Source organism: Nitrosomonas sp. Nm33, assembly GCF_900107265.1.
Classification (GTDB): domain Bacteria; phylum Pseudomonadota; class Gammaproteobacteria; order Burkholderiales; family Nitrosomonadaceae; genus Nitrosomonas.
On record NZ_FNPJ01000004.1, the window covers coordinates 1 to 86,140 of the forward strand.

Here is an 86,140-nt window from a genome sequence, read left to right on the forward strand (position 1 = left end):
TGCGCCCCAGGGAAGCCAGGAAATTTACATTGCTGCCCCGTCGCCGGGTAGTCGAGCGTACCTTCGGCTGGCTTAATCATTCGCGCCGACTTAGCAAAAGCTACGAGTGCCTAACGCGTACAGATGAAACTTGGATTTACATCGCTATGACCCGTATTATGTCGAGGCGATTAACCTAGAGCAGGAGTTTCCAAACAGCTTCTTAGTGGCTGTTATGAAGTATAGATTGATGATTGATTTAAGGATATTAGACGCTAGTTGCAGAGCTTTTCACCTTTAGGAATAAAACGTTCAAGCCCTAATAATAATCTTTTTCAAAAGAAATAAGCACAGGATCTGAATTATACAATTCTTGATGTCAAATTTGACATCAAAAGTGTATTTTCAGTAATTTTGATAAAACTTCTTTGTCCTACTCCGTAAGAGTAATACAAACTGCTTAGTCTGATTACCCGCGTTTAGCAATAATCAGATTAATAACAGTGTTAATCTTTACTTTCATAAATTACAGCTGATTGAGAGTATCAATGCCGCTTAATTAGCAAAGTATTGATTAAGCGCTAAAAGTTTTTGATATTTTATTTTGATGGAATGTCGCTTAAACGAATCAAACAATTTATACAAAGCATGTATTAAATCGATAAGGAGCATTAATTATGAATGATACTTAATCATCTGATTATTTCCAGATCAGATGACTTATAAAAATGAGAGAGCTTGGCGGTGACCTACTTTCACATGTGATAACACACTATCATCGGCGCAACTTCGTTTCACGGTTCTGTTCGGAATGGGAAGAGGTGGTTCCAAAGCGCTATTGCCGCCAAGCATAACCTTTTATGTTTTAAAGTAGATTAAAACAAATAAACTTTTAATTAAATTTTTCTATCAAGAAATAACAATAAGAAACAATAACTTATTCTCAAAATTATAGGATCAAGCCGCACGGCCAATTAGTATCGGTTAGCTTAACATATTACTATGCTTCCACATCCGACCTATCAACGTTGTAGTCTTCAACGAGCCTTTAGGGGGATTTACTCCCCGGGAAATCTAATCTTGTGGCAAGTTTCCCGCTTAGATGCTTTCAGCGGTTATCTCTTCCGTACTTAGCTACCCGGCAATACGACTGGCGTCATAACCGGTACACCAGGGGTACGTCCACTCCGGTCCTCTCGTACTAGGAGCAGCCCCACTCAAATTTCCAACGCCCACGGCAGATAGGGACAAAACTGTCTCACGACGTTTTAAACCCAGCTCACGTACCACTTTAAATGGCGAACAGCCATACCCTTGGGACCGGCTACAGCCCCAGGATGTGATGAGCCGACATCGAGGTGCCAAACTCCCCCGTCGATATGAACTCTTGGGAGGAATCAGCCTGTTATCCCCGGCGTACCTTTTATCCGTTGAGCGATGGCCCTTCCATACAGAACCACCGGATCACTATGACCTGCTTTCGCATCTGCTCGACTTGTCAGTCTCGCAGTTAAGCACGCTTATGCCATTGCACTATCAGCACGATTTCCGACCGTACCTAGCGTACCTTCGTACTCCTCCGTTACCCTTTGGGAGGAGACCGCCCCAGTCAAACTGCCTACCATACACGGTCCCCAATCCAGATCATGGATCTAGGTTAGAACCTCAACAACACCAGGGTGGTATTTCAAGGACGGCTCCATATACTCTGGCGAGCATATCTCATAGCCTCCCACCTATCCTACACAAGCATTGTCAAAATCCAATGTAAAGCTACAGTAAAGGTGCACGGGGTCTTTCCGTCTAGCCGCGGGTAGATTGCATCTTCACAAACATTTCAACTTCGCTGAGTCCCAGGAGGAGACAGTGTGGCCATCGTTACGCCATTCGTGCAGGTCGGAACTTACCCGACAAGGAATTTCGCTACCTTAGGACCGTTATAGTTACGGCCGCCGTTTACCGGGGCTTCAATCAAGAGCTTGCACCCCATCATTTAACCTTCCGGCACCGGGCAGGCGTCACACCCTATACGTCCACTTTCGTGTTTGCAGAGTGCTGTGTTTTTATTAAACAGTCGCAGCCACCATTTCATTGCAACCTCTTTCAGCTCCTCGTGCGAAACGATTCACTTACTTAAGGCACACCTTCTCCCGAAGTTACGGTGTCAATTTGCCGAGTTCCTTCTCCTGGGTTCTCTCAAGCGCCTTAGAATTCTCATCCTTCCCACCTGTGTCGGTTTACGGTACGGTCTTTACATAACTGAAGCTTAGCGGCTTTTCCTGGAAGCATGGTATTACTCACTTGGCACTCCGAAGAGTGTTTCGTTATCACGTCTCAACTTAGCCGCCCGGATTTGCCTAAGCAGCATGTCTACACGCTTCAACCAGGACATCCAACACCCGGCTGAGCTAACCTTCTCCGTCCCCGCATCGCATTATGTAAAGGTACTGGAATATTAACCAGTTTCCCATCGGTTACGCATTTCTGCCTCACCTTAGGGGCCGACTCACCCTGCGTCGATTAACGTTGCACAGGAAACCTTGGGTTTTCGGCGAGGAAGCTTTTCACTTCCTTTATCGCTACTCATGTCAGCATTCGCACTTCCGATACCTCCAGCAATTTTTACAAATCACCTTCACAGGCCTACGGAACGCTCTCCTACCATCCGCACTTACGTGCGAATCCCTAGCTTCGGTGTATAGTTTAGCCCCGTTACATCTTCCGCGCAGGACGACTCGATCAGTGAGCTATTACGCTTTCTTTAAAGGATGGCTGCTTCTAAGCCAACCTCCTGACTGTCTATGCCTTCCCACTTCGTTTACCACTTAACTATATCTTTGGGACCTTAGCTGAGGGTCTGGGTTGTTTCCCTCTCGACACCGAACGTTAGCACCCGATGTCTGTCTCCCATGCTCGAACTCTTTGGTATTCGGAGTTTGCAATGGTTTGGTAAGTCTTAATGACCCCCTAGCCATAACAGTGCTCTACCCCCAAAGGTTATACATGAGGCACTACCTAAATAGTTTTCGGAGAGAACCAGCTATTTCCAGATTTGTTTAGCCTTTCACCCCTACCCACAGCTCATCCCCTAATTTTTCAACATTAGTGGGTTCGGACCTCCACGAAGTGTTACCTTCCTTTCATCCTGGCCATGAGTAGATCATCTGGTTTCGGGTCTACACCCAGCAACTCAATCGCCCTATTAAGACTCGCTTTCGCTACGCCTCCCCTACTCGGTTAAGCTTGCTACTGAATGTAAGTCGCTGACCCATTATACAAAAGGTACGCAGTCACCCCATACAGGGCTCCCACTGTTTGTATGCATGCGGTTTCAGGATCTATTTCACTCCCCTCCCGGGGTTCTTTTCACCTTTCCCTCACGGTACTTGTTCACTATCGGTCGATTACGAGTATTTAGCCTTGGAGGATGGTCCCCCCATCTTCAGACAGAATTTCACGTGTTCCGCCCTACTTTTTTCAACCCTAGTTCCACATTAAAATTTTCGCCTACGAGACTATCACTCTCTACGGTTCAACTTTCCAGAAGATTTGACTAATCCTAATGCTAAAGATTGATGGCTCATCCCATTTCGCTCGCCACTACTTTGGGAATCTCGGTTGATTTCTTTTCCTCTGGCTACTTAGATGTTTCAGTTCGCCAGGTTCGCTTCACTCACCCTATGAATTCAGGTGAGGATGACCCTTGCGGGCCGGGTTTCCCCATTCGGAGATCTCCGGATCAAAGCTTGTTTATCAGCTCCCCGAAGCTTATCGCAGATTTCCACGTCCTTCATCGCCTGTAATCGCCAAGGCATCCACCGCATGCACTTATTTGCTTGACCCTATAATTTTGAGAACTTCTTTTTCTTGATACACAACTCCAGAATTTCAAGTATTATCCAATTCTTCCGATAATATCTTATGCTTAAACAAATATTAATTTTATTAACCTAATTAATATTTAGATTTCAGCTTTTCTTAGTTCTGAATCTGTTTGATATACAATCTACTTTTAATCTACTTCTTCTATTTTTTAAAGAGCATAGTCAAAATAAACAATCAGATACGATACGAGCTTACCTCTAATGATTTTACGAGATTTCTCTCTTTTCATTAAAATTAAAACATAGTATGGTGGAGGTGAACGGGATCGAACCGATGACCCCCTGCTTGCAAAGCAGGTGCTCTCCCAGCTGAGCTACACCCCCTATTTGGTGGGTCTGGGTGGACTTGAACCACCGACCCCACGCTTATCAAGCGTGTGCTCTAACCAACTGAGCTACAGACCCATAAAGGATCCTATATTAGCACAACCTTTCGCATCGTATCTTATTTGTTTTTTTAACTTTTTAAACAACCAATAAATTGTAGGCGCTTAGCAATATTTCATTAGAAAGGAGGTGATCCAGCCGCAGGTTCCCCTACGGCTACCTTGTTACGACTTCACCCCAGTCATAACTCTCACCGTGGCAAACGCCCTCCTTGCGGTTAGACTATCTGCTTCTGGTGAAAATTACTCCCATGGTGTGACGGGCGGTGTGTACAAGACCCGGGAACGTATTCACCGCGACATGCTGATCCGCGATTACTAGCGATTCCGACTTCACGGAGTCGAGTTGCAGACTCCGATCCGGACTACGACGCGCTTTCTGAGATTAGCTCCCCCTCGCGGGTTGGCAACCCTCTGTACGCGCCATTGTATTACGTGTGAAGCCCTACCCATAAGGGCCATGAGGACTTGACGTCATCCCCACCTTCCTCCGGTTTGTCACCGGCAGTCTCACTAAAGTGCCCAACTTAATGATGGCAATTAGTGACAAGGGTTGCGCTCGTTGCGGGACTTAACCCAACATCTCACGACACGAGCTGACGACAGCCATGCAGCACCTGTGCCTCGATTCCCTTTCGGGCACTTTCACATCTCTGCAAAATTTCGAGCATGTCAAGGGTAGGTAAGGTTTTTCGCGTTGCATCGAATTAATCCACATAATCCACCGCTTGTGCGGGTCCCCGTCAATTCCTTTGAGTTTTAATCTTGCGACCGTACTTCCCAGGCGGTCAACTTCACGCGTTAGCTACGTTACCTAATCTTTAAATAGATCCGACAACTAGTTGACATCGTTTAGGGCGTGGACTACCAGGGTATCTAATCCTGTTTGCTCCCCACGCTTTCGTGCATGAGCGTCAGTGTTAACCCAGGGAGCTGCCTTCGCCATCGGTGTTCTTCCACATCTCTACGCATTTCACTGCTACACATGGAATTCCACTCCCCTCTGTCACACTCTAGTCATATAGTTTCAAACGCAATTCCCAGGTTAAGCCCAGGGATTTCACATCTGACTTATACGACCGCCTGCGCACCCTTTACGCCCAATAATTCCGATTAACGCTTGCACCCTACGTATTACCGCGGCTGCTGGCACGTAGTTAGCCGGTGCTTCTTATGTCGGTACCGTCATTCGTTGCGGATATTAGCCACAACTATTTCTTCCCGACCGAAAGAGCTTTACAACCCGAAGGCCTTCTTCACTCACGCGGCATGGCTGGATCAGGCTTTCGCCCATTGTCCAAAATTCCCCACTGCTGCCTCCCGTAGGAGTCTGGGCCGTGTCTCAGTCCCAGTGTGGCTGGTCGTCCTCTCAGACCAGCTACTGATCGTTGCCTTGGTAAGCCTTTACCTTACCAACTAGCTAATCAGGCATCGGCCGCTCTAAAAGCACAAGGTCTTTCGATCCCCTGCTTTCCTCCTCAGAGATTATGCGGTATTAGCACATCTTTCGATGCGTTATCCCCCACTTTAAGATACGTTCCGATGTATTACTCACCCGTTCGCCACTCGCCACCAGGGTTGCCCCCGTGCTGCCGTTCGACTTGCATGTGTAAAGCATGCCGCCAGCGTTCAATCTGAGCCAGGATCAAACTCTTCAGTTAAATTTAATTCTATTTGCTCAGCTTTTAGTATATATTTAGCATTAACATACTAATCACCTTGTATACTCTTAGTTATTAATTTGTTAACCAAATCAATAATATTTACTAAGCGCCTACATTTATTGGCTGTTTATTTTTAAAGAGCTTGTTGCTTTCGTTTTTTATTTCGTCTCAAGCAACAGAGAAACGAATTATACAGACCCTAATTTTTTCGTCAAGCTTTTGAATCATTTTTTTGCAAAAAGATTTTTCAATCAGCGAACATAACAAGCTTAAATTCATTATTTGTTTGCAAATTCAATGAATTATATGCCAATCAAAAAATTTACAGCTTATTGTTTCATCTTTACACCTTGTTACTACTTTGCAAAGATTAATTGAGTTCGCTACCAGATAATGCGATACCCCCTGACACCCTGCATAAAATCAATCTATGTATAGCTTTTTGGTTAGTGCTATAAATTAGATTAGATAGCCGACTTTCTCTCCGAATGCTATTCCCCCTTAACTTCCAGAGTAATAATTAATTCTCGCTCAGTAACTGGCCAGATCAACTTTAATTTGACTGCCTGCATGATCTTTTCATAGCCTCCTTCCGATTGAGATACGGAAAAGTGAGGCTGCGCATATAATCTGATTGGAACAGACGTACTAATCAACAATGCACCTTGTAGAACAACATCTTCCATTGCAATGTTAGTTACATCAGCTAAATCCAGAACTCGTCCAAAACCGCCCAACACCGTCGATTCATCTTTAACATAACATCCACCTGAGCCATCGCAACTGGGCATAGCTAAATTGATCTCGGTTTCCATATGACCCGCCAAATTCCCAGACAAGTCATATGAAACTAAAATACGGTTGCCAGAAAGCTCTAATTCCTTAACTACTTGACATTGATCAGTTTTGGACACGAAACGGATACGACACTCATCATGTGATTCGAGCTGATAAATCAGCGATACCCTGTTTAGGCTGTCATAAAATAAGTTTTGCGCATGGATGTCAATCTCTAAGTCAGAAAGGGTAATTTGATCCTTGAAATTGATCCGATCATGCGCAGACACAATTCCTGCACTGTTATGTTTTGGTATTTCATGCGCATCTGGTTGTATTTTGCAGTAGTAATGCTCTATTTGGCGACGCAGCGTGTCACCAAAATTATGCTTAAGCAGATAGGCATCAAATTCACATATGCTCGCACTTCCATCGAGTTTAGCTACAACCTGGAGCATTCCATTATGCAAATAAGCCTCTTCCACACCGTCCAGATCAGTGTCTTCGATAAAAAAAGCAGGGCGTGGCGCACAGGCATCCAGCAAAGCTTCCAATTCGACAATATTATTGTATATAGCTCGTCGTAGGTGAGGGAGATACAGACCACCAAATAAGCCATGCCAATAAGCATCATTGGCCTGTGCTGCATACAGTTTTTGTCGCATCGCATTAGTAGACTGTGTTACTGGCAGCGCAGCAAAACGGGCAGAAAGGGATAGCATACGCTTGTGCATCCAGTTCGATTCGGGATAGCGAGTAAAAAAGTTTTTCCAGATACCCCCTCGTAGAAACGATTTATTATGTTCATACCAGCCAGCTGCTTTTGCCTGGGATACCAGATCAGTATAAGCATTAGCTGGCCCAGCAGGGAGCGTCCACTCATTCATCTCAATGTAGGAGGTAGTCGGCAGATAAATTATTCCATGAGATTTTTCTAAAGCATGATAATCATGATAATGCCGAGGAAAAATTTTGGGAGAAGCAAGTACGCCCTGAATAAATTGCTCAAGCCAGCCATTCTCATATACCCACTGATAGGTCTCAGGCCAGATGCCAAATTTCTCGATGTCGTCAAAATAAACAGCGGCAATACCTTTGTTTGTCGTTGAGTTTTCAACCAGGGACTCGATATACGCCACCGCTTCATGCACTGGAGAAAAAGGTAGCTTATAGCGAAGTGTTTCAGAAATAGGAAAAAGATCCAGCACGCGACCGTCTTCTTCAGTGGTAAAAAAACCACTGAGCTCCGCTTTGGTTTTACCTGCGCAAATAAAATGATAATCATCTACGATTGCATAGCGAATACCACAGTCTACCAGCGCGGGCACTACTGTTGATTCCCATACTCGCTCGGTCAGCCAAGCACCCTGAGGACGCTGCCCGAATCTGTTCTCTAACTTCCTGGAAAAAGTCTCGATTTGCCCGATACGATCCCGATTGGGAATAACTGCTAATATTGGTTCAGTTTCTCCCGCACCGAAAAGCTCCACTTGTCCCCGCATGACCATATCACGTAACAAAGCCATATCAGCGGGGTAATGCTCAAACAGGAAATCAAGTAACCATCCTGAAAAATGGAGAGCAAACTTAAAATCTGGATAGCGATACAAAACCTGTAAAAAAGGCCTATAGCAACGCACATGTGCATCGACCAAAACTTCAGAAAAATTACCAACCGGCTGATGCGCATGAACACCAAATAGTAAAGATATAGACTGAGACATCACTAAATTTCACTCATTCTGTGCTAGGGATAATTTGAAGCTCCTAAACTATATATTTCTTATTTTTATTAAAATAATTTATATATTTGGAGCCCATTCTTTTCAACTTAACTAGACTTACGATGAACGCCGCATCGTTTCAATCACTCCAGTATATCGTCCACCACGGCTGATAGGCTCAAGCACGATTGCGGGCACAGGCAGTTTCAGCAAACGATAGAGGTTGGCAAGATTTTTGCGAAACAGTTGATCAAAGCTAGCAACTGTCTGTGGAGAGTTATAATCACCAAACCACCAGAACCAGTCCGAACTCTCACATGATGCAAGCTGTTGTTCTGCCAATAATTTCTCTTCATCCGTCAGACGCCCGCTCTTCATTACAAGATCATAACTCTGTTTAGCCGCACACAATAGATCCCAGGCTAAATTTTTATCATGATCACCTATCCAAGTTGAAAAAGTGCCGTAAACCCAGCTTCCTGCTGCTAGCGCAGGTAAAATTTTGGTTTCAGCCTGCGTATAAGTTAAATTCACAATATAGTCACGATAAGTCGTTGTTTGAATGAACGAGTGATTTTCAAGTAAATCGTAAAGATCAGTAAGAAAATAGTAACCATTATAAGGATAAGATTCCCAAGCATTTTCACCATCGAGAATGACACTTACAATTGGATACGTAACCGCTTGCACCTCCTGATGAATTTTTTCAAGCGTATGAACAAAATTCTCTGCTGCATCGCGTCCAAACCATTTTGAGTATTCGAATCCGATCATATCGGATAATTTGTCATCACGAAAAAAACAAAATATCCCTTTTTTTTCATCCGATACCCGGTAGGGACGGTAAAGATAGTTACCCCGATCTGGTAAAGATTGATCCGGATACGATTTATGCAAGCTGTTAACCAATACACCCTCACCACTGGCGCTCCACTGGCAGTCCAATTCCATGAAGATATCCAGCAGAGCTTTTGACATGGCCCCCTCAGCAGGCCAGATACCCGCAGGCTGCATATGGAAGCGCCGCTTGTGACTATTGATGGCTGTTTTTACATGAAACGTAACGCGTTCACGCCCCCCTGGATAGATTGCATTCGAAGGTAAAGTAGCATCAGGAAGACTATCACGAGCTGACGAGAAATCAATCAGTAAGGGGGCCAGCGGATGAAAATGAGGCGTAGTTGATAATTCGATTTGACCCTTGGCAGCAAGTTCACGGTAACGTGGAATCAATTCCTGGATAAGTTTTCCAATAAGATTGAATAATTGCAATCTATCTGCATAGCTGAAATTTTTACCTTGCGTCATGAGCTTTACCACGATCTCATGACTTCGCCGCACACTTTCCCCCATCCATGCAAGGTGGTACCACGTTAACAAATCAGCCAGGTACTGACCGGAAACATAGATTAAATCCTTATCCCCGTGCCCTTTCAACATATCGTACAAATCACGCAAATGTTGATAGGGTGGGTAAGGTTTCAACATGGTGGCATGATTGCTCTGAAAGCAGCTATTCAATATAGCCAAGCGTTCATTTACCGTGATCCTATTCAGATCAGGAATAGCAAGTAAGCGCAATAATGGATCCCGTATTTTTTTCTGTGTAAACTGCTGAGCATAATCTTCAATTTGATCCAGCAATATTGGCACAAAATTGACGATCGCTTTGACACGAGGATGTTGTTCGAGATGATGCGCCATGTCAGTGTAATCTTTGATTGCATGCAGATATACCCACGGCAGCACAAATTCACCTGTTTCATGGTCCCGATAATCGGGTTGGTGCATGTGCCATAGTAAAACGAGATTCAGTGGTTTCATGACCTAAAAGCAGATTGTCTAATTACTTAAAAGAAATCTAAATACATGAGTAAGGGCAATATATTGGCACATTCCATAGTATACAATGCCTATTCTGCTACCATGATAATGAGCTCAGGCTTGCATTACCTTCTACTACCCCCCTCTTTTTAGATTTTCTTTAACGAATATAGTGTATGCTTTGACCTAGCATTTCCGGCGTAATGAGTGTTATCCCCTTTTTTGTTACATAGAATCGCTTACTATCTTCTTCTGGATCGAATCCAACTTTCAATCCTTCGGGTATGACGCAGTTTTTTTCAACGACTACTCGCTTCAAATGTACGTGCCGACCTATGTCTACATTGGGGAGCACGACCGAGTCCTCGACGACCCCATAACTGCGAACTTGAACATTGGAAAATAATAATGAGCGACGAATAGTTGCACCACTAATAATACAACCTCCTGAAACCATAGAGTCAAGTGCATGCCCTCGTCGATCCTCATCATCAAAAACAAATTTAGCAGGCGGCAATTGTTCTTGGTAGGTCCAGATCGGCCAGTCTTCATCATATAGATTCAGATCAGGCGTTACTGTCGTAAGATCAATATTGGCTTCCCAGTATGCATCCACTGTTCCCACGTCGCGCCAGTAAGGAACACCTGCAGCCATATTGACACAACTGCTCTGGAAGCTATGCGCATAAACACGATGATTGCTGACCAGGTATGGAATTAAATTTTTACCAAAATCGTGCGAGGATTGACTATCATCGTGATCGCGAATCAATTGCTCAAACAGAAATGAAGCATTAAAGAGGTAAATACCCATACTAACCAATGCACGATCTGGCTGTCCTGGCATGGGTGCGGGATTGTCTGGTTTCTCAGTAAAATTAGTAACATGCCATTTATCGTTTACAGCCATAACCCCAAAAGCAGAGGCTTCTTCCAGCGGCACTTCCAAGCAAGCAACAGTAATGTCCGCTCCTCTTTCTACATGCTCGGCAAGCATTCTACTGTAATCCATTTTATAAACATGATCGCCACCTAATATCAGAACATAATTAGGATCATGATAACGCAAGATATCAAGATTCTGAAAAACAGCATCTGCGGTACCTTGATACCAGGTTTCTTCAGTTCGCTGCTGCGCTGGAAAAAGCTCAACATATTCTTTGAATCGCCCATCAAGAAAACTCCAGCCGCGCTGGATATGGCGAATCAGACTCTGCGCTTTGTATTGAGTAAGAACTCCAATACGCCGCACACCCGAATTGACACAATTGGACAGTGGGAAATCTATAATGCGGAATTTACCGCCAAACGGAACCGCTGGTTTAGCACGCCAGTCTGTTAGATGATGCAAACGGCTGCCACGTCCGCCTGCCAGTATTAATGCAAGCGCATTATGTGTAAGCATTCAATATCTCCCGATCTGAGAAGATCCATCTACTTGACAAGGGTAACCAATACATCAATCGCAACGCGGGCAACCCACCATAGAAAATAAAATAATCTAGTAAATGTTACATATTTACCACGATCAAGCTTCGCTACTTTAAAATATGAGCTGTAATATGTAATCTATTGTATTTATACGATCTCATCTTACTGGATCTTAATTGTCATTTCCAGACATAACGGCCTCTTGTTCTCTTGTTAGTTACGATTTAAGCCTATGAAATCTGAACTTGTACATATAAATACCGATTCATTGCGAGAAGCATTGCTGGCCGCACGATTACATAATCCATTTGATTATCTGGGCCTGCATAAGGAGCAGGATGATGAGTTGGTAGCAAGAGTATTTCAGCCTTATGCTGCCAATGCATGGATCCAGACAGCCAATGGTTTTGAGTCAATGAGGCGGATACAGGATGACGGTATCTTTGAATGGCGTGGCAAAACACTTCCGGTACGCCCCTATCTCCTGCGGATCGAAGAAAATACTCCAATGGGAGCTGTGCGTGAATTATATGATGCCTATGCTTTTCCTTTGCAAATTTCCGATCATGATTTGTATTTATTCAATGAAGGCAATCTGCACCAGGCTTATCGAACCTTGGGTGCACATCCAGTAGCCATTGATGGAATTGCTGGTATCCGCTTTGCAGTCTGGGCACCCAATGCTGAACGGGTCAGCATAGTGGGTGATTTTAATCGTTGGGATGGGCGAATACATCCGATGGCTGTTCATCCTCATAGTGGCGTATGGGAACTATTTATTCCTGGCTTACCGAGTGGCACCCTTTACAAATATGAGATTCGCAATCGTGATACTGGCGAGATCCTGATTAAGACAGATCCTTACGCAAATTACCATGAGTTGCGCCCCAGCAATGCAGCCCGTACTCCACTGGCAGAAAATTTTGTTTGGCAGGATGCAGACTGGCTGCAAAAACGTGCTAACTGGGACTGGCTACATGCGCCGCTGAATATCTATGAAATCCATGCAGGTTCATGGAAGCGGCATCCAGATGGACGTTTCTATACCTATCGTGAGCTTGCCCAGCACTTGATCCCCTATCTACTCGAAATGGGTTATTCACATGTTGAATTATTGCCGATATCAGAGCACCCACTCGATGAATCCTGGGGCTATCAGACAACAGGTTATTTCGCAGTAACAAGTCGTTATGGTTTACCAGAAGATTTTAAATTTTTTGTCAACGCTTGTCATCAAGCAAACATCGGAATTATCCTGGACTGGGTGCCAGCCCATTTCCCACAGGATACCTTTTCCTTAGCCCGCTTCGACGGCACTGCCCTGTACGAACATGAAGATCCTCGTCTGGGATTTCATCAAGACTGGGGAACATTTATCTTCAATTACGGGCGCAATGAAGTGAAATCATTTTTACTATCGAGCGCACATTATTGGTTAAATGTATTCCATCTCGATGGATTACGCGTTGATGCGGTAGCTTCAATGCTCTACCTCGACTACTCACGCAAAGCAGGAGAATGGTTACCCAATAAATACGGTGGCCGGGAAAATCTCGATGCGATAGATTTCCTGCGCGAGTTAAATATCATGGTACATGAAGAGTTTCCCGGTGCAATCACTTTAGCGGAAGAATCTACCGCCTGGCCAGCAGTATCACGCCCCACTTACGTAGGCGGATTAGGGTTTTCCATGAAATGGAACATGGGCTGGATGAATGACACGCTCACTTATATGAAATTTGATCCTATCCACCGTCGCTATCACCACAATGAGCTGACTTTCAATCAACTATACGCCTACACCGAAAATTTTGTATTGCCATTATCACACGATGAAGTGGTGCATGGCAAAGGCTCCTTGTTAGCCAAAATGCCGGGAGATGCCTGGCAGAAATTTGCCAACTTGCGTTTGTTGTTTACCTACCAACTGACTTGTCCTGGCAAAAAGCTTAATTTCATGGGGAACGAGTTTGCTCATGGATCTGAATGGCAAGTTAGTAAAGGGCTTGACTGGAATTTGCTAGAACATGAGTTTCATCGTGGCGTAAAGATGGCTTTGCATGACCTGAACCATCTTTATATGAATACACCCGCATTGCATCAGCTTGATTTTTTCGCGGAAGGGTTTAGCTGGATTGATTGTCATGATGCAGATCAATCTGTAATTAGCTATCTGCGCCGCGCGCAGGATGGTTCGTTTAGGCTGATCGTATTAAATTTTACGCCAGTGCCGCGCGTGAAATACCGTATTGGTGTTCCTTTTAGCGGCTCCTACCAAGAAATATTTAATAGTGACTCTATTTATTATGGCGGCAGTAATATAGGAAATGCTGGCTGGATTATCACGACTGGAGAATCCTGGTTGGACTTTGCAGATTCCCTCATGATCACTCTGCCACCATTAGCCGGGATTATCTTGGCGCCGAGTAATGCTTAAACAGCCTTGCACCTCCCAATCTGTCGATTTAGAGTAGCAGCGATCTACATCCACAACAGCACCACGAACAAATAGGATTTGTTTAGGGTTAATTTGCATTATCTACAGAAACAAAAATTGCGCTTAGCAGGCTATTGAAAAACGTATTCGAGACAGTCGATGATAGGCAAAAACAGGCAAAAAAAAGCGGAGTTTATACCTGATAAATGAGCATTTTGAACCTGTTTTTAACACCGCAGCGGCAACGTAGATAGTTTTTCAACAACCTGTTAGAACACTTGACTTCAGTTTTTCAATGCATTAATCCATTTGCTATACAATCGATCAGCAATAGTATTCAGTAGCGGCACACGAAACTCCAGATCCATTTGCATTGCCTCAGCTGGTTGCACTGCGGGACTTGCCAGGTTCTGTGCAATTTCTGCCGCATTGACTTTACTCCAGTTACGCACCATTTCTTCAGTCATCTCCACATGGCACTGCATCCCCAGATGAATTCCTAATGCAAATGCCTGATTTTGGCAATAAACGCTGGAAAGCAGCAACGCTGCTCCAGCAGGCAAAGAAAATGTTTCACCATGCCAATGAAATGATTCAAATTCCTTTAAATCTCCTAACCACTCGTGGGCAACTGGATTATCTGCCACGCTGACTTTTCCCCAGCCTAGTTCTTTGATAGGGTTCGCCTCAACGATACCTCCTAACGCTTTGGACATGAGTTGCCCACCTAAACAATGCCCCAATACAGGTACATCATGAATTACCGCTTGCTTGATCAAAGCAAGTAATGGCTCAATCCAGGGCAGGCTATCGTTGACGCTCATGGGGCCTCCCATCAGAACCAACCCACTGAATGGATGAATATTGACAGGAAGATGCTTTCCCTGGTCGATGCTAATTAGCTGCCAGGGAATATGATTGTTATCAAGAAATGTGGCAAAATAACCAGGTCCTTCGATAGGGGAAAATCTAAAGATTGCAACTGATTTCATGGCAATAACCTTTCTGGCGATAACAAATCTTGTACTGCTAATTGTAACTTTTTTCCATTGAGTTCTTTCTTCTGATTGTACTTTTAAATGCTTTTGTGTACTGGAACAGGCATACGCACTTTTTTCAAATTCAAATTAATCGATCGCTATTCACTTTTCAATCAGGTTGACAGACCAAGAGGAATAACACTCTGTTTTTCCATTCTTTTAATCAATAGTTATGACAATAAACAATACCACGTTTTCTGATTTAGTTCGTTTAGAGCAATTGCGCCACATTGAAACGAGCAAAGCAGAAGCACTGTCATACGCAAGCATCGCTGACATGGAAAGCCATGCTGCTTCTAATTTCAATTACACTGTTTTTCTAAAACGGTTAACAAGCCGTGCTCGGCGCTTGATTCAGGACAATGCGCTAGCCATAACATTACAACATCCTCAAAAATTGTTTATTCGTGCCAGCCGAATAAGTTTGATGGTCGCGGCAATTCTGGGAGCATTGGCAGCGGGTAATGCAGTTGGCGAGTCTTCCACGCTGAACATATACTGGTTATTAGCGGTTTTGCTTGGCTTTAATTTGATTTCCATCATGCTGTGGATGGCAGGCATTTCATTTAATTTACAAGGATTGAGCGCAGGGGTTGTCGCTCAGCTGACTTGCTGGTTACCTTATCGACATAAGGAAAAGGAAAGTGATTCGATTGCTTCACTTGCCGCACGCGGCTGGTGGGAAACCAATTTAACTGGTACAGTCGGCAAATGGCGTATCAGTGTCCTCACTCATCAATTTTGGCTGACTTATCTAGCGACTGGCCTAGTCTTACTAGTGCTGCTCATGATGGCGAAGCAATACGACTTTATTTGGGGAACCACATTACTGCCGGAAAGTAGCTTTCCTGAACTGACTCAATGGCTGAGTAAGCCTATGGAATTTTTGGGGTTGATTCCTCCCGACAGCTACCAGATTGCAGCAAGCCGGGTTGGTGCAGTTTTCCAAGATGCAGAGACAAGAGGTGCTTGGGCCAAATTTTTGCTGGGAGCCTTATTGCTCTACGGCATTCTACCTCGCCTCATATTGCTGCTAGTTTCTATGATGATGCAAAAACTGGCTGAACATCGTTTCAAGCTGGATCTTTATTTGCCTTACTATATAACGTTACGACAACGCTTAATGGCGCACGAATTTGAGTCTATCGTCATCGATGCAGACCCTAATATAGTAATAGAAAAAAAGATTACTCCCCGACAAGCTGGCCAGGGAATACCGCAGAATGCACTCGCAATTGGGATTGAGCTTGATGATCATATCGTTTGGCCAAATGGTATGAACTGTAGCAAAAATGTCATTGATCAGACGTCGTTTTCGGAAGCAACTAACATCATCAAAAAATCTGATAGTGCGTTGCTGATTGGTGTGGCCGCTCATCGCCTGCCAGATAGAGGCGTGCAGCGGACCATCAGGGAGTTGATTACCCATACCTCAGGGGGGGTCTGGCTGATTTTATTGCGTAGCCGCGCAGCCATTCCCGTTGCAGACACACGCAAAATCGCATGGTTCCGAACGGCTGAGGCATGCGCTATTTCCGCTGAATGCGTCATCACTCAATAATCATGAAAGCAGCAAACGAGACATCACACCAGGATATTCACTCATTGCTAAATGTTGCAGTTGTAGGTCACACTAATACCGGTAAGACCTCGCTGATTCGCACCATGCTGCGAAGCACTCAATTCGGTGAAATTGAAGATGGTGCAGGAACTACTCGCCATGTAGAACGGGCAACTATTTTTGCTGATAATGAAGCCATATTGAATTTACATGACACCCCGGGCATTGAGGATTCTCATGCGTTGTTAAGGCAACTTAAATCGATCAGCGCGCAGCATAAATCGCTTTCACCAGTTGAAATATTGGAAAAGTTTATTGCAGCTACGACTATCGATGATCCGTTAGAGCAAGAAGCTAAGGTCATCAGGCAAATATTACGCAGTGATGTCTTATTGTACATTATTGATGTGCGCGAGCCTGTATTGGAAAAATATCTGATTGAAATCGAGATACTCACCAAGGCCATGAAACCCATCATCCCGGTTTTCAATTTTATTGCTGACCATACAGCAGAGCTCGCCATCTGGCGAAAAAAACTGGCCGCTTTTAATATTCACGCTTCACTAGAATTCGATACAGTTGCTTTTTCTTTTGAAGCAGAGAAACGGTTGTATCAGAAAATACAAAGCCTGGTGGAATTACACTATGATCGATTGCAGAAACTCATCAATTACCGCGCCAAGGTATGGGATCAACTCTGCCTATCTGCAGCTAAACGCATCGTTGAGCTAATTGTGTCCGTTGCCTGCTATCGGGAAAGTAAACGGAGCCAGAGCGATAGTAGTACAAATTCAATCGCCGTCCAAAAATTAAAGGATTTTGTAAGAAAATCCGAGCAAAGCTGTTTAAGGGATTTGTTAACCATTTTTAATTTCTCAGAAAAAGATATTGCTCTCCAAAAAATTCCTGTAAGCAATGGCCAATGGCAGCTTGATATATTCGCCCCCGGCGTACTCAAAGCTTATGGTCTTGATGTTGGCAGCGCTGCACTCAAAGGTGCAGCAACAGGAGCAGGAATTGATCTGATGGTGGGTGGATTAAGTTTAGGAGCAGCCACTGCCCTGGGCGCGATTGCTGGCACTGGTTGGTCAACATTCAAACGCTACGGCAAGGAAATCAAAGCCAAAATTCAAGGTACACAATGGTTGTGTGTTGATGAAAATACGCTGCAGATACTCTATCTCCGTCAACAGCAATTGTTGTCAAAACTGATGCATCGCGGTCATGCTGCTTACCATGTAGACCAGATCGATACTGCTACTGTATCTACTTCAGAAAAATTACCCAGTAACTGGCTCGACATTATTAGTACCCTGCAACAAAATCCGGCATGGTACAAATCTTCTACCTCTCGAAATCAAGATCCACAATATCAAAATATTGAAGCCAAGCTGATCAATACCTTGCTAGCTAACGGGTAAGCCCACCCTGAACTCGTTAAGAAACATGCAGCGGCAAGCCTTCAAGAGCATGGCACATGGAACGCACTGACACCGCCAAGATAACTCACAGTCATCTTATATTTGAAGAAATCCGGTAGATTCAGCTTTCATTCAGGATCTGCTCGATAAGATGACAATCAGTATCGTGCATAACGAATCCATCTCGATTGCTAGCAATTGAACCCAGCATAATGAGAATCACTAAATAATGTTTAATTTGATCATTAATTTTGTTTAACCCGGATATTTCGCCAGGTCGGCCTGGCGGAATATCCAGGTTAACTCCATTAAACTCAAATAAAGATTGCTATGAAAAGATTCAGACTGATTTGTATGACTATCGCCTTGGTTGGATTGGTATCGGCAGCTCCGGTATGGACCGCTGACAGAGAAAATGCCGACTTTGACGGTGGTGATTTCGGAGGTGATTTTGATGGCGTTGGTGATTCTGGAAGTGACTACGGGGGCAGCGATTTTGATGCCGGTGGTGATTTTTGGAGTGATTTCGGTGGGAATGATTTCAGAGGTGACTTTGACCAGAATGAAGACTTTGCAGATAATTTTGAGCAACCAAACGATTCTGCGGTAGACAATGACGCTCGCTATGATCTTGGGTCTGCTCAAAGCGAAGGGTTCTCCCAGGAAAAAACCTTAATTCAAGACAATCAATCTACCGAGTTCGATCAGCCCCCTAAGGAAGGTGAGCTTGTTCAGGGTGATTTTCAGGATGATTTATATGCTGGAGCGGCTAAGACTGACGAATCTGCCCAGGTTGACCAAGCATCTCAGGATGGTAAATTTACCCAACCAGCTCAATCTCCTCAAAGTGACGAATCAACTCAAACTAGTCAACCTGGTCAGGAAACTGGAGCCACACAGGATGATCAATTAACACAAAATGATGAATCTGCTCCAGTCAATCAAGCTGCTAATGGAGATGGCTCCACCCAGAATGATCAGCCTACACAGAGAGGGGAATCGACTCAGTCAGAGCTATTAACGCAAAAGGGTGACACCACACAAATAGTCCAGCCTACCCAGGAAGGTGAGTCAGTTCAGGTAGATCAATCCATCCAAACCAATGTTGTTGCTACGGGTGATTCCTTGACCCAGAACATTAATATCCAAAACGTTCAATCGGTTCAAAATGATGGATTTAGTCACGGTATTTGGCATGGCCATCATCATGAACATCACCATCATCATGATTTTGATATTGGATTTGGGCTAGGTGTCGGCCTAGGATTGGGACTTGATCCTTTTTATTCTTTTACTCCTTTCAGCGGCTTTGGTTATTATGGATATGATGGCTTCGCGCCTTATAGTGGTTTTGGTTTCTACCGTGGTTTCGATTCTTTTGGAGGAATTGGTTTTTATAGTAGTTATGTTCCTTTTGGTTATGTTGGCTCTGGTCCCTATAGCCATTTTGGCTACTATCCGTTAGGTGGTTTCCCTGCAGTAGTTGCCGCGCCGGTATTGCCAATAACCATGATCAGTGCACTGCCCGGCAAATCGACTTATATGCAGCAACAAAATGTCCCACAATCTGCTCCTGAGCCAAAAACCAATTACTGGCACTATTGTCGAAATCCAGAAGGGTATTACCCTTATGTCAGAAAGTGCCCTGATGGCTGGGTAAAAATTCCTCCAGAGCCTTCTTAATCAAATCATAAAGGAAATCTAGTTATGTCTAGAATTGCCAAATTCTCCATGCTGCTGCTACTTACGCTGCTAGCAGCATGTGTTCACATACCGACGGGACCAAGTGTAATGGTCTTACCCGCTGCAAATAAAACCTTTGATCAATTTAGATCTGATGACTCTTCCTGTAGACAATTTGCCAGCGAACAAGTCAGTGGTCAAACACCACGCCGCGCGTCCATATTGAGTGGCGTAGAAACCGCCGCTGTTACAACTGCATTAGGCGCCATCGCAGGGGCTGCTTTTGGAGGTGGGCGAGGTGCTGCAATTGGTGCAGGGGGTGGCTTATTAGCGGGAGGATTGGCTGGAAGCAGTGCTGCCCAATCTTCAGGAAATATCAATCAACAGCGCTACGATACAGCTTATATGCAGTGCATGTATGCCAATGGTCATCACATTCCCTCCCCAGGACGCTTTGTCAATGAAGGATACCCAAGCAGTAGTGGCAGGCCGACACCTCAGCGCGCTCCTTCGGGCAGCTATCCACCTCCGCCTCCAGGTAGTCCGCCACCGCCCCCTCCTGACTAAATTTAGTTAATGATACTACTTCAAACGTAAATAAGGAGAACCATGAAATAAACTCATAGCGTAAATAGCGTAGTTAGTTGGATTCAGAATCTTTTAACTTTTTAGGAGAAATTAGGAGAAAGTATGAAAAATATGTTTTTATCATCAAGTCTTGTCGTTATAGGTTCAGTTTTATCCATGTCGAGTCACGCTGATCCTATGGCAGTATTTAAAGGACAAGCTATTTTTTTGACAGCTAACAATAGTCTCACTGTTATGCCGGATTCACCCGCTCAGCTATCCTGCCGCTATGACGAAGTTAATAACGTTTTTATTTCAGCTTCTACCACTACTCCCTCTAGCGTACGAATTCCAGGCGCATTTGATGTAAAAGTAGTAGGGAATGATGCCTATGTAGCGACTTCAACTTTAGTAAATGATGTTCCAACTACAAATTATGTTAAATACAATGTAAGTGCCTGCTTACCCGAGGGATCGTTTACTCCTTCCATAGTTCGCGCTGATCTCTCTGCGGGTAAAATGACCATACCTTGCGTTCTAGCTGATGGTCATGAATATAGAGTCGAAATGGATCAACGCGGTAATTCCATGAACTGGGAAGTGACTTTTGCAGAACCAGGCTGTCAATAATCGCATTCACTGTTAGTAACAACCCGCTCGGTGGGCGGGTAGTTTACAACCCCGCCCACCTCCATAAATAGGCACATTAACCATCATTCTTGTGCTCTCTCTTCTTCTGAAAAAGCTATTCTGAAAAGCCAGTCATGCATGAACCATACCCTATATTATCAATCAAATTTTTGCCGAGCTTATTTCAAAAAATGAGGATCTCCCATGAAAAGACGTACTTTACTGGAAAGGTTGGTTGCATTGACAACATTGCCTTTTCTATCATCCTATTCACGAGAGTTAGTTGCTGAACAACACAGGAGCACGAAAATTAAAATCGATCCGATAACCGTTACTCCCCTCAATAAACCGCACGAAGAATGGCGCCCCTTATTGTCACCAGAGACTTACCGAGTATTGTTTGAAGAAGACACGGAGCGCCCTGGAAGCAGTCCTCTTAACAAAGAATACCGTGAGGGTACCTATATTTGTGCCGCCTGCTATTTACCATTATTCGAGAGCAAACATAAATATGATAGTGGTACCGGATGGCCTAGTTTTACCCAGCCCATTTCTGGCCATATGGGTACCAAACGTGATTTCATGCTGATCTGGCCTCGCACTGAGTATCACTGTGCACGCTGCGGAGGACATCAGGGCCATGTTTTCGATGATGGTCCACCGCCACGCGGAGAACGCTGGTGTAATAATGGATTAGCGCTACGGTTCATCCCTAAAGAAGAAGCGCTCCCTGAACTCAGGGAGTAAAACATGAAAGTCATAAAAGAGTTAACGAAATTATATGGAAAGAATTGCCGATGGGCAGGCATGTGGCTATTTTTAATATTGGCTACCCTTGCTGGCTGCCAACAGTCGAATCGTATTGATCTAACCGATACTGACACTCAACTCCCAAACCAAGCTGAAGAAAAGGGGCTAGAGATCGCCATCTTTGCGGGAGGGTGTTTTTGGTGTACAGAAGCAGATTTTGATAAAGTTCCTGGTGTGGTCAAGACCATTTCGGGATATGTCGGTGGCACAGTAACAAACCCTACTTACGAGCAGGTTAGCAAAGGAAAAACCGGCCACGTCGAAGCCGTGCAGATATATTTTGATCCAACCAAAACCAGTTACGCAAAATTGCTTGCTGCTTACTGGCCGACGATTGATCCGCTAACAGCGGGTGGTCAGTTCTGCGATGTCGGCTCACAATATCGCAGTGCAATTTTTTATCGTGACGCTCATCAACACATGCAGGCTGAAGCATCCAAGTCTGCACTCATTGCTTCCGGTCGCTTTGATCAACCTATAGTAACCGAAATATTACCTGCCACAACATTCTATCCTGCGGAGGAATATCATCAAGATTTCTACCTCAAGAATCCTATCCGTTATTCATACTACCGCAGCAAATGTGGTCGCGATGCGCGTCTTGCCCAATTATGGGGAAACCAATGATAAGCCGATAAAATTGGCCATTTAGCAGCAATAACTAGAGAATTCTTGTATAAAACATCACTTCTGGGCGATATATAATTCCTATTTGAATATCTAATGTACCTGATCTCCAGAACTAACCTGTTTATTAAACAGCATTATCCATGTCTTCCTCAAAACACGATCATACAACAGCTGGCTCCCTCAATTCGCTTCTAGAATGGAATCTGGAGCAATGGCAGCAAGCATGTCCTTCCATTCAGGAAATCGAAATTCCTGATAAACATTTCCTCTATCGCCAAGGAGAAAGTTGCGCTGGTTTCTTCTGGATAAAAGCAGGAATCGTTAAGCTTACTTACCTCACGGCCCAGGGCAATGAGCTAACACTTACTTTATTACAGTCAGGGGATGTCATCGGACAACTGCAGCACGGTTGTGCTAATCCAGCCATGGAAGAAAGCGCGCAGGCTCTGGGAAAAGTCTTGTTCTATCGGATCGAATACGAAGATTTCAAAAAATTGATTTATCGCTGGCCTGAGTGGTCATGGTCTGTTTTCAAGGCAATGTCTAACCGTCAGCAACAAATTGAACGAAAACTCCGCACTATTCTTACCCAGCCAGTTGACAAACGTGTTATTGCAACACTCCTGGAACTTGCTCAATTATTTGGAACACGATGTAGCCATGGATATTCACTGGAAATTTTCCTCACTCAGCAGGAGCTGGCAGATTTAGTAGGTGCCAGCCGTTCCGTAGTCAGTACAATCATGAATGAATTCAGAAATCGAGGAATACTGAACTATACCCGCGAACAAATTTGTATTAACGATGCAGCATTGATCAATGCACAATTACTTGATTAAATTCATTTGCTGCGAAACTTACTAAAACGACTGTTATCTAGCTAACAGACATTGACAAGGGCGTTACAGTAAAGTGCTGGCTGTTACCAACCAACAATGAAAGGAACAGCAAAATGAAAATAATTTCACCACGTAACCATGGCTATTTAGATTTCCTGACAGTCGTTATATTTTTACTGGCGCCCACCTTATTAGGTTTAAGCGAAATACCCGCAATGCTTGCATATGGGTTGGCTGCGGTTCATCTTGCTGTTACCTTGGTTTCCGGTTTTCCCTTTAGTGCCATCAAGCTAATTCCCTTTACTCTGCAAGGCTGGATTGAGCGTATAGTCGGACCAGTATTGGTCGCTATTCCCTTCATCCTGGGTTTTTCTGATGAGTCTCTCGCTCGAAATTTTTATATTGCCGTGGGAATTATTATTATTGTGGTAGGATTACTGACAGACTATCGAGGAGAAAATCGCTCATATTTTGCGGGTAAAGAAGAGTAATTTTCTAAAGAAAGCTATTAGCAGGATAAGAAATAAGCATAGGCACCACAGCCAGATAGAAATGCCTACGTAAAACGCAGAGAGCACCAGGATTCAAACCTCGAATGCTTTTTAAGCACATTTCTGGAGAAAGTGTTATGCCTATGCAAGCCGTTACTTTGATACGGTTCTTACTGATTATTTGCGCAATGCTGTTTATTATTCCAATCAAACCAGCTGAAAGCGCCTCGCCATCTCTCTTTTACTCTGTTCTACCCTTGAACCATAGTAAAAAAGACTGCTTGAATCGAGCATACACAGCGGTTGCTGCTGCAGTAACAGGACAAATCCTCGAGCGTGCGGATGATGTTGCGCTTGTTAACAATGACTATAACCTGGTCGTGCATTGCCGGCGAACTGCTGATAAAACGAGTTTTGTTACGATTATTGTTAGCCACCAATCAAGTTTCCAGGAAGCTAAAGAACTGGTCTTGAATATCCAGCATGGAATGGAAACCGGATCAATCAAATGAATCCGCTAACTGGAGAATTCTTACCTAGCAGGCCATAGTGCTACGCCTTGTACAAAATTTACCCTACTATCGCTTTTAGATGAACTATAAAGTCTAAGTGCTTCTTACTCTTTCCAATCCTGTTTCAACTGCCTCTTTGTTATTCCCTAATATCGTCACACGAAAATCAAAAAGACTCATGTGAAATTTGCGGGGAACAATTTTAGTTTTACCTTAACCCTTATCAATTCAAAAAGTTTCCTGCTCTTGTTTTTTTAAGCATTTTCCTGAGATCAAATTAAAGATTTTGCTTATATCAATTTCCTTTAAGGAAAAATAAAGTATGGGCCAGTTAAATGCAGTTTCGCCGGCTCAATAAGTTCAAAAAATACTCTGTTTTTTAACATTCAGATTAATGCTCCGTTAGGTGAGAAACCTCACAGCGATTGATTGCACTTAACACGGAAAATTTTTCCATAGTTGGGGTGCTTTGTGCACACAAAGGGAATATCAATCTTATCTGATTTTAAGAAAGACAGGGATTATGTTAAATAATTTAGAGAAATTAATCTCCATGATGTTGCGGCTGCTGATATTGGTGTTCTTGCTAGGCTTTATGCAAAATGCAATGGCACAAGAAGATGATTCTGATGAAGAATGGCCAGACATCGTTCTCAGAGACGATGGAAAATGCACAAAATGCCATGATGAGAGCAGCGGCAATCCTGTGTTATTTATTGGCAAAACTAAACATGGGACTGTAGCTGATGGTCGTACCCCAACTTGTACTAGTTGTCATGGAGAAAGTGATGAGCATATGGATGGTGATCAAGCAATTCCACCGAAACCATCACGCACCTTCGGGAAGAATCCGAGAACTTCTATTCTGGATAGAAATCAGGTGTGTTTGAACTGCCATCAAGGAGGCAAGCGCATGCATTGGATCGGGAGCGCTCATGCGAATCGGGATACGGTGTGTACTGCTTGTCATGAGATCCATACCGTATTAGATAAAGTCCGCGACAAAAACACTCAATCCAATGTATGTTTTACCTGTCATAAGGAGCAACGGGCCCAGATCAACCGTCCTTCACGCCATCCTATTCGCGAAGGGAAAGTGGTGTGCTCAGATTGTCATAATCCGCACGGCTCAGCTGGTCCAAGCATGACAGTGCGCGACAGTGTCAATGAAACCTGTCTCACCTGCCACATGGAAAAACGCGGGCCATTTATCTATAACCATCCACCCGTCCAGGAAAATTGCGCCATCTGCCATAACCCACACGGCACCACAGCGCCAAACTTGCTCAAAGTGCGTGCTCCTTTCCTTTGCCAGGAATGCCATGAACCCAATGCCCATCAGGGTTCCCTTGGAACTATCACCGGAGCTTACGCTAGAAATACGATAGCGAGAGGTTGCATGAATTGTCATACCAACATTCATGGCAGCAATAACCCAGAGAATGTTCGTAATGACAGACTCTTTCAACGTTAAGCAAACGGAGGGCAAGGCAATGAAAACACACATTTTCTCTCAAGCTAAAATTGGCGCTGTCTTACTGATCATGGCAAACTCAGTTTTGGCAGAGCAAGATCATAGTATCCAACAGTTTACCAAGCCTCAAAGTACGGTTAATTTTGGCGCAGGCTATTTATTCAATGAAAATACCCGCTTTGGTCAATATAGCGGCCTACGTGACCAAGGGGCTTACGGTATTTTCAATGTCGATATATCGAGAAGAAATGACGATACCGGCACCTGGTTTAAGGTAATAGGCCGTAACCTGGACTACCAGAATCGTGATATTCGGCTTGAGCATAGTCGGCAAGGTAATCAGGGTTACTTTTTTGAATTCAACCAGACACCGCAGTATTAAGCCATTCACTGCCATAAGTGCGTTCTCCTTTCCTTTACCAGGAATGCCATGAACCCATGGCCCATCGGGGTTCCCTTGGAACTACCATCGGAGCCTACGCTAGAAATACATTAGCGAGGGGTTGCATGAATTGTCATACCAACATTCATGGCAGCAATAATCCAGAGAATGTTCGTAATGACGGCCTCTTTCAACGTTAATCAAGCGGAGGGCAAGGCAATGAAAACGCATATTCTTTCTCAAGCTAAAATTGGTGCTGTCTTACTGATCATGGCAAACTCAGTTTGGGCAGAGCAAGATTATAGTATCCAGGAGTTAACCAAGCCTCAAAGTACGATTAATTTTGGCGCAGGCTTTTTATTCAATGATAATGCCCGCTTTGGTCAATATAGCGGCCTACGTGACGAAGGTTTTTACGGAATTTTCAATGTCAATGTATTGAGAAGAAATGACGATACCGGCACCTGGCTTAGGATAATGGGCCGTAACCTGGGCTACCAGAATCGTGATATCCGGCTTGAGCATAGTCGGCAAGGTAATTGGGGTTACTTTTTTGAATTCAACCAGACACCGCGATTTGAGCCATTCACTGCCATTACTGCAGTTAAAGGAATCGGTAGTTCTCACCTTCAAGTTCCCACTACTCCTACTACCGGAGACCCCTTGCGGCTCAAAACTGAACGAGAGATTATCAGCTTGGGTGCTCATAAATTTCTTCCGGGTAATTTTGAATTGCAGCTTCATTTCAGGAATGAAGAAAAAGATGGTGCACGCATATTCGGACGGGGCAATCGGCTAGGTCCACCTGGACCTACTGCAGTGGGTGGCTATGAATTCATTCCTGAGCCTATTAATTTCACTACGCGTATATTTGGAGCAACACTCAATTATAACGGTAAAGATCTTCAGCTATCGGGAGGATACTATGGAACACTTTTTGAAAATAAAAACACGGCTTTGACCACTACTGGCGGCAGCAGTGTGGGCGGAATTTTTGCTCCCAGCTTGTTTACTCCTATCGCACTACCACCCGATAATCAAGCACACCAGGCGTTCTTGTCTGGAGGATACAGCTTCAACCCATACACCCGGGGTACATTCAAAGCTGCCTATACTATAGCAAGTCAAACAGATGGTTTCTTTCCGACCCAGCTTACAGCTCCTGGCACTCCCAGTAATCTGCATGGGAAGGTTGACACATCATTAGTGCAAGCAGCCGTCACTTCTCGACCGTTATCCAAGCTTACCTTACTTGCGAATTTCCGCTATGAAGATCGTGATGATAAAACTCCTGTTTTTCTTTACAACCCGAATGCATTTAATGTTGATTTAAATGGAAATCGTTGGAATGGATTTAATACCCCACGTTCTTTCACGACTTTTACCAATAAATTTGAGGCGAGCTACGCATTGCCTATGAATTTGCGCCTGATTGGTGGTATTGATTATGAGCACTGGGATCGGACTGGGACGCCTCAAACAACGAGCCATCGAAATCATACCGACGAATTATCTGGTCGCGTTGAATTGAGACGCTCATTGGCAGAAGCTTTGACAGGAACCATCTCATATATACACAGCGATCGCTCTGGTTCACATTTTTTAACCAATGTCAAAGCAACGGGTGATCCATTCTTTAACCTGATCGCTCCGATTAATCTCGCTGATCGCAATCGGGACAAAGTGCGGTTATTGCTTAATTGGGAACCTCTTGAGCCTCTATCCGTGCAAGTCGCAGTAGACCAGTCATGGGACAACTTTGATGGAGACCGCAACAACTCAGGCTTAGGTATTCATAAAGGTATTGCACGAAACTACTCACTAGATGCTGTTTACACATTTTCTGAAGATTTGCAAGCAAATGCATGGTTCTCAAGAAACGAAACACAAATCGATCAAGCATCCAGAACACCAGAACCGCGCGTGCCCTGGTCTGTTAAGCTGGAAAATTTAGGTACTTCATTTGGCGTTGGAATGAATGGCAGACCTCATGAGAAACTCGAAATAGGCACCAACCTTACTTACTCTGATATTACTGACAAGTTTAAACAATCAATCACTGAGGTTGCTTGCTGCCCTGGTAATACGCCTGTACCCGATATTAATTTCAAACAAGGTAGATGGAATTTATTTGCAAGATATGCATTACAAAAAAATCTTGGCCTTCGTTTGGATTATATTCTTGATTATTTTAAAACCAACGAGTGGACCTGGAACAGATGGACTTATACCGATGGAACACAATTAACACAAGACACAAACCAGTTGGTCAATTTCCTGGGTCTTTCTGCTTATTACAGCTGGCAATAACTGAGTGCAGCAGTGATTTTATTGGAATGGACGCATATGATCTCGAAAGGCATTCAAGTAAAATGCCTTTCCATAATCCCGTATCTTGCTAGCATGCGAAGAAAATCGGTCTAGTTAATGATCTTGCTGATTAAAAAATTCTCAAGATAACGGAGTTAGGGTCCAACACTTTGTTCAGGCTTTACCGTCTTCATCGCTGTTAGATAAGCAATAATTTTTTCTATCACCTTCTCCCGTGCTGGAATCTCAGCTGTCAGCGTCGGCATGGTCGTGTTATAGCGAATACTGGATGGATCATCAATCCAGCGTTTCAGATATTCTGGCTTGATATACTCGGTCACACTAAGCGGATAATTCAATTCTGGCGCCTTGCCGCCACCTTGACCATTAATGGTATGACATGCAATACAGTGCTTGCGAAAATGCAGGAACCCCTGCTGCACTTCCTGAGATGCATTGACCGGTGGAAAAAGAGCCGGGAAACGAGCTGCAAAAGAGGTCAGCTCAATCCCTTTTATCTGGTAAGGCATGTCTGCTGCCCCTTCTTCGAGTAATTCAGATGTATTCAGATTATCCCATACCAGGTAGAGCGGTTCTAATCTGACCATTTCGTTATTCTGCAGGACGTTATTCAACATGAACGGAGTATCGTCTGCACTAGCAAAAGCAAAATAGGCATCGTAAGCAAGGAACTTTGCTACGGGAATGCTTGGCTGGTAACCATCTACGCAGAGAAAAACGATCTCTTCCGCCTCCCTCCAGTTTTTGCCAAAGACCTGATCCAACAGCAATCGTGCAGGGTAAACCTGATAAATGCGCATTTTTTTCTCATGCACCTCAAAAATCTTGAGGAAACTAGCTGATGCAAGCTTATCAAGTTCATGCAGATTCAGCATTCGCACGATCTCGCCCTTGTTTTTAAATTCAATAACCGTATTTACTCCACTGTCTTGAGCAAATACCAGCTTGGTTAAACTGGCAAGCATGCAGAGAGCAGCAATCACGAATCCGCCATACCAAAGATTTTTCATTCTTGTTCAACCCTTATAGCTTCCACTATGCCAATCATCATTTCATTCTTCTTCCAGATGAGACCAAAGTACGGTGTACCTCGGTACGATAGGCATAGAACAAATAATTAGCCACAATGCCTTCCATTGTCATTGTATAACCGCAACAAAGGAGTATTTCACTTATGGCGCCTCTAGAAACCCTGTTTAAATCCTTTCCACTAACCCTGGTTTTAGCATTTGCCAGTGCTAGTACGCAGGCAATTCCGCTCACCCCAAGTGTAACAGTTGGCAACACACTGCAGAGCGATGTCTCTTCAAGAGAAGGTATCGAATTGGATCTTATCACTGGGAATGGTGATATTTTAATCCCAACAGCTAATCCGACTGTATTTGCCAATTTAGAAGCAGGAAATAATAATGATTTGTTTACTTTCCTCAATAATTCCAGCTCGAAGGGATTGAGCGCAATTTATTATCCAAACCTGCCAAGTGCGAATGTTAGCACTTCCTCTCATCACGCCTCCTTTGATGACCACCTCACCCCAAACCCGAGTGACGCAGTAGTCGAGAAGTCGCCCCCAGCAGCGCCTAGTCCTGAGCCTTGCGCGCTCGCTCTTGTTGGTATCGGCTTGCTCGGTTTCCTTGGAATGAGACGACGGCAAGATTATTATTGATCCAGCAAATGAAATCTTTAAGCGCTCAATGCATTGCGAGTCAGTAATTTTTTGTACATGCTCATATGCTCGCCGGCGGTTGCTATTGAAATTATGCTGGCTGAAAAAAACATAAACAATCGCCGCTTTTCCATATTCTCCATGGGATTACAATTTATTTCGACAAACATGTCGAAATAGGTATCTGTAAACGCTTAAAAAAGGTGGTCGGGTGATAAAAACTGCTAGCTGGACAAAATTTGATATAAACCGAACGAGGATGCCGTCGATTGACTTCATTCCAATGAGTCAAGCGCGATGAATGAAAAGGCGCTACCTTCACCTGCTAAAAAGAAAAGCTGTTTCTTCTCTCTTAGCAAATTTTGTTCATCAGCCTACTTAATGCTATAAACTTAAATCAAACTCCTCAATATCCGCTTTTATCTTGCGTGCTAACGCTTCCAGCTGATCAGCCACCTCTTCCCTATCACGCGAAAGCGCATCTTTGATCAGCACGGTAAGTCTGTCGAAATCAGAAGGCGATAAGCTACTCAACGCCTCGGCAGAAAGCCCCTGCTTAAAATGAGCTACCACTTGGTTTGCAGTTCTTTGAATACCATTCATATGCATTCACCTCCAACAAAATATGTATATGTTATGGAGATCTTCCTTTATTCAATTCTACAGCTATCTTACAGAGTGTGAATCGCTACCTGACAATTAACACCAGTGATTTATAAAAACCCTATCCACGCAACAATAACGTTAGTAGCCAGCTGCGGTCGCTTGTTCCATCCAGTCGAATAAGTTACCCAGAGAAATGATCTGGTTATCGGACGCAGGTTCCATAAGCGTTATTTATGCCTATTGTCGTGCCGGACGTGATACTCGCTATCACTTGGTAGTCGCACGGCAAATCTGGTATCTCGATAATCGAAGTCAGCCGATCTAAATGGTCTATGTGATAAAGCCTAGGTTGGGCGATTGCAGGCATATACAGATTTTCCTAATCTAAAGTTTGAACTGAGTTTGCCAAACGTTTTTCTTTTCCAATAGGTGTTGTATAAAAGCGTTGTTCGATACCGTAAAGCAAATACTTCAGTTCTTCGTCAGATGTAATCTCAAATTTTTTATTCTCCGCATCAAACTTCAATTTCTCCTCACAATAGCTGTGGATATAAGACAGCATCTGATCCCGATCTTCAGTTGGCATTGAAGCTAGTGTACTCATGGCTAACGCCACTCGCTTGCGATTCGGCTTGGATACTTTTTCAACACCATAGTCGCCTGATAATTCAATAAATGATTCATCAAGAAACGTCTCCACTTCCTCCTTTGTCGCCTCCTTGTATAGCTCGTCTATTCCTTTAAAAATGCTGGATATGGTCGCCAGATTTCGGAACACTAGCGTATCGGAGTCCTCTTGGTAAATCGCGTCAGGCATTGCATTGACCACTAATCGCCTGCCACTATTTTCCATTTTAGCTACCTCACCAAATACAATCATCTTTCTAGTTACAAACAGCGATGGGGTGATTTTCTGGAAATAGTAGCAATTTCCCTGAATGGCGCACAGATAAGCGATTTGGGAGAATTTATCTTTGGGGAGATCATCATATTCTGAAGATACAAAATCCTTTTTTAGCAGATCCATGCAATATGGCTGCTGGCTGAACTGTTCAATCTTGAACCAGGAATCTTCATCTAGGTTATGGTCTGGATTGTATTCAACAAAATCCAGTCCTTGTAAGGAAACGTCAAAGAGTGTCTGATCTGAGAGTAACTTGAAGAATTTCTTTTTGCCATTTCCTTTAATCTTAGCAAGCACCTGATCCATGCATTAACCTCGTTCGATAAATGTGTAATTGTTGATTCGATACGCTGCCGATATGTCGATATCAGCCGGTGTTTTATAGCATTGGCGACTAATTAAAAAGATTGCAGCGCCGTTCTTAGTGGTGATGTTATAAAACTCAAAGCCGAAAAGCAGAAACAACGGATTGAAATACAGTGCCTGCGATAAGAAAGTAAATACAAAGAGCACACCGTAAACAAAGGCAAGGGTTTCACAGTTACCCACGCTTAACGCTACAAAAAAGTAGCCTAAATAACTGGGTAGGAAACTGTTATTGGCATGTTCAATACTGGCAATCTCGCCCAGTTTAAAGCTATCTCTTCCTAACTTTGAACTCAGCAAAATACTTAAGCCAGTCAGCAAAATAGGTACCAGTAAATAAACGGCGTAAGAAATAACGTTTGGCAGCGCTACTAGATGTTGGCATTCAGGAAAGAATTTCCCCAAAGTCTGCCCCTTTTGAACCAAAAAGATAATGACCAATAACGACGTCGCATTAAAGGTCAGCAGCAGCCGAAACGCGACATTCATTGTTTTACCGTCACTTGGCCATTCATCAACATGGGAAGGAGCCAGTCGCGTAATTTTATGAGTTCATAATTTTGAAAGGCTAAGTTCATTACTTGCTCATAAATGGGGGTTGTAATTTCATAATAGCTTTCAAGAATATCGTCAGGAGGTAGAGCAATAGAACTATCTTCAATTACACCTTTGTTGATATGAGGTTGCTGAGCTCCGGTTCGCAATCCCATAAGCCTTGGAACCTCGCCACAGAAATAGGGATAAATGAATGAACTCTTCAGCCTTGAACATTCTTTGATTCCGACAACAGATTGATTAGTCGCCGCATCAATGCCGAGAATCGAAGAACGAATATAACGAACAATCGAAATTACAACAGTTCCTTTGGGTAAGATGGTTGCCGCAGAATTTTCAATACCTTTTTGAGTTGTTTTTTGTTCTGAAGTTATTACCGGAAAAGAAGCAATTTCCGCTGAGCTTAGCCAAGGAATATCAGCATTTTTCCAGTACTCATCAACGCCTGTATCTGGCGTGCCGCCCAATACGGTCTTAGCAATTTTGCCAATCTTAGTAACCTCCCACCCCTCTGGTATTTTCCGTTTTAGAGCCGGGTTGTAGACCATTTTGCCGCCGGAGGTTTTGTAGGGTTTGCCGTTGGCGTCGGACTTGCCCTGAGCGAAGTCGAAGGGAAAGTCGAATTGCACAAACCAGTAGTCGTACAAGGTCTTCGCCATCGCCTCCAGCTCGGCGTTGATGCGGTTGTTGAGTTCAATTTTGGCGTCTAAAGATTTTAAAACAGACGCAATTTTAGTTTGTTCATCTTTAGTTTTAGGTAAACGTATTGGGTAATTTTTTATGTCATTAGAGTTAAGATTTTTTCTTACTCCTGATGATAAATTACGGAGTTCCTCATATTGAGTTTTAAGGAAATAATAAATATATTCATAGTCAGCCTTATCAGAATCAATTTCCACATTACAGCAGGCTTGGTTCGTAGCCATTGGTTTTTTAATTATGGATAAGTTTCCCCTCGTTTTACCTTCCCCATACATCGCAATTGATAAAGTGTTTCTAGGAAAAACTTTAATACTCGTTTTCTCAACAGCTGCTACAGAAATATATTCGTTTGTATCGTAAATGTATTTCTCACCCAACTGTTCAGTTTTTAACCATGGAATAGTGCCGTTCTTCCAAAATTCAGGATTGCTCCTTAATGGTGTTAACCCACTTGAAATACGAGTTGAAATTTCAGAAAGCCGTTTAGTTGCCATACTTCAACCCCGCCAACTGCTTTTTGATTTCCGCTTCCAACTCGCGCGATTGGCTGAACAAACTTTCCAGATTGTCGCTAAAGCCTTTCATTTTGGCGGCGAATTCCTCGGGCGTGATATTCACGTAGTCGATCTTCACATCGAAATACTGACCTGCGCTGAGCGAATAGTTCTTGGCGGCGATGTCGTCATAGCTGACGGCGACCGAGAAATCCTCTTCTTCCTGCTTGGCGTTGAACACATCGATGATACGTTGCTCTTCTGCCGGCGTCAGCACGGTTTTCTGATTTTTGCCGTCCTTGATTTTTTCGCCCAGATTCGAGGCATCAATCAATACCACGTCGCCTTTGTTGCCAGCGTCGATGAACAGAATCGACACATTGGTGCCAGTGGTCGCGAAGATATTGCTCGGCATAGACACCACGCCGGCCAGCATCTTGTGCTCGACCAGATGCTGGCGAATCGCCTTGTCAATGCCGGCTTGCGCGGTGATGAAACCGGTGGGTACCACCACCGCCGCTTTGCCGCCGGGTTTCAGCGAGGTAATGATGTGCTGCAAGAACAATTGGTAGATTTCCATCTTGTCCGTGGCCTTGGCTTTGACCTTCGGAATGCCGGCAAAGAAGCGCTCCTTGTTGGCTTTGGTGTCCAGCTCGTCGCGATAATCGCTGAAATCCATTTTGAACGGTGGATTCGAGACGATGTAATCGAAACGCTTCAGCTCATTGCCGTCCTTATGGTACGGATGCAGTAGAGTGTTGCCCTGAATGACATTGGGGATGGAATGCACCAGATTATTCAGGATCAGATTCAGGCGCAGCAGGTTGGAGGATTTTTGCGAAATATCCTGGGTGTAAATGCTGCAACGATTTTCGCCTATCGCGTGCGCCACGTTCATCAACAGGGTACCGGAACCGGCGGACGGGTCGTAGCAGCTGACGTTTTTGATTTTGCCTTGCTGCTCCTCGGGCACCAGAATCGCCGCCATGATGCGAGCGACGGCATGGGGCGTGTAGTATTCGGCGTACTTGCCGCCGCTATTGCTGTTGTAGTCCTTGATCAGGTATTCGAAGATGGTGGCGTAGAAATCGAATTTTTGGTTGAAGATGCGCTCGAAGCTGAACTCCACCAGTTTGTTAATGATCGCGCGGCAAAAGTTATCGCGTTTGGATTCGTCGGCAATATAGTTGCTGAGCCGGTCGAACAGCACCACTTTGGCGCCGCCATCCGTTTTGACCGCAAATACGTCGTTATTGCTGATCGCGATGTCCATCAAGGTATCGTCAAACAGCTTGGCGAAATCCGGCGCATTCTGCTGACTGAACAGGTAGTTGATGAAATGGGTGGGGTTCAGACGCGCCGTATCCGCTCCCATTTGCAATTGCAGCATTTCCAGATCGTCTTCGCTCAGCGCTGCCAGGGCTTCTTCCCATTTCTCCGCTTTGGCGATAGATGGGTCGATTTTCTTGGCTTCAAAGGCGAATTTGTCGTTTAAAAACTTGTACAAAAAGGTTTGCGTGATGATTTTGAATTCGTTGCCATCATTGCCCAAGCCATAGTTAGCGCAGATACTTTTCAGGCTGTCGATCAGGATTTTGGTTTTTTGTTGGAACTCCAGTTCTACCACGTACGTGCTCCAGTATTAAATTCTTTCAAATATTCCGCGACGACCAGATGATTGATATAACGCGAGGCGTCGGGATTGAGTTTGATTTGTTGTTGTTTCATAAAGCGGTGGATAACCAGCGGCATCATGACCCGTTCGAAATAACTTTCATTGTCGAGAATCCGGGTGTTTTGCAATACTTGCTCGTCGGCATCCTGCTTGACGCCAATCAGGGCCTCGAAGATTTTACGCTCCGAATCGGAAAGACCGCCGCGCTCGATCAGCCGTTTATGAATGCGGGTGTATTTGGCGTCGCCGTTATATTTCTGGCGCAGCTGGTTGTTCTGGCGATTGAGCTCTTTGATGCGCTCATGGATTTTGTTCAGTGCATCGATGTTGGCATTCATCTCTTCTTGAGTGACTTCGGACAGATTCTTTTTCTTGAACAGCCGTTCCAGTTCTTCCTTCAACGTGACGAACTTGGGATCTTGCTGGTCAAAATTGCTCGCCAGCGCTTCGCGGGTACGGCGCAGGGTATTTTTCAGCTTGTCGGCCAGCACCAGTTCTTCTTCGCCGATTTTGGTGAACTTGAAGATTACCTCTTCCAGCGCCACGTTCAGCAAATTGGCGGTATCGGTGCCTTGCTCAATGGTCTCCTTGAGATTGAGCAAGTCGAGATGGTTGCTGGTTTCCCGATACAGCAGATTGAGTTTTTGGAAGTCCAAATGCTCTAAAAAGGCATATTCGCCCTTCAGGCGGATCAGGTTGTACAGGCTCTTGGCATCGGCCAGCGCCTTTTTCAGCGTCAGTACGGTTTCCCGGTCTTGTATCTCGCTGATCTGCTGAGAAAACACTTCGGCATTTTCGGTATCAAAACGGAACAGCACATCCTTGATGTGCTCAATCTCGGTGGCGATTTCTTCCTGCGATTTGAACAGGTTGGAGTAATGCTCCATCTCATCACCGAGTTCGGCTTGCAGTTCGTCAAAATAAGCCTTGTTGGTCGCATCGAACTCCTGGCGGATGTCGGCAAAATCTACCACATAGCCATAGCGGAAGTCTTTGTAGGTACGGTTTACCCGCGTCAAGGCTTGCAGTAGATTGTGTTTGCGGATCACACGGCCCAGGTAAAGCTTTTTCAAGCGCTTGGCATCAAAGCCGGTAAGCAGCATGTTGTAAACAAACAGGAAGTCGATTTTGCCGGCTTTGAACTCTTCCACCCAGTCTTTGCGCGCCTCCTTGGTGCCGACATCGTGCAAAATCAAAGCGGCGGATGTCACTCGATTGCTCTGTTTGCGCTGGAATCGATAGGTGCCTGGTGTCTCGGCGACCTTCAAATAGGGGAAGTCATCTTCATTAACCTGTTCTACTGCCGGGATGTGGCCTTTTGCATACTTCGCGTTAAATATCTCAAGCATCTGTTTGGCTTGTTCCGAGCTGTCACAGATTACCATGCCGCCGATGCTGGTATCATTGAGCGCGCCGCGGCTTTTTTCAAAATCGGTGACGATGTAATCGAGCATCGGTTTGACAAAGGTGGGATGAGCATAGACCAGCTTTTTGTCGATGTCGCCTTGCTGTACTTCCACTTCTGCCAGTGCCTGCTGCAGAGCAATTTTGTAATTAGTGGCGATTTCTTCCCGGATCAGCCGCAAGGTGTAACCGTCAGCAATAGACGCATTGTAGTAGTACTTGTGGATATAGTCACCGAATAGAATGCGTGAGTTGTAATCATCACCCAAGAGCGGCGTTCCGGTCAGGCCGATTTTGATCGCGTTGCGATCCGACTGATCCAGATTGGCCAAGAAGCTGCCTTTGGGATTGTAGCTACGGTGCACTTCATCCAGAAAATAAACGCGCTGAATAGCAACGTTGTAATCTTTAGTGGATACGACATCCGGGTCGTCTTCGAATTTTTGGATGTTGACAACTGTGATCTCGGGCTTGCCGGAGTGGTTGTGGATGACTTGCGTGGCTTTGATGTCTCGGCTGAATGCCTCGCGCGAGTCAATCATGTGCACGGTCAAGCCGCGGCTGGTGAATTCTCGGTGCGTCTGAATCAGCAAGTCGAGCCGGTCGACGATGAAATAGAATTTGGGGATGATTTGTCGTCGTTGGAAGTAATCGGTTAAAAAGCGCACGTTATAGTAGGCAAGCGCGGTTTTGCCGCTGCCCTGTGTGTGCCAAATGATGCCTTTTCTACCTCCGTCGTTTAGCTTGCGTTCAATGGCTTTGGTGGCGAATAACTGCGGGTAACGCATGACGTGCTTTTGCAAGCCGTCGGTTTCGAACACGTAGGCCAAGGCGTAACGCAAAACGAAAGCAAGCCGCTCGCGATTCAGCAATGAGGTACAAATACGATTGGTCGGACGGTTAGGGTCTTTGTTGGTAATGAACTCGGGATTACTGCGGATGACTTCCAAATTGTTGTCTTTTAGTACCTTGAGTTCTGTCTCATCAGACAACGGCTTGAGCAAAGCCGTCAGATTCAAAACCTCTTCTTCGCGGAAATAGTTGAATACGGGTTGGTGGTAAGAAGGGCTGGCATAAAACGCCCCCTGAATGGGCTGAACTTCACCATCATCGTACTCCATGTTGTTGGAGAAGATCATGAATTGGGTGATATTTACAAAACGCTTGAATTTGGCATTCTGAAAACGTTTATTGATCCGGTCGCGCTCCGCCAGTATACCCTCGCGGTTATTGGGCTTTTTAACCTCGATAAACACCAGCGGCATACCGTTGATGAGCAGAATGATGTCGGGTCTGAACTCTTCATCGCCGTTTTGGTAGGTGAGCTCGGTGACCACATGAAAGCTGTTATTGTCGAAGTTCTCAAAGTCAATCAGCTTGGTACCCGAGCGGCCGGTAAGTTTCTCATGGAAAGCCTTGCCTAGATCCTCGTTATCTAACGTCAGTTTCACATCTTCCAACAGGCGACCGATATCATTCTCTTCTAGGCCAGGGTTGATCTTGCCAATCGCTTTGTGGAATAACTCCGGAAATATATTGGTTTCCAAGTCCCAATGCTGGTCTTTAAGTGAAAGATATTGGTAACCCAGACGAACTAAATGCAAGATGGCAGGTATCTTGACTCGCGTATCTTCTGTGAATTTCATGAAATCCTTTAAAAGAAATTAAATCACCATCAATTTCATTATTTGCCTTATCTGTTATCTCCCGAATTATTAAGCATTAGGCTTAGGGTGGTAATTACTTATATCTATAAAATGTAAACAATAAAAAAACCCAGATAAGGAAACGCTCTCTGGGTTTTTTGGTTACTAAAATAGTTTTAGTATATTCTAAAACGGAATATCGTCTTCCAGATCGTCAAATCCGCTATTGGTTTTGTTATGGTTGGCAGGCTTGTCAGCATAGCTCGCACTGTTGTTGTATTCACCCTCTCTGCCTGAGGATTCGAAGTTAGCTCCAGCCGCGCGACTACCCAACATTTGCATGCGATCGGCGATGATTTCGGTGGTATAGCGCTCAATGTTAGATTTATCCATCCATTTACGCGTCTGTAAACGACCTTCGATATAAACCTGCGAACCCTTTTTGAGGTATTCACCCGCAATCTCAGCCTGCTTGCCAAACATCACCACACGATGCCATTCGGTTCGCTCCTGTTTCTCACCGCCTTTATCTTTCCAGGTATCAGTTGTAGCAATATTCAAATTAGCCATGGCGTCACCGCTTGGCATATAACGTACTTCCGGATCCCGTCCCAGGTTTCCAATCAGGATAACTTTATTAACTGATGCCATTTATGCGTCCCCCCTTAATAATCGGACAACTTTTTCCTCATCAAACCCTTTGAGGTCGACTTTTAGATAAGCCACCTGCTCATTGGCCAATACCAGCGCTTCATAAACGCCGGGCAATGCTGCCAGTTCACGCGACAGTCCACTGGCTTGAGTCGCATCCATCTCTTCAACATGATACATTTTGGAGCGCACTGCTGCAGGTGCTTTCATGGTCGCTGCCAGATACAACCAAATAATCAGCAACAGCGCGCAGAAGGCAGCAATCGCGTACACCCCGTAATGCTGATAAAAATAACCGCCTGCACTTGCGCCAACAAATGCACCCAGAAACTGGGTGCTGCTGTAGACTCCAATGGCAGTCCCTTTGGCGCCAACCGGTGCGATCTTGGAAATGAGCGAAGGCAGACTGGCTTCCAGCAGGTTGAAGGCAGTAAAAAATACCAGTAGCGCCGCCGCGGTTCCCCATAAAGATTGATGCATGAGCGCCAGCAAAATCTGCCCCGCCAATAGCAGGACGACTGCGGCAACGAAGACGGGTTTGAGTTTGGCTTTCTTTTCTCCATAGATGATGGCAGGCACCATCAGCACAACCGATAAAACCAGCACTGGCAGATATATCTGCCAGTGCTGCTCTGCCGCCAGCCCCGCATTACGCAGCGACAGTGGCACGACCAGCCAGAGCGCCATCAACACTGCATGCAACGCGAAAATACCGTAGTTCAGGCGCAGTAATTGCGGATCACTCAGGACGCTGGCAAAGCGTCCGGTGGATACTTCCGTATCGGAATGAAAGCGGCTGATGGCGGGCTCTGGAATCACTTTGTTAACCACAACAATCGCCGCTATCGCCAAGATACCTGTCATGATGAAAATACCCGGTACGCCGATCCATTGGTTCAGTAAAGGCGCAAGCATCAGTGAAATTGCAAAGGTAGCACCGATGGTCATCCCGATCATGGCCATGGCTTTAGTGCGATGCTCTTCGCGAGTCAGATCAGCGGCAAGCGCCATGACTGCCGCGGAAATCGCACCTGCACCCTGAACGATGCGACCGGCGATCACCCAATAAATATCAATGGCAGTAGCTGCCATAAAACTGCCGATGGCAAATAGTACTAACCCCATATAAATGACAGGTTTACGTCCGATGCGATCAGACATCCAGCCAAACGGGATTTGCAGAATCGCCTGAGTCAGTCCGTAAGCACCCAGTGCGATCCCCACCAGCGTGTAATTATCACCACCGGGAAGATGTTCTGCAAATAGAGCAAAAACGGGCAAAATAATGAATAATCCAAACATGCGCAATCCATAAACGCCAGCCAGGCCGATGGAGGAGCGCATTTCTACGGGAGACATTTTTTCGGAAGTTGATAATGCAGACATGAATCAGATTGTGAGAAAACTGGAAAGTTAGGTATATTAGCAGGTTGACCCATACTTAGGTAGCTGATGGAACTGATTAAAATTCGCGGGGCACGCACCCATAATCTCAAAAATATCAACCTCGATATTCCACGCAACAAGTTGGTGGTGATTACCGGCTTATCCGGTTCAGGTAAGTCTTCGCTCGCATTTGACACGCTGTATGCAGAAGGACAGCGCCGCTATGTCGAGTCGCTGTCTGCTTATGCCCGGCAGTTTCTGCAATTGATGGAAAAACCCGATGTCGACCTGATCGAGGGGCTTTCGCCTGCCATCGCCATCGAACAGAAAGCCACTTCGCATAATCCACGCTCAACGGTTGGAACCGTCACCGAGATCCATGATTACTTGCGTTTGCTGTTTGCCCGCGTGGGCGAGCCGCAGTGCCCGGAGCACGGCATTATCCTGTCCGCCCAGAGTGTCTCGCAAATGGTGGACCAGGTACTGCAATTGCCGGAAGACACCAAGCTCATGATACTGGCACCGAGTGTGGTTGGACGCAAAGGTGAGCAACTCGATCTGTTCGACGAGCTGCGTGCACAAGGCTTTGTACGCGTACGGCTCGACGGAGAAACGTATGAAATCGACAATCTGCCAAAACTGGAGAAAAACAAGAAGCATACCATCGAAGTAGTCATCGATCGGCTGAAAATCTCGCCTGACGCCAAGCAACGATTGGCCGAATCGTTTGAAACTGCCTTGTGCCATGCTGATGGCCGCGCCCTGGCGGTAGAAATGGAGAGTGGCAAGGAACATCTGTTTTCTGCCAAATTCAGTTGCCCGGTGTGCAGTTATGCCTTATCGGAGCTGGAACCTCGCTTGTTCTCCTTCAATAACCCGGTCGGTGCCTGCCCCAAATGCGATGGGCTGGGACAGATTACCTTCTTTGATCCTGAGCGGATCGTTGCCTTTCCACATTTATCGCTTGCTTCCGGTGCGATCAAACATTGGGACCGGCGTAATCAGTTTTACTTTCAGATGCTGATGGCTCTGGCCAGACATTATGATTTTGATCTGGAAACTCCCTTCCAGCAATTGGATGAGAAAATCCAGCACATCATTCTGCACGGTTCTGGCAAGGAAAAAATCAAGTTCTCCTACCTGAATGAAAGTGGCCGATCCTCCCAGCAAACGCATGCTTTTGAGGGTGTCATTCCCAATCTGACGCGCCGCTATCATGAAACCGACTCACAAACCGTGCGCGAGGAATTGGCGAAATTCATCAACTCGTGCACGTGCCCCGACTGTGAAGGTACGCGCTTGTGCCGTGAAGCACGACATGTGCACGTCAATGGAAAAGCTATCTATGAAATCAGCGCATGGCCACTCAAGCAGGCCAGGCTGTTTTTCGATCAACTAACACTGGCAGGACACAAACAAGCAATTGCGGAACGAATCATCCGGGAAATCGCCTCCCGTCTGCAATTTCTCAACAATGTTGGACTTGATTATTTGTCGCTCGATCGCTCTGCCGATACCTTATCGGGCGGAGAATCCCAGCGCATCCGCCTGGCAAGCCAAATTGGCTCTGGCCTAACGGGTGTCATGTATGTGCTCGATGAACCTTCGATCGGCTTGCATCAGCGCGACAATAGCCGCTTGCTGGAAACGCTGCAGCACCTTCGCAATCTCGGCAATAGCGTGATCGTGGTGGAACATGATCAGGATGCCATTCAGCTGGCCGATCATGTGGTCGATATGGGACCTGGCGCTGGGGAACATGGTGGCTTCGTCATTGCTGAGGGTACCCCGGCAGACATTCAGCAGAACGCATCCTCGCTGACCGGTCGCTATCTTTCTGGCCAATTAACCATCGAGGTACCGCCAACCCGCACTCTCCCCAATCCTGAACGCATGCTGAAAATTACCGGTGCATCTGGCAACAATCTAAAGAATGCCGATCTCAATCTGCCTGTTGGTTTGCTGGTCTGTATCACCGGGGTGTCGGGTTCAGGCAAATCCACGCTGATCAACGACACGCTGTATTGTGCTGTGGCACGTCATCTCTACGGCAGCAGCACGGAACCCGCACCGTATCAAGAGCTTGATGGCATGGCTTTTTTCGATAAGGTGATCAATATGGATCAAACACCGATCGGCCGCACACCGCGCTCCAATCCAGCCACCTACACTGGCCTGTTTACCCCGATCCGTGAACTGTTTGCTGGTGTTCCGCAAGCGCGGGAGCGTGGCTATAATCCCGGGCGTTTTTCGTTCAACGTCAAAGGCGGACGTTGCGAGGCCTGCCAGGGAGATGGCGTCATCAAGGTAGAAATGCATTTCTTGCCGGATATCTATGTCGCCTGCGATGTGTGCCATGGCAAGCGTTATAACCGTGAAACGCTGGAGATTCAGTACAAAGGCAAAAACATCAACGAGATCCTGAAAATGACTGTGGAAAACGCCTTTGCATTCTTTGATTCTGTGCCGGTGGTCGCGCGCAAACTGCGAACCTTACTCGATGTGGGATTGGGCTATATCACCTTGGGGCAATCGGCTACTACGCTCTCAGGGGGGGAAGCGCAGCGTGTGAAGCTGTCACTGGAGTTGTCCAAGCGTGATACCGGCCGCACGCTTTATATCCTCGATGAGCCCACCACCGGCCTTCATTTCCAGGATATTGATCTCTTGCTAAAGGTGCTGCACCGACTGCGTGACCATGGCAATACCGTTGTCGTTATTGAGCATAACCTCGATGTGATTAAGACAGCCGATTGGATCATCGATCTTGGGCCAGAAGGTGGCGATGGCGGCGGCCAGATCATTGCCGAAGGCACGCCGGAAAGCATCGCGCAAAACCCGATGAGCGTCACCGGTGAATATCTGAAACCCATGCTTGCTGCAGCGAGTAAAAAGGAAAGCACTGAGGTCAGCGCTTGAACCCGCGCGAACTGTTGCTCAACAGTTTCCAGGTGGCGCTAGACGCAGCCGACCCGCTAAAAATCGTCCCAGCTCATTTACCGAGTCCGCCAAAAGGAAAAACCTTGGTGGTGGGCGCAGGCAAGGCTGCCGCAGCCATGGCGCAGGCGGTAGAGGCGCATTGGCCAGCAGAGGCCAATCTGGAGGGCATCGTCATCACGCGTTATGGCCACGGCCTGCCCACCCGAAAAATTGAAGTCATCGAAGCTGGTCATCCGTTACCCGATCAGCACGGCGAACTCGCCACACGAGCGATTCTGGCAAGAGTGCAAGCACTCACCGCCAATGATCTGCTGCTGGGTTTGTTCAGTGGTGGTGGATCGAGCTTGCTGTCGCTGCCGATTGCGGGTATCTCGATGGAGGAACTCAAGGATATCACCCAGCAACTGCTGCTTTGTGGTGCTTCTATTCAGGAAATCAATATGGTGCGCAAGCATCTATCCGCCGTGCTCGGTGGCAGACTGGCGGCCGCCTGCCGCGCGCCGATCCATTGCCTGATCATTTCCGATGTCACCGGAGATGACCCGACCCATATTGCCTCAGGCCCTTGCGCGCCTGATCCGACCACTTATGCCGACGCGCTTGCCGTGATCAAGCAATATGCGATCAATGTTCCCCCCCATGTCATGAATATTCTGCAGGAAAGAAGTCAGCATGCCGGAGATGAAACACCCAAGCTGGGTGATCCCATTTTCAGAAATGTGCAAAATCGCGTCATTGCTACCGCTCACCAATCGCTCAAGGCTGCTGAGCATTTTTTTCGAGCGCATAACATCTCTCCGCTGATACTGGGCGATACCGTCACCGGGGAAGCACAGGAAGTAGCCAAAGTGTATGCGGCCCTGGTAAGAGAAATTCGCCATTACGGCAATCCGTTTAAACCACCTGTGGCGCTGATTTCTGGTGGAGAAACCACCGTGACGGTAAAAGGCCGTGGCCGAGGGGGACGCAATGCCGAATTTTTACTTTCGCTTGCCGTTGTACTGGATGGACAGGAACAAGTCTACGCACTCGCCTGTGATACCGATGGTATCGACGGCACAGAAAATAACGCAGGTGCTATCCTCACCCCCGACTCACTTAGCCGCGCCCGTCAGCTTGGCCTCGATCTTGTCGCTCTGCTGAATGACAATGATGCCTATACTTTCTTTGAACAACTCGATGACCTGATCATCACCGGCCCCACCCGCACTAATGTAAACGATTATCGGGTAATTCTGGTTTTATAGGGATTTTTATATGTTTTGTGCTGTAATTTTTTTAATTCAGTTAAATGAAGCGCTAACTCTGTCCAGATTAATTCTATCGAAAATTTCACACTTCGATAAACGAACTTAAATCCGTTCTGGCTGAAATTATCGAACCAGTTTGTTATAGGGATCACAGTAGTTTTTTCTGCTTAAAAGAAACAACATTTGATCGTGAATGATTAGAGTAGGTGTCCCAGGTAGGAGCGTATTCCTCAGCCTGGTTACCCCATACGAACCACCCCTTTCTAGGTCCTCTTGCAAAAAGCTCGATATACGGTCCAGGACTGCATGATTCTATTACTTGATACTGTTCATCAGGTTTCCGGCTATGCTCCCGTTTCTGAGATGAGATGATATTTTCCTGGCTTCGGCCGGGTTGTAGTGTCCGGGCATTTTTACCTCGCACTCCAAACAAAATCATTTCCGTAACATTTCTGAAGTAAAAGCCAACGCCGCGTCTGTCTGGTCCGCCATCTTTTCTGATCTTGTACCAGATTAAATTTGTCTTGTAGGTAAAACCCCAGTGTTCCATGACTTGTAACCCATCTGCCAGCAGCGCATTCGGTACCCACAAATAGAGATGTGCGGTATCTTTTACGATCGCCTCAACAGGCAAATCCTTGATTTCCTGCAAGGTCATAGTCGGATAGCGGGATAAACGCTTATGTTCGGGCGCCATTTTCCCTGTGCGGTTTTGAAACTGCCAAGGTGGATCTGCAAGCACGGTAGCAAATTTTCTTTTCCCTACTTCTTCAAGAAGATCATCAGATGCACTCATGTTATTCGTCGTCTGCATAGAGTAATTTTGTGATACCAAAAACCAACAAAGGACATCCCCCTCCACCACCGCCCTCAATTCGCGGAAGAAGCTTACTCATGTGGGTTGTCGAAGCTCCATATGATGTCCCTCTACCAAGCTCATTGAAAATATCTTGAAGATCGTCACACCGAGTAATGATTACTCCCACACTAATTACCCTTAGATCAAATAATAACCTGAAGTTGTTAAGATCTCGATCATAGAATGGATCTTTGTTGTTCCATTCTATTTCCAGCGCCACACGGTTCCGAAAGCAATCTACCTTATGCGTCGGCGTATCCATTTTGTTTTGATCAACAACCACCTGCGTTTTAAATTCCTTCTCTGTCCATCCTCGCTCATACAAGTAATTGTCAATGAACTCAGACACCTTGGATTTTCTTCCGCCAGGATTGGTGATCCAGCTTTTATTAAGTTTAAAATCTGTCAAAACGGAAAGAATATCACTCCATTCGTCAGAAAAATCTTCCTTCAAAATTGCACAAGCGTGCTTCCACTCTCGCACTTCATATCTTTCCCGAATAAATTCTGGAAGCAATTCAATACCCATGTATTCCATACTCGTTTCTTTTTTTAACGTTCTAGCCAGCTTGCCGCAAATATCCACTATCCAATGAATCAGAAAATACTTCTTTTGCCAAATCAATGCCTATAATTGTAATCTTTATGTTGGGCACTCCTTCTCTGTTTTAGCAGCATTATCTCGAAAAATCCTGCATGTGCCCGGGTATCTTCTTTCTTGTGATGGAGAACTAAACCTAGATGGTTGAAGGTTGAAGATTGATAACATCATTTTACCCTTCCTTTCTTTAATAAATGTTTATCAAATTGGATGGTTGATGAATAATCCTAAAAAAGCCGCAATAGATTATTAAAATATGCAAATTTAAAAAATACGTACTAATACGTAAAACAAAAACGTTCTTTCGCTGGATGAAATATGTAATTCGATTTGTAAGCGTACTCAGGTTATCCAGTACGACCTGGACCAAATGCTCCAGCCCTTGCGACCGAGTTCATGAGAGGGTTCCCTTGAAGTGTCGATAGCGACGTATCAGATGATTGGTGGAGCTATCATGTCCGAGCGCGGGCTCTGTCTTGCTTTCCAGTTCAGGGATGATGCGTTGAGCCAGCACCTTGCCCAGCTCCACGCCCCACTGGTCGAAGGGATTGATTCCCAAATGGCACCTTCCCAAATCGCACCTTGGGTGAAGACCGAGTTTTTATGCAGTGAAAGACGAACTCAGGCTAAAAGAGGAATTTAGGTTTATTTTTCCTATACGTACACGATGTGACAGCAAGATCACATGACTATTTTGTTCGATGTTTCTGGCACCAAGAAATAAAAATTGTATGCAAATGCATTATTGCCTGCCTATTCGCTATCCCTTAGCATCCACATGCAGCGAAACTAAATTGGTTTAACCCGTTGCTTCTGTTCTGCTTCAGGAATCAATCTTTAGGAGTCGATCAGAAAATTAAGGATTAAATAATATTAAGGATCAAATAATTAAACCACTCTGAGTCCAATTATTTGTATTTTTTCTATATAGGAGACTGCAAAAATGAAATTTTCACTCATATTAGCTGCACTCTTACTAGCATCCTTACTAACTGCCTGCATGGATCCAAAACCCGGTCAGTATCCGCCAAGCGCAATGATGGACCGTGATTCTATGCCCAGCAACAATTTTTTACCCAGCAACGATTCTTCATCCTCGAACGTGACGGGTGTCCGCCAATACTTGACGGGTATTCGCCAATAATGGAACGCGTTCTATGCTGGATAAGCAGGATACAAAAAAACTGTCCTTTTAGGGCAGTTTTTTTATAATCAGGATCACCGAGCAAATTTATTAGTTGGCTTTGGCATTATTCTTCTTTTTACCAAAATTAACCCTGAATTCCTCTTTTAGCCTGAGCTGGAAGTCCAGTGCGCCTGCCCGCGCTGCCAAGAGATTGCAGCGTTGCAGGTCATGGGTGATATAACCACCCCAGCCCCATTTAATTAGAATCCAAGCATTGCAGAATGCTACTGCTGAATTTTGCAAGCAGATAAGTGATAGTTGTGTTGGTTAGCATATTAACTGGATGGGTATGGAACTCTTGGGGTCTGCAGCAAAGATTTTGGTTTGCTAGACTGAAATACTGCCTCTTATTGATTATCCGCTGTACCGTTCGGGATGGTATCTATCTTTAGATTGTCGTTCTTTCTGTACGTAATATTAACAGGAGCAGGCTAATGGGCGATCCTGATTATTCATCGTGATGATAGTATGGAACATGTGAATGAGTTTACCTGGCTTTATTCTCATTTGCCTTATACTGACATGGAGCAAAGTGGTTTTTCCAGAAAATATGCCAGCCATGAAAGAAACAGTTAAATCTTCTACGCCTACTCTCTCCGACCGTTTGCATAACCATGTTTCTCATCTTGCGTTGAAAATCGGGCAACGTAACATCCTTCATTTGCATGCACTTAATGCTGCAGCAGCGTATATTCACAATGAATGGACTGCCCAGGGCTATCAGGTGAAAGTACAGTATTACCAAGCCAATGGCGTGCAAAGTAAAAATCTGGAAGTCAGCCGGATAGGCACGACAAAGCCTCATGAAATTATCCTTGTTGGGGCGCACTATGACACAGTGGAGGGTTCACCCGGTGCGAATGACAACGCTAGCGGCATTGCTGCGCTTCTTGAACTTAGTCGGTTTTTTGCCACAGTCGAAACAGAACGCACCTTGCGTTTCGTAGCTTTTACCAACGAGGAATCGCCTTTCTTTTTCTGGGGTCAGATGGGCAGCACCATTTATGCCCAGCAGGCAAAGGCGCGTAATGAGAATATACGCCTTATGATCTCACTGGAAATGCTGGGCTCATACAGCGAAAAGCCAGGCAGTCAAAGTTACCCCTTATTTCTTAAATATTTCTACCCAGATCGTGCAAACTTCATCGCGATGGTCTCCAACTTGGCATCACGCAAGGAATTGAATCAGCTGGTTTTAGCCTTCAAATCCCACTCGGATTTCCCACTAGAATCTCTGGCTACCTTTGAATTCATCCCGGGAGTAGCATGGAGCGATCATCTATCCTTCTGGCGAGAAGGCTACCCCGCGGTGATGGTCACCGATACAGCTTTTTATCGCTACGAAGCCTATCATACGGAGAAAGACACACCCGAAAAGCTGAACTATTCAGCGATGGCACAAGTAGCAGAAGGATTGTTTCATGCTTTGCGAACATTAAAGTTGCCCAAATAAATTAACTAACCTGGGCTCCTTGTTGCGGACAACTCATTTTATTATTGAATGGATCAGGAACAGAGCATGGTCTTTTCTTTACCTTCTTCTGATCAATGCACCAATTAATACGCTGGACTCTATTCAGGTACAAATAAACAATAAACCGAGTTTCAGACAGTTGCGGTTTATGCCTTTTTTCTTCCCTTTTGTATTTGACTCTATTGCTGACTGGCAATTGGCGGTTCCGAGATAACCGCATGCTGCTACGAAATCAGGTCTAAAAAACTCAGAAGTCATTTTTTAACAAAGCGTTACTCTCCCTCAAAAGACAGAATCATGTTGGTTGAAAGACTTTGGTTAGTCCTAGATCAACTCGATCCAATCATTGAATGGGATCAGGAAATTGAAAATCGAATCACTGTTTACGAAACTGATTCCAGAAATAAGTAACTCCAATTTCCAATTAACTCAGATACTCCATACAGCATATACTCAATTAGCGACAATATATTTATTTTAGAAACATAGTCTTATGCATTATAAATAAAAATACGTCTCTAATTAGAGACAAGGTAAATCTTTTAAAAAATATGGGATTATACATTTTGCATATTTTTTGTATAAAACCAATGTGTTGTCGGCGACTTTTCCTCCATATCCTTCTTATAAGATATCATATAACTATTTGTTATTAATATATAAATTATATTGGCACAGATAGTGCTATATATAAAGCAAAGTCATTTTTATTACGGGATTAAAAGAAGATTGGGACTTATCATGAAGATGTCGTCATATCAAGAATAATGAATATGTCATTTTCTTCCCAGCAACCCTGGTTTTACTGCCAGGATTAATTTTGTTTATACCGATCATCCCGAAAATGGCTTGATAAAGGTTAGAGATAACGAATAGTCGATCAATTGCAAAATAATTGGATTTGTCTGCAAAACCCTTTAAGTCTTTGCATCCTGCCAATATATAAGCTTTTGTTTACCTGTAAGAATTATATTTAAATTTTTGCACCGACTGTCGATATCTAAACCAGGTTTAATTGCAAAAGCTAGATTAATCAGCAAGTTATCGTCTGTTTTATGCAATTAAATTCTAAAAAGCGCTGAATGATTTAATGCAATTAAGTACGAGGGAGCCATTTCAGCAAAATTACTTCTGTTCGAAGCAAGTTTGCTGAATCAAATCGAGTTAACGATGATTTCCAAGAGACTCTAAGCGGACGTCATATAACACCTGTATCGCTCTATTTAACATGATTCATGCGAATTTATTCATTCATTTTAAGGAGACTCTAAATAATGGCACATGATTCATTAGGTGGTGGACACGGACATGGGCATGGAAATAGTAATGGACATGGAAATGGACATGATCAGCATGGAAACGGCCATGGGTATGGACATGAGCAACATGGAAATGGACATGGGTATGGACATGTGGAAAATTTTCTAAATGATCACATGCCGGATCATGTAGCAGATGCACATTCAGAACATTTTAATCTTTCGGAACCTTCTGAATATTTAGTATATTCAAGAGATGAAAATTCAGAACATTCAGAGCACTCAGAAAATTCTGAAAATTTAAATCTCAATGTGGAGCATGAAAATAGCAACGGTGGTAGCGATTCCCTAGTTGGTGGCCATGGCAATGATATCTTCGATTTCAATGCCCTTGGTGATGACATCGCTCAGATTGACAATGGCGATATGCTGCCCATCTCACCGGATGATATCCCTACGGGTGCTGATCTGCAGCTTTTCATGACTGATACTTCTGAAACCCATAGCAACGTCACCCCTGAATCCACGGATGGCGAATCATCGATTACGCTGGTTGGTGTGCCCGCTAGCGAAATTACCACCCATATGGAGACATTTGATTTGTCGTAATTCAACAAACGAATACTTCAAAAAGCCCGCAGATGTTTTGCGGGCTTTTTTATATATGGATATTTCACATATCTGGACCAAAAGATATGCAATGGTGCGAGCATTTTGGTGTGAGCTACGTGGCTGTGAGCCGGACATGAAAGTGGGGGAAAATGGCAACTTATAGTGAAGATGTCGTCATATCAAAAATAATGAATATAGTCATTTTCTTCCCAGCAATCCTGGCTTTACTGCCAGGATCAATTTTGTTTATACCGATCATCCCGCAAATGGCTTGATAAAGCTCAGAGATAACGATAGTCGATCAATTGCAAAATAATTGGATTGGTCTGCAAAATCATTTAAGTCTTTGCATCCTGCCAATATATAAGCTTTTGTTTAGCTGTAAAAATTATATTCAAGTTTTTACACCGACTGCCGATATCTAAACCAGGTTTAATTGCAAAAGTTAGATGAATCAGCAAGTTATCGTCTGTTTTATGCAATTAAATTCTAAAGAGCACTGAATGATTTAATGCAATTAAGTACGAGGGAGCCATTTCAGCAAAATCACTTCTGTTCGAAGCAAGTTTGCTGAATTGCCAAGTCAAGTTAATGATGATTTCCGCGAGACTCTAAGTGAACGTCATATAACACTTGTATCACTCTAATTAACATCATTCATGCGAATTTATTTATTCATTTTAAGGAGCTATTCGATATGGGACATGATTCAATGGGTGGTGGGCATGGACATGGACATGGACATGGGCATGGGCATGGAAATGGGCATGGGAATGGGAATGGACATAATGAGCATGGAAATGGACATGGGTATGGGCATGGGCATGGGCATGGGCATGGGCATGGACAAAACGCCCTAGATCTTAGAGAGATATTGAATGACCTTTTAAAGGATAATACTCCGGATCATGGCCATACAGTAGATGCGCATATAGAACATTTTCAACACTCTGAAAATTTAAATTATTTAGAATATTCAGGAAATTCAGAACATTTAGTATATTCAGATCACTCAGAACATTCTCAATATTTAAATCTCAACGTGGAAAACTATCAAGTTCCCGCTTCGCATCAGCACGGAAATACCAGTGGCGGTGGTAACGATTCTCTAGTTGGTGGCCATGGCGATGACATCATAAGTTTCAGTGGACTTGGTGATCACTCTATTCAGCATGACATTGGCAATATATTACCTTTCCAACTCGGCGATATGCATTTTGGTCCAGATACGCATCTTTCCGTTACTCATCATTTTGAAATCAGTAGCAACGTCACCTTTGAATTCACGGATGGCGAATCTTCGATTACGCTGGTAGGTATGTCTGCTAGCGAAATTACTACCCATTTGGAGATATTGGGTTTGTCGTAATTTAACAAACAAATACTTCAAAAAGCCCGCAGATGTTTTGCGGGCTTTTTTATGACTAAATAAAAGAAACAATCTAGTATAGATATTTCACATATCGGATCGAAAGATATGTAATAGGGCGAGCATATTGGAGCCGGCACTATACGTTATTTCAAGTGAGCAGGCATTTTGGGGACATGAAAGCGGAGAAAAACAGGGAATGAAAATGCCAAATGTGAGGCATGACCCTGTGATCTACTGTAATTCTACAGCTCTAGCGGTTAGGAACCTTCGCTTCCTCCGAATATCCAATTAATACTAGGTATTTCCCGATATCGGAAAACACAGGTGACGTGCAACGCAAATCACCCATGTCGGTCTCGATGGAACATGTTATCGTGGAATAGGATTGTCATTGTTTCGGAGGTGTGAGATGGTAAATCATGACACAATGCGCCAAGCTGATGTTGAAGGAAACTATGCCATGTTAGAAAATTTCAATGTCCTCGATATCGTCGAATCTGACAATCTCAAAGAGATCGAAAAAATTACTATGATCGACGGGCTTACAGGTATGCCGGGATGGAAACGCTGTTGGCATACTCTGGAAGGAATTGCTTGATGCACTTTGGTCGCAGAAAGTCATCACCATTATGCCAAACGTTCTAATTACCGGCAGTAACCGCGGTCTCGGCTTGGAGTGGTGTCGTCAATATGCGGAAGCTGGTTGGCGTGTTTTCGCCACTTGCCGATTTCCTGCGCAAGCGGAAGAACTGCAGCGGCTGGAAATCGAGCACAACACCTTAACCACACATCGTCTAGACGTGACTGATCCCGATCAAATTGACGCCTTGGCAAAGGAACTTGCGGATAATCCCATCGATCTCTTGATCAATAATGCAGGGGTTTATTTCGAGAAATACATTCGGCCGGAGCAAGCCACTGATTATGAAGCCTGGGCCCACACTTTCAGCGTTAATACTATGGGTGCTTTACGCGTAAGCCGCGCGTTCCTTGATCATATACGGCATGGTCAAAAGCGTTTAATCGTCGCTATCAGCAGCCACATGGCTTCCATTGCCGAGATCGAAAGCCCCGGTAGTTATTACTACCGCTCCAGTAAAGCGGCATTGAATGCCGCCATGAAAGGATTCTCATTAGAACTAAGGCCGCAGCAGATCGGAGTGTTATTGCTGCATCCCGGTTGGGTGCAAACGCGGATGGGCGGCCCGGGTGCGCCGCTGTCTACCCAAGAAAGTGTCGAGGGTATGCGCTCCATAGTCGACGCTTTTACCCTGGCGGACAATGGTCGTTTCTTACGCTATGATAGCAGCGAAATTCCCTGGTAATAAGACAAAACCATATCATGAGCATAGCAAGTCGCTTGAGCGATTTGAGCTAAGGCAGAGCTATCTCGCTTGCGGAGCAGGGGTTTGCTGTATGCTTTATAAATTCGTTATAGAAAAAAAGAAGTTTAATTTTTTATGCACAAAATTGTGTGACAGCTATGGGCAGAGTCTTGGAGCTTTTTGATTCACGCGTAAGTAACCTTCGCTTCCAGGATGAAAAAGCGGAGCTACACTTTTCCTATACCTGCATTTATTTGGAGCACAAGCCGGATGTCGTCTGGAGCCAGGAAGTGATCATATTTATGGAGCATGCCCAACTTGAGGTGCCCTTACCAGCACTGCCAAATACTGTGGTCGGGGGTTATTTGGAATTGGATGGAAAATATTATGACTTGATTCCCCTTCCACTGCCACAGAAGCAAAATGGCCGATTATATTTGCAGTTTGCCGACGAAAGTGCACTCGTATTACATGGTGAGTATCCGGAAATCAGATTGGTGGGAGAAAAGATATTTTTGAGCGACCGATCATGGGATCGAAGAACAAAAATAACTCCCACGAAAAAATAAATTCTGAAAAAAGACTCAAAATTGCTGAGTCATTTCTGGTTCAGTTTAATTGATTCTTAACAACGATCAATGTTTTCTGTCTCCAGCCGAATGGTCAGAAGTGAATTTTTTATTGTATCGTGGCCGCGCTGATAAATGATCTTGCAAGAACCGAACGATCTCGTTTTGGATTTTCATATCGTTCAGCAGACTAGTATGGTATTGAGGTGGAACTGGGTGTCGTGGAATAAGAAACTGCTTGTCACCTTGATAGGCGCTGAAAAGATCAAACGCTCGTTCGAAGGGAGTAACCGCATCGTCAGGGTGGTGTATAAAAATAATTGGAATATCACTATATGTGGTCACACATTTCGCCACATCAAGTTCGTCAGGTATGGTAGCGCTCACAGCTACGGCAGTGGGTAAAAGAATCGGATACAACGGAAACAGATACCAAAGTTGTTTTAGTTTGCTATATGCGATAGATCCGGGATCGAACACACCTTCTACAATAATTGCGGATAGCACAGCCACCCTGAGTGGTAGGCACAATGCCACAGCGCTACTGATAGAATGCCCCATGTAAGCAACTTCTTCACCAGGATATTCATATTTTAAAAAAGTATAGTAGGCTGCAGCATCACCAATAAGTGAATTAAGATTAGAGCGACCTTCATTTTCGTCATATCCCTGGAAACTGAATACCAACACTCGGAAACCATGACCAAGCAGGAATTTGTAATATTCCAAGGCATGGCTTCTTGCCATCGCATTACCACCCGACACCATAACTGTGCCAGAATCACCCTCAGCTTTGAACAAAAGGCCATGCAGCTCATATCCTGAATCGTTTTTAACCATTACCTTTTTCGCCCGGTGCTGGTTTGATATTGGAGATGGCAAATAGCGAGCTTCCATTCTTCGTGCCAGCTCAGGATAAAGCATCAATCTCGTAGCACAACCACCGAGAAACGATGCAAGAGTGACTACTACTAATATGACAATACTGAACTGATTTGATGGCGGCTTCACCCTCAATTCCTTTAACGATCTTCTTCGCTCCTGACCAGTTAATCATAAAACTTTGATAGCCACCGGCTAAGAAAATTTGGGAAGTATTTTGTTTTACTTGATCGTAACACTTTATTACTCAAAATAATGCGACGCTCCTGCACTCTCCGGTGTGTAATCAAGTTGCTCTATCAATCTTTCAAGAAATGCTCGCTGCCCTTTCAAGATTTTCTCCCTGGCTTCCTGTACTTCAAACCATTGCGCTCTATCGACTTCAGGAAACTGTTGAATTTTGCCACTATGGGGTGGCCATTCAAGGCTAAACAGGTTACTTACGATCTTTGAAGTGTCAAAATCATGCTTTAAGGCCCACGCATGCACTATTTTCCGACTAGGCTGCTTTACCTCCCCGAGATCAATAAACATTCCGTCTACTTCGTGTCCTGTTTCTTCTCGAAACTCTCGTTTGGCCGCAGCGAGCGGATCTTCATCTTTTTCGTATATTCCTTTTGGGATTGACCATGCCCCATCGTCCTTTTTTGCCCAGAAAGGCCCACCAGGATGAACAAGCATGACTTGAAGCTCACTTTCAATAAAGCGATACAAAATGATGCCTGCACTCTGAACGCTCATGAGCCACCTTTACAAAAGTAGGGATTCCTCAGTCTTCGATCCCAATTTTCCTCTCTCAAACTATTTCCATCAATCAGTAAACACTCCGTTCATATAGTTTAATTAAAGAAAGCTCCCGAAGCTTTATCTGCATGTCAACGGAAAAATGTCTTACTGCGTTATTAATTAAAATAATATTGACTTTTAATAAAAAAGAGCGTTTTTTACTAAACGTTTCTCCTCAATATGAATAAACTCAATATTGCTTATACTTGTAACGTAAGAAAGTCGGACATGGATGGCGAACGTTATGGCGAATTTGAAAGCCCAGCTACCATCGAAGCTGTGATAGCAGCGCTAGAACGTCTCGGCGCGAATGTAGAATTGATTGATGTTGGTTCTGATATATATCATCAACTCGAAAAGCGCAAAAATCATATCGATTTAGTCTTCAATAACGCAGAAGGTCTCGATGAGAAGGAATTGCGTGAAGCTATTGTCCCATTTTTCTGTGAATACCTAAGCATTCCTTATACAGGCAGCAGCCCAAAAACATTCATCAACAAGATGGATAAAGCAACGGCAAAAAGGATCGTCGCGTATGACGGCGTGCCGACTGCACGATTTCAGCTCATGGTGCCAGGAGAGCAGCTCAAAGATTTGTCTTTCCCTTTGATGGTAAAACCCTATAGCGAAGGAACCAGTATTGGTATCAGCCAAAAAAGCAAAGTGCACGATTTGTTAGAACTCAATGATGCCATCGAAGCGATCTACACACAGTTCAATCAACCCGCGCTCGTCGAAGAATTCCTGCCCGGAAACGAGTATACGATAGGCCTTATCGGAAACTATGTGCTCCCGATCTTGGAAATCGACTTCGCAAAGATTCCAGGACAGCCTCAGGTACGTGATCCCCACGTAAAAGACATCGAGAATCCCTATATTTCACATCTTTCCTGGACTGAAAAGGCACAAAGCTTCGCGAAGCTCGCCATTGCAGCGCACGAAGCACTTGAAGTGCGTGATTATAACCGTATGGATTTTCGCGAGCGCGATGGCCAGCTCTATTTCCTTGAAGCCAATGTAATTCCTGGTATTCACCCCACAGAAGCTGATCTTACCAATATGTGCCGTCACGCAAACATCGCACACAATGATATGGTTGCATTGATCGTCAATACAGCCGTACAACGACTCTCCCCACTATACCCGGAACGATTCAAAGGAAAGACCCTGCTGCTTGAGGAATTAGCGGACTCCGCCATGGAACAAGCAACCATAGCTGGCACGATTATCCATCGGGACCGGCAGTATACCCTTCTAGGTAAACAGTAAACAAATAAGCAAATCATGATCATACCTATTACGAAAGAATTCTATCCCAATCTTGAGAAGATTGCCCTGCAGGATATTGGTCCTATGTACCAATCTGCAATTCATGATGAACTGGAAGACATCTCCTCTGGCAAATGCTTTGGACACTGCGTAATAGAGAATGGCAATCCTGTCGGCTATGTTATTGTTAAAAAAACGGTTGATACCTATCACCTACTGACCATTGCAGTCGACGAGCATCATCGTGGCAAAGGATATGGCTCTCTGATGTTAGATAGCATTTTTGCTGAGATTGAGAAGCAAGGAGGAAGAATCCTCAATGTCATTACTGATGCCGATGCAAATAAAAGCCTGCGATTCTATCTTAAAAATGGTTTTGTCCTGGCTGGCATTGTTCAAGATGAATTTATCTCAGGCGTTGCTCAAGTACATCTTACAAGACGGACGGGATTTAAACCGTAGAACCGTAGTTAAACGCAGGGGTCTTTAATCCCCTGCTATTCCACACAACACTTATTAATCAGTTCATAAAGGAAATAAGACGATGAGAATCAAAGCAACTAAAATGGATGGGTGTGGCAATTCTTTCTTGATAGTTGATGAGATGAGAACTCCTCTGGCTGGATTTGATCGCTCGCAGATTTCAAACGCATTAGCAATGCAGCACGAGACCGATGGTGTTATTTATCTGGATCGACAACAAGGGCTCCCGACAATGAGGATTTTTGATTGTGATGGAACCGAAGAGACCATGTGCGGCAATGGCTTGCGATGTGCGACACGTTATTTGCGTGACACCTATATTTCCAGCGACATGTTTTCCATCATCACCGGCGACGGAAAGAAGGAAGTGCTCGTCCATGATGATCTTGTCGAAGCGAATCTAGGAGAAGCACGAAACTACCGGCAGATTAATCATCAGCTTCATTTCGTCTTTACCGGTGTCCCACACGTGGTGGTGATTGGTTCTGAGGTTGATATAGAAACCGCAAGAGTATTGGGTAAATCCTTACGGGAAGAACAGTCTTTATGTGAGTTCGTCGGTCATCCGGAAGGTGTCAACGTTGATTTCATTTGGCGCGACCAGGAAGGCATTTCGGTACGCACGTATGAAATGGGTGTCGAAGATGTCACCAAAAGTTGCGGAACAGGAAGCGCAGCGAGTGCTTACGTGGCGGCTAAGGTCTTTGGGATAACGCTGCCGATCATCACGAACTCGATCGGAGGAAGCCTGCAAATCAGAGAGAACAATGGACACTTGTCAATTTGTGGTCCGACACGTTATCAAGGAAAGGTCATCGGGTTTGCGAATACTACTCATCCAAAATCAGCAATGCCAATCGATCACTTGCAGCGAGGGTATGCTTGGCTAAGTATGTAGGAAGGTTTATTCATCTTAATTGGATAGTGCCGCATGAGATATTAGCCCTGAGGGTGAAACATCGAATTTGAATAGTAGCGAGGAAGAATGCTGAAGTTTTGACATAGCGTGTAGCCATGCTGCACGATAGTATTGTCATCATAGGCCGCGTTCTGCATGCAAATATTCTGTTACTATCGCAATTCTCAAAACGACGCACAGCCACTTATAAACTGTTCGATTCAGTGTAGGTTTTTTTAAGGGTGATCGTATGGAATTTTCAATTGTGACTTTTTTATTAATTATGGCCGCAATGGCACTTGCAGATGTGTGCTGGACACTCTATTTCATTGATGTAGAAGAAAGAAGAGCACACCCTGCTGCATTCTGGTCAGCCATGATTATTCTAGTCACAGCATTTACGGTCACGAATTATGTCGAGAACAAAATCTATATATCTGCTGCCTTCCTGGGTGCATATTTAGGAACCTATGTAACCATTAAGTGGAAGGTGAAAAAAGAAAGCAATCAAAAATTTTAAGCCTGATAAGTCAGAATCAAAGAAATTAAAATCTGCATAGCTACTTTTCTGAAGCAGAGGTTTCAGCTTCCGAGAAAATGCTCACCCGCGCAACGCCATCGTTACCGATGACACCGCGGTACATTCCTGTGGTATTGAAGCACATGGCATAATTGCCTTTTCCATCCAACACAATCAAACCACCATCACCACCAATGGCGGCAATTTCCGCTAGAACATTATTGGCCGCTTCGGCAATCGGTTTGTGCTGTAATCGCACCTGTGCCGCCGTGTTAAATGCGGCTGCAGCACGGATGAACATTTCTCCGGTACCGGTTGCAGATACCGCAACCGAGTGATTGTCCGCATAGGTACCAGCGCCAATGATCGACGAATCCCCCACGCGCCCGAAGCGCTTGTTCGTGAGTCCGCCAGTTGATGTGCCAGCAGCGAGATTGCCATAACAATCCAGCGCCACAGCACCAACCGTGCCGCGCTTTTCATTCTCGCCTGGCAATGGTGTAACCGGAGCAGCGTCATGATCGCGCAGCACGCGTTCCTTGGCAATCGCTTTTTGTAACTGATCCCAGCGGTATTGCGTATAAAAATAAGATGGATCCACGATCTCAAGACCCTGTTCGGCAGCGAAAGTTTCAGCACCCTCGCCCATCAGCATCACATGCGTGCTTTTTGTCATTACAGCGTGAGCGGCACGGATCGGATTGCGAATCGTTGTGACCGCAGCAACAGCACCAGCCATGAGTGTGGAACCATCCATAATCGATGCCTCCAGTTCATTATGGCCAGCATGGCTGAACACCGAGCCCTTGCCAGCATTAAACAAGGGTGAATCTTCCATTACCACGATTGCTGCAATCACAGCATCAATGCTGCTGCCGCCAGCTGCAAGTATCGCATAACCAGCGATCAGAGATTGAGCAAGTGCCTCTGTATAAGCCTGCTTACGTTCCGTTGTCAGCTTACTGCGAATGATAGTACCGGCGCCACCGTGGATCACCAGCCGAATCGGTGAAGCATCTGCCATTAGTAAGCTGGTCACCATTTCTTCCAAGGACAAGAGCACCGATCTGTTTTTTCGGTATTCATAAGCGTTTTGTTCATCACTGGACTCAGAGTATATTTACATCTGCGCCACCCTTCATGCCGACCAATTTTTGTTCGAATTTGCATGGCGCAATTGAATACTTGTGTTCTTTATTCTAAATCATGCTTCTGCAAACTCACCAAGAATTTGCTCGTATAGCTGTCGATCAGTATCGTTAAACAAAACAAAGCGAATATGTTTAACAGTCAAAAGTCTGGGAAGCATATCGAAAATTGTCTGGAAAGCGATCCTTGTAGCCGATTCTAATGGGTAGCCAAAAAAGCCCGTTGAGATTGCCGGAAAAGCAATGGAACTGATGCTATTATCCTCAGCCAGTTGCAGCGCATTACGATAACAACAGGATAACAGTTGATCAGAAGGCTCTTCTTTGCCGTAGACCGGCCCAAGACAATGAATAACATAGCGGTTTGGCAGATTATATGCTCTGGTTATGACCGCCTGGCCAGGCTGAATAGGCGCAAGCTTGCGGCATTCCTCTTCGAGGTCAGGGCCCGCCCCCCGATGGATCGCGCCCGCCACACCTCCTCCCATCCGCAACATGGCGTTAGCCGCGTTAACAATGGCATCCATATCAGATTGAACCGCAATGTTTCCCTGAACACACTCAATGGTTACGCCGAAGAATTCACGCTTAGTCATAAATTACATCTCCCATTATTGTATTAGAGTAAATTTATATCCCTTAACCGCTTTACTCTTTTACCACCTCAATGGCCTAGCTGCTGCAGCTTGCTCTTTGTCGACCTACCGTGACTGCGACCAACCGCTGGGCAAAGGCCAGGACTGAGATCTTTGATAGCACATAACCACTCACTCAGCAGATTGGGCAATATTACTCATGATGCTACGCATCATCAACCTTGAAGCTATACAAATCTACTTTTAACAAAACCTAGTTTAGCTTTTTCATCTTTGAAAATGATTGGAAACTACTTCGGTTAAAAAACTTTTGTGATCAAAATAAGATCAAAAATTATCAAGCTTTTTGCACGTAAGGAATAAGAATGCATGTATAGCGATATTAGACACAACTTGCCTGTTTTAGCTTATCGTGCGGCTGATATCGCCACCATTGTGTTAATGCACAATCGGCGAATATTGTTGTATGGTCCACCTGGAGTCGGCAAATCGACCTTGGCAGCACAATTGGCGCATGAACTCAACAAGGCTGGTCGAAGCTGTTACTGTATCTGTGCCGATCCCGGTTCGCCCGCCTTTGGTTTTCCAGGTGCTGTTTCTCTCGCTAGATGGCAATCGGATGACTGGCAGATTCGCAGTTATGAAGCTATCTGCAGTCTCAATGCAGGCCGTTTCCGCCTGCCGCTGGTTTTAGCGATACGACACCTCGTCCAATCCCTTGCCCAATCGCTTGATTACGACGTATTGTTAATTGATGCCCCTGGCGTAGTCCGTGGCGTTGCCGGCAGTGAATTGTTACAGGGTTTGTTCGAGGTGGTAGCTGCCGATGCTGTGCTCGCGCTTACTGCGGCTGATGGCCATCCAGCGCTGCTGGATGAATTGCGTAACTTGACAGACCAGCTCTTCGTGGTCCAAGCCAGCGTGGAGGCCAAGCGACCAGGGAAACGCAGTCGCGCTCGCCAGCGGACAATGCTGTGGAATAACTACCTTAAGCACGGTATTGAACACACAGTCGATCTTGCGCAAGTAAATATTATCGGCACACCGCCCCCCTTAGGCGAAGCCAGTGCCTGGCCAGGAAGACAGATCGCACTATTGAATCGCAATCAGACCCAGGTCATGGCCGAAGTGAAGCACTTGCACGGAAAGCAATTAACTGTCAGATTGCCATACTTACCGCACGCTTTCGATAGTTTATTGATCCGGGATGCGCAGCGCTCACTCAACGGTCTGGTAGAAACGGCTATACCGTTTGCGGCAGAGCCGCTCGAATACCTGCCGCCATCTACTGTGAATCGCCCACCCCAGCAAAATGGAGGAATGCGGATCATAGGTCGAGTCGGCCAAATCGATTTCTGCCTGGTTAATGGTATTTTTGGCGATCCGCTATTGCACGTGCGCTTGCGGCAGCAAAGGCGAAGCCTGCTGTTCGATTTGGGAGAGGGTGTGCGTCTGCCCGCACGCATTGCTCATCAGGTAACGGATGTTTTTATCAGTCACGCCCATATCGACCATATTGGTGGCTTCATGATGTTATTGCGGTCACGCATTGGTAAATTTCCACCATGCCGCCTGTATGGACCGCCAGGATTGGCTCAACACATTAAAGGATTCCTGCAAGGTATATTATGGGATCGGATCGGTGAGCACGCGCCCTGCTTTGAGGTAACGGAAATGCATACAGACCGATTGCTACGTTTTCGACTGCAGGCAGGCCAGGAAGCATGTGTGCAGCTCGACGAGGTCAAGTTGGAAGCAGGGGTTATCCTGCAAGATACGGGTTTCCGTATTCGAGCACAAATGCTGGATCACCATACGCCGGTGCTGGCCTACGCCTTCGAGCCGACAAAGGAGATCAATATCCGCAAAGATTACTTGCAAGCACATAACCTGAAGCCAGGACCTTGGTTGGCTCAGTTGAAAAAACACCTGTTGGCCGAAAATGACAGAGCAATAATTACTCTGCCTGATGGAATGGTGACTAATGTGGCTGCTATCGCAACTGATCTGACTCTGATCAAGCCAGGCAAGAAATTAGTTTATGCAACCGATCTTGCTGATACCGTGGATAATCGCAAGCGTCTCCAGGCTTTAGCCCGATACGCCCATACCTTTTTCTGCGAAGCTTGCTTTATGGAAAGGGATGTCAGCCAAGCTGCGCAGACTGGTCATTTAACCACACGCGCTTGCGGCGAAATTGCGACGGCTGCTGAAGTTGCCAGACTGGTACCCTTCCACTTTTCCCAGCGCTATGCTGACAAGCCACAGCAGGTTTATGATGAGATACATGCCGTCTGCTCACGTGTTGTCATGCCACCTCCCTTGCAGCCCATTGGGATTACCAACGAACAGGATGAACTAACCTAGTAAAACTAACATAGCTTAGCAGCGTCAGTAGAAATCAAGTAATCATTAGAGTTTGCGTGACTAAGTGTTTAATTTTTTTATGCCCCTGATTTCCTTGCACCTCGATCCCGGTTTTTTCCGTATGAAGACTCAATAGCTGTTATTTAGTAATCACCCTGCTTGATGGTACCAGTAGCCAAAACAGAGCCCTGTGATGTCAAAGTAAACAAAAATATAAACTGGGCTTTTTGTTAGCCGACAAAATCGGGCAGGTAAATTAGCTATGGGATCGTACCACCAGGCATTCTATTCCCTGCCGGGCCAGACTCTGGCAGGCGGTGTGCGCTTCGTTTTTCTGCAAACCCACCAATTGGGCTCGATAGAACTTACGATTGCTAATCTCAATCTCGGTTACCACTATTTCACCTGGTACCCAGCGGGTGGCAGCTTGCGCCTGGGCCTGGGCTCGATCGTACGCCTGATAGGAACCTATTTGAATTCCCCAGCTGTTGCTATCCACCACCGCAACCCTCTGGAGCGCAACATTGACCTCTGACGAAGTAGGCCGTTTCATCATGGCCAGTTCGGGAGTCTTTGGTTGCAAGGGAACCGGTTTAGAGACAGGAGCAGACATACTAGCCTTCATAGCTACGGCTGGCGCCGCATCGATATTGCTGACATTACGGGCTGACTTGGTTGCCAGTTCGGGGGTCTTTGGCTGCAAGGGAGCCAGTTTAGAGACAGGAGCAGACGTACTAGCCTTCATAGCTACGGCTGGTGCCGCATCGATATTGCTGACATTACGGGCCGACTTGGTCGCGACTGATTGCGTAAAGCTGCGATCCAGCAGCTGGGCCATTTGCCGATCGCGCGAGGCGGCGCTTTGTCCACCCATCACCACCGCAACTATCCGTCGATTACCCCGCTTGGCGGAAGTGGCCACATTGAACCCTGAGGCCCGGATAAAACCGGTTTTCAGGCCGTCAACACCCGGCGTGTTTCGTACCATGCGGTTGTGACTGTTATAGGTGATACCTTTGTAACGAAACGACTGGGTCGAAAAATAATGGTAGTACTGAGAAAAATCCTTCATTAACCGCGTGGACAAGGTTGCCATGTCCCGAGCCGTAGTTCTCTGCTCACTGTGCGGTAGACCGGAGGCATTGCGGAAGGTGGTGGAATACATGCCAAGCTTGCGGGCTTTCTCCGTCATCATGCGACCAAAGTTAGCCTCAGTGCCACCCAACGCCTCGGCTACCACCGCTGCTACGTCGTTGGCGGAGCGCACGATCAGTGCTGGAATCGCATCACGCACGTTAAGGGTATCACCCGATCGCAATCTGATATTAGTCTGCGGCATGGACGCTGCATGAGTCGATATCTGCATGGGAGTATCAAGATTCATCTTACCTCGCTCCATCGCCTCGAATAACATGTAGAGCGTCATCATCTTGGTCAGAGAGGCAGGATAACGGCTGGCATCAGCATTTGACTCGTGAAGCACTTGACCCGTATCCGCATCGATCACGATAGCAGCATGACGAGGATTCGCCTGTACCTGGCCTACCAGGGAGAGTAATAACAATACAACAAAGACAAGAAATCCTTTTCTCCTTGCACCTTTCAAAGCAAACATAGGACCTATCCTTTCTGCAATAATGCAAATCAATGTATTAATCAATGGACTCACCCATCAGCCTGTCCTGTCGATAGCCTAAATGAAACACTCTGCTGCTGAACAGCATATAAATTAACTTATCCATGGTCGTTACTCACATCGCAATTGTAATATCCCAAATAGCCTATGATTTAGGCAAAATGTAAATCATAGAGCTATGTGTGATATCCAATCAGCCTTCAATTGCTGCTGATCAGGTTACACAAGGGTGGCAAATTTAAATGATGGATATCATCCATCCCCCGCATGATCGTCAATTAGCCTGAGTTTTTTTCCTCAGCCCTGCTGGTTTGCAATATTTTTTCAAAAGCCATGTCCCTTTTTGTCGCTTGCTGAGCAGATTGTGATCACACATTTTTTCACACGCTACGCGGCCTAATCGACCACCAACCTTGCCTGCATGAGTACAGCGTGGCCGCTGCTCATGGTCGTTTAAAGTCAGGTCAACGTAATAGCTGCGATTTTATCCGAATTGCTGCTAAACGCCATACCTGATTTTGCAAGCTAATCAGTAATTCCAGGTGTTTGCACTAATTCTCTGCGGAGGAATATGAGGAGTATAGTGTGCTTATTACCGCTTCATCAAAGGATAACTAAATGCTGGAATCTTCATTTCGTCTCGGTACTGTTTTTGGTATACGTATCGGAGTGCACTATACGTGGGTTATCGTCTTTTTTTTGCTAATCAGCTCGCTGTTTGCGGTATTTAGAAATGCTCACTCAGAGTGGAGCAGTCATGCCACATTGCTGACCGCTTTGCTGGCTACACTGTTATTTTTTGTCAGTATCATCCTGCATGAGCTAGGTCACAGCCTGATAGCGATAGCTCGCGGGATCAAGGTGCGCGCCATTACGCTCTTTGTTTTCGGTGGTGTGGCGCAAACTGAGAAAGATGCAGATACTGCCGCAACCGAATTCTTCATTGCAATTGCAGGGCCCCTGGTAAGCTTTGCGCTCGCGGGTCTGTTTTATTTACTCAAGCTTTGGCTAATGCCATACAGTGAAACAGCCACAGCAATATTCGATTGGTTAACAACCATTAACTTGGTGGTAGCGATCTTTAATTTAATACCTGGTTTTCCAATGGATGGTGGCCGTGTTTTCCGCGCCCTGGTATGGAGAATCACTGGAAATGCTGGTAAAGGAATGGAATGGGCTGTAATGAGTGGCAAGATAGTCGCCTATGGCTTAATGGTTACAGGTATGCTGGTAGCCTTGCAGCCAGCCACGCTGATCAATGGTCTGTGGTTAATAGGGATAAGCTGGTTCTTGCTTGCCGTGGCAGAGGACAGCAAACGTGCTTATTTCAGGGAACACCTGGCTGGTCATGTATCTGTTGGTGATGTAACACAAAAAGAAGTGCCGACGATAGCTGCAGACATGAGCATATTGGACTGGATAGATAAAAAGATGTTACTGACCGGCCACCGTGCGTGTCTAGTGATTAAAGATAACCAAACTATCGGCCTAGTATCACTAAGTGATATTGTTAAGTGTCCACGCGAGCAATGGTCCAGCACGCCAGTGCGTGAGATCATGACCCCGCTCAAACGTCTTTATATCGCCAAGCCTAATAACAGCATCCTTGAGGTATTACAAATCATGAATGAGTATGGCATCAACCAAGTGCCTGTAGTCGACGAGGGTAAAATTGTTGGCTGGATCGATCGCGAACATATACTGAAGATTTTGCAACTACACATCGACACCGGCCGTTAATCCCGTCATCAAGCTCATCTAACTGAGGATATCAGGTCTTCCTATTCACGCACATAAATCGGTAATCGGGACTGCCATTGGCGCCAGCCGCTCATCCCTTCAGGCAGGCGCTCATGCGCACCCAGTACCAGTATGCTTCCCGCTGAAAGTTGTGTTTGTAATTTATGCAGAAATTGTACTTGTCTGTTTAAGCTGAAATAGGTGAACACCAGATTGCGGCACAGCACCAGATGATAAGATTGCGTACCAACCATCTGCTCTACATCAGCAAGTGAAAAAGTGACTGGCTGCTGATAAATGGGATGCAGACAATATTGATCATTGATTTGTCTGAACGCTCTTTGACGCCATTCAGGTGCTAAATTCTTCACACTGCTAAATGGATAGCACGCTTTGCGTGCCTGTTGAATCATGAGCGGCTCAATATCTGTTGCAGTAATCGATATTACAATTTCCGGGTAGTAGTTTTGCAAAACAAAAGACCAGAGTAACACCAGGCTATAAGCCTCTTCACCTCTGGCACAGCCTGCACTCCAGCAATATAAGTATTTTTCACCTCGCAGCAGCAGCTGAGCACACAATCGGGGTATTAATTCACTTTCAAGTCGATTAAAAACGACTTTATCACGATAAAAACGTGAGATGGTGACATGAGACAAGATGGCCAGAGTTTGCCATTCAGAAGCATGGCTAAGCAAATAATCACGATAAGCCAATTCATCCGCAAGACCTAGCCGGTTAATACGCTGACTAATACGTTTACATACCTGTTTTCTAACTCGGCGAAAACCCTGCCAGCGTAGTTGCATCTGCGGCAGGGCCCACTGCAAGAAGTGAATACAGGCTTCATCTTTCACAAGTATTATCTATTTAAAGCCAGCCAGCCTTTCCTGTTATTATTGATCAAAAATACCATCGGTTCTCAACAAAACCGGGCCTCACAATCCGGAAAGCATGATGTAGGTCCATGCAATATAGCATGGGATCAGCACATCAGTACTGCTAGAGTTTGGAGCCACCCGCTACAAAAGCAATATTCTTGCATCCAGTTATTGCTATCTAATCTAATTGTTAAACCCAGATTCCTCAGTTGATCGTTCATGCGGGTATTAACATTATGAATATAATAGTCTTTCCTATACATTTCATTCTCACCTTCCAGGTGTTTACGCTTCGGTGCGGAGTGCACGATTTTACAAGCACATAACTGCATTGCGACTCCTTGGCATGGAGCGACCATTCTGCATCGTTCGCCTTGCCCTGCGCTCGCAAAACCGCCACTCCATCCCGTCCAGCTAAGAAATCCAGATTAAAACTTTATCCGTCCGGATTAATAACACACCAGTCAGATCACTTGCTCTTTTCTTTCTCAATGCACCTCTCGCTAAGGAATAAAAATTGTAGGCTTCTGCATTATTGCCTATCTCTTTGTTATTCCTTAGCATCAATATGAAACAAAACAGGATCAATTCTCATTCTCAAACTGAAATTAAACACTGAGAAGAAAACAAAGGAGGCATTCAATGGAGATTGCTGACAAAGTACTAAAAAGAACAACACGGGCGTCTGTGAGAAACGTGCTGGCTATTCTGCTGGCTGGAGTAACGACATTTCTATATGCGGCGTGGCAATTAGTGATGGAGCAGCAATTTTTCTTGCGCATGTTTGTTGTAGAGCGAATAGGTAAACGGGGTGTAGTGAGACTGCCATTGGGGTATGTAAATGTGTTATCGCTAAAGAGCATCATGTTATGTCAACATCTGGCTAATAATCCTGACGTATTACGAAAGGAGCGTCAGCGAACAGAACAGCAGATATTACAAAGATTGAAAAACTACAACCTACCGCGCCGACTAATTCTAGATATTGCGGAATATCGTCCTGGCAAGATTGAGCCGCACCAGTTTTACCATGAGCACGTCAAACGCTCCATTCCGTGCGTATTGCGTGGATTTATGGAAAATGTACCCGCAGACTGGACACTCGCAACACTGGCAGAACGATTTCCTGATGCAGTGGCACAGGCTCTGAACAAGCACAGCATGAAGATGATCAATACATCACTATACCAGATCGCTAAGGATCGTCGCTGCGATTTCATCCCGCAACAATTACTGCTCGACCAAAACCCAGCCTTCTACCAACATTTTGATATCCCACGGTCACATGCCTATTTCCCAGTCATGGGTCGTCCATCCAAACCTATTCTGAGTTTTCTGATTCTCGGTCTCGGCACGGGGTTAAATGCCAATTACCACTGCGAAGAAGGTCTCAACTGGTATCTGGCCGTATCGGGAACCAAGCGCTGGACATTGATTGAATCCGAATATTCCTGGCTGTTATATCCGGCCGCTCGTGGCGATGGTATGCGACGGTTTGCAGCATTCCGCGCTGACGAACAGGGTGAGCCAAGTGATCGTGACGCTTATCCATTAGTGGAGTACGCTCCGCGTTATGAGTTCGACCTGCACCCGGGTGATGTTTTATTTTTCCCAGCATGGATGTGGCATAAGACCATCAACCTCGATGAAGAAGGACTAGGTGTTACTTGTCGCTATAGCGCACCAACGGTGATGTCGAACAGGTATTTCCGTGGCCTGCAGCTGCTTTCGACTGGTTTCTGGAAAAGCTGCCCTGAAGTCATCAGCAGCACCATTCGCGGCAATATTGGTGATCTAGCCAGGAACACCGCCCATAATGAACAGGAAACCATACTCTACTGAAAACCTGGCTGCGGGTTTTCAACAAGGCCCAAATTTGACTATTTTGATCGGCTAATCACAAATGCGCGTTGATGGAAAAACCGCTATCTTTACATGACGATAAACACCGACCGATTTTTAACTTAAAAAACAGACGAGTATAGAGCAAACGTGTATAAATCAGCAAGACAAGCATATTGAGACTTTAGTACTCTTTTTTCTCTTTCATTTTTAGACCATGGCTTTGAGCTAGCCCTCATTATTCCATTTCCAAATCAAACATGACGCAAGAGCGAGCCGCAGGCAGTATAAATAATACGGCAAGGAGAAGCCGACAAAATCAGGTTTGATTTAAAAATGGAATTAATCGTTACCATTCCAGAATTGCTGATTATTTCATCAGTTCACGCATGAGAGTGTGCACATCTACCGGCGCCCCCAGGCGGCGAGCAACCTCTAAAATTTGGCCAGAACTGGGCTTGACTAAACGGGAGCATGCTTTCGAGTTTGCGTAAATGGTGTCTTCACAGTAGGCTGGTCTTGCACCCGAGCAGGCAAGCGCATCGGCGTAGCGCGAACTGCTACAGTAGGATGGGTGTGATGCGAAGCATGCGCCGGAATTGGCGTAGTTATCGCTTTCGCAATAAGCTTCGCTAGCCAGGAAGCAGGCACCGGAGTGAGCGTAACTCGAGCTGCTGCAATATACTGGATGTGATGTAAAGCACGCACCAGAATTCGCATTGCTATCACTTTCACAGTAGGATGCATTAATCAAGAAGCATGCTCCTGCGTTGGCAAAACTCGTACTGTCACAATAGGAGAGATGCGAGGCGAAGCAAGCCTTGGCGTCAGCATTGGTAGTACTTCTGCAATACTCGGATGGCTCAGTGGGTAATGTAAATCCGCTGAGCAGATTCAGAAGCAGAAACAACAGTATGAATCGCCAGATACTTGTCATCACCTACTCCGATATATCCTAAATTTTGTCCTGGAAAGAGCGTCCACTACAGTCAACGCCCAAAACAGCATCAATGTAACAAAGTGAGAAAATAAGTCATAGACAACAGATCAAACGCTAGTATTGTGTGGCGTATCGACACCTTGGGTGGGCATCAGTCCAGTTCGGTCCGCTGTAACTCTGCAGTGTGGCTTATCATTGGCAATATCGAAATCATTTTCCAAATGAAATGGCTGCAGGTTCTCCAGATGATCCGGACTACCTGGTTTAACATTTACAATTTTCCAGCCATATTCTGACTTTGCATTATTATATTTTTGCCGGCTTATCCATGCGCCACATTGGTCCTGGCGCCACTCGGATATGTCTTGCCCCAGTGTCCCTCTTCCTTTTTCCCAGACTGCTTGTACCAAATTCTCATCGATAGTCATAGTCTTCTCCTGCAAAAAGGTTTTCTTAATATTTTCTAATAGTCAGAACTGCTTGTTCACCGATACCATCATTAAAATTTATTTGTCAATCTCGGTTTCGGTCTATTATTAGAAAACAGTGTAAGCAGCAAATTCCATCATGCAGGTAAGAAAGAAAATTTATCAGTAACACAGTGGTGATCTACCACCGCGTACTAACAAGCGTAGGTGGGTATTTGCCAGAAAAAACCCTGCTGAACACGCTTTGAGAACGCAGACGCAGCTGCGGACGGTTCATATCACGGAGGTTTATATGAAATCACAAAATGAGCGCCATGAGCACAAACAAAAGGGCAGCACAGCGCAATCCTTACCAGCTGCTGAGATCAGAGGATTCTATACTTGCCCCATGCATCCCGAAATTCGGCAAAAAGACCCGGGAAATTGTCCAATCTGTGGTATGGCGCTGGAACCGGAAGCGATGACTGGAGAAGAAGGTGAAAACCCGGAGCTGACCGATATGCGTGAAAGGCTCTGGCTCGGCTTGCTGCTAACTCTCCCCGTTTTCTTATTGGAAATGAGTGCCCATTTTAGGGGTCAGCTCTTTTACCTCAATACTCATTTAGCTAACTGGATACAGCTGGTACTGGCTACCCCAGTGGTGCTTTGGGCGGGAAAACCCTTTTTCACGCGCGGCTGGACTTCATTGAAAACGCGCAAATTGAATATGTTCACGCTGATTGCCATGGGCACAGGGGTGGCCTGGCTATACAGTTTGGTGGCAACGCTGGCACCTGGTATTTTTCCCACTGACTTCCAGCAGGTGAACGGCGCTGTGGCGGTATATTTTGAGGCTGCTGCAGTGATTACGGTACTTGTCTTGCTGGGACAGGTACTGGAACTCAAAGCACGCGAGCGGACAGGCGGTGCAATCCGTGCGCTACTCGATCTGGCGCCCAAAACAGCTCGCCGGCTTAGCGCCACAGGAGAAGAAGATGTACCACTGCAACATATCCATGTGGGTGATCTGCTGCGTGTTCGGCCTGGTGAAAAAGTTCCTTTGGATGGCATCGTTACCGAAGGACGCAGCGCAGTGGATGAATCGATGGTGACGGGTGAATCGATGCCCGTGAAGAAAGAACCCAACAGTAAGGTGATCGGTGGCACGATTAATCAGACTGGCAGTTTTGTGATGAAAGCCGAGCGCGTGGGTAAAGATACGATGCTTGCGCAAATCGTTCACATGGTGGCTGAAGCACAGCGCAGCCGCGCTCCAATTCAAAGACTGGCTGATGTTGTTTCTTCCTGGTTTGTGCCTGCAGTTATCATCATTGCTTTGCTGGCCTTTATCGGGTGGGTTGTATACGGACCGCCCTCTACCACCCTCAGCCATGCGCTCATTGCTGCAGTCAGTGTGTTGATTATCGCTTGCCCCTGTGCGCTGGGGTTAGCCACGCCCATGTCAATCATGGTCAGTGTCGGCAAAGGCGCACAAGTGGGCGTGCTCATTAAAAATGCCGAAGCGCTGGAGCGTATGGAAAAAGTAGATACGCTGGTCATTGATAAGACCGGAACACTCACTGAAGGCAAGCCAACAGTAACCAAAATTGTTACGACCGAAGGATTTACCGAAGACACGTTGCTAGCGCTGGCTGCTTCGCTAGAACAAAGCAGCGAACACCCGCTGGCGCATGCCATTGTCACAGCAGCGAAAGCAAAGAGGCTCGATCTATCTGCGGCAGATCAATTTGATTCACATACCGGCAAAGGTATTATCGGAAGAATAAAAGGGCAAAATGTTGCCCTAGGCAATGCAATGCTAATGGAAGAACAGGCCGTCGATGTTTCATCACTCAGTACGCAAGCTGATGCACTACGAGCCGAGGGTGCTACTGTCATTTTTATGGCTGTAGACAGCAAACTTGCCGGGCTGTTGGCCATAGCCGACCCGATCAAGACGACGACAACGGCGGCGATCAAGGCGTTGCAGCAAGAGGGTATTCATATTGTGATGCTAACTGGTGATAACCGCCGCACTGCTGAAGCTGTAGCCAAGAAACTCGCGATCACCGAAATCGAATCAGAGATTCTGCCAGAAGACAAAGGCAAAATTGTCAGAAAGCTGCGGGAAGCAGGACGAATTGTCGCTATGGCCGGCGACGGCATCAACGATGCACCAGCATTGGCTGCGGCCGATGTTGGTATTGCCATGGGAACGGGTACCGATGTGGCCATGGAAAGCGCTGGCATTACGCTGCTCAAAGGCGACCTGACTGGTATCGTACGCGCTCGCAAGCTATCCATGGCAACCATGCGCAATATCCGACAAAACCTGTTCTTTGCGTTTATTTACAACGCTGCCGGGGTACCTGTGGCAGCAGGTATGCTCTACCCTTTCTTCGGGATCCTGCTCTCGCCGATTATCGCCGCTGCCGCAATGTCACTTTCTTCGATCAGTGTCATTGGTAATGCCTTGAGATTACGCCTCACTCCTTTGCAGTAATCATCTGTTAATGTTTGTTGAAATGCAGCAAAATCATCAGAATATTTTCAATCTGAGTTAGCAAAATTACTTTCTGGATCATTTCTCAGCATGTTTGACAACATATAGGATCCTCGGTACATTCCGGCTAAATAGAAAAAGATGTTTATATTAACTCTCCTCCAAATGCAATTGTGTCAAGGGTGACGCGTTTCTCGAATGTGTCTGCGCGGAGCTGATCGGAGTAAATATCAAGACTTCCGTCGAATTCACGTTGCGTGAAACTACAATAGACTCGAAACGGCCTGGGAAATGGTCGATCAATGCTGTAACTACGAAAAGCGTCAGCCGGTGGTGAAGTCTTGAGTGCCTTGGCGTATGAGTCATGGAGTAAACCTTTTTCAATAGCCTACCTAAACCGTGCGTTTCCAAGGGAGTCACACTGATACTTATGTCCAAAAGAAAAATCGTATCACTATCGGTCACCGTGAAGAATCGACTAGATGGGGCCAGAACCATTGTTCATCCATCTGATATATCTCGTATTACGCCCACCATGCACCCTGCTTTCCGATCGCTCGCTAATTATTTTCGATGCTCTTTCTTGCTACTTTTGTTTATTTGCGCGGAAGCGCTTGCCCAAGAGGCACGCAACGTGGAGGGATGCAGTATCCGGCGAGGCACATTTTGCGTGGATATGAATCTGTACGGAAGCGATCTTCAAAATGCGAATCTGGCAAATTCCCAGTTCACCCGATCGGTACTTTCCAAAGCGAATCTCGCTGGGGCCAATCTAAATGAAGCGAATCTGTCGAGTACTCAACTACGCGAAGCCAATCTGAGCCAAGCTTCGCTGGTAAAAGCAAATGCCCGGGGCGCACGTTTTAATGACGCACAGCTAGTAGACGCGAATCTGCAAGGTGCTATTCTACAAAATGCGGATCTGAGTGGCGCTAATTTGACAGGAGCCAAGCTGACCAGCGCAGATTTCACCAACGCAAGACTTAGTGGCGCCAAACTCGACCATGCCGATATCCAGCGCGCCAACATGCGCGCCGCCCATTTGCGTGGAGCATCCCTGGTTAGCGCCAATTTGCAAGGGGTAAATTTTACCGATGCCGATCTGACCGACGCAGATCTGAGTGGAGCCAATCTCGAGCAGACTATTTTTACCATGGCGCGTACAAGTGGATGCAAGGGTTGTCCCTAATTCCATTTGCAAATCAAACATGGCGCAAGAGCGAGCCGCAGACAGTATAAATAATATGGCAAGGTGAAGCTGTCGACACTCACCCCGATTGCCCAAGCGCATCCCTCGGTACCCATACCCAGCCTTCTGAAGCCGGTATGTCGCTAGCCGGCGAAGCAAGCAACTCACGCTGCTCCGCATAGAGATAAGCAACCAGGGCGCAGGTCAAAGCATCCTCTTTGTCTTCATGACCTAAAGCATCATAGCGACTACGCAACCTGGCGATCATGACGGAGCGCTGGCATCCGGAGGGATAGGTTTCCAGCACAGTCAGTGAACAACCGTCGGTCCAGACGCCACAGCTTGAGATCTGGCGGGCAAATCGCGCCAATACATGCATCCCTTTGGTCGTCTGGCTGCCTATCATGTCCTTGATAGGCGACAACGGGGCAAGTCCCTGCTCGAACAGCAGACGCTCTGTCTTTCGGTACAGATAAGGGTTGCTGAACGAGTCGCCCAATGCTGCGACGCCTTTCAGTTCTGTGATCAAGTTGATCAACTCTTCAGAGAATCCCAGCGGTGTGTCGATCGCCAGATAGATGTGCGACATAACATGAATAGTGTCAGCAGCGGCACACGGTTCAAACAATGCCTGAATCCATGCATTGGAGGTTTCTGCCGCATTGATTGAATTGCGCAAGTTGCCGCGCCACGGCTGGCCGACAATAGCGAGCGATGCATCCAGGATCACGATGGCATCGTGACTCCTGCTATTTTTATCGCAATTCCAGCCACCTACATCCCAACCAATGTAAAAATCCTGGGATTGTGCAACACTACTCATCTTAACTAGCCTGCAACTGAAAGTACGCACTCCAGTCTATAATGAACCACCGAGATGACATCATTTTCTGCACTCAGAGCTTATTCAAGTGTAGGGACGGTGCGCAGGAAATGATCAACATTCAGCAGCATTAAATGATTCCTTCAGAAACTTTAGTCATTTTCATCATATGTTACGCCAAGATGGCAGTTGATTAATGTAAAACCAGCAATGGCCCATTTGCTCCGTTGCCATCACCGGGCTTTCACCAACACTGTCAGCGCACCGGCCAGTCCTTCGACCACACGCGCCATTTCGGCATAGTTGAGCTCCCAAGGAGTATCACTAGCACGATGATAGTGCGGATAGCGATAAAATGCTGTATCAGTGACCATCACTGCCTGATAGCCCTGCCGCCAGAACGAGAGCTGATCGCTCCATGAGACGCCTGGCACGATGGTAGGGCTTGCGAGCGTCTCGTACGGAAAATCCGAACTGGCGGCGAATGCTGCCGCAAATTGCTTAAGTGCACGACGTGACTTGAGATTGGACACAAAGCCGATAAAATTGCCCCGATCGGGATAGAACCAACGCAGAAGAGGTGGATAATTCTGACTGCCTGACTCGTCGCTATAACAACCGAGCATCTCGAATGAGAGCATTAGACGGATGTCATCATGCCGCTCACGCGCAGCTTGCGCATAGATCTTGCTTCCCATATCGCCGAAATAGAAGAACGGTGCTTCTTCATTCACAAATGCAACTAACCGCAGTGTGCGCTCGGGTTTGATTCCGACGAGAAGCCGTGCGATCTCGAGCAGAGCTGCGACGCCCGAAGCATTGTCATCTGCACCCGGGCTGCCTGTCACGCTGTCGTAGTGTGCACCGGCGAGCACAATCTCATTTGCCCGCACCTCACCGCGAATCTCGATCTCGAGGTTCTCACTCCATACACCGCCCGCATCATAGCCCTGGGCATGGACCTCATAGCCCAACTGGCCCCATGTATCACGGATGTAGTCGGCAGCAGCGTACAGCGCTTTCGGTCGCCACACGTTGCGCTCGCCGATCTCACCAGCAAGTTTTTCAACATGCAGCTGCAGCCGTTGTTCGAGTAGTGGTTTCATTTTGCTTTACTCCCAGGATGTCGTTCCCAGATAAGCGTTCCATCGCGCCAAACTTTTCGCACCCGATGAAACGGTACAGTATGCAGTGTGCCATCCTCCTCTTCTGCCTCGAATGTAAAGTGCTGACCTGATTCAATGTCTATCCGTTCGAGCGGCACACGCTTGAGCTGGTGTTCGACCTTATCTTCGTAGGCAAGCTCAAATTTTCCCTTACCGAATTCGGGATCCCAGCGGATGCGCGCGAGCAGTTCGTGAATCGGAATCATGACTGTTCTCCACGTGCTCTCACAGTAACGTATGCGAGCCCTGATGATTCAGTTACCTCGAACGTTACCGGCAGAAACTGTTCGATCAGCCACATTGCAGTGCGCGCATGCAACGAGACGCTGCGTGTGCTGAATGATCCACCCCCTACAAGCGCAAGGTAAACAAGCATTTGATCAGCTGCGTGGATATCGAGTGCAGCGCCCGCTGCAATATCTGTGGCAAGCTCTTCTCCCACAGTCTCACCAAGCGTCTCCGCGGATACACCCCGCTCTGCGACCCGCGCTGCACCGAGCACAGTGTGCTCGCTCTCGAGCCAGCACACGATGGCGCCGCCTGCACCGAAAGCCGCTTCGCGCCCCATAATCTGTGTCTCGATACTTGCCTGTGTGCCATAAGCGCCAAGCCGGTTAAGTACCGCTTGCTTCATTCGTAACGCAATATGCTCAGGAAGATTAGCTACATGCGCAACCCCGCAGATCGCCTTACTGTACCCAGACGCATCGAACACTGCAGATGAAAGCATTGCTGGCCTCACTGCGAGCTCGATCTCGCCGCCACCCCGTGGATAGTAGCCACGCCGCAGCACACGCATGGTCACCCGGGCACCAAGTCGCTCGACAAGCCGGATGATCACTTCGTGCAAGTAATCCGCAGCGGGTGCCTGTCGGACGTCGGTACCGCCAGTGATGTGCACTTTGCAAGGGAGATGGACCGCTAGCATGACTGGCAGCAAGGCTTGCAGCACTAGTGTAATGCTGCCCGCAGTGCCAACATCAAAGCGATAATCGCCACCACGAAGCATTGCTGGTTCGAAAACAATTTGTTGTGATCGTAAGATGAGGCCTTCGATTCTCGCGCTGCAAAGCTTGCCCACTGCAAGCACCCCAGCGAGGTGCTGCGCTGCGAGACCGGGTTTGTCGCGTCGTACACGAATATTCGTAATGCAAACTCCAGCACCGGTAATGGCAGACAACGCTACGGCAAGCCGCAGCAGCTGCCCACCACCCTCGCCATAGCTACCATCAATTTCGAGCATAAGTTACCCTATCAGTCACCCCCATAAGGAATAGCGATGCGCGCCTGGCTTGAGACTCGGAATACGCTTGGCGGCATCGAGCATCACCCGTGCAGCGAATGTCGGCACATCAAACCGTCCTTCCAGCAGCAAGGTGGCATGCGCACCTGTTCGCTCGGTACCGATACGTTCCAGCATAATGCCGCGACCTTCCTCTTCCAGGGTGGCAATGCTCTCGACTTCGAACACATGTGTCTGTTCGCCCACGAAAAGCGGATCAGCAGCGAGGGCAGCCTCAACTTTATCGAGCGAGGCGCCCTCCGAGCCCTTTGCACCCTTTACGCCCTTTGCACCTTTTGCGAGTTCGACGTAGACATAGCGGGTCAGTTTCCCCTGCCAATCCCGCGTCTCGGTGGCAAGCGCTCCTTTCACACCTTCGATACCTTCCACCACTTTGGTGTGATGAAGGCTCGCGCCTGGCCGACTGGTGCGCTTGGTGTGACTATCTGGAATCAGTGTCGTGAACGCGCGCTCGAACAGCCGCAGCATACCCGGATTCCATCCTGCCCCAACAATGGCACGCGTACTATGGTGGCGTGCTGCATCGCCGATTGCATCGTAATGCATCTCAAGTGCATGCCCTTCGAGCACCGCACACTCGATAACAGGGATTTCTGCCTGCAACAATTCGCGTGCAACACCGAGGACGACATCTGCAGGCACACAGATCAGTGCTACATCGATACGCTTCAGGTCACGAATATGCGTGACCACCGGGATCTCGCCAAGCGGATCGGGCAATTTAATTGGTGAAGTTGGGCGCCGAACAACACCAGCCAATGCAAGATAGTCTGTATTGCGTAATGCAAGTGCACAAGCACGCCCTACTCGCCCAAAGCCGATGACTGCAATGTTAAGCTTCGCCATGAGTCTTCCCTCCGTACCTCTCTAGGAAAAGTGCTCGCTGAGCTGTTTAATTTTTTAGTGTCTTCCTATTCGACCTCTCTTTTTACATCAAGTGCAATCGCAAGTATTCGCTGAAGCAGTTTAGTTCTGCGTAATACTCATATTGGCTCAATCTATGGATATGATGTGTGTTCCCTATGGTTTAATCTTCGTTCCCAGCACTTGCAGGAATTTGGCGAGCCAATCCGGATGCGCAGGCCACCCTGGGGCAGTCACCAACTTGCCATCGACGTGAGCCTGATCCATTGGAATATCCACATACTTGCCACCTGCACGCGTAACATCTGGCCCCACCGCTGGATAAGCAGAACACGTCTTACCCTCGATGACTCCAGCTGCCACCAGGAGTTGCGCACCATGGCAGATGGCGGCAATCGGTTTGTTCGCTTCTGAAAAATGTTGCACCATTTTGATTACTTTTTCGTTCAGGCGGATGTATTCAGGTGCGCGCCCTCCAGGAATGACCAGCGCGTCGTAATCTCCTGCCTTAACCTTGGCAAAAGTTGCATTCAGCGTAAAGTTGTGCCCTGGCTTTTCGCTATAGGTCTGATCTCCCTCGAAATCGTGCACTGCCGTGCGCACTGTCTCACCTGCCTTTTTATTGGGGCAGACAGCATGGACAATATGTCCCACCATCAACAGTACCTGGAAAGGTACCATGACCTCGTAGTCTTCCACATAATCACCAGCCAGCATCAAGATTTTCTTTGCACTCATCATGCACTCCTTTTTGTTGTGTTTTGCAAGTTGTCTTTCTGGCAGCTATTGTAGCGAATTGGCTGCTAATGAGTCGGCTGGTAGTCAGTTTAAGCTGGCCAATTTGGAAAAACAGTGAGAAAAAACCAGTTATTGAACCTTATTCCATTTCCCAATCAAACATGGCGCAAGAGCGAGCCAAAAACAGGATGAATAATATGGCAAGGTAAAACCGACAAAGTCAGGTTTGATTTAGAAATGGAATTACAGTTAGCTCGTTGATCAGAAAGATAGAGACCGCCTCCGAAAACAAGACTCATGGTCAACTTTCTTTTTGAAATTAAAGACGATGCCTAACAGACTGTTGAAAAACGTATTCGAGGCAGTCGATGATAGGCAGAAACATGCGAAAAAAGTGGAGTTTATACCTGAAAAATGAGCATTTGGAGCCTGTTTTTAACACCGCAGCGATCAACTGCGGTTTTTAGGTTTCAACAGCCTACCACGGCTTGCGGCCAGTCACGATACTATAATAGCCAAAAGCTTTATGTATTTGAATTTCCTCAAATCCAATTTCCTTCAGCATCGCTGACAACTCCTGACCGGAATATTGTTTGCCCTCAGTCCAACCCAACATCATCATGCTGAATGCTGCGGAAGCGAAAGGACCGGTTTTTTCATCGTTATAAAGCATCTCATGAATCACGATCCGTCCTCCGGATTCAAGGCTATCGAAGCTTTTCGCGGTCAGAAAATGACATTTTTCTGGCAGCCAATCGTGATACATATTCGAGAAAAAGTGAAGATCCGCAGCAGGCCAGTGGTCTCGCCAGATATTGATATCACACGTTTTAACGCGATCTTGTAGTTTGTAGTGGGTAATATAGCTCTGTGCAATCTCACACACCTGGGGGAAATCCAGGATATGTGCATGTAAATTTGGCCATCGCAAAGTAGCGCCAATCGAATGTGCGCCAGATCCACCCCCAATATCAAGCATCATCCGGTGCTGGGAAAAATCCATGATTTGTGGCCAAACGAGCGCTGGTGTCATGCTGATACTGTGCATGCCGCAAGTGAAGCGTTGGAGCAATTCGATTTGCTCTTCATGAGATTTAAAAATATCGCCTCCTCCGTAAGCCTGAGCAGAATCGGTGAAGACTGCTTTCTCCAGACCAGCATAGGTACATACTTGATAATTGTCGATCATCAGATCCCAAAAATATCCAAAGTAGTTTGGGCTGTTTTCGAGCAGATATTCTCTGGTAACCGGCGTCAGCGAATAGTGTCCCGCTTGTAAAGACAGAAAACCTAATGCAGTAGCCGCCGTCAATATTGCCTCGGCGGGACGCTGCTTTATGTTCAGTGCACTACAAATTTCCGGCAAAGTGCGTGTGTTTTCAGCCAGCAAAGGAAAAACTCTCAGCCGATGAGCCAGGAGCAGTGCTGGATAGCCATAAATCGCAAATACCACATCCCAGAGCGGACGATCATCCACCTGTGGTACCTGAATATTGGAAATAATATCTCGCGCCATTTATTCTCCTTTTCTGACTACAAGTAACTGACAGAGTTGGTCAATCGTAAGTATGCATTATTTATTAACAATTGTTTGCTACTCAGGTTGCAGAAGTTTCGATAGATTTTTCTGCCTCTATCAGGCGCTTGATATTCTGAACTGTGCGTTCAGCCCCATCTTTTATGGCGGCACGGACTAATCCCTCGAAAGGCCGCATGACTACTAATAGTTCAAGCAACTCAAAAGAAAACGTCAGCCTGGTAGATTTCTCAGGATTGATATCCTGCAATTCATAAGTACAGCGAAAGGGATCAGATACGCCGACAAGTGTTAAACGCACACCCGGCTCATAAGTAAAAACTTTAAAGCGCGATTCTGTACGTCGTCCCAGATCGAGACGCACTTGTCGCCCAATCGTTCCAAGTTGCACTGGGCCAGGCGTGAGCTGCTCAAGCTCTTGAACCTCCGGCGACCATTTTTGATAATTTTGAAATAAATCTTGACCAAGATATTTGAATAGATCTTTGGTCGAACATTCCACTAAAGTAGAAGCTCTCCCTATGACCGGTTCTGTAGAACCCAAGTTGAGCATGGAGCCTAAATTGAACATATTACAAGAGTCCCTTCTGGCTAGTTGATGTTCGACTCAGCATCTGTCAAAACGAAGCTTCGCTAACAAATTTGTTCACAACTTCTCAGCTTATTTCTTGTCGATTAACCTAGACCTTAAACGAATCAGGGATCAGTTTCAAGCTCTTTGTATAAAAAAAACAGCTTGGGAAATCAACCCCTATCCGAGAAAGTAACAGAATGGTATAAAATTAGCAATATAGTTAATTTAGCAGGGAAGACCTGACTGAGAGATTGTGAAAACGAAGTTTCGCCAATAAATCGCTGTGTTGGGCGATATTCGCTCCTCACCTATTTATTTGATTTGATATGTAGCTACGCTACTAAAACTTCGTTTTATCGAAACTCACTCCGTTCGTTTTCTCGTCGCTGCGTTTGTCCGCTTTGCACTGGGACCATTTCGTTCACTTATTCAGATCTTCCTTAGCTCAACTAAAACTTCATTTCCAAACATCTTGAAAGCTTATGTCATGGGGTCTGAAAAATTGGTGGCGACAGCATATTCTTAAACATGAACCGATAGCTGAAATCAGTTGGCAGAATGCTCTGGCACAACTACACTTTCTGCAAGGATTAACTCAGTCTGAAATCATACAACTGCGGCAATGGGCGACTATTTTCTTGCACGATAAGAAAATAAATGGCGCACAGGGTCTCATTGTCACGGAAGAAATACGTGTCATGATCGCAGCACAGGCCTGCATCCTGATTCTGAATCTTGATCTGGATTATTATCGCGATTGGCTAGAAATCATTGTCTATCCAGGGAAATTCATTCTTGATTATGAGTACACCGACGAGCTTGGCATCGTTCACGCTGTCCATATGGCCGCATCAGGCGAATCCTGGCTCGCTGGACCCGTCATTCTTTCGTGGGAAGATGTCACCGATATCAATAATAAACAAGGACATAATGTGGTAATACATGAGTTTGCCCATAAGCTGGATATGTTAAATGGTGCTGCCAATGGTTTTCCCCCACTGCATAGCAATATGGATCCTCACCTCTGGACTGCAGTCTTTAGCAAAGCTTTTGAAACTTTCCGTGAGCAAGTCGATAATGAGGAGGAATTAATCATTGATCCTTATGCCGCCACCAGTCCGGCAGAATTCTTTGCGGTACTGAGTGAAGCTTTTTTCGTCAAGCCGTGCGCAACAAAACAACATTTCCCACAGGTCTATCAGCAGTTATCCGCGTTCTATCGCCAGAATCCGGCGATGCGATGGCCCCACAGGAGCTAATTGATGAGCAGCTATTTTATTTATGGTGACATAGGTGGCACCAAAACATTATTGCGTACAGAAGTAGTAAATGGAAATAAAACTGAACCATGTTACGAACGGCGCTATGACAGCCAAGCTTATGCTGATTTCAATGAGATACTTGCTGATTTCCTTGACAAAGCAGGGATGAATAAAACAAATCGTTATCCAACGTCAGCTTGTTTTGGGATAGCAGGTCCGATTGTTTCACAACGGGCAAAGCTGACTAATCTGCCATGGTTGATGGATGCATCAGCGCTTGCGACGGAGTTTTCCATACCCAAGGTAAAGCTGATCAATGATTTCGAAGCTGTGGCAATCGGTATTGAAAGGTTATCCCGAAATGATCTGGCAACGCTGCAATGGGGGGTAGCAGATGCGCAAGCAATGCGGGTAGTGCTAGGCGCGGGTACCGGTATGGGTGTCGCCTGGCTTCATTGGCAAGGTGATCGCTATATTCCGTTACCCACAGAAGGAGGGCACATTGAGTTCGCCCCTACTACCTCCTTGCAGATGGAATTACTTGATTATTTGATGAAGAAATTTGACCATGTCTCAGTAGAGCGGATTCTTTCAGGACCGGGGTTGACCAATATTTTCAATTTCCTGCAAAACGATTCAACAAGATTTCCTGGTATCGTCGTAAATGAATTAAAGGAAGACAGCGGCGCGATCATCACTAAGCTGGCGTTTGAGCAAAAGTACCCAATCGCACAGCAAGCATTGGAGCTGTTTGTTGAAATCTATGGCGCCTATGCCGGCAATCTGGCACTCTTGGGATTATGCCGGGGCGGCGTGTATATTGCTGGAGGAATTGCACCCAGAATTATCGACACCTTGATGAAGGGTAGTTTCATGCACGCCTTCTGCAATAAAGGAAGATACACAGGAATGATGAGCGAGATTCCGGTCCATGTCATCATGAACCCGCAGGTGGGTTTATTGGGTGCTGGTCTCGAAGCGCAGCGGTTGATAAATGCCAGCGCTTAACAGAACAGGCTGTTGAAAAACGTATTCGAGGCAGTCGATGGTAGGCAAAAACAGGCGAAAAAAACGGAGTTTATATCTGATAAATGAGCATTTTGAGCCTGTTTTTAACACCGCAGCGGCAACGTAGATAGTTTTTCAATCGTTTTGGTAAAACACCTTCACACACTCCCTACTACAAGAAATCATTCCATTTCCAAATCAGACATGACGCAAGAGCGAGCCGCAGACAATATAAATAATACGGCAGGGAGAAGCCGGCAAAGTCAGGTTTGATTTAGAAATGGAACAACATGACCAAAAAGGTATATCGATATGAGTAGTTATGAAGCATTAATGGCCACGTTGGCGCTCACGATGGGCGCATCGTGGGCAAGCGGAATTAATTTGTATGCAGTCATGCTGGTGCTGGGCCTCGGCGGCGCTACTGACAATATCAACTTACCGACCGAACTGACCGTGCTAGAAAATCCATTGGTGATCGGTGCAGCGGGGCTGATGTACATAATTCAATTTTTTGTCGACAAAATACCCGGTTTGGATAGCGCCTGGGACACCCTGCACACTTTTGTTCGCATTCCTGCAGGTGCTATGCTGGCAGCCGGCACGGTGGGAGATGTCTCTCCCGCGCTGGAAATAGCGGCAGGAATTTTAGGTGGCGGCGTTGCCGCCACCAGTCATGCCACTAAAACAGGCACACGCTTGATGATCAACACCTCACCCGAACCGGTCACCAACTGGTCTGCCTCGATTAGTGAAGATTTGTTGGTACTAGGTGGCTTATGGACTGCATTGCATCATCCCATATTATTTCTAATACTGTTCGTTATTTTTATTGGTCTGGCCATCTGGTTATTGCCCAAATTGTGGAAATTGATCAAAGGCGTCTTACTCAAAATGGGTAGATTCCTTGGTATGGCCAAAGATAGCGCTGCTGAAAGCAGCTATGCCTCTCAGTCAGGAGCTGAAACCAAGCAGCCGGATAAATAAACTTTTGTAGCCTCGTCAGTATTAGGCACAGTTCGTTGTCTTTTGAATTGGCTAGCTTCTCCGTTATATCGAACCAGAATGAGAGAATTGACCAGTCCCTCTTATTTTGATTGATATATCAATTTCGGTATATTATTCATAACATGAACGGAAACGAAATCATCAAACGACTGAAATCTGAAGGATGGCGAGTGAAAAGGATTCGTGGCAGTCACTATATGATGGAGAAAGACGGTTGTGTTGTTCCTGTGCCCGCTCATAGCTCTACCGAGATAGGAAAAAGCCTTCTATCGGCAATCGAAAAACAAACCGGGGTTAAATTAAGATGAATACCTTATATCCAGCAATCTTTGAACCACAAGAGCCTTCTGGCTACTTTGTATGTTTCGTCGATATTCCCGAAGCCATTACGCAAGGGGAAACCATCGATGAGTGCTTATTTAACGGCACTGAAGTCCTCTCCATGGTGATGGAGGAATATTTGGATTCGGGACGCGATATTCCGCTTCCAACTGCAAATCTACCCGATGCCCACTATATCGCCCCGGACGCGCGAATACAGTCCGCCATACTGGTACGCTGGGCACGCGGAAATCGCTCGCTGGCTGAAATTGCCCGCGCTTTAGAGACTTCCTGGCCATCCGCTCAGCGCTTGGAAGATCCTCACCACTGGCCTTCCCTCAAACAGCTTGAGAAAGCTGCTTCCGTATTGGGCAAGAAGCTGGTGCTATCGCTTGAGTAAACCAAGATCGGGCTTCATCTGTCCCAGCCGCCTATGCTATCTGATCGAATATGATCGCCAGCGGCCAGTGCTGAAAAAAAATTGGGATCAGCGTTAAGTTACTCAGATCCTAATTTGCCTATTTCTCTCTGCTTTTTCTCTTTTTCTTTTAAAAATTTTGGCTTATTCGTCACATTTGTGGATCTAACCATGTTTATTATGATGAAAGATAAATCGATCTATTTCCATAAAATACAAGGAGATATCATGCGGTTTACAGTAATAGATTTCATTTTTGACGTAATGGATTGCATCATTTCAGAGGTTTAATTTTAGTTAGCGAGCAAGAAAGAGTATCCTGGCTATGGATTGGCAAGAAATCTACAAAGACATTGAGGATAAACTTCTGCGGCATTACCAGTGCGATATCTGGGAGCGAGGACTGTATTACTATCTACTCGGGAAATCCCGCATTCGCGGCCTTGAGTCAATAACGGTTCCGCTATCACAAATATCGAATGCTTTGAAGTGTTCGGACTTCCAGTCTCGAAAAACCATCCGATCGCTTGCTGAGAAAGGGTGCATAGAATTAGAACAAACACGTCTGGGGCATTTCGCAAAGGTTCTTCTCCCTAGCGAGCTATCTCTGCCTGAGCAATCAACCGAAGAACCCCCGATTGATATTGAAACCATAGACTTCTATAAGAGCCGACAGTATTTGTCTGCTTTACTAAAGCGCGAGCGTGGGCAGTGCTTTTATTGCCTCCGGGATATCAATGAGGGTTCATGTGAACTGGATCATATTGAATCACAATTGAAGGGCGGTGGTAACGGCTACCGAAACATAGTCGCCTCTTGTCATCAATGTAACACCAAGAAGCAGGGCGGCAGCGCTGAAGACCATATCCGGCAGATATAGCTGATCCCATATAAAATGATTTAAAGTGCATAAGCGGTAAAGAGCTGCTCGATGGAGCATCCTTCCTTTTTTCTGATTGTTTTGGCCTGGGCCCATTTTGGTTCAATGTCATTAAAGTCTGGAGAATAAGACGGCAAATATTCAAGCGTGTGCCCTGCATTGGCAAAAGCAG

The 86,140-nt window shown here is 45.8% G+C and carries 73 protein-coding genes, 2 tRNA genes and 3 rRNA genes; 40 read left to right on the top strand and 38 right to left on the bottom strand.

From position 1 onward, the window contains the following. Window positions 1–179, top strand: a 179-nt coding sequence (locus tag BLV54_RS01385; protein ID WP_143032384.1) for a transposase, incomplete at its 5' end; no start/stop codon positions are given. Between the two features lie 536 nt (window positions 180–715). Here the strand turns inward: BLV54_RS01385 and rrf are convergent. From rrf to glgC, 8 genes are all read right to left on the bottom strand, one after another. Further along, window positions 716–828 (bottom strand): 5S ribosomal RNA (rrf, locus tag BLV54_RS01390). 104 nt (window positions 829–932) lie between these two features. Next, window positions 933–3,821 (bottom strand): 23S ribosomal RNA (locus BLV54_RS01395). Between the two features lie 290 nt (window positions 3,822–4,111). Next, window positions 4,112–4,187, bottom strand: a tRNA-Ala gene (locus tag BLV54_RS01400). A 4-nt stretch (window positions 4,188–4,191) separates the two neighbouring features. After that, window positions 4,192–4,268, bottom strand: a tRNA-Ile gene (locus BLV54_RS01405). A gap of 104 nt (window positions 4,269–4,372) precedes the next feature. Next, window positions 4,373–5,910 (bottom strand): 16S ribosomal RNA (locus BLV54_RS01410). Together the 16S, 23S and 5S rRNA genes with 2 tRNA genes alongside form the textbook arrangement of a ribosomal RNA operon. Before the next feature lie 494 nt (window positions 5,911–6,404). Continuing rightward, a complete protein-coding gene (locus BLV54_RS01415) occupies window positions 6,405–8,414 on the bottom strand; it encodes an alpha-amylase/4-alpha-glucanotransferase domain-containing protein (RefSeq protein WP_090566690.1) in 2,010 nt (669 codons plus the stop codon). A 117-nt stretch (window positions 8,415–8,531) separates the two neighbouring features. Beyond that, a complete protein-coding gene (locus BLV54_RS01420) occupies window positions 8,532–10,238 on the bottom strand; it encodes a glycoside hydrolase family 57 protein (protein ID WP_090566694.1) in 1,707 nt (568 codons plus the stop codon). Window positions 10,239–10,398: 160 nt separating this feature from the next. Next, the gene (gene glgC / locus BLV54_RS01425; protein ID WP_090566697.1) at window positions 10,399–11,643 is read right to left on the bottom strand and encodes a glucose-1-phosphate adenylyltransferase; all 1,245 of its coding nucleotides are present in this window, start codon (window positions 11,641–11,643) and stop codon (window positions 10,399–10,401) included. 258 nt (window positions 11,644–11,901) lie between these two features. Between glgC and glgB the strand changes: the two genes are divergently transcribed. Beyond that, window positions 11,902–14,106, top strand: a complete 2,205-nt coding sequence (glgB, locus tag BLV54_RS01430; RefSeq protein WP_090566700.1) for a 1,4-alpha-glucan branching protein GlgB — start codon at window positions 11,902–11,904, stop codon at window positions 14,104–14,106. Window positions 14,107–14,390: 284 nt separating this feature from the next. On the opposite strand, the gene BLV54_RS01435 is transcribed toward glgB, so the two are convergent. Further along, window positions 14,391–15,098, bottom strand: a complete 708-nt coding sequence (locus BLV54_RS01435; protein ID WP_090566703.1) for a type 1 glutamine amidotransferase — start codon at window positions 15,096–15,098, stop codon at window positions 14,391–14,393. Between the two features lie 220 nt (window positions 15,099–15,318). On the opposite strand from BLV54_RS01435, the gene BLV54_RS01440 reads away from it, so the two are divergent. From BLV54_RS01440 to BLV54_RS01500, 13 genes are all read left to right on the top strand, one after another. Then, entirely contained in the window at window positions 15,319–16,707 is a 1,389-nt protein-coding gene (locus tag BLV54_RS01440; protein WP_090566706.1) for a DUF2868 domain-containing protein, read from the top strand. Window positions 16,708–16,709: 2 nt separating this feature from the next. Continuing rightward, window positions 16,710–18,128, top strand: a complete 1,419-nt coding sequence (locus tag BLV54_RS01445) for a DUF3482 domain-containing protein (protein WP_090566708.1) — start codon at window positions 16,710–16,712, stop codon at window positions 18,126–18,128. 354 nt (window positions 18,129–18,482) lie between these two features. Next, window positions 18,483–19,811 (top strand): hypothetical protein, encoded by a 1,329-nt coding sequence (locus BLV54_RS01450; protein WP_090566711.1) that lies wholly within the window; start codon window positions 18,483–18,485, stop codon window positions 19,809–19,811. A 24-nt stretch (window positions 19,812–19,835) separates the two neighbouring features. Further along, on the top strand, window positions 19,836–20,378 hold the full coding sequence (locus tag BLV54_RS01455; RefSeq protein ID WP_090566714.1) for a hypothetical protein: 543 nt from the start codon (window positions 19,836–19,838) through the stop codon (window positions 20,376–20,378). Window positions 20,379–20,501: 123 nt separating this feature from the next. Then, window positions 20,502–21,008, top strand: a complete 507-nt coding sequence (locus BLV54_RS01460) for a hypothetical protein (protein WP_090566717.1) — start codon at window positions 20,502–20,504, stop codon at window positions 21,006–21,008. 204 nt (window positions 21,009–21,212) lie between these two features. After that, window positions 21,213–21,755 carry a peptide-methionine (R)-S-oxide reductase MsrB gene (gene msrB / locus BLV54_RS01465; RefSeq protein WP_090566720.1) on the top strand — a complete coding sequence of 181 codons (543 nt, stop codon included), beginning with the start codon at window positions 21,213–21,215 and terminating at the stop codon, window positions 21,753–21,755. 3 nt (window positions 21,756–21,758) lie between these two features. Next, window positions 21,759–22,445 carry a peptide-methionine (S)-S-oxide reductase MsrA gene (gene msrA / locus BLV54_RS01470; protein WP_256329026.1) on the top strand — a complete coding sequence of 229 codons (687 nt, stop codon included), beginning with the start codon at window positions 21,759–21,761 and terminating at the stop codon, window positions 22,443–22,445. Between the two features lie 143 nt (window positions 22,446–22,588). Beyond that, complete coding sequence (locus tag BLV54_RS01475) at window positions 22,589–23,287, top strand: Crp/Fnr family transcriptional regulator (protein ID WP_090566723.1); 699 nt, start codon at window positions 22,589–22,591, stop codon at window positions 23,285–23,287. 113 nt (window positions 23,288–23,400) lie between these two features. Beyond that, entirely contained in the window at window positions 23,401–23,778 is a 378-nt protein-coding gene (locus BLV54_RS01480) for an SPW repeat domain-containing protein (RefSeq protein ID WP_090566726.1), read from the top strand. A 137-nt stretch (window positions 23,779–23,915) separates the two neighbouring features. Further along, window positions 23,916–24,290: a hypothetical protein gene (locus BLV54_RS01485; RefSeq protein WP_090566729.1), complete on the top strand. Its 375-nt coding sequence runs from the start codon at window positions 23,916–23,918 to the stop codon at window positions 24,288–24,290. A gap of 523 nt (window positions 24,291–24,813) precedes the next feature. Then, window positions 24,814–25,764 (top strand): DmsE family decaheme c-type cytochrome, encoded by a 951-nt coding sequence (locus BLV54_RS01490; protein WP_218132285.1) that lies wholly within the window; start codon window positions 24,814–24,816, stop codon window positions 25,762–25,764. A gap of 19 nt (window positions 25,765–25,783) precedes the next feature. Further along, entirely contained in the window at window positions 25,784–26,146 is a 363-nt protein-coding gene (locus BLV54_RS01495; RefSeq protein ID WP_090566733.1) for an MtrB/PioB family outer membrane beta-barrel protein, read from the top strand. Between the two features lie 219 nt (window positions 26,147–26,365). Continuing rightward, window positions 26,366–28,456 carry an MtrB/PioB family decaheme-associated outer membrane protein gene (locus BLV54_RS01500; RefSeq protein WP_176969637.1) on the top strand — a complete coding sequence of 697 codons (2,091 nt, stop codon included), beginning with the start codon at window positions 26,366–26,368 and terminating at the stop codon, window positions 28,454–28,456. Window positions 28,457–28,611: 155 nt separating this feature from the next. Here BLV54_RS01500 and BLV54_RS01505 read toward each other — a convergent pair whose 3' ends face one another. Next, window positions 28,612–29,487 carry a c-type cytochrome gene (locus BLV54_RS01505; protein ID WP_090566739.1) on the bottom strand — a complete coding sequence of 292 codons (876 nt, stop codon included), beginning with the start codon at window positions 29,485–29,487 and terminating at the stop codon, window positions 28,612–28,614. Window positions 29,488–29,651: 164 nt separating this feature from the next. Between BLV54_RS01505 and BLV54_RS01510 the strand changes: the two genes are divergently transcribed. After that, complete coding sequence (locus BLV54_RS01510; RefSeq protein WP_090566742.1) at window positions 29,652–30,143, top strand: PEP-CTERM sorting domain-containing protein; 492 nt, start codon at window positions 29,652–29,654, stop codon at window positions 30,141–30,143. Between the two features lie 384 nt (window positions 30,144–30,527). Here the strand turns inward: BLV54_RS01510 and BLV54_RS01515 are convergent, their stop codons facing one another. The 8 genes from BLV54_RS01515 to BLV54_RS01550 all read right to left on the bottom strand — a co-directional run bounded on the left by BLV54_RS01515 (window position 30,528) and on the right by BLV54_RS01550 (window position 40,505). Then, entirely contained in the window at window positions 30,528–30,746 is a 219-nt protein-coding gene (locus BLV54_RS01515; protein WP_090566744.1) for a hypothetical protein, read from the bottom strand. A gap of 382 nt (window positions 30,747–31,128) precedes the next feature. After that, window positions 31,129–31,959: an ATP F0F1 synthase synthase gene (locus BLV54_RS01520; RefSeq protein ID WP_090566746.1), complete on the bottom strand. Its 831-nt coding sequence runs from the start codon at window positions 31,957–31,959 to the stop codon at window positions 31,129–31,131. Window positions 31,960–31,962: 3 nt separating this feature from the next. Next, window positions 31,963–32,508, bottom strand: coding sequence for a hypothetical protein (locus BLV54_RS01525; RefSeq protein ID WP_090566749.1), 546 nt, complete (start codon window positions 32,506–32,508; stop codon window positions 31,963–31,965). Further along, a complete protein-coding gene (locus tag BLV54_RS01530; RefSeq protein WP_090566752.1) occupies window positions 32,505–33,770 on the bottom strand; it encodes a restriction endonuclease subunit S in 1,266 nt (421 codons plus the stop codon). Before BLV54_RS01530 ends, BLV54_RS01525 begins: the two co-directional genes overlap by 4 nt. Beyond that, window positions 33,760–35,397 carry an HsdM family class I SAM-dependent methyltransferase gene (locus BLV54_RS01535; protein ID WP_090566755.1) on the bottom strand — a complete coding sequence of 546 codons (1,638 nt, stop codon included), beginning with the start codon at window positions 35,395–35,397 and terminating at the stop codon, window positions 33,760–33,762. The genes BLV54_RS01530 and BLV54_RS01535 overlap by 11 nt, the downstream gene beginning before the upstream one ends. After that, window positions 35,391–38,495, bottom strand: a complete 3,105-nt coding sequence (locus BLV54_RS01540) for a type I restriction endonuclease subunit R (RefSeq protein WP_090566758.1) — start codon at window positions 38,493–38,495, stop codon at window positions 35,391–35,393. Before BLV54_RS01540 ends, BLV54_RS01535 begins: the two co-directional genes overlap by 7 nt. Before the next feature lie 186 nt (window positions 38,496–38,681). Beyond that, the gene (gene ssb / locus BLV54_RS01545) at window positions 38,682–39,146 is read right to left on the bottom strand and encodes a single-stranded DNA-binding protein (protein ID WP_090566761.1); all 465 of its coding nucleotides are present in this window, start codon (window positions 39,144–39,146) and stop codon (window positions 38,682–38,684) included. Then, the gene (locus BLV54_RS01550; protein WP_090566877.1) at window positions 39,147–40,505 is read right to left on the bottom strand and encodes an MFS transporter; all 1,359 of its coding nucleotides are present in this window, start codon (window positions 40,503–40,505) and stop codon (window positions 39,147–39,149) included. A gap of 93 nt (window positions 40,506–40,598) precedes the next feature. On the opposite strand from BLV54_RS01550, the gene uvrA reads away from it, so the two are divergent. Next, window positions 40,599–43,451 (top strand): excinuclease ABC subunit UvrA, encoded by a 2,853-nt coding sequence (gene uvrA, locus BLV54_RS01555; protein WP_090566764.1) that lies wholly within the window; start codon window positions 40,599–40,601, stop codon window positions 43,449–43,451. Beyond that, window positions 43,448–44,719 carry a glycerate kinase type-2 family protein gene (locus tag BLV54_RS01560; protein WP_090566767.1) on the top strand — a complete coding sequence of 424 codons (1,272 nt, stop codon included), beginning with the start codon at window positions 43,448–43,450 and terminating at the stop codon, window positions 44,717–44,719. The genes uvrA and BLV54_RS01560 overlap by 4 nt, the downstream gene beginning before the upstream one ends. Window positions 44,720–44,870: 151 nt before the next feature. Here BLV54_RS01560 and BLV54_RS01565 read toward each other — a convergent pair whose 3' ends face one another. From BLV54_RS01565 to BLV54_RS01575, 3 genes are all read right to left on the bottom strand, one after another. Next, window positions 44,871–45,518: an MT-A70 family methyltransferase gene (locus BLV54_RS01565; RefSeq protein WP_090566770.1), complete on the bottom strand. Its 648-nt coding sequence runs from the start codon at window positions 45,516–45,518 to the stop codon at window positions 44,871–44,873. A gap of 1 nt (window position 45,519) precedes the next feature. Then, window positions 45,520–46,206 carry a BglII/BstYI family type II restriction endonuclease gene (locus BLV54_RS01570; RefSeq protein WP_218132287.1) on the bottom strand — a complete coding sequence of 229 codons (687 nt, stop codon included), beginning with the start codon at window positions 46,204–46,206 and terminating at the stop codon, window positions 45,520–45,522. A gap of 370 nt (window positions 46,207–46,576) precedes the next feature. Then, window positions 46,577–46,756 carry a hypothetical protein gene (locus tag BLV54_RS01575; protein ID WP_256329028.1) on the bottom strand — a complete coding sequence of 60 codons (180 nt, stop codon included), beginning with the start codon at window positions 46,754–46,756 and terminating at the stop codon, window positions 46,577–46,579. A gap of 369 nt (window positions 46,757–47,125) precedes the next feature. Here BLV54_RS01575 and BLV54_RS01580 point away from each other — a divergent pair, with 369 nt between their 5' ends. From BLV54_RS01580 to BLV54_RS01615, 7 genes are all read left to right on the top strand, one after another. Next, on the top strand, window positions 47,126–47,326 hold the full coding sequence (locus BLV54_RS01580) for a hypothetical protein (RefSeq protein ID WP_090566773.1): 201 nt from the start codon (window positions 47,126–47,128) through the stop codon (window positions 47,324–47,326). 523 nt (window positions 47,327–47,849) lie between these two features. Next, window positions 47,850–48,821 carry a M28 family peptidase gene (locus tag BLV54_RS01590; protein ID WP_218132288.1) on the top strand — a complete coding sequence of 324 codons (972 nt, stop codon included), beginning with the start codon at window positions 47,850–47,852 and terminating at the stop codon, window positions 48,819–48,821. A gap of 1,295 nt (window positions 48,822–50,116) precedes the next feature. Then, on the top strand, window positions 50,117–50,710 hold the full coding sequence (locus tag BLV54_RS01595; protein ID WP_090566779.1) for a hypothetical protein: 594 nt from the start codon (window positions 50,117–50,119) through the stop codon (window positions 50,708–50,710). Window positions 50,711–51,410: 700 nt separating this feature from the next. Continuing rightward, a complete protein-coding gene (locus BLV54_RS15910; RefSeq protein WP_176969638.1) occupies window positions 51,411–52,082 on the top strand; it encodes a hypothetical protein in 672 nt (223 codons plus the stop codon). A gap of 412 nt (window positions 52,083–52,494) precedes the next feature. Further along, a complete protein-coding gene (locus BLV54_RS01605) occupies window positions 52,495–52,683 on the top strand; it encodes a hypothetical protein (RefSeq protein WP_090566785.1) in 189 nt (62 codons plus the stop codon). A 31-nt stretch (window positions 52,684–52,714) separates the two neighbouring features. Further along, on the top strand, window positions 52,715–53,410 hold the full coding sequence (locus BLV54_RS01610) for an SDR family oxidoreductase (protein WP_090566885.1): 696 nt from the start codon (window positions 52,715–52,717) through the stop codon (window positions 53,408–53,410). Between the two features lie 158 nt (window positions 53,411–53,568). Continuing rightward, window positions 53,569–53,979 (top strand): hypothetical protein, encoded by a 411-nt coding sequence (locus BLV54_RS01615; protein WP_090566788.1) that lies wholly within the window; start codon window positions 53,569–53,571, stop codon window positions 53,977–53,979. Window positions 53,980–54,045: 66 nt separating this feature from the next. Here BLV54_RS01615 and BLV54_RS01620 read toward each other — a convergent pair whose 3' ends face one another. Together BLV54_RS01620 and BLV54_RS01625 are read right to left on the bottom strand one after the other, a co-directional pair. Further along, complete coding sequence (locus BLV54_RS01620; protein WP_090566791.1) at window positions 54,046–54,990, bottom strand: alpha/beta hydrolase; 945 nt, start codon at window positions 54,988–54,990, stop codon at window positions 54,046–54,048. Window positions 54,991–55,104: 114 nt separating this feature from the next. Beyond that, window positions 55,105–55,602: an NUDIX hydrolase gene (locus tag BLV54_RS01625; protein ID WP_090566793.1), complete on the bottom strand. Its 498-nt coding sequence runs from the start codon at window positions 55,600–55,602 to the stop codon at window positions 55,105–55,107. Window positions 55,603–55,827: 225 nt separating this feature from the next. Between BLV54_RS01625 and BLV54_RS01630 the strand changes: the two genes are divergently transcribed. The 4 genes from BLV54_RS01630 (at window position 55,828) to BLV54_RS01645 (ending at window position 58,817) form a co-directional block, all read left to right on the top strand. Beyond that, window positions 55,828–56,916, top strand: a complete 1,089-nt coding sequence (locus BLV54_RS01630) for a D-alanine--D-alanine ligase family protein (RefSeq protein ID WP_090566795.1) — start codon at window positions 55,828–55,830, stop codon at window positions 56,914–56,916. A 15-nt stretch (window positions 56,917–56,931) separates the two neighbouring features. Next, window positions 56,932–57,378: a GNAT family N-acetyltransferase gene (locus BLV54_RS01635; protein WP_090566798.1), complete on the top strand. Its 447-nt coding sequence runs from the start codon at window positions 56,932–56,934 to the stop codon at window positions 57,376–57,378. Window positions 57,379–57,460: 82 nt separating this feature from the next. Beyond that, window positions 57,461–58,297: a diaminopimelate epimerase gene (gene dapF, locus BLV54_RS01640; RefSeq protein WP_090566801.1), complete on the top strand. Its 837-nt coding sequence runs from the start codon at window positions 57,461–57,463 to the stop codon at window positions 58,295–58,297. Between the two features lie 250 nt (window positions 58,298–58,547). Continuing rightward, a complete protein-coding gene (locus tag BLV54_RS01645; protein WP_090566805.1) occupies window positions 58,548–58,817 on the top strand; it encodes a hypothetical protein in 270 nt (89 codons plus the stop codon). Window positions 58,818–58,857: 40 nt separating this feature from the next. Here BLV54_RS01645 and BLV54_RS01650 read toward each other — a convergent pair whose 3' ends face one another. Together BLV54_RS01650 and BLV54_RS01655 are read right to left on the bottom strand one after the other, a co-directional pair. Next, complete coding sequence (locus BLV54_RS01650) at window positions 58,858–59,859, bottom strand: isoaspartyl peptidase/L-asparaginase family protein (RefSeq protein WP_256329031.1); 1,002 nt, start codon at window positions 59,857–59,859, stop codon at window positions 58,858–58,860. 162 nt (window positions 59,860–60,021) lie between these two features. Next, window positions 60,022–60,561, bottom strand: a complete 540-nt coding sequence (locus tag BLV54_RS01655; RefSeq protein ID WP_090566808.1) for a macro domain-containing protein — start codon at window positions 60,559–60,561, stop codon at window positions 60,022–60,024. A 369-nt stretch (window positions 60,562–60,930) separates the two neighbouring features. On the opposite strand from BLV54_RS01655, the gene BLV54_RS01660 reads away from it, so the two are divergent. Beyond that, a complete protein-coding gene (locus BLV54_RS01660; RefSeq protein ID WP_218132289.1) occupies window positions 60,931–62,928 on the top strand; it encodes a Clp1/GlmU family protein in 1,998 nt (665 codons plus the stop codon). Window positions 62,929–63,184: 256 nt separating this feature from the next. Here BLV54_RS01660 and BLV54_RS01665 read toward each other — a convergent pair whose 3' ends face one another. After that, window positions 63,185–64,543 (bottom strand): D-alanyl-D-alanine carboxypeptidase family protein, encoded by a 1,359-nt coding sequence (locus BLV54_RS01665; RefSeq protein WP_090566810.1) that lies wholly within the window; start codon window positions 64,541–64,543, stop codon window positions 63,185–63,187. Window positions 64,544–65,182: 639 nt separating this feature from the next. Here BLV54_RS01665 and BLV54_RS01670 point away from each other — a divergent pair. Further along, window positions 65,183–66,304: a site-2 protease family protein gene (locus tag BLV54_RS01670; protein WP_090566813.1), complete on the top strand. Its 1,122-nt coding sequence runs from the start codon at window positions 65,183–65,185 to the stop codon at window positions 66,302–66,304. A 41-nt stretch (window positions 66,305–66,345) separates the two neighbouring features. Here the strand turns inward: BLV54_RS01670 and BLV54_RS01675 are convergent, their stop codons facing one another. Then, a complete protein-coding gene (locus BLV54_RS01675; protein WP_090566816.1) occupies window positions 66,346–67,161 on the bottom strand; it encodes a CheR family methyltransferase in 816 nt (271 codons plus the stop codon). A gap of 666 nt (window positions 67,162–67,827) precedes the next feature. Between BLV54_RS01675 and BLV54_RS01685 the strand changes: the two genes are divergently transcribed. Beyond that, window positions 67,828–69,027: a cupin-like domain-containing protein gene (locus tag BLV54_RS01685; protein ID WP_090566822.1), complete on the top strand. Its 1,200-nt coding sequence runs from the start codon at window positions 67,828–67,830 to the stop codon at window positions 69,025–69,027. Window positions 69,028–69,489: 462 nt separating this feature from the next. Here the strand turns inward: BLV54_RS01685 and BLV54_RS01690 are convergent, their stop codons facing one another. After that, entirely contained in the window at window positions 69,490–69,774 is a 285-nt protein-coding gene (locus BLV54_RS01690; protein ID WP_090566825.1) for a hypothetical protein, read from the bottom strand. Window positions 69,775–70,074: 300 nt separating this feature from the next. Then, window positions 70,075–70,395, bottom strand: a complete 321-nt coding sequence (locus BLV54_RS01695; protein ID WP_090566828.1) for a hypothetical protein — start codon at window positions 70,393–70,395, stop codon at window positions 70,075–70,077. Window positions 70,396–70,687: 292 nt separating this feature from the next. Between BLV54_RS01695 and BLV54_RS01700 the strand changes: the two genes are divergently transcribed. Together BLV54_RS01700 and BLV54_RS01705 are read left to right on the top strand one after the other, a co-directional pair. Next, window positions 70,688–72,877, top strand: a complete 2,190-nt coding sequence (locus BLV54_RS01700) for a copper-transporting P-type ATPase (protein ID WP_090566831.1) — start codon at window positions 70,688–70,690, stop codon at window positions 72,875–72,877. 430 nt (window positions 72,878–73,307) lie between these two features. Continuing rightward, on the top strand, window positions 73,308–74,066 hold the full coding sequence (locus tag BLV54_RS01705; protein WP_218132290.1) for a pentapeptide repeat-containing protein: 759 nt from the start codon (window positions 73,308–73,310) through the stop codon (window positions 74,064–74,066). Window positions 74,067–74,145: 79 nt separating this feature from the next. Here the strand turns inward: BLV54_RS01705 and BLV54_RS01710 are convergent, their stop codons facing one another. The 8 genes from BLV54_RS01710 to BLV54_RS01745 form a co-directional block, all read right to left on the bottom strand. Continuing rightward, window positions 74,146–74,919 (bottom strand): hypothetical protein, encoded by a 774-nt coding sequence (locus BLV54_RS01710; protein ID WP_218132291.1) that lies wholly within the window; start codon window positions 74,917–74,919, stop codon window positions 74,146–74,148. A gap of 203 nt (window positions 74,920–75,122) precedes the next feature. Beyond that, window positions 75,123–75,995: a M28 family peptidase gene (locus tag BLV54_RS01715; RefSeq protein WP_090566837.1), complete on the bottom strand. Its 873-nt coding sequence runs from the start codon at window positions 75,993–75,995 to the stop codon at window positions 75,123–75,125. Beyond that, complete coding sequence (locus tag BLV54_RS01720; protein ID WP_090566840.1) at window positions 75,992–76,261, bottom strand: DUF504 domain-containing protein; 270 nt, start codon at window positions 76,259–76,261, stop codon at window positions 75,992–75,994. The genes BLV54_RS01715 and BLV54_RS01720 overlap by 4 nt, the downstream gene beginning before the upstream one ends. After that, window positions 76,258–77,298 carry an RNA 3'-terminal phosphate cyclase gene (gene rtcA / locus BLV54_RS01725; RefSeq protein ID WP_090566843.1) on the bottom strand — a complete coding sequence of 347 codons (1,041 nt, stop codon included), beginning with the start codon at window positions 77,296–77,298 and terminating at the stop codon, window positions 76,258–76,260. The genes BLV54_RS01720 and rtcA overlap by 4 nt, the downstream gene beginning before the upstream one ends. Window positions 77,299–77,313: 15 nt before the next feature. Next, on the bottom strand, window positions 77,314–78,204 hold the full coding sequence (locus BLV54_RS01730) for an NAD(P)-binding domain-containing protein (protein WP_090566845.1): 891 nt from the start codon (window positions 78,202–78,204) through the stop codon (window positions 77,314–77,316). A 174-nt stretch (window positions 78,205–78,378) separates the two neighbouring features. Further along, window positions 78,379–78,963 (bottom strand): DJ-1/PfpI family protein, encoded by a 585-nt coding sequence (locus BLV54_RS01735; protein WP_256329033.1) that lies wholly within the window; start codon window positions 78,961–78,963, stop codon window positions 78,379–78,381. 475 nt (window positions 78,964–79,438) lie between these two features. After that, a complete protein-coding gene (locus BLV54_RS01740; RefSeq protein ID WP_090566850.1) occupies window positions 79,439–80,476 on the bottom strand; it encodes a methyltransferase in 1,038 nt (345 codons plus the stop codon). An 82-nt stretch (window positions 80,477–80,558) separates the two neighbouring features. After that, window positions 80,559–81,068: an SRPBCC family protein gene (locus BLV54_RS01745; RefSeq protein WP_090566853.1), complete on the bottom strand. Its 510-nt coding sequence runs from the start codon at window positions 81,066–81,068 to the stop codon at window positions 80,559–80,561. A 485-nt stretch (window positions 81,069–81,553) separates the two neighbouring features. Here BLV54_RS01745 and BLV54_RS01750 point away from each other — a divergent pair, with 485 nt between their 5' ends. The 6 genes from BLV54_RS01750 (at window position 81,554) to BLV54_RS01775 (ending at window position 85,968) form a co-directional block, all read left to right on the top strand. After that, window positions 81,554–82,330, top strand: a complete 777-nt coding sequence (locus BLV54_RS01750; RefSeq protein WP_090566855.1) for a M90 family metallopeptidase — start codon at window positions 81,554–81,556, stop codon at window positions 82,328–82,330. Window positions 82,331–82,333: 3 nt separating this feature from the next. Next, window positions 82,334–83,341 carry a glucokinase gene (locus BLV54_RS01755; RefSeq protein ID WP_090566858.1) on the top strand — a complete coding sequence of 336 codons (1,008 nt, stop codon included), beginning with the start codon at window positions 82,334–82,336 and terminating at the stop codon, window positions 83,339–83,341. A 312-nt stretch (window positions 83,342–83,653) separates the two neighbouring features. Next, complete coding sequence (locus tag BLV54_RS01760) at window positions 83,654–84,328, top strand: DUF4126 domain-containing protein (protein WP_090566861.1); 675 nt, start codon at window positions 83,654–83,656, stop codon at window positions 84,326–84,328. A 143-nt stretch (window positions 84,329–84,471) separates the two neighbouring features. Then, on the top strand, window positions 84,472–84,657 hold the full coding sequence (locus BLV54_RS01765; RefSeq protein WP_090566897.1) for a type II toxin-antitoxin system HicA family toxin: 186 nt from the start codon (window positions 84,472–84,474) through the stop codon (window positions 84,655–84,657). Then, window positions 84,654–85,070 carry a type II toxin-antitoxin system HicB family antitoxin gene (locus BLV54_RS01770; RefSeq protein WP_090566865.1) on the top strand — a complete coding sequence of 139 codons (417 nt, stop codon included), beginning with the start codon at window positions 84,654–84,656 and terminating at the stop codon, window positions 85,068–85,070. The genes BLV54_RS01765 and BLV54_RS01770 overlap by 4 nt, the downstream gene beginning before the upstream one ends. Before the next feature lie 343 nt (window positions 85,071–85,413). After that, a complete protein-coding gene (locus BLV54_RS01775; RefSeq protein ID WP_090566868.1) occupies window positions 85,414–85,968 on the top strand; it encodes an HNH endonuclease in 555 nt (184 codons plus the stop codon). 20 nt (window positions 85,969–85,988) lie between these two features. Here BLV54_RS01775 and BLV54_RS17140 read toward each other — a convergent pair. After that, window positions 85,989–86,140, bottom strand: a 152-nt coding sequence (locus BLV54_RS17140) for a transposase (RefSeq protein ID WP_176969639.1), incomplete at its 5' end; no start/stop codon positions are given.

What these genes read in the sequence shown, in the direction of transcription:
- BLV54_RS01485 (WP_090566729.1), top strand. Translation starts at nt 23,916, where the DNA reads ATGCCTATGCAAGCCGTTACTTTGATACGGTTCTTACTGATTATTTGC.
- BLV54_RS01500 (WP_176969637.1), top strand. Translation starts at nt 26,366, where the DNA reads ATGAAAACGCATATTCTTTCTCAAGCTAAAATTGGTGCTGTCTTACTG.
- BLV54_RS01450 (WP_090566711.1), top strand. Translation starts at nt 18,483, where the DNA reads ATGACTATCGCCTTGGTTGGATTGGTATCGGCAGCTCCGGTATGGACC.
- BLV54_RS01695 (WP_090566828.1), bottom strand. Translation starts at nt 70,395, where the DNA reads ATGACTATCGATGAGAATTTGGTACAAGCAGTCTGGGAAAAAGGAAGA.
- BLV54_RS01415 (WP_090566690.1), bottom strand. Translation starts at nt 8,414, where the DNA reads ATGTCTCAGTCTATATCTTTACTATTTGGTGTTCATGCGCATCAGCCG.
- BLV54_RS01735 (WP_256329033.1), bottom strand. Translation starts at nt 78,963, where the DNA reads ATGATGAGTGCAAAGAAAATCTTGATGCTGGCTGGTGATTATGTGGAA.
- BLV54_RS01670 (WP_090566813.1), top strand. Translation starts at nt 65,183, where the DNA reads ATGCTGGAATCTTCATTTCGTCTCGGTACTGTTTTTGGTATACGTATC.
- BLV54_RS01475 (WP_090566723.1), top strand. Translation starts at nt 22,589, where the DNA reads ATGTCTTCCTCAAAACACGATCATACAACAGCTGGCTCCCTCAATTCG.
- BLV54_RS01455 (WP_090566714.1), top strand. Translation starts at nt 19,836, where the DNA reads ATGTCTAGAATTGCCAAATTCTCCATGCTGCTGCTACTTACGCTGCTA.
- msrB (WP_090566720.1), top strand. Translation starts at nt 21,213, where the DNA reads ATGAAAAGACGTACTTTACTGGAAAGGTTGGTTGCATTGACAACATTG.
- BLV54_RS01655 (WP_090566808.1), bottom strand. Translation starts at nt 60,561, where the DNA reads ATGACTAAGCGTGAATTCTTCGGCGTAACCATTGAGTGTGTTCAGGGA.
- BLV54_RS01775 (WP_090566868.1), top strand. Translation starts at nt 85,414, where the DNA reads ATGGATTGGCAAGAAATCTACAAAGACATTGAGGATAAACTTCTGCGG.
- BLV54_RS01765 (WP_090566897.1), top strand. Translation starts at nt 84,472, where the DNA reads ATGAACGGAAACGAAATCATCAAACGACTGAAATCTGAAGGATGGCGA.
- BLV54_RS01595 (WP_090566779.1), top strand. Translation starts at nt 50,117, where the DNA reads ATGGCACATGATTCATTAGGTGGTGGACACGGACATGGGCATGGAAAT.
- BLV54_RS01565 (WP_090566770.1), bottom strand. Translation starts at nt 45,518, where the DNA reads ATGAGTGCATCTGATGATCTTCTTGAAGAAGTAGGGAAAAGAAAATTT.
- glgC (WP_090566697.1), bottom strand. Translation starts at nt 11,643, where the DNA reads ATGCTTACACATAATGCGCTTGCATTAATACTGGCAGGCGGACGTGGC.
- uvrA (WP_090566764.1), top strand. Translation starts at nt 40,599, where the DNA reads ATGGAACTGATTAAAATTCGCGGGGCACGCACCCATAATCTCAAAAAT.
- BLV54_RS01745 (WP_090566853.1), bottom strand. Translation starts at nt 81,068, where the DNA reads ATGTTCAATTTAGGCTCCATGCTCAACTTGGGTTCTACAGAACCGGTC.
- BLV54_RS01520 (WP_090566746.1), bottom strand. Translation starts at nt 31,959, where the DNA reads ATGGATCAGGTGCTTGCTAAGATTAAAGGAAATGGCAAAAAGAAATTC.
- dapF (WP_090566801.1), top strand. Translation starts at nt 57,461, where the DNA reads ATGAGAATCAAAGCAACTAAAATGGATGGGTGTGGCAATTCTTTCTTG.
- BLV54_RS01625 (WP_090566793.1), bottom strand. Translation starts at nt 55,602, where the DNA reads ATGAGCGTTCAGAGTGCAGGCATCATTTTGTATCGCTTTATTGAAAGT.
- BLV54_RS01515 (WP_090566744.1), bottom strand. Translation starts at nt 30,746, where the DNA reads ATGAATGGTATTCAAAGAACTGCAAACCAAGTGGTAGCTCATTTTAAG.
- BLV54_RS01530 (WP_090566752.1), bottom strand. Translation starts at nt 33,770, where the DNA reads ATGGCAACTAAACGGCTTTCTGAAATTTCAACTCGTATTTCAAGTGGG.
- BLV54_RS01685 (WP_090566822.1), top strand. Translation starts at nt 67,828, where the DNA reads ATGGAGATTGCTGACAAAGTACTAAAAAGAACAACACGGGCGTCTGTG.
- BLV54_RS01495 (WP_090566733.1), top strand. Translation starts at nt 25,784, where the DNA reads ATGAAAACACACATTTTCTCTCAAGCTAAAATTGGCGCTGTCTTACTG.
- BLV54_RS01660 (WP_218132289.1), top strand. Translation starts at nt 60,931, where the DNA reads ATGTATAGCGATATTAGACACAACTTGCCTGTTTTAGCTTATCGTGCG.
- BLV54_RS01610 (WP_090566885.1), top strand. Translation starts at nt 52,715, where the DNA reads ATGCCAAACGTTCTAATTACCGGCAGTAACCGCGGTCTCGGCTTGGAG.
- BLV54_RS01590 (WP_218132288.1), top strand. Translation starts at nt 47,850, where the DNA reads ATGAGTTTACCTGGCTTTATTCTCATTTGCCTTATACTGACATGGAGC.
- BLV54_RS01510 (WP_090566742.1), top strand. Translation starts at nt 29,652, where the DNA reads ATGGCGCCTCTAGAAACCCTGTTTAAATCCTTTCCACTAACCCTGGTT.
- BLV54_RS01645 (WP_090566805.1), top strand. Translation starts at nt 58,548, where the DNA reads ATGGAATTTTCAATTGTGACTTTTTTATTAATTATGGCCGCAATGGCA.
- BLV54_RS01440 (WP_090566706.1), top strand. Translation starts at nt 15,319, where the DNA reads ATGACAATAAACAATACCACGTTTTCTGATTTAGTTCGTTTAGAGCAA.
- BLV54_RS01550 (WP_090566877.1), bottom strand. Translation starts at nt 40,505, where the DNA reads ATGTCTCCCGTAGAAATGCGCTCCTCCATCGGCCTGGCTGGCGTTTAT.
- msrA (WP_256329026.1), top strand. Translation starts at nt 21,759, where the DNA reads ATGAAAGTCATAAAAGAGTTAACGAAATTATATGGAAAGAATTGCCGA.
- glgB (WP_090566700.1), top strand. Translation starts at nt 11,902, where the DNA reads ATGAAATCTGAACTTGTACATATAAATACCGATTCATTGCGAGAAGCA.
- BLV54_RS01480 (WP_090566726.1), top strand. Translation starts at nt 23,401, where the DNA reads ATGAAAATAATTTCACCACGTAACCATGGCTATTTAGATTTCCTGACA.
- BLV54_RS01770 (WP_090566865.1), top strand. Translation starts at nt 84,654, where the DNA reads ATGAATACCTTATATCCAGCAATCTTTGAACCACAAGAGCCTTCTGGC.
- BLV54_RS01650 (WP_256329031.1), bottom strand. Translation starts at nt 59,859, where the DNA reads ATGGTGACCAGCTTACTAATGGCAGATGCTTCACCGATTCGGCTGGTG.
- BLV54_RS01615 (WP_090566788.1), top strand. Translation starts at nt 53,569, where the DNA reads ATGGGCAGAGTCTTGGAGCTTTTTGATTCACGCGTAAGTAACCTTCGC.
- BLV54_RS15910 (WP_176969638.1), top strand. Translation starts at nt 51,411, where the DNA reads ATGGGACATGATTCAATGGGTGGTGGGCATGGACATGGACATGGACAT.
- BLV54_RS01665 (WP_090566810.1), bottom strand. Translation starts at nt 64,543, where the DNA reads ATGTTTGCTTTGAAAGGTGCAAGGAGAAAAGGATTTCTTGTCTTTGTT.
- BLV54_RS01630 (WP_090566795.1), top strand. Translation starts at nt 55,828, where the DNA reads ATGAATAAACTCAATATTGCTTATACTTGTAACGTAAGAAAGTCGGAC.
- BLV54_RS01445 (WP_090566708.1), top strand. Translation starts at nt 16,710, where the DNA reads ATGAAAGCAGCAAACGAGACATCACACCAGGATATTCACTCATTGCTA.
- BLV54_RS01760 (WP_090566861.1), top strand. Translation starts at nt 83,654, where the DNA reads ATGAGTAGTTATGAAGCATTAATGGCCACGTTGGCGCTCACGATGGGC.
- ssb (WP_090566761.1), bottom strand. Translation starts at nt 39,146, where the DNA reads ATGGCATCAGTTAATAAAGTTATCCTGATTGGAAACCTGGGACGGGAT.
- BLV54_RS01540 (WP_090566758.1), bottom strand. Translation starts at nt 38,495, where the DNA reads ATGAAATTCACAGAAGATACGCGAGTCAAGATACCTGCCATCTTGCAT.
- BLV54_RS01525 (WP_090566749.1), bottom strand. Translation starts at nt 32,508, where the DNA reads ATGAATGTCGCGTTTCGGCTGCTGCTGACCTTTAATGCGACGTCGTTA.
- BLV54_RS01750 (WP_090566855.1), top strand. Translation starts at nt 81,554, where the DNA reads ATGTCATGGGGTCTGAAAAATTGGTGGCGACAGCATATTCTTAAACAT.
- BLV54_RS01715 (WP_090566837.1), bottom strand. Translation starts at nt 75,995, where the DNA reads ATGAAACCACTACTCGAACAACGGCTGCAGCTGCATGTTGAAAAACTT.
- BLV54_RS01720 (WP_090566840.1), bottom strand. Translation starts at nt 76,261, where the DNA reads ATGATTCCGATTCACGAACTGCTCGCGCGCATCCGCTGGGATCCCGAA.
- BLV54_RS01705 (WP_218132290.1), top strand. Translation starts at nt 73,308, where the DNA reads ATGTCCAAAAGAAAAATCGTATCACTATCGGTCACCGTGAAGAATCGA.
- BLV54_RS01580 (WP_090566773.1), top strand. Translation starts at nt 47,126, where the DNA reads ATGAAATTTTCACTCATATTAGCTGCACTCTTACTAGCATCCTTACTA.
- BLV54_RS01755 (WP_090566858.1), top strand. Translation starts at nt 82,334, where the DNA reads ATGAGCAGCTATTTTATTTATGGTGACATAGGTGGCACCAAAACATTA.
- BLV54_RS01460 (WP_090566717.1), top strand. Translation starts at nt 20,502, where the DNA reads ATGAAAAATATGTTTTTATCATCAAGTCTTGTCGTTATAGGTTCAGTT.
- BLV54_RS01490 (WP_218132285.1), top strand. Translation starts at nt 24,814, where the DNA reads ATGTTAAATAATTTAGAGAAATTAATCTCCATGATGTTGCGGCTGCTG.
- BLV54_RS01635 (WP_090566798.1), top strand. Translation starts at nt 56,932, where the DNA reads ATGATCATACCTATTACGAAAGAATTCTATCCCAATCTTGAGAAGATT.
- BLV54_RS01505 (WP_090566739.1), bottom strand. Translation starts at nt 29,487, where the DNA reads ATGAAAAATCTTTGGTATGGCGGATTCGTGATTGCTGCTCTCTGCATG.
- rtcA (WP_090566843.1), bottom strand. Translation starts at nt 77,298, where the DNA reads ATGCTCGAAATTGATGGTAGCTATGGCGAGGGTGGTGGGCAGCTGCTG.
- BLV54_RS01730 (WP_090566845.1), bottom strand. Translation starts at nt 78,204, where the DNA reads ATGGCGAAGCTTAACATTGCAGTCATCGGCTTTGGGCGAGTAGGGCGT.
- BLV54_RS01690 (WP_090566825.1), bottom strand. Translation starts at nt 69,774, where the DNA reads ATGCATCCTACTGTGAAAGTGATAGCAATGCGAATTCTGGTGCGTGCT.
- BLV54_RS01740 (WP_090566850.1), bottom strand. Translation starts at nt 80,476, where the DNA reads ATGGCGCGAGATATTATTTCCAATATTCAGGTACCACAGGTGGATGAT.
- BLV54_RS01700 (WP_090566831.1), top strand. Translation starts at nt 70,688, where the DNA reads ATGAAATCACAAAATGAGCGCCATGAGCACAAACAAAAGGGCAGCACA.
- BLV54_RS01420 (WP_090566694.1), bottom strand. Translation starts at nt 10,238, where the DNA reads ATGAAACCACTGAATCTCGTTTTACTATGGCACATGCACCAACCCGAT.
- BLV54_RS01605 (WP_090566785.1), top strand. Translation starts at nt 52,495, where the DNA reads ATGGTAAATCATGACACAATGCGCCAAGCTGATGTTGAAGGAAACTAT.
- BLV54_RS01435 (WP_090566703.1), bottom strand. Translation starts at nt 15,098, where the DNA reads ATGAAATCAGTTGCAATCTTTAGATTTTCCCCTATCGAAGGACCTGGT.